Origin of the sequence: Vibrio celticus (assembly GCF_024347335.1) — a bacterium.
Lineage (GTDB): Bacteria > Pseudomonadota > Gammaproteobacteria > Enterobacterales > Vibrionaceae > Vibrio > Vibrio celticus.
The window spans coordinates 288,358-401,002 of record NZ_AP025463.1 but is presented as its reverse complement, the minus strand read 5'-3'; the positions used below and the strand labels follow the sequence as shown (position 1 = coordinate 401,002).

At 45.3% G+C, this 112,645-nt stretch carries 127 protein-coding genes, 2 pseudogenes and 1 riboswitch (2 of these 130 running past the window's edge); of the genes and pseudogenes, 50 read left to right on the top strand and 79 right to left on the bottom strand.

Annotated elements, in window-relative coordinates; translation table 11 throughout:
- The 3 genes from OCV19_RS01940 to OCV19_RS01930 all read left to right on the top strand — a co-directional run.
- Nucleotides 1–2,267 carry the 3' portion of a valine--tRNA ligase gene (locus OCV19_RS01940; RefSeq protein WP_048618666.1) on the top strand. It extends 607 nt beyond the left edge of the window, so only the last 2,267 of its 2,874 coding nucleotides appear in the window; its start codon lies beyond the left edge, outside the window; the stop codon is at nucleotides 2,265–2,267.
- Between the two features lie 215 nt (nucleotides 2,268–2,482).
- Nucleotides 2,483–2,887, top strand: coding sequence for a DUF2061 domain-containing protein (locus OCV19_RS01935; RefSeq protein ID WP_046224433.1), 405 nt, complete (start codon nucleotides 2,483–2,485; stop codon nucleotides 2,885–2,887).
- Nucleotides 2,888–3,020: 133 nt separating this feature from the next.
- Nucleotides 3,021–3,926, top strand: coding sequence for a bifunctional helix-turn-helix transcriptional regulator/GNAT family N-acetyltransferase (locus OCV19_RS01930; RefSeq protein WP_083994297.1), 906 nt, complete (start codon nucleotides 3,021–3,023; stop codon nucleotides 3,924–3,926).
- 49 nt (nucleotides 3,927–3,975) lie between these two features.
- Here the strand turns inward: OCV19_RS01930 and OCV19_RS01925 are convergent, their stop codons facing one another.
- Nucleotides 3,976–4,770, bottom strand: a complete 795-nt coding sequence (locus OCV19_RS01925; RefSeq protein WP_048605873.1) for a glycosyl hydrolase 2 galactose-binding domain-containing protein — start codon at nucleotides 4,768–4,770, stop codon at nucleotides 3,976–3,978.
- A 125-nt stretch (nucleotides 4,771–4,895) separates the two neighbouring features.
- Nucleotides 4,896–5,312, bottom strand: a complete 417-nt coding sequence (rraB, locus tag OCV19_RS01920; protein WP_017058930.1) for a ribonuclease E inhibitor RraB — start codon at nucleotides 5,310–5,312, stop codon at nucleotides 4,896–4,898.
- 576 nt (nucleotides 5,313–5,888) lie between these two features.
- On the opposite strand from rraB, the gene arcA reads away from it, so the two are divergent.
- The 5 genes from arcA (at nucleotide 5,889) to OCV19_RS01895 (ending at nucleotide 10,466) form a co-directional block, all read left to right on the top strand.
- Nucleotides 5,889–7,109: an arginine deiminase gene (gene arcA / locus OCV19_RS01915; protein ID WP_017069412.1), complete on the top strand. Its 1,221-nt coding sequence runs from the start codon at nucleotides 5,889–5,891 to the stop codon at nucleotides 7,107–7,109.
- A gap of 156 nt (nucleotides 7,110–7,265) precedes the next feature.
- Nucleotides 7,266–8,270, top strand: a complete 1,005-nt coding sequence (locus tag OCV19_RS01910; RefSeq protein WP_065676342.1) for an ornithine carbamoyltransferase — start codon at nucleotides 7,266–7,268, stop codon at nucleotides 8,268–8,270.
- Nucleotides 8,271–8,536: 266 nt separating this feature from the next.
- Entirely contained in the window at nucleotides 8,537–9,466 is a 930-nt protein-coding gene (gene pyrB / locus OCV19_RS01905) for an aspartate carbamoyltransferase (RefSeq protein WP_012604860.1), read from the top strand.
- 12 nt (nucleotides 9,467–9,478) lie between these two features.
- Nucleotides 9,479–9,940, top strand: coding sequence for an aspartate carbamoyltransferase regulatory subunit (pyrI, locus tag OCV19_RS01900; protein WP_017058927.1), 462 nt, complete (start codon nucleotides 9,479–9,481; stop codon nucleotides 9,938–9,940).
- Between the two features lie 136 nt (nucleotides 9,941–10,076).
- Nucleotides 10,077–10,466, top strand: a complete 390-nt coding sequence (locus tag OCV19_RS01895) for a RidA family protein (RefSeq protein ID WP_004735319.1) — start codon at nucleotides 10,077–10,079, stop codon at nucleotides 10,464–10,466.
- Nucleotides 10,467–10,590: 124 nt separating this feature from the next.
- Here OCV19_RS01895 and OCV19_RS01890 read toward each other — a convergent pair whose 3' ends face one another.
- The 8 genes from OCV19_RS01890 to mlaF all read right to left on the bottom strand — a co-directional run bounded on the left by OCV19_RS01890 (nucleotide 10,591) and on the right by mlaF (nucleotide 16,052).
- Nucleotides 10,591–11,316 (bottom strand): 1-acylglycerol-3-phosphate O-acyltransferase, encoded by a 726-nt coding sequence (locus OCV19_RS01890; protein WP_017058926.1) that lies wholly within the window; start codon nucleotides 11,314–11,316, stop codon nucleotides 10,591–10,593.
- Between the two features lie 152 nt (nucleotides 11,317–11,468).
- Nucleotides 11,469–12,734, bottom strand: coding sequence for a UDP-N-acetylglucosamine 1-carboxyvinyltransferase (gene murA / locus OCV19_RS01885; RefSeq protein WP_048605883.1), 1,266 nt, complete (start codon nucleotides 12,732–12,734; stop codon nucleotides 11,469–11,471).
- 8 nt (nucleotides 12,735–12,742) lie between these two features.
- Complete coding sequence (ibaG, locus tag OCV19_RS01880; RefSeq protein ID WP_017058924.1) at nucleotides 12,743–12,997, bottom strand: BolA family iron metabolism protein IbaG; 255 nt, start codon at nucleotides 12,995–12,997, stop codon at nucleotides 12,743–12,745.
- Nucleotides 12,998–13,010: 13 nt separating this feature from the next.
- Nucleotides 13,011–13,319, bottom strand: coding sequence for an STAS domain-containing protein (locus OCV19_RS01875; protein WP_019821470.1), 309 nt, complete (start codon nucleotides 13,317–13,319; stop codon nucleotides 13,011–13,013).
- On the bottom strand, nucleotides 13,319–13,921 hold the full coding sequence (locus tag OCV19_RS01870; RefSeq protein ID WP_139093567.1) for an MlaC/ttg2D family ABC transporter substrate-binding protein: 603 nt from the start codon (nucleotides 13,919–13,921) through the stop codon (nucleotides 13,319–13,321). Before OCV19_RS01870 ends, OCV19_RS01875 begins: the two co-directional genes overlap by 1 nt.
- A gap of 61 nt (nucleotides 13,922–13,982) precedes the next feature.
- A complete protein-coding gene (mlaD, locus tag OCV19_RS01865) occupies nucleotides 13,983–14,474 on the bottom strand; it encodes an outer membrane lipid asymmetry maintenance protein MlaD (RefSeq protein WP_065676344.1) in 492 nt (163 codons plus the stop codon).
- Between the two features lie 2 nt (nucleotides 14,475–14,476).
- On the bottom strand, nucleotides 14,477–15,256 hold the full coding sequence (gene mlaE, locus OCV19_RS01860; protein WP_008220420.1) for a lipid asymmetry maintenance ABC transporter permease subunit MlaE: 780 nt from the start codon (nucleotides 15,254–15,256) through the stop codon (nucleotides 14,477–14,479).
- Between the two features lies 1 nt (nucleotide 15,257).
- Nucleotides 15,258–16,052, bottom strand: a complete 795-nt coding sequence (gene mlaF / locus OCV19_RS01855; protein ID WP_065676345.1) for a phospholipid ABC transporter ATP-binding protein MlaF — start codon at nucleotides 16,050–16,052, stop codon at nucleotides 15,258–15,260.
- 264 nt (nucleotides 16,053–16,316) lie between these two features.
- Here mlaF and OCV19_RS01850 point away from each other — a divergent pair, with 264 nt between their 5' ends.
- The 12 genes from OCV19_RS01850 (at nucleotide 16,317) to mgtE (ending at nucleotide 25,586) form a co-directional block, all read left to right on the top strand.
- Nucleotides 16,317–17,282 carry a calcium/sodium antiporter gene (locus OCV19_RS01850; RefSeq protein ID WP_050622165.1) on the top strand — a complete coding sequence of 322 codons (966 nt, stop codon included), beginning with the start codon at nucleotides 16,317–16,319 and terminating at the stop codon, nucleotides 17,280–17,282.
- A gap of 34 nt (nucleotides 17,283–17,316) precedes the next feature.
- Nucleotides 17,317–18,288 (top strand): arabinose-5-phosphate isomerase KdsD, encoded by a 972-nt coding sequence (gene kdsD, locus OCV19_RS01845; RefSeq protein ID WP_017632284.1) that lies wholly within the window; start codon nucleotides 17,317–17,319, stop codon nucleotides 18,286–18,288.
- Complete coding sequence (gene kdsC / locus OCV19_RS01840) at nucleotides 18,288–18,845, top strand: 3-deoxy-manno-octulosonate-8-phosphatase KdsC (RefSeq protein WP_048605890.1); 558 nt, start codon at nucleotides 18,288–18,290, stop codon at nucleotides 18,843–18,845. The genes kdsD and kdsC overlap by 1 nt, the downstream gene beginning before the upstream one ends.
- The gene (lptC, locus tag OCV19_RS01835; protein WP_065676346.1) at nucleotides 18,842–19,402 is read left to right on the top strand and encodes an LPS export ABC transporter periplasmic protein LptC; all 561 of its coding nucleotides are present in this window, start codon (nucleotides 18,842–18,844) and stop codon (nucleotides 19,400–19,402) included. Before kdsC ends, lptC begins: the two co-directional genes overlap by 4 nt.
- Nucleotides 19,383–19,877, top strand: coding sequence for a lipopolysaccharide transport periplasmic protein LptA (gene lptA / locus OCV19_RS01830; protein ID WP_004735305.1), 495 nt, complete (start codon nucleotides 19,383–19,385; stop codon nucleotides 19,875–19,877). The genes lptC and lptA overlap by 20 nt, the downstream gene beginning before the upstream one ends.
- 2 nt (nucleotides 19,878–19,879) lie before the next feature.
- A complete protein-coding gene (gene lptB / locus OCV19_RS01825) occupies nucleotides 19,880–20,605 on the top strand; it encodes an LPS export ABC transporter ATP-binding protein (protein ID WP_004735304.1) in 726 nt (241 codons plus the stop codon).
- A gap of 54 nt (nucleotides 20,606–20,659) precedes the next feature.
- Nucleotides 20,660–22,120 (top strand): RNA polymerase factor sigma-54, encoded by a 1,461-nt coding sequence (locus OCV19_RS01820; protein ID WP_019821454.1) that lies wholly within the window; start codon nucleotides 20,660–20,662, stop codon nucleotides 22,118–22,120.
- A 62-nt stretch (nucleotides 22,121–22,182) separates the two neighbouring features.
- Nucleotides 22,183–22,470 (top strand): ribosome hibernation promoting factor, encoded by a 288-nt coding sequence (gene hpf / locus OCV19_RS01815; RefSeq protein WP_009847742.1) that lies wholly within the window; start codon nucleotides 22,183–22,185, stop codon nucleotides 22,468–22,470.
- A gap of 1 nt (nucleotide 22,471) precedes the next feature.
- The gene (ptsN, locus tag OCV19_RS01810; RefSeq protein WP_004738707.1) at nucleotides 22,472–22,933 is read left to right on the top strand and encodes a PTS IIA-like nitrogen regulatory protein PtsN; all 462 of its coding nucleotides are present in this window, start codon (nucleotides 22,472–22,474) and stop codon (nucleotides 22,931–22,933) included.
- Nucleotide 22,934: 1 nt separating this feature from the next.
- On the top strand, nucleotides 22,935–23,804 hold the full coding sequence (gene rapZ / locus OCV19_RS01805; protein WP_048659269.1) for an RNase adapter RapZ: 870 nt from the start codon (nucleotides 22,935–22,937) through the stop codon (nucleotides 23,802–23,804).
- 2 nt (nucleotides 23,805–23,806) lie between these two features.
- A complete protein-coding gene (locus OCV19_RS01800) occupies nucleotides 23,807–24,082 on the top strand; it encodes an HPr family phosphocarrier protein (protein ID WP_048659270.1) in 276 nt (91 codons plus the stop codon).
- Between the two features lie 148 nt (nucleotides 24,083–24,230).
- The gene (gene mgtE, locus OCV19_RS01795; RefSeq protein ID WP_065676347.1) at nucleotides 24,231–25,586 is read left to right on the top strand and encodes a magnesium transporter; all 1,356 of its coding nucleotides are present in this window, start codon (nucleotides 24,231–24,233) and stop codon (nucleotides 25,584–25,586) included.
- 97 nt (nucleotides 25,587–25,683) lie between these two features.
- Here mgtE and pmbA read toward each other — a convergent pair whose 3' ends face one another.
- Entirely contained in the window at nucleotides 25,684–27,027 is a 1,344-nt protein-coding gene (pmbA, locus tag OCV19_RS01790; protein WP_017058910.1) for a metalloprotease PmbA, read from the bottom strand.
- A gap of 118 nt (nucleotides 27,028–27,145) precedes the next feature.
- Between pmbA and yjgA the strand changes: the two genes are divergently transcribed.
- The gene (gene yjgA, locus OCV19_RS01785; protein ID WP_065676348.1) at nucleotides 27,146–27,670 is read left to right on the top strand and encodes a ribosome biogenesis factor YjgA; all 525 of its coding nucleotides are present in this window, start codon (nucleotides 27,146–27,148) and stop codon (nucleotides 27,668–27,670) included.
- 109 nt (nucleotides 27,671–27,779) lie between these two features.
- Here the strand turns inward: yjgA and thiQ are convergent, their stop codons facing one another.
- The 5 genes from thiQ to mpl all read right to left on the bottom strand — a co-directional run bounded on the left by thiQ (nucleotide 27,780) and on the right by mpl (nucleotide 33,407).
- A complete protein-coding gene (gene thiQ / locus OCV19_RS01780) occupies nucleotides 27,780–28,484 on the bottom strand; it encodes a thiamine ABC transporter ATP-binding protein (protein WP_065676349.1) in 705 nt (234 codons plus the stop codon).
- Nucleotides 28,484–30,097 (bottom strand): thiamine/thiamine pyrophosphate ABC transporter permease ThiP, encoded by a 1,614-nt coding sequence (gene thiP / locus OCV19_RS01775; protein WP_065676350.1) that lies wholly within the window; start codon nucleotides 30,095–30,097, stop codon nucleotides 28,484–28,486. Before thiP ends, thiQ begins: the two co-directional genes overlap by 1 nt.
- A gap of 80 nt (nucleotides 30,098–30,177) precedes the next feature.
- The gene (gene thiB, locus OCV19_RS01770; protein ID WP_065676351.1) at nucleotides 30,178–31,170 is read right to left on the bottom strand and encodes a thiamine ABC transporter substrate binding subunit; all 993 of its coding nucleotides are present in this window, start codon (nucleotides 31,168–31,170) and stop codon (nucleotides 30,178–30,180) included.
- Nucleotides 31,171–31,223: 53 nt separating this feature from the next.
- A riboswitch (TPP riboswitch) is annotated at nucleotides 31,224–31,343 on the bottom strand.
- Nucleotides 31,344–31,386: 43 nt separating this feature from the next.
- Entirely contained in the window at nucleotides 31,387–32,010 is a 624-nt protein-coding gene (locus tag OCV19_RS01765; RefSeq protein WP_065676352.1) for a flavin prenyltransferase UbiX, read from the bottom strand.
- Nucleotides 32,011–32,048: 38 nt separating this feature from the next.
- Nucleotides 32,049–33,407, bottom strand: coding sequence for a UDP-N-acetylmuramate:L-alanyl-gamma-D-glutamyl-meso-diaminopimelate ligase (gene mpl / locus OCV19_RS01760; protein ID WP_065676353.1), 1,359 nt, complete (start codon nucleotides 33,405–33,407; stop codon nucleotides 32,049–32,051).
- A gap of 270 nt (nucleotides 33,408–33,677) precedes the next feature.
- Between mpl and fbp the strand changes: the two genes are divergently transcribed.
- Nucleotides 33,678–34,688: a class 1 fructose-bisphosphatase gene (gene fbp / locus OCV19_RS01755; protein ID WP_017097551.1), complete on the top strand. Its 1,011-nt coding sequence runs from the start codon at nucleotides 33,678–33,680 to the stop codon at nucleotides 34,686–34,688.
- Between the two features lie 78 nt (nucleotides 34,689–34,766).
- Here the strand turns inward: fbp and OCV19_RS01750 are convergent.
- The 5 genes and pseudogenes from OCV19_RS01750 to tamA all read right to left on the bottom strand — a co-directional run.
- A pseudogene (locus OCV19_RS01750) lies at nucleotides 34,767–35,639 on the bottom strand (IS3 family transposase); the annotation flags it as partial.
- Nucleotides 35,606–36,114, bottom strand: a pseudogene (locus OCV19_RS01740) (helix-turn-helix domain-containing protein). The pseudogenes OCV19_RS01750 and OCV19_RS01740, both read right to left, overlap by 34 nt.
- Nucleotides 36,115–36,205: 91 nt before the next feature.
- Entirely contained in the window at nucleotides 36,206–36,559 is a 354-nt protein-coding gene (locus OCV19_RS01735; protein WP_065676567.1) for a gamma-glutamylcyclotransferase family protein, read from the bottom strand.
- Between the two features lie 74 nt (nucleotides 36,560–36,633).
- On the bottom strand, nucleotides 36,634–40,392 hold the full coding sequence (gene tamB, locus OCV19_RS01730) for an autotransporter assembly complex protein TamB (RefSeq protein WP_065676568.1): 3,759 nt from the start codon (nucleotides 40,390–40,392) through the stop codon (nucleotides 36,634–36,636).
- Complete coding sequence (tamA, locus tag OCV19_RS01725; RefSeq protein WP_065676569.1) at nucleotides 40,389–42,101, bottom strand: autotransporter assembly complex protein TamA; 1,713 nt, start codon at nucleotides 42,099–42,101, stop codon at nucleotides 40,389–40,391. Before tamA ends, tamB begins: the two co-directional genes overlap by 4 nt.
- Before the next feature lie 195 nt (nucleotides 42,102–42,296).
- Between tamA and msrA the strand changes: the two genes are divergently transcribed.
- Nucleotides 42,297–42,926, top strand: coding sequence for a peptide-methionine (S)-S-oxide reductase MsrA (gene msrA, locus OCV19_RS01720; RefSeq protein WP_019821425.1), 630 nt, complete (start codon nucleotides 42,297–42,299; stop codon nucleotides 42,924–42,926).
- Nucleotides 42,927–43,036: 110 nt separating this feature from the next.
- On the opposite strand, the gene OCV19_RS01715 is transcribed toward msrA, so the two are convergent.
- Nucleotides 43,037–43,237, bottom strand: coding sequence for a DUF1107 family protein (locus OCV19_RS01715; RefSeq protein WP_004735283.1), 201 nt, complete (start codon nucleotides 43,235–43,237; stop codon nucleotides 43,037–43,039).
- Nucleotides 43,238–43,490: 253 nt separating this feature from the next.
- Here OCV19_RS01715 and OCV19_RS01710 point away from each other — a divergent pair, with 253 nt between their 5' ends.
- The 7 genes from OCV19_RS01710 to OCV19_RS01680 all read left to right on the top strand — a co-directional run bounded on the left by OCV19_RS01710 (nucleotide 43,491) and on the right by OCV19_RS01680 (nucleotide 49,274).
- The gene (locus OCV19_RS01710) at nucleotides 43,491–44,042 is read left to right on the top strand and encodes a YtfJ family protein (protein ID WP_065676570.1); all 552 of its coding nucleotides are present in this window, start codon (nucleotides 43,491–43,493) and stop codon (nucleotides 44,040–44,042) included.
- 90 nt (nucleotides 44,043–44,132) lie between these two features.
- Complete coding sequence (locus OCV19_RS01705; RefSeq protein WP_083994316.1) at nucleotides 44,133–44,429, top strand: DUF2607 family protein; 297 nt, start codon at nucleotides 44,133–44,135, stop codon at nucleotides 44,427–44,429.
- Between the two features lie 40 nt (nucleotides 44,430–44,469).
- On the top strand, nucleotides 44,470–45,207 hold the full coding sequence (gene zrgA / locus OCV19_RS01700) for a zinc uptake protein ZrgA (RefSeq protein ID WP_065676571.1): 738 nt from the start codon (nucleotides 44,470–44,472) through the stop codon (nucleotides 45,205–45,207).
- A gap of 141 nt (nucleotides 45,208–45,348) precedes the next feature.
- Complete coding sequence (locus tag OCV19_RS01695) at nucleotides 45,349–46,065, top strand: ABC transporter ATP-binding protein (protein WP_017097559.1); 717 nt, start codon at nucleotides 45,349–45,351, stop codon at nucleotides 46,063–46,065.
- Nucleotides 46,062–47,321 (top strand): ABC transporter permease, encoded by a 1,260-nt coding sequence (locus OCV19_RS01690; protein WP_065676572.1) that lies wholly within the window; start codon nucleotides 46,062–46,064, stop codon nucleotides 47,319–47,321. Before OCV19_RS01695 ends, OCV19_RS01690 begins: the two co-directional genes overlap by 4 nt.
- Nucleotides 47,322–47,335: 14 nt before the next feature.
- Nucleotides 47,336–47,851 carry a DUF3299 domain-containing protein gene (locus OCV19_RS01685; RefSeq protein ID WP_065676573.1) on the top strand — a complete coding sequence of 172 codons (516 nt, stop codon included), beginning with the start codon at nucleotides 47,336–47,338 and terminating at the stop codon, nucleotides 47,849–47,851.
- Between the two features lie 514 nt (nucleotides 47,852–48,365).
- Nucleotides 48,366–49,274, top strand: a complete 909-nt coding sequence (locus OCV19_RS01680; protein WP_065676574.1) for a TIGR03899 family protein — start codon at nucleotides 48,366–48,368, stop codon at nucleotides 49,272–49,274.
- 166 nt (nucleotides 49,275–49,440) lie between these two features.
- Here the strand turns inward: OCV19_RS01680 and cysC are convergent, their stop codons facing one another.
- From cysC to cysD, 4 genes are all read right to left on the bottom strand, one after another.
- Nucleotides 49,441–50,061: an adenylyl-sulfate kinase gene (gene cysC / locus OCV19_RS01675; RefSeq protein WP_017083764.1), complete on the bottom strand. Its 621-nt coding sequence runs from the start codon at nucleotides 50,059–50,061 to the stop codon at nucleotides 49,441–49,443.
- 24 nt (nucleotides 50,062–50,085) lie between these two features.
- Nucleotides 50,086–51,810, bottom strand: coding sequence for an SLC13 family permease (locus OCV19_RS01670; RefSeq protein ID WP_004735273.1), 1,725 nt, complete (start codon nucleotides 51,808–51,810; stop codon nucleotides 50,086–50,088).
- 65 nt (nucleotides 51,811–51,875) lie between these two features.
- A complete protein-coding gene (cysN, locus tag OCV19_RS01665) occupies nucleotides 51,876–53,306 on the bottom strand; it encodes a sulfate adenylyltransferase subunit CysN (protein ID WP_012604890.1) in 1,431 nt (476 codons plus the stop codon).
- 18 nt (nucleotides 53,307–53,324) lie between these two features.
- Nucleotides 53,325–54,269 (bottom strand): sulfate adenylyltransferase subunit CysD, encoded by a 945-nt coding sequence (gene cysD / locus OCV19_RS01660; RefSeq protein ID WP_261875696.1) that lies wholly within the window; start codon nucleotides 54,267–54,269, stop codon nucleotides 53,325–53,327.
- Nucleotides 54,270–54,683: 414 nt separating this feature from the next.
- Here cysD and OCV19_RS01655 point away from each other — a divergent pair, with 414 nt between their 5' ends.
- From OCV19_RS01655 to OCV19_RS01610, 10 genes are all read left to right on the top strand, one after another.
- Nucleotides 54,684–56,660 (top strand): bifunctional 2',3'-cyclic-nucleotide 2'-phosphodiesterase/3'-nucleotidase, encoded by a 1,977-nt coding sequence (locus tag OCV19_RS01655; protein ID WP_048605945.1) that lies wholly within the window; start codon nucleotides 54,684–54,686, stop codon nucleotides 56,658–56,660.
- Between the two features lie 284 nt (nucleotides 56,661–56,944).
- Nucleotides 56,945–57,532: a DedA family protein gene (locus tag OCV19_RS01650; RefSeq protein WP_065676576.1), complete on the top strand. Its 588-nt coding sequence runs from the start codon at nucleotides 56,945–56,947 to the stop codon at nucleotides 57,530–57,532.
- Entirely contained in the window at nucleotides 57,529–58,662 is a 1,134-nt protein-coding gene (locus OCV19_RS01645) for an ATP-grasp domain-containing protein (RefSeq protein WP_065676577.1), read from the top strand. Before OCV19_RS01650 ends, OCV19_RS01645 begins: the two co-directional genes overlap by 4 nt.
- A gap of 19 nt (nucleotides 58,663–58,681) precedes the next feature.
- Nucleotides 58,682–59,224 (top strand): hypothetical protein, encoded by a 543-nt coding sequence (locus tag OCV19_RS01640; RefSeq protein WP_065676578.1) that lies wholly within the window; start codon nucleotides 58,682–58,684, stop codon nucleotides 59,222–59,224.
- Between the two features lie 2 nt (nucleotides 59,225–59,226).
- Complete coding sequence (locus OCV19_RS01635; protein ID WP_065676579.1) at nucleotides 59,227–59,976, top strand: NRDE family protein; 750 nt, start codon at nucleotides 59,227–59,229, stop codon at nucleotides 59,974–59,976.
- Nucleotides 59,977–59,988: 12 nt separating this feature from the next.
- Nucleotides 59,989–60,426, top strand: coding sequence for a YHS domain-containing (seleno)protein (locus OCV19_RS01630; protein ID WP_052880336.1), 438 nt, complete (start codon nucleotides 59,989–59,991; stop codon nucleotides 60,424–60,426).
- Nucleotides 60,427–60,438: 12 nt separating this feature from the next.
- Entirely contained in the window at nucleotides 60,439–62,193 is a 1,755-nt protein-coding gene (locus tag OCV19_RS01625; protein WP_065676580.1) for a lysophospholipid acyltransferase family protein, read from the top strand.
- 71 nt (nucleotides 62,194–62,264) lie between these two features.
- Nucleotides 62,265–62,831, top strand: a complete 567-nt coding sequence (locus OCV19_RS01620) for a Crp/Fnr family transcriptional regulator (RefSeq protein ID WP_004735262.1) — start codon at nucleotides 62,265–62,267, stop codon at nucleotides 62,829–62,831.
- Between the two features lie 57 nt (nucleotides 62,832–62,888).
- A complete protein-coding gene (locus OCV19_RS01615) occupies nucleotides 62,889–63,341 on the top strand; it encodes a GNAT family N-acetyltransferase (protein WP_065676581.1) in 453 nt (150 codons plus the stop codon).
- On the top strand, nucleotides 63,341–64,189 hold the full coding sequence (locus OCV19_RS01610) for a DMT family transporter (RefSeq protein ID WP_065676582.1): 849 nt from the start codon (nucleotides 63,341–63,343) through the stop codon (nucleotides 64,187–64,189). The genes OCV19_RS01615 and OCV19_RS01610 overlap by 1 nt, the downstream gene beginning before the upstream one ends.
- A gap of 59 nt (nucleotides 64,190–64,248) precedes the next feature.
- Here OCV19_RS01610 and OCV19_RS01605 read toward each other — a convergent pair whose 3' ends face one another.
- Entirely contained in the window at nucleotides 64,249–64,833 is a 585-nt protein-coding gene (locus OCV19_RS01605; protein WP_048605967.1) for a LysM-like peptidoglycan-binding domain-containing protein, read from the bottom strand.
- 213 nt (nucleotides 64,834–65,046) lie between these two features.
- Between OCV19_RS01605 and OCV19_RS01600 the strand changes: the two genes are divergently transcribed.
- Nucleotides 65,047–65,667: an FKBP-type peptidyl-prolyl cis-trans isomerase gene (locus OCV19_RS01600; protein ID WP_008220519.1), complete on the top strand. Its 621-nt coding sequence runs from the start codon at nucleotides 65,047–65,049 to the stop codon at nucleotides 65,665–65,667.
- Between the two features lie 134 nt (nucleotides 65,668–65,801).
- On the top strand, nucleotides 65,802–66,296 hold the full coding sequence (locus tag OCV19_RS01595; protein WP_065676583.1) for a DUF2780 domain-containing protein: 495 nt from the start codon (nucleotides 65,802–65,804) through the stop codon (nucleotides 66,294–66,296).
- Between the two features lie 454 nt (nucleotides 66,297–66,750).
- Here OCV19_RS01595 and rplQ read toward each other — a convergent pair whose 3' ends face one another.
- The 37 genes from rplQ to fkpA form a co-directional block, all read right to left on the bottom strand.
- Nucleotides 66,751–67,131 carry a 50S ribosomal protein L17 gene (gene rplQ / locus OCV19_RS01590; RefSeq protein WP_004729812.1) on the bottom strand — a complete coding sequence of 127 codons (381 nt, stop codon included), beginning with the start codon at nucleotides 67,129–67,131 and terminating at the stop codon, nucleotides 66,751–66,753.
- A gap of 24 nt (nucleotides 67,132–67,155) precedes the next feature.
- Nucleotides 67,156–68,148 (bottom strand): DNA-directed RNA polymerase subunit alpha, encoded by a 993-nt coding sequence (locus tag OCV19_RS01585; RefSeq protein WP_004729813.1) that lies wholly within the window; start codon nucleotides 68,146–68,148, stop codon nucleotides 67,156–67,158.
- A 22-nt stretch (nucleotides 68,149–68,170) separates the two neighbouring features.
- The gene (gene rpsD / locus OCV19_RS01580) at nucleotides 68,171–68,791 is read right to left on the bottom strand and encodes a 30S ribosomal protein S4 (RefSeq protein WP_004738777.1); all 621 of its coding nucleotides are present in this window, start codon (nucleotides 68,789–68,791) and stop codon (nucleotides 68,171–68,173) included.
- Nucleotides 68,792–68,822: 31 nt separating this feature from the next.
- The gene (gene rpsK / locus OCV19_RS01575) at nucleotides 68,823–69,212 is read right to left on the bottom strand and encodes a 30S ribosomal protein S11 (protein WP_004738778.1); all 390 of its coding nucleotides are present in this window, start codon (nucleotides 69,210–69,212) and stop codon (nucleotides 68,823–68,825) included.
- A gap of 19 nt (nucleotides 69,213–69,231) precedes the next feature.
- Nucleotides 69,232–69,588, bottom strand: coding sequence for a 30S ribosomal protein S13 (gene rpsM / locus OCV19_RS01570; RefSeq protein ID WP_004738779.1), 357 nt, complete (start codon nucleotides 69,586–69,588; stop codon nucleotides 69,232–69,234).
- 148 nt (nucleotides 69,589–69,736) lie between these two features.
- Nucleotides 69,737–69,850: a 50S ribosomal protein L36 gene (rpmJ, locus tag OCV19_RS01565; RefSeq protein WP_000868186.1), complete on the bottom strand. Its 114-nt coding sequence runs from the start codon at nucleotides 69,848–69,850 to the stop codon at nucleotides 69,737–69,739.
- A gap of 41 nt (nucleotides 69,851–69,891) precedes the next feature.
- Nucleotides 69,892–71,226 (bottom strand): preprotein translocase subunit SecY, encoded by a 1,335-nt coding sequence (secY, locus tag OCV19_RS01560; protein WP_004738781.1) that lies wholly within the window; start codon nucleotides 71,224–71,226, stop codon nucleotides 69,892–69,894.
- Nucleotides 71,227–71,246: 20 nt separating this feature from the next.
- A complete protein-coding gene (gene rplO, locus OCV19_RS01555) occupies nucleotides 71,247–71,681 on the bottom strand; it encodes a 50S ribosomal protein L15 (RefSeq protein ID WP_004736758.1) in 435 nt (144 codons plus the stop codon).
- Between the two features lie 5 nt (nucleotides 71,682–71,686).
- Nucleotides 71,687–71,863 (bottom strand): 50S ribosomal protein L30, encoded by a 177-nt coding sequence (gene rpmD / locus OCV19_RS01550; RefSeq protein ID WP_004736756.1) that lies wholly within the window; start codon nucleotides 71,861–71,863, stop codon nucleotides 71,687–71,689.
- A 7-nt stretch (nucleotides 71,864–71,870) separates the two neighbouring features.
- Complete coding sequence (gene rpsE / locus OCV19_RS01545) at nucleotides 71,871–72,371, bottom strand: 30S ribosomal protein S5 (protein WP_004736754.1); 501 nt, start codon at nucleotides 72,369–72,371, stop codon at nucleotides 71,871–71,873.
- A 14-nt stretch (nucleotides 72,372–72,385) separates the two neighbouring features.
- The gene (rplR, locus tag OCV19_RS01540; protein WP_048605977.1) at nucleotides 72,386–72,739 is read right to left on the bottom strand and encodes a 50S ribosomal protein L18; all 354 of its coding nucleotides are present in this window, start codon (nucleotides 72,737–72,739) and stop codon (nucleotides 72,386–72,388) included.
- A 9-nt stretch (nucleotides 72,740–72,748) separates the two neighbouring features.
- The gene (gene rplF, locus OCV19_RS01535; protein WP_017063712.1) at nucleotides 72,749–73,282 is read right to left on the bottom strand and encodes a 50S ribosomal protein L6; all 534 of its coding nucleotides are present in this window, start codon (nucleotides 73,280–73,282) and stop codon (nucleotides 72,749–72,751) included.
- Nucleotides 73,283–73,292: 10 nt separating this feature from the next.
- On the bottom strand, nucleotides 73,293–73,685 hold the full coding sequence (gene rpsH, locus OCV19_RS01530) for a 30S ribosomal protein S8 (protein ID WP_017061309.1): 393 nt from the start codon (nucleotides 73,683–73,685) through the stop codon (nucleotides 73,293–73,295).
- Between the two features lie 29 nt (nucleotides 73,686–73,714).
- Nucleotides 73,715–74,020: a 30S ribosomal protein S14 gene (rpsN, locus tag OCV19_RS01525; protein WP_004738789.1), complete on the bottom strand. Its 306-nt coding sequence runs from the start codon at nucleotides 74,018–74,020 to the stop codon at nucleotides 73,715–73,717.
- 16 nt (nucleotides 74,021–74,036) lie between these two features.
- Nucleotides 74,037–74,576, bottom strand: coding sequence for a 50S ribosomal protein L5 (rplE, locus tag OCV19_RS01520; protein ID WP_004738790.1), 540 nt, complete (start codon nucleotides 74,574–74,576; stop codon nucleotides 74,037–74,039).
- Between the two features lie 24 nt (nucleotides 74,577–74,600).
- Nucleotides 74,601–74,918, bottom strand: coding sequence for a 50S ribosomal protein L24 (gene rplX / locus OCV19_RS01515; RefSeq protein ID WP_004738792.1), 318 nt, complete (start codon nucleotides 74,916–74,918; stop codon nucleotides 74,601–74,603).
- 11 nt (nucleotides 74,919–74,929) lie between these two features.
- Entirely contained in the window at nucleotides 74,930–75,301 is a 372-nt protein-coding gene (gene rplN / locus OCV19_RS01510) for a 50S ribosomal protein L14 (protein WP_004736740.1), read from the bottom strand.
- A 162-nt stretch (nucleotides 75,302–75,463) separates the two neighbouring features.
- Entirely contained in the window at nucleotides 75,464–75,718 is a 255-nt protein-coding gene (gene rpsQ / locus OCV19_RS01505) for a 30S ribosomal protein S17 (protein ID WP_004736739.1), read from the bottom strand.
- Nucleotides 75,718–75,909 carry a 50S ribosomal protein L29 gene (gene rpmC, locus OCV19_RS01500; RefSeq protein ID WP_004736737.1) on the bottom strand — a complete coding sequence of 64 codons (192 nt, stop codon included), beginning with the start codon at nucleotides 75,907–75,909 and terminating at the stop codon, nucleotides 75,718–75,720. The genes rpsQ and rpmC overlap by 1 nt, the downstream gene beginning before the upstream one ends.
- Nucleotides 75,909–76,319, bottom strand: coding sequence for a 50S ribosomal protein L16 (rplP, locus tag OCV19_RS01495; RefSeq protein ID WP_004736736.1), 411 nt, complete (start codon nucleotides 76,317–76,319; stop codon nucleotides 75,909–75,911). The genes rpmC and rplP overlap by 1 nt, the downstream gene beginning before the upstream one ends.
- Nucleotides 76,320–76,330: 11 nt before the next feature.
- Nucleotides 76,331–77,029, bottom strand: a complete 699-nt coding sequence (gene rpsC / locus OCV19_RS01490; RefSeq protein ID WP_004736734.1) for a 30S ribosomal protein S3 — start codon at nucleotides 77,027–77,029, stop codon at nucleotides 76,331–76,333.
- 18 nt (nucleotides 77,030–77,047) lie between these two features.
- A complete protein-coding gene (rplV, locus tag OCV19_RS01485) occupies nucleotides 77,048–77,380 on the bottom strand; it encodes a 50S ribosomal protein L22 (RefSeq protein WP_004736732.1) in 333 nt (110 codons plus the stop codon).
- 10 nt (nucleotides 77,381–77,390) lie between these two features.
- Nucleotides 77,391–77,669, bottom strand: a complete 279-nt coding sequence (gene rpsS / locus OCV19_RS01480) for a 30S ribosomal protein S19 (RefSeq protein WP_004736729.1) — start codon at nucleotides 77,667–77,669, stop codon at nucleotides 77,391–77,393.
- Between the two features lie 19 nt (nucleotides 77,670–77,688).
- Nucleotides 77,689–78,513, bottom strand: coding sequence for a 50S ribosomal protein L2 (rplB, locus tag OCV19_RS01475; protein WP_017076297.1), 825 nt, complete (start codon nucleotides 78,511–78,513; stop codon nucleotides 77,689–77,691).
- 14 nt (nucleotides 78,514–78,527) lie between these two features.
- Nucleotides 78,528–78,830, bottom strand: coding sequence for a 50S ribosomal protein L23 (gene rplW, locus OCV19_RS01470; protein WP_004736765.1), 303 nt, complete (start codon nucleotides 78,828–78,830; stop codon nucleotides 78,528–78,530).
- A complete protein-coding gene (rplD, locus tag OCV19_RS01465; protein WP_004738803.1) occupies nucleotides 78,827–79,429 on the bottom strand; it encodes a 50S ribosomal protein L4 in 603 nt (200 codons plus the stop codon). The genes rplW and rplD overlap by 4 nt, the downstream gene beginning before the upstream one ends.
- A 16-nt stretch (nucleotides 79,430–79,445) precedes the next feature.
- Nucleotides 79,446–80,075: a 50S ribosomal protein L3 gene (rplC, locus tag OCV19_RS01460; RefSeq protein WP_004736763.1), complete on the bottom strand. Its 630-nt coding sequence runs from the start codon at nucleotides 80,073–80,075 to the stop codon at nucleotides 79,446–79,448.
- Nucleotides 80,076–80,089: 14 nt separating this feature from the next.
- Entirely contained in the window at nucleotides 80,090–80,401 is a 312-nt protein-coding gene (rpsJ, locus tag OCV19_RS01455; protein ID WP_004736761.1) for a 30S ribosomal protein S10, read from the bottom strand.
- Nucleotides 80,402–80,847: 446 nt separating this feature from the next.
- Nucleotides 80,848–82,032, bottom strand: coding sequence for an elongation factor Tu (gene tuf / locus OCV19_RS01450; protein WP_010435158.1), 1,185 nt, complete (start codon nucleotides 82,030–82,032; stop codon nucleotides 80,848–80,850).
- A gap of 147 nt (nucleotides 82,033–82,179) precedes the next feature.
- Nucleotides 82,180–84,276, bottom strand: coding sequence for an elongation factor G (gene fusA / locus OCV19_RS01445; RefSeq protein ID WP_017061101.1), 2,097 nt, complete (start codon nucleotides 84,274–84,276; stop codon nucleotides 82,180–82,182).
- 165 nt (nucleotides 84,277–84,441) lie between these two features.
- A complete protein-coding gene (gene rpsG, locus OCV19_RS01440) occupies nucleotides 84,442–84,912 on the bottom strand; it encodes a 30S ribosomal protein S7 (protein ID WP_010435163.1) in 471 nt (156 codons plus the stop codon).
- Nucleotides 84,913–85,018: 106 nt separating this feature from the next.
- A complete protein-coding gene (rpsL, locus tag OCV19_RS01435) occupies nucleotides 85,019–85,393 on the bottom strand; it encodes a 30S ribosomal protein S12 (RefSeq protein ID WP_004737194.1) in 375 nt (124 codons plus the stop codon).
- A gap of 182 nt (nucleotides 85,394–85,575) precedes the next feature.
- Nucleotides 85,576–85,851: a sulfurtransferase complex subunit TusB gene (gene tusB / locus OCV19_RS01430; protein ID WP_065676534.1), complete on the bottom strand. Its 276-nt coding sequence runs from the start codon at nucleotides 85,849–85,851 to the stop codon at nucleotides 85,576–85,578.
- 8 nt (nucleotides 85,852–85,859) lie between these two features.
- Entirely contained in the window at nucleotides 85,860–86,216 is a 357-nt protein-coding gene (gene tusC, locus OCV19_RS01425; protein ID WP_065676535.1) for a sulfurtransferase complex subunit TusC, read from the bottom strand.
- Nucleotides 86,213–86,602, bottom strand: coding sequence for a sulfurtransferase complex subunit TusD (gene tusD, locus OCV19_RS01420; protein ID WP_065676536.1), 390 nt, complete (start codon nucleotides 86,600–86,602; stop codon nucleotides 86,213–86,215). Before tusD ends, tusC begins: the two co-directional genes overlap by 4 nt.
- The gene (locus OCV19_RS01415; RefSeq protein WP_004729851.1) at nucleotides 86,596–87,321 is read right to left on the bottom strand and encodes a helix-turn-helix transcriptional regulator; all 726 of its coding nucleotides are present in this window, start codon (nucleotides 87,319–87,321) and stop codon (nucleotides 86,596–86,598) included. Before OCV19_RS01415 ends, tusD begins: the two co-directional genes overlap by 7 nt.
- Nucleotides 87,322–87,526: 205 nt before the next feature.
- Nucleotides 87,527–88,303 (bottom strand): FKBP-type peptidyl-prolyl cis-trans isomerase, encoded by a 777-nt coding sequence (gene fkpA / locus OCV19_RS01410; RefSeq protein WP_017061105.1) that lies wholly within the window; start codon nucleotides 88,301–88,303, stop codon nucleotides 87,527–87,529.
- Between the two features lie 131 nt (nucleotides 88,304–88,434).
- Between fkpA and OCV19_RS01405 the strand changes: the two genes are divergently transcribed.
- Both OCV19_RS01405 and OCV19_RS01400 read left to right on the top strand, forming a co-directional pair.
- Complete coding sequence (locus tag OCV19_RS01405) at nucleotides 88,435–89,412, top strand: WD40 repeat domain-containing protein (protein WP_017063707.1); 978 nt, start codon at nucleotides 88,435–88,437, stop codon at nucleotides 89,410–89,412.
- Nucleotides 89,413–89,417: 5 nt separating this feature from the next.
- Entirely contained in the window at nucleotides 89,418–89,645 is a 228-nt protein-coding gene (locus tag OCV19_RS01400; protein ID WP_009848930.1) for a SlyX family protein, read from the top strand.
- Nucleotides 89,646–89,789: 144 nt separating this feature from the next.
- Here OCV19_RS01400 and OCV19_RS01395 read toward each other — a convergent pair whose 3' ends face one another.
- From OCV19_RS01395 to kefG, 5 genes are all read right to left on the bottom strand, one after another.
- Nucleotides 89,790–90,755 (bottom strand): isoaspartyl peptidase/L-asparaginase family protein, encoded by a 966-nt coding sequence (locus OCV19_RS01395; protein ID WP_050052680.1) that lies wholly within the window; start codon nucleotides 90,753–90,755, stop codon nucleotides 89,790–89,792.
- A gap of 235 nt (nucleotides 90,756–90,990) precedes the next feature.
- The gene (gene slyD, locus OCV19_RS01390; protein WP_017061108.1) at nucleotides 90,991–91,581 is read right to left on the bottom strand and encodes a peptidylprolyl isomerase; all 591 of its coding nucleotides are present in this window, start codon (nucleotides 91,579–91,581) and stop codon (nucleotides 90,991–90,993) included.
- Nucleotides 91,582–91,675: 94 nt separating this feature from the next.
- On the bottom strand, nucleotides 91,676–91,876 hold the full coding sequence (locus tag OCV19_RS01385; RefSeq protein WP_029235422.1) for a YheV family putative zinc ribbon protein: 201 nt from the start codon (nucleotides 91,874–91,876) through the stop codon (nucleotides 91,676–91,678).
- A gap of 156 nt (nucleotides 91,877–92,032) precedes the next feature.
- Nucleotides 92,033–93,829 (bottom strand): glutathione-regulated potassium-efflux system protein KefB, encoded by a 1,797-nt coding sequence (gene kefB / locus OCV19_RS01380; RefSeq protein ID WP_065676537.1) that lies wholly within the window; start codon nucleotides 93,827–93,829, stop codon nucleotides 92,033–92,035.
- The gene (gene kefG, locus OCV19_RS01375) at nucleotides 93,816–94,400 is read right to left on the bottom strand and encodes a glutathione-regulated potassium-efflux system ancillary protein KefG (RefSeq protein WP_019825343.1); all 585 of its coding nucleotides are present in this window, start codon (nucleotides 94,398–94,400) and stop codon (nucleotides 93,816–93,818) included. The genes kefB and kefG overlap by 14 nt, the downstream gene beginning before the upstream one ends.
- 174 nt (nucleotides 94,401–94,574) lie before the next feature.
- Between kefG and OCV19_RS01370 the strand changes: the two genes are divergently transcribed.
- From OCV19_RS01370 to crp, 6 genes are all read left to right on the top strand, one after another.
- Nucleotides 94,575–96,497, top strand: coding sequence for an ABC transporter ATP-binding protein (locus OCV19_RS01370; RefSeq protein ID WP_065676538.1), 1,923 nt, complete (start codon nucleotides 94,575–94,577; stop codon nucleotides 96,495–96,497).
- Nucleotides 96,494–96,964: a TIGR02444 family protein gene (locus tag OCV19_RS01365; protein ID WP_065676539.1), complete on the top strand. Its 471-nt coding sequence runs from the start codon at nucleotides 96,494–96,496 to the stop codon at nucleotides 96,962–96,964. The genes OCV19_RS01370 and OCV19_RS01365 overlap by 4 nt, the downstream gene beginning before the upstream one ends.
- 207 nt (nucleotides 96,965–97,171) lie before the next feature.
- Nucleotides 97,172–98,164, top strand: coding sequence for a hydrolase (locus tag OCV19_RS01360; RefSeq protein WP_019825349.1), 993 nt, complete (start codon nucleotides 97,172–97,174; stop codon nucleotides 98,162–98,164).
- A gap of 95 nt (nucleotides 98,165–98,259) precedes the next feature.
- Nucleotides 98,260–98,472: a YheU family protein gene (locus OCV19_RS01355; RefSeq protein WP_010435208.1), complete on the top strand. Its 213-nt coding sequence runs from the start codon at nucleotides 98,260–98,262 to the stop codon at nucleotides 98,470–98,472.
- 77 nt (nucleotides 98,473–98,549) lie between these two features.
- Entirely contained in the window at nucleotides 98,550–99,419 is an 870-nt protein-coding gene (locus tag OCV19_RS01350) for a phosphoribulokinase (protein ID WP_010435210.1), read from the top strand.
- A 239-nt stretch (nucleotides 99,420–99,658) separates the two neighbouring features.
- A complete protein-coding gene (crp, locus tag OCV19_RS01345; protein WP_004729651.1) occupies nucleotides 99,659–100,291 on the top strand; it encodes a cAMP-activated global transcriptional regulator CRP in 633 nt (210 codons plus the stop codon).
- A gap of 184 nt (nucleotides 100,292–100,475) precedes the next feature.
- On the opposite strand, the gene OCV19_RS01340 is transcribed toward crp, so the two are convergent.
- The 10 genes from OCV19_RS01340 to OCV19_RS01295 all read right to left on the bottom strand — a co-directional run.
- A complete protein-coding gene (locus OCV19_RS01340; RefSeq protein ID WP_065676540.1) occupies nucleotides 100,476–101,267 on the bottom strand; it encodes a DUF1338 domain-containing protein in 792 nt (263 codons plus the stop codon).
- Between the two features lie 213 nt (nucleotides 101,268–101,480).
- Nucleotides 101,481–102,938 carry a succinylglutamate-semialdehyde dehydrogenase gene (gene astD / locus OCV19_RS01335; protein WP_017066203.1) on the bottom strand — a complete coding sequence of 486 codons (1,458 nt, stop codon included), beginning with the start codon at nucleotides 102,936–102,938 and terminating at the stop codon, nucleotides 101,481–101,483.
- Nucleotides 102,939–102,977: 39 nt separating this feature from the next.
- Nucleotides 102,978–103,997, bottom strand: coding sequence for an arginine N-succinyltransferase (astA, locus tag OCV19_RS01330; RefSeq protein WP_065676541.1), 1,020 nt, complete (start codon nucleotides 103,995–103,997; stop codon nucleotides 102,978–102,980).
- Nucleotides 103,998–104,104: 107 nt separating this feature from the next.
- Entirely contained in the window at nucleotides 104,105–105,316 is a 1,212-nt protein-coding gene (locus OCV19_RS01325; RefSeq protein ID WP_050632386.1) for an aspartate aminotransferase family protein, read from the bottom strand.
- A 464-nt stretch (nucleotides 105,317–105,780) separates the two neighbouring features.
- Nucleotides 105,781–106,359, bottom strand: a complete 579-nt coding sequence (locus OCV19_RS01320; RefSeq protein ID WP_009848915.1) for an aminodeoxychorismate/anthranilate synthase component II — start codon at nucleotides 106,357–106,359, stop codon at nucleotides 105,781–105,783.
- Between the two features lie 200 nt (nucleotides 106,360–106,559).
- The gene (locus tag OCV19_RS01315; RefSeq protein ID WP_065676542.1) at nucleotides 106,560–109,154 is read right to left on the bottom strand and encodes an ExeM/NucH family extracellular endonuclease; all 2,595 of its coding nucleotides are present in this window, start codon (nucleotides 109,152–109,154) and stop codon (nucleotides 106,560–106,562) included.
- A 385-nt stretch (nucleotides 109,155–109,539) separates the two neighbouring features.
- On the bottom strand, nucleotides 109,540–110,556 hold the full coding sequence (gene trpS, locus OCV19_RS01310; RefSeq protein WP_016796005.1) for a tryptophan--tRNA ligase: 1,017 nt from the start codon (nucleotides 110,554–110,556) through the stop codon (nucleotides 109,540–109,542).
- Nucleotides 110,557–110,706: 150 nt separating this feature from the next.
- Nucleotides 110,707–111,393 carry a phosphoglycolate phosphatase gene (locus OCV19_RS01305; protein WP_065676543.1) on the bottom strand — a complete coding sequence of 229 codons (687 nt, stop codon included), beginning with the start codon at nucleotides 111,391–111,393 and terminating at the stop codon, nucleotides 110,707–110,709.
- Between the two features lie 102 nt (nucleotides 111,394–111,495).
- Nucleotides 111,496–112,170 carry a ribulose-phosphate 3-epimerase gene (gene rpe / locus OCV19_RS01300; RefSeq protein WP_065676544.1) on the bottom strand — a complete coding sequence of 225 codons (675 nt, stop codon included), beginning with the start codon at nucleotides 112,168–112,170 and terminating at the stop codon, nucleotides 111,496–111,498.
- Nucleotides 112,171–112,371: 201 nt separating this feature from the next.
- A protein-coding gene (locus OCV19_RS01295) for a Dam family site-specific DNA-(adenine-N6)-methyltransferase (RefSeq protein ID WP_048605377.1) crosses the window boundary here: on the bottom strand, nucleotides 112,372–112,645 show its 3' end. The gene runs 575 nt beyond the window's last position; only the last 274 of its 849 coding nucleotides appear in the window; its start codon lies beyond the right edge, outside the window; its stop codon occupies nucleotides 112,372–112,374.

The following is a 112,645-nucleotide window of genomic DNA, read 5'->3' as shown; positions in this document are numbered from 1 at the left end:
CGCTAGCGAACGGCGTTAAAACGGCTGATGGTAAAGACTACATCGTTGTTGCGACTACTCGTCCTGAAACCATGCTTGGTGATACTGGTGTTGCTGTTAACCCAGAAGATCCTCGTTACAAAGATCTTATCGGCAAAGAAATCCTACTTCCTGTTGTAAACCGTCTTATCCCTATCGTAGGCGATGAGCACGCAGACATGGAAAAAGGTACGGGTTGTGTGAAGATCACTCCAGCTCATGACTTTAACGATTACGAAGTAGGTAAGCGCAACAACCTACCGATGATCAACATCCTAACGTTCAACGCTGATATCCGTGATGCTGCTGAAGTCTTCACAACGAACGGCGAAGAAAGCGATGTTTACTCAACGGACATCCCTGCTAAGTACCAAGGCATGGAGCGTTTTGCTGCACGTAAAGCTATCGTTGCTGAATTCGATGAACTTGGTCTTCTTGAAGAGATCAAAGATCACGACCTAACGGTTCCTTACGGCGACCGTGGTGGTGTAGTTATCGAACCAATGCTGACTGACCAATGGTACGTACGTACAGCACCGCTTGCAGAACCTGCAGTTAAAGCCGTTGAAGATGGCCAAATCCAATTCGTACCTAAGCAGTACGAAAACATGTACTTCGCGTGGATGCGTGACGTGCAAGACTGGTGTATCTCTCGTCAACTTTGGTGGGGCCACCGTATCCCAGCATGGTACGACAACGATGGTAAAGTTTACGTAGGTCGCACTGAAGAAGAAGTTCGTGAAAAGAACAACCTAGCGCCTGTTGTTGTGCTTAAGCAAGACGACGACGTACTGGATACTTGGTTCTCTTCTGCACTTTGGACGTTCGGCACACAAGGCTGGCCTGAAGATACTGAAGCACTGAAAACATTCCACCCATCAGAAGTACTAGTATCTGGTTTTGATATTATCTTCTTCTGGGTTGCTCGTATGATCATGATGACCATGCACTTCGTGAAAGACGAAGATGGCAAGGCTCAAGTACCTTTCAAAACTGTTTACATGACGGGTCTTATCCGTGATGAAAACGGCGACAAGATGTCTAAGTCGAAAGGTAACGTACTTGACCCAATCGACATGATTGACGGCATCGGCCTTGAAGAGCTAGTAGAGAAGCGTTGTGGCAACATGATGCAACCAAAACTGGCTGCTAAGATCGAAAAAGCGACACGTAAGACTTTCGAAAATGGTATCGAACCATACGGTACTGATGCGCTGCGTTTCACTCTTGCTGCTATGGCTTCAACTGGCCGTGATATCAACTGGGATATGAAGCGTCTTGAAGGTTACCGTAACTTCTGTAACAAGCTATGGAACGCAAGCCGTTACGTACTAATGAACACAGAAGAGCACGACTGTGGCATGTCACTGTCTGTAGAAGACCGTGCAAACATGGAATTCTCTCTAGCAGACAAGTGGATTGAGTCTCAGTTTGAAGTTGCAGCGAAAGAGTTTAATGCTCACCTAGACAACTACCGTCTAGATATGGCAGCAAACACGCTTTACGAATTCATCTGGAACCAATTCTGTGACTGGTACCTAGAGCTAACTAAACCTGTTCTTTGGAAAGGTACTGAAGCTCAACAACAAGCGACTCGTTACACGCTTATCACGGTTCTTGAAAAGACTCTGCGTCTTGCTCACCCTGTTCTTCCTTACATCACTGAATCTATCTGGCAGAGCGTTAAGCCGCTAGTAGATGGCGTTGAAGGCGAGACGATCATGACTCAAGCGCTTCCTCAGTTTAATGAAGCTAACTTCAATGCTGAGATCGTTGACGACATCGAATGGGTTAAGACTTTCATCACTGCTATCCGTAACCTACGTGCGGAATACGACATTGCACCAAGCCAAGGCTTAGAAGTAATGATCAAAGTAGCGGATGAGAAAGATGCAGCTCGTATCGAAGCAAACAAGATCGTTCTGACTTCTCTAGCTAAGCTAGACGATATTAAAGTTCTTGCGGACGGCGAAGAGACTCCAGCTTGTGCAACTAAGCTGGTTGGCAAATCTGAGCTAATGATCCCAATGGCAGGTCTTATCGATAAAGATGCTGAGCTTGCTCGTCTAGATAAAGAAGTTGCTAAGACTCACGGCGAGATTAAGCGTATCGAAGGTAAGCTAGGTAACGAAGGTTTCGTTGCTAAAGCACCAGAAGCCGTTATCGCGAAAGAGCGTGAAAAGCTTGAAGGCTACCAAGAGACTCTTGTGAAGCTTGAAGAGCAAAAAGCGACAATCGCTGCGCTTTAAAACCGAGTGACCGAGAAGCCTTAGAACTTCTCGCTCTAGACAAAAAGGTTGGCCTTCATGGTCAGCCTTTTTTTGTGCCCTAACTCTCAGTCAGCATCACACCATTTCATTGATAGCTTTTGCCTATCAAAACAATCTTAACTACCCATTAGATTTAATGATAATAATTCTCAATAATAGACTTATCGAAACAACACAACGATTGAGTAATTATCATGAAAAAGACACTAACCTTTGCTGCATTACATTTTACTATCGCATTTAGTGTCGCTTATGTACTAACAGGCGACATCTTAATTGGTAGCTTAATCGCTATGATTGAGCCCTCTGTGAATACTGTTGCCTTCTATTTTCATGAAAAGGCGTGGGCTCAAGTTCCAGCACTTAAAGCTCGTCAGTGGATGACCAAATTAAAAACAGCAAGCTTTGCTACCATCCACTTTAGTGTTGCCTTTACTGTTGTCTACTTGTTGACTGGAGATGCTTTTATCGGCGGTGTGATGGCTTTACTAGAGCCAACTCTAAATACCGTTGCTTACTACTTCCACGAGAAAGTCTGGTTACGAAAAGCTGAAAACCAAGCTGTACAAGCTCAGTTTTGTTTACATCAACACGCTTAATCTAAACCTCACTGAGCGATTGAAATAACCTGCTTCGAATAACAAAATTCAGCTTACCATTGACAACGTTGCGCACCGCAATTAAATTAATTGCGGTGCGCAACTTTATTTCTTAATCCAAAGGTAGGTAGTTATGAATTCTCAACAGTTAAGAGACTATTCTCGTCAAACGGTTCGTTTACTTGGCATGCTTGATAAGCAGTGTGGCGATGTCGACCTCACTCCCGTTCAGGCTCATACTCTTGGTGAAATCCAGTTGCAGCCAATCACCATCAACCAATTGGCACAGCAACTCAACGTAGATAAATCGAATGCTAGCCGCACTGTCGCAGGGCTGATCAAACTTGGCTTAGTTGAAAGCCTAGAGAATCCAACAGACAAACGTAGCCAATTAGTCGCCCTGACCACTCAAGGTATTGATGCGTTATCTCAACTCGACCAGCAACAAAGCATCTTCTTTGAAAAAGTACTCTCGACACTCAATGACAACGAACAACAGCTGCTTAAGCAAGGACTTGAGAGCTATTTAAAAGGGCTAACGAAAGTATGCCAAGCCGATGAGTTTGTATTACGCCCACTCACAGAGTCAGACAACCAACAATTAGCCGAAGTCATTCGCCAAGTTTCGGCAGAGCATGGGCTCACAGAAGATAAAGGTTATGGCGTGGCCGATACGACACTCGATGATATGTACTCTGTCTATAGCCAAGCGAATGCAATGTACTGGGTTATCGAACACAACGGAAAGATCGTCGGAGGCGGTGGCTTTGCCCCTCTAGCAGGTAAACCCAATGTGTGTGAGCTACAAAAGATGTACTTCTTACCGCAAACTCGAGGGCATGGCCTAGCCAAGCGAATTGTCGCTTTGAGCTTAAAGCAAGCCAAGCAACTTGGGTATCAAGACATGTATTTAGAAACGACGGAGTGCTTGGGTGCTGCGGTCAAACTCTATGAGAAGCTTGGGTTTGAGCATCTTGAGTCAGCTTGGGGAGAAACAGGCCACGACGCTTGTGAGGTTGTCATGGCCAAATCGTTATAAGCAGGATGCGCCGCTATAGCGAAAGAAGATAGCTCTAAAATACAAATATTTATCGTAGAAAGTTACTGACGCAAGAGGTTGGATTCAAGGCAACAAAAGAACTCTCTTCTTGCCCATCAAGTACCACTTCTAACGGGTATAGATGCTTAGGGTTAGGATTCTCAATATCGAAAATGATAGGCGCCTCAACCTGGAACACGACGCCAGTATGTTCTGCGCGTACATCAATCGGCATCACGAGTGTCATACCATTAAACTTGATGGATGCCGATACTAACCCCGCCTTTAGCGTTTGATAGATAACATCCACTTTAAACTCACAGCCACCACCGTGGTGCCAGATCTGCTCTGTGACAACTTGCTCTAGCTTGACGTTTCGAACGAACTGCAGGTATGGCGCTTGCCAAATCCCGATGCGTGAATCAGATTTAGCGATAGCCTGTGAAGATACAGAGTCATCCATATCCTCTTCAAGCAATAAGCTCTCCTCTTCTTCAAGGAAAAGGATCTCGAAACGGTTTCGGCCGGACTGCATATAAGGACGGATATCTTTACGGTATTCAGCTTGGCTACCATCACAATCAAACACAGCCACACCATTAAGTCGAACTTCAGCAAAGTAATCGACCCCGGCCATCACCAACTCAACAAATGGACACGCCAACATAGCGTCATCCACTTCGATGTCGTGCATCAGGTGCCACTCTTGCTCTGCAATTTCATTTTCACTCAAGCTATCAGGGAGCTTTGAGCTTAACGGAGCCGGAAAAGTGATGTCATCTTGTGGGATAGAGAGATCCGTCAGTGGCGAAATTTGCCAAAGACCATCGAGAAGCAACCGCATATCATTCCTTGAGCTAGATCAATTTTGACCGCATTATAATGAATGAATGCATATAAAGACATTTATTTTTCTGAGGGTAAAAAAATGCCAGCTCGAGGCTGGCATTTTTTAAAATTGGGAAAGAATTACTCTTCGCCTTCATCATCTTCGTCTGGGTAGATAGCATCTTCACCTTCGTAGTAAGTGCCCCAACCGTCGTAGATAATGTCAAACTTCTCTGCAAGGTTTACAAGCTTCTCAACTTGCTCATCAATCGCTTCTGCATTCAGAGTACATTGCATCGTTGCATCACAACAAAGTAGCTTATTGCCATCTTCGTCTTCTGTCTCTTCAGCTTCAAGCACTTCAAAGCCCATTTTGAATGCTTCAACAACCGCTTTCTCAAGCACATCGAAATCTTCAGCAAATAGGTGATGCTCGATATCGTATAGAGCTTCAGGATCGCTACCATCTTCAATTAATGCTGTAATGATGTCGCGAGTCTCTTCCTTTTGAAATTCAATTAATTCCGCTACTGATAGATATTCATCTTCGTGAGACATGTGTCTGCTCCAGAGTGTTGACTATGAAAAGATCAAATTTGATTGCCACGAAATATGGCACGGATCGTCCAGAAAAGCCACCCAGATCAGGCCTAGAAAGGTAAGTTTATCGCGAGATCGCAGAGCCAATATCAATTCAAAAGTGAAATCAAAATCACAGAAACAAATTTTCAACATTTTATTAACCGCGCCGTATTTTAGCATTTCGTTTTTGTGGCCACTTTAGAGCTTATTGAATAAAACTTGCGTGATTAGTCACGTTAGGTGCATACGCTAAACCGCTTTTGGGGTGCATAAATCCTCAGCTTGTTATCAAAAAGTGCATAATAGTGAATAAAAAATCACGATTAATAAGCAAAATTCAATTCTAACAAGCCATCAATTGAGCATAGATCCTCAAAAACGTTGTTCCGTTCGATAGCCAGTTAGTTGGAATTTAATCTGTATAAAATTAAAAATGACAGGTTTTATGACCAATTATTAGCCAAATACCTTGTATTAACTCAATCTACAAAACTTGCATATTACGGACAAGCTTGTCATAAATAGACGCTGGATTAATAGTAAGGATGCAAAATGAGTAAGCTGTACGTTGGCTCCGAAGTCGGTCAATTGAGACGAGTTCTCCTAAATAGACCTGAAAGAGCACTCACCCACCTCACCCCTTCAAACTGTCATGATCTTCTATTTGATGATGTACTTGCCGTTGAAGCCGCTGGTGAAGAACATGATGCCTTTGCAGAAACGCTGCGCAGCCAAGACGTAGAAGTGCTACTGCTGCACGACCTGCTAGTAGAGACGCTTGCCGTATCTCAGGCTCGTGAGTGGTTGCTGAATACTCAAATCTCAGATTTCCGTTATGGGCCGACTTTCGCCCGTGACTTAAGAAACTACCTTGCTCAAATGGATAATGAGCATCTAGCAACGATCTTACTCGGTGGCTTAGCCTACTCTGAGCTTCCTATCAAATCATCATCGATGCTGCCTAAAATGCATCGACCACTCGATTTCGTTATCGAGCCACTGCCTAACCACCTATTTACGCGAGATACCTCTTGCTGGGTTTACGGCGGTGTATCGCTTAACCCGATGATGAAGCCTGCACGTCAACGTGAAACGAACCACCTGCGTGCTATCTACCGCTGGCACCCAGTGTTCGCCGGTCAAGATTTCATTAAGTACTTTGGTGACGAAGACCTTCACTACGACAACGCTAACATTGAAGGCGGTGACGTACTGGTTATCGGTAAAGGTGCGGTACTGGTTGGTATTTCAGAGCGTACGAAACCACAAGGTGTCGAAAACCTAGCGGCTAGCCTATTTAGATCAGGCCAAGCGAGCGAAGTGATTGCGATCGATCTACCAAAACACCGCTCTTGTATGCACCTTGATACGGTGATGACACACATGGATATCGACACGTTCTCTGTCTATCCAGAGATCGTTCGTAAAGACCTCGACACTTGGCGCTTAACGCCAAAAGAAAACGGCGAAATGCGTGTCGAGAAAGCTGAAAACTACCTGTCAGCGATTGAAGGCGCACTAGGCCTTGATCAACTGAAGATCATCACAACCGGCGGTGATAACTACGAAGCTGAGCGAGAACAGTGGAATGATGCAAACAACGTACTGACTGTGAAACCAGGTACAGTGATTGGTTATGAGCGTAATGTTTACACCAATGAGAAATACGATAAAGCGGGTATCGAAGTTCTAACGATTCCTGGCAACGAGCTAGGCCGTGGTCGTGGCGGCGCGCGCTGTATGAGCTGCCCTATCGAAAGAGATGGTATCTAAGTCAAAGAGCTCAGTTAAACCGACACAATAACTTATCTAGGCCAGTATTCATTTACTGGCCTTTTTTATCAAATCAATAAAATAAATATTCACAAATATAGCATTTTTATGTTTAACTAGATTCTTCATTGATTCTATATACGCAAGGAGCGAGAGATGGCCTTTAATCTTCGCAATCGTAACTTTCTAAAACTTCTCGACTTTACTCCTAAAGAGATTCAGTTTTTACTCGACCTGTCTGCTGACCTAAAAAAAGCTAAGTATGCAGGCACTGAGCAGAAGAAACTCAACGGCAAAAACATTGCTTTGATCTTCGAGAAAGCATCAACTCGAACACGATGTGCGTTTGAAGTGGCCGCCTTTGATCAAGGTGCTCAGGTCTCTTACCTTGGTCCTTCTGGTTCTCAGATTGGTCAAAAAGAATCAATGAAAGATACGGCGCGTGTATTGGGGCGTATGTACGATGGCATCGAATATCGTGGTTTTGGCCAAAGTATCGTTGAAGACTTAGGCGCTTATGCGGGCGTGCCAGTTTGGAATGGCTTAACCGATGAGTTCCACCCTACTCAGATCTTGGCTGATTTCCTCACTATGCTTGAGCATGGCCGCGGAAAACATCTGCACCAAATCAGCTTTGCTTATCTAGGCGATGCACGCAATAACATGGGTAACTCTCTGTTAGTCGGTGCCGCGAAGATGGGCATGGATATTCGACTTGTCGCACCTAAAGCGTTCTGGCCAGAAGAGCTGCTTGTCGAAGAGTGCCAAGCTATCGCGCAAAGCACAGGTGCCAAAATCACTCTAACGGAAGACGTTGCTGAAGGAGTTAAAGGCTGTGATTTCCTTTATACCGATGTTTGGGTTTCAATGGGCGAGGCGCCAGAAGCTTGGGACGAGCGTGTTGCGGTTATGACGCCTTATCAAGTGAACATGGATGTTATTAAGCTCACTGGTAACCCTCAAGTGAAATTCATGCACTGCTTACCTGCTTTCCACAACAATGAAACCGTGATCGGCCAACAAGTTGCAGATAAGTATGGAATGAACGGTTTAGAAGTTACTGATGAAGTCTTTGAATCGGATTACTCAATTGTGTTTGATGAAGCTGAGAATCGCATGCATACCATCAAAGCGGTAATGGTTGCGACACTGGGTCAATAGCGAATACTGAAAGTAAATAAAAGCTTGATGTAATCGCTTGCGCTCACAAATTGAAAGCGTATAATTCTCGGCAATTTGTCTGAGAGTAGTGAAAATGACGCCAACCAATATTGTGATAACACATAGTAATATTGTGAAAACACCAAATATTGCTCGTAAGCTAAGATGCTTACCAGGCCGTCTATTCTGCTTTTCAGCACTTTTTTAAAGCCTCCCATTATGGGGGGCTTTTTTATGGCCAATACATTATTGTGGGGAAGAAGATCATGGCGAATTCGCTCTATCAAAAGCACATCATCTCAATTCCAGAGCTTTCTCGTGAAGAGCTAGAATTAATTGTTCAAACGGCAGGTCAGCTAAAGGCTGAACCAAATCCAGAACTCATCAAGAACAAAGTTGTTGCCAGCTGCTTCTTCGAACCTTCTACGCGAACTCGTCTCTCTTTTGAAACGGCTATTCAACGCATCGGTGGTGATGTGATTGGTTTCGATAGTGGTGGTAACACTTCTTTGGCAAAGAAAGGTGAAACGCTAGCGGACTCGGTACAGGTTATCTCTTCATACGTTGACGCTTACGTGATGCGTCACCCTCAAGAAGGCGCAGCGCGTCTGGCTTCTGAGTTCTCAAACGGTGTACCTGTTATTAACGCAGGTGACGGCGCAAACCAACACCCAACACAAACGTTACTAGACCTATTCTCTATCGCTGAGACACAAGGCCGCCTCGACAACCTAAACGTTGCATTCGTTGGTGACCTTAAGTACGGCCGTACGGTTCACTCGTTGACGCAAGCACTAGCGAAGTTCGACAACATCTGTTTCTACTTCGTGGCTCCAGAAGCACTGGCGATGCCAGACTACATTTGCGAAGAGCTTGATGAAGCGGGCATCAAGTACCAACTATTGACGGACATGGAAGATGTGATTCCTGAGCTTGATGTCTTGTACATGACTCGAGTTCAAAAAGAGCGCTTCGATGAGTCAGAATATGCGCACATCAAATCCGCATACATCCTGACCGCTTCGATGCTGGAAAATGCACGCGATAACTTGAAGGTTCTGCACCCTCTTCCTCGCGTTGATGAAATTACTGTCGATGTCGATAAAACACCTTACGCTTACTACTTCCAGCAAGCAGAGAATGGTGTTTACGCTCGTGAAGCATTGCTAGCCCTTGTTCTTAACGAAACGCTGTAGAGGAGAGATATCATGTCTAAAGAGACTCAATTAAAAGTTGAAGCAATCAGAAACGGTACTGTTATCGACCATATCCCAGCCAATATCGGGATCAAGGTGTTAAAACTGTTCGACATGCACAATTCTCATCAGCGCGTGACGATTGGCCTGAATCTACCGTCTTCTGCACTAGGCGGAAAAGACCTGCTCAAGATTGAGAATGTGTTTATCACAGAAGAACAGGCGAGCAAGCTGGCTCTTTATGCGCCTCACGCAACCGTGAATCAAATCGAAGATTACGAAGTGGTTAAGAAGCTACCACTAGAACTTCCTGAGCAAATCAACGATGTGTTCGAGTGTCCAAATACCAACTGTATTACTCACAATGAACCGGTTGAAAGCAGCTTTAAGATCTTTGAAAAGAAAGAAGATATTCGCTTGAAGTGTAAGTATTGCGAAAAAGTCTTCTCTCGTGAGATCGTGACAGAAAGATAACGTCATACGGCAAAGCAGACCGAATGTAAAAACTATCAAATACCTCGCCTGTGCGGGGTATTTTGCGCTTTACCTATCCAAAGTTTGAAGGCACACTGAAAATTGATTTTTATCTAATAACTGATGGAATAAACCAATGACTAAAGTACTTCACACAGAATCTGCTCCAGCTGCAATCGGCCCATACGTACAAGGCGTTGACCTTGGCAACATGGTACTGACTTCTGGTCAAATCCCAGTAAATCCAGCAACTGGTGAAGTATCTGCTGATATCGCAGAGCAAGCTCGCCAATCTCTAGACAATGTTCAAGCGGTTGTTGAAGCTTCAGGCCTGACTGTAAAAGACATCGTAAAACTAACGGTATTCGTTAAAGACCTAAACGACTTCGGCACAGTAAACGAAGTTTACGGTAAATTCTTCGATGAGCACGGCGTTGCAAACTACCCTGCACGTTCATGTGTTGAAGTAGCTCGTCTACCAAAAGATGTTGGTATCGAGATCGAAGCTATTGCGGTTCGCAAATAGGTTTTTCTCTCTAGAATAAACGGTTTCTAGTAAACGACTTAGCGTAATGCTGAGTGTTTATTAGATACAAAAAAGGTTGCCCAGTTGGCAACCTTTTTTATTGTTCATCGTTTCGCTTAGATAATTACTTCTTGTTAAGCTCAACCACTTCTTTGTCTAACTCTTCAAGCTTAGCAGCCATCTGCTCACGAGCTAGGTTAGCCAGTTCACGAACATTAGACTTGTCGTAACCTTCAGTGCTGATTGGTGGCAGCATTTCAACAATCACGTGACCATTGTTCCAACGGTTTAGCTTCACGCCACCTGTTGAGCTACACACGATAGGGATGATAGGCAAGCCAGCACCAATCGCAGCATGGAATGCACCTGTTTTGAATGGCAGCAGACCACGACCACGAGAACGAGTGCCCTCAGGGAACATCCAAACTGAAACATCGCTCTCTTTTAGACTCGTCACCACCTGATCAATCGTACCTACCGCTTTGCTGCGGTTAGCACGGTCAATTAGGATGTTACCCGTCAACCAGTAAAGCTGACCAAATAGAGGCATCCACACTAGGCTTTTCTTACCAACCGTCACCACTTTTGGCGTTACCGCTGATGAAATCGTGAATAGATCCCAGCTGTTTTGGTGGTTCGCTACATAAACATGTTGCCCGCGAGAGTAGGCATCTTCTGGGATGCGAAGCTCTAACTTCATGCCGAAGATCTTCGACATTCGACCGAAATAACGGCCAAAGGTAAATACGTGTTTTGGATTGCGTGGACTTAATAGGCAGTAACCACAACCAAATACAAACATAAGAATCGCAAATATCGCCACTGCGAAAATACGTAATATTGCTATCATTTTGTTCCTCACCGACCGCCAAGTTGATTCATCTATTCGTGCAAAAGTGATCAATAGATTTACTTGCGGTAAATACAACTATAAAAAAGCCGAAACCAAGGTTCCGACTTTTATGTTTTCATCTTACTGATTCATGAATCCACTAACCTAGGTTAGCTCGACTCACGAAATCGTGTAATGTTTGCGCCTAAGGCTGACAATTTATCTTCAATCTTATCGTAGCCACGATCGATGTGATAAATACGGTCAACGATAGTTTCGCCTTGAGCGATACAGCCAGCAATAACAAGGCTCGCAGATGCGCGAAGGTCCGTTGCCATTACTTGAGCGCCGCTCAGTTTTTCCGTTTCACCACAGATAGCCGTGTTGCCTTCGATTTCGGCTTTTGCACCCATTCGCTGTAACTCAGGAATGTGCATAAAGCGGTTTTCAAAGATAGTTTCAGTGATAACACCACTGCCCTTCGCCATCATGTTAAGCAGAGTAAACTGTGCTTGCATGTCGGTTGGGAAGCCAGGGTGAGGTGCTGTTACGATTTTCACCGCTTTCAGCTCACGACCTGTCATATCAAGGCTGATCCAGTCTTCGCCCGTTTCAACCTTCGCACCCGCTTCTTCAAGCTTCGCTAAGGCAGCTTCAAGAAGATGAGCGTTGGTGTTGCGACAAACCACTTTACCGCCAGAAACAGCAGCAGCAACCAGGAAAGTACCTGTTTCAATACGGTCAGCAACCACAGAGTGTTGGCCACCACCAAGACGTTCAACGCCTTCAATAGTAATCGTATCTGTACCTGCGCCAGAAATTTTAGCACCCAGTTTATTTAGGAAGTCAGCCGTATCAACAATCTCAGGCTCACGCGCTGAGTTATCAAGTACTGTTGTTCCTTCCGCTAGCGTTGCTGCACACATAATAGTAATGGTGGCACCCACACTTACTTTATCCATCACGATGTGCGCGCCTTTCAGACGGCCATCAACACTTGCTTTCACATAACCATCTTCCAACTTAATGGTCGCACCTAGTTGCTCTAGGCCGTGGATATGCAGATCAACAGGTCGAGCACCAATTGCACAACCGCCTGGAAGTGACACTTGGCCTTCACCAAAACGAGCGACTAGAGGACCTAAAGCCCAAATAGAAGCACGCATTGTTTTCACTAAATCGTAAGGCGCACAAAATTCATTAATTTCGCTGCCATCAACATGAACACTACCATTGCGTGATACTTTTGCGCCTAAACGCTTAAGCAGTTCCATCGTAGTATCGATGTCACGTAGGTGAGGAACGTTACTTACTTCTACTGGCTCTTCAGCAAGAATTGAAGCAAATAAGATAGGTAGCGCTGCATTTTTTGCGCCTGAGATCGTCACTTCACCGCTTAGCGGCTTATCCGATCCAATAACTCGAAACTTTTCCATCATAAACCTTAAAGTGACATCAGTTTCTTATCACGTTCCCACTCTTCCGGCGTGAAAGCCTTAATAGAAAGAGCATGGATGTCATTGCGTTGAATGTATTCCATTAGTGGGCCGTAGATTAGTTGCTGCTTCTTAACTCGATTCATGCCGTCAAAACATGGATCAACCGCAACAACTTCGTAATGACTGCCTTCCCCTTTCACGAAAATTTCCTGAAGGTTCAGTGCTTCTGCTAATAATTCTTGTACTTTTGTGCTGTCCACAAATAGCTCCTGCCTAATTTTTTATGTGTTCTGCCATCATCGGCTGGATATTGCTCAATTGGAACAACGTTCGTAATTGTTCTGGCACGAAACTGAGCATTATATGACAGTTTTGATTTTTTGCATGCTCTAATAAGTGAATTAGCATCACCATTCCTGCTGAATCGACACGATTTATATGGCTAAGGTCAATTTCAACGCTCGATTCCGTCGTTTGCCACTTTTCCAATATACGCCAGATTGCAGGAACACTGTCTCGGTCTAGATCACCAAGCAGCTGATATTCTTTAGAGCTTAGTGCTTGCCATTGAGAATGGCTCATTATTTGTTACTCTCAAAACGAATCGGTTGTGCGGCTAATTTCTCTAGTTCGTCAGCAACTTGTAAGATGCCTTCTTGACGAATCTTAGTATTCCACTCCGATTGCTTGCTCGACAACAAGCTAATGCCTTCGGCAACCATATCAAATGCTTTCCACTCGCCAGATTTCTTGTCTTTGCGAAGCTTAAATTCAAGCTTAATGTTTGGTCGCGGCGTATCGATGATATCAACCTTGATGCTCGTAATACGGCTATCCGCTTTGATTTTTGGTTCTGGACCAAATTCAATCGTCTGATCTGTGTATTGAGTCAGCACTTGAGCATAAGAAGAAAGCAGGTATTTACGGAATGAATCGATAAACTCGCCCACGTCTTTTCTATCCGCGCCTTTCAAGTTTGGACCTAGCAGTTTAAGAGCTGCATATTGAGCATTAACATAGGGCATCAACTCTTCTTCCACAATGACCTTCAATAACTCAGGATCTTGCTGGATATTCTCTTGCTCACTCTTCAAACGATCAAATGCCACTTCAGCAACTTGCGTCATCATCTGATAAGGCTGAGTGCGATCAATCGATTCTTCAGCAAGAACTTGAGTCGACATCAGCAAAGCAACCGTAGTTATAAACCATTTTTTCAATAGGCTATTCGTCTTTAACATGAGACTACTCCTTAGCTTCATTATCATCAGAACCGCCAACGCTATACAGCACCTGGCCTATCAAATCTTCGAGCACTAATGCTGACTTGGTGTCTTCAATCGAATCACCATCGACCAGCATCTCTTCATCATCAAAAATGAAGCCTGGAACCAGACTAATGTACTGCTCACCAATTAATCCAGACGTTAAAATTTGAGCGCTAGAGGTATCTGGAAATTGTGAGTATTTCCCGTCAATAGACAGTTCAACGACAGGAAGGTAGCTCTCGGTATCGAGCTCAATGCTTTTAACTCGACCAACAACGACGCCACCCACTTTCACTGGAGAACGAACTTTTAGGCTGCCAATGTTGTCGAAGGTCGCTTTTAGATTGTAAGTATGGTTCGAACCTATGCCTTTTACGTCAGCGACTTGAAAGATCATGATTAAGATTGCGCAAATTCCGGCAATAACAAAGGTGCCGACCCATAATTCTAATTTTCGAGTTTGTTGCATGATTAATTCCCAAACATCAATGCGGTAAGAACAAAATCTAGCCCTAGTACCGCTAGAGAAGAGTGCACTACAGTGCGTGTGGTTGCCTGACTAATACCTTCTGAAGTCGGTACTGCGTCATAACCATTGAAAAGTGCGATCCAAGTTACGGTGATAGCGAAGACCATACATTTGATCATGCTGTTACCAATATCTCGGCCAAGTTCTACTGAAGACTGCATCGCAGACCAGAAACTGCCGTGATCAATGCCTTTCCAATCAACACCAACCAGTTGACCGCCCCAAATACCGACCGCCATAAAAATCATAGCAAGCAATGGCATTGAGATAAGCCCGGCCCAAAGACGTGGTGCAATAATGCGTTTAAGAGGGTCAACGGCCATCATCTCAAGGCTTGAGATCTGCTCTGTTGCCTTCATTAAACCAATCTCTGCCGTGAGTGCTGAACCAGCTCGACCTGCAAATAATAACGCAGTTACCACAGGCCCCAACTCACGTAACAGTGAAAGCGCGACCATTTGGCCAAGATTGCCCTCAGCGCCGTAGTCAATTAATACGACATAGCCCTGCAGGCTGAGCACCATGCCAATGAACAGACCCGAAACTAAAATAATAGCCAATGACTGAACGCCAACGCTATAAAGTTGTTTTACTAATAAAGGGAAGTTTTTTAGTCGCGGGATGCCAAACAAAGCCCCAAATAACATCAGGCTTGCTCGACCAAATGACTCACAGATCGCAAGTGTGCGCTTACCGACACCCGCAATAGTTTTAGCAATCATATTAAAACAAATCCTTTTCTAAGCTCTTCGCAGGGAATCTAAATGGTACTGGACCATCGGCTTCGCCTTGCAAAAATTGCTGCACTCTCGGATCGCTATTGTTGTACAACTCATCAGGTGTTCCAGCGGCAATGATCTTGCTATCCGCCATGAGGTAAACCCAATCAGCAATACTCATCACCTCAGGCACATCGTGAGAAACGACAATAGAGGTTAAGCCCAAGGCTTGATTGAGGTTTCGGATCAATTCAACCAATACGCCCATTGTGATGGGGTCTTGGCCCACAAAGGGTTCATCGTACATGATCAGGTCGGGATCCAGTGCGATTGCACGAGCCAGCGCAGCTCGCCTCGCCATACCGCCAGACAACTCACTCGGCATTAATTGCGCTGCCCCTCGTAATCCTACTGCTTCAAGCTTAAGTAATACGATGGTACGAATGAATTTTTCATTAAGTTCAGTGTGCTCTCGCAGCGGAAACGCCACATTATCAAACACATTGAGATCCGTAAAAAGCGCACCCGATTGGAATAGCATGCTCATTTTCTTACGAGCTTGATACAGCTTTCGACGTGATAATGCAGGGATATTGTCACCATCAAACCAAATTTCGCCTTCATCTGGCGGCAGTTGCCCACCAATCAAACGCAGTAAAGTCGTTTTGCCGATCCCAGACGGGCCCATGATTGCGGTTATCTTGCCTTGAGGCACCTCTAAACTGATGTCATCAAAGATAACGCGCTCACCGCGTGAGAAGCTGAGGTTCTTAACTTTCACAAGCTCAGTGTTCAACATATTTTTGTTGTTTCCTTGCTTTAAAAAACGCCAATTATGGCTGCAATAATAATGAGTCTACTTTAGAATTAAAAGCACTGTTCAATTAATTCATATTAAACAGGAATCTATGCAGGGATTTGAAAGCATTAGAAAATTATCTATTGAGCTCTCTTTCTTGCCTGCTAACTGGTAATTAATTTGCCGAGTGACTTCCCTTTTATCTAGCAACAGGTCAAAATTAGCGGTTAATTCTCCGTTTTTATTAATTTTTTAGGAATCATCATGCTTGAAGCGATTGCGTTTCTTATTATCGGTCTAGGTTTTTTGGTGTGGAGTGCAGATAAGCTGGTTTACGGCGCCGCTGCTCTTGCTCGAAACTTCGGTATTTCACCACTAGTTATCGGTATGACGATCTTAGCAATGGGGTCTTCGGCTCCTGAAATGATGGTTTCTGCGACAGCAGCCCTTGATGGCAAAACAGATACCGCTGTAGGCAACGTATTAGGCTCAAACATCGCTAACATTGCGTTGATTTTAGGTATTACCGCCCTAATCAAGCCGTTATCGATTAGCTCTGGCGTGATTCGCCGTGAACTACCATTAATGATTGGTGTCACTTTACTAGCTGGCGCACTGCTTTGGGACAACCATTTAGGTTTCTATGAAGGCGTGTTGTTGTTTGTTCTTTTCGCCGCTTTCTTATTTGCCATGCTGCAAATCAGCCGCAGTGAGAAGAAGAACGGTGATGCCTTCCTTGACGAGCAAGAATCAGAAATCCCAGAGGGTGTAAGCAACCCTAAAGCCGCAATGTGGGTCGTGATTGGTCTGATCATTCTGCCTTTGGCTGCTGATATGCTGGTTGATAATGCCGTAATCATCGCGAAATACTTCGGTATGAGCGACCTTGTCATTGGTCTAACTATCATAGCCGTAGGCACTAGCTTGCCTGAGCTTGCAGCATCACTTGCCGGCGTTATGAAGGGTGAAGATGATATGGCTGTAGGTAATATCATTGGTTCAAACGTATTCAACATCCTTGCTGTTATGGGTATCCCGGGCATCCTCAACCCTTCTATCTTGAGCGAATTCGCTATGGGTCGTGACTTCTGGGTAATGCTAGGCGTATCGCTACTGCTTGTTGTGATGGCACTAGGAAAATCTCGTAGTGTGAATCGCATTGAAGGCGGCGTGTTAATTGTGACGTTCGTGGCCTACCAAGCTTACCTACTAATGAACATGTCGGCTTAATTGTTGATTTAACTTCCCGTACTTGGAGTATTTGATGTCTCAGCCATTTGATTACCGCAGCGTTGCAAAACAAGTTTTGGAAACCGAAGTTGCAGGTCTCACTCAATTAGACCAATATTTTAATGATGATTTTTGTAAAGCTTGCGACCTTATCCTGAACAACAAAGGCAAAGTCGTTGTGATGGGCATGGGTAAATCAGGCCACATTGGCAACAAAATCGCAGCCACATTGGCAAGTACCGGTACATCGGCTTTCTTTGTTCACCCAGGTGAAGCAGCGCATGGCGACTTAGGCATGATCGAACCTGGTGATATTGTGATTGCAATATCCAACTCAGGCGAATCGGGAGAAATCCTCAGCCTGTTCCCGGTATTAAAGCGTCTTAACATCAAAATCATCAGCATGACGGGTAAGCCAGCATCAAACATGGCAACCTTGTCTGATATCCATTTACAAATTTCAGTACCGGAAGAAGCTTGTCCACTGGGCTTAGCACCAACAACAAGCACCACGGCGACTTTGGTTATGGGTGATGCATTAGCCGTTGCACTTTTGCAGGCTCGAGGCTTTACCGCTCAAGACTTTGCACTGTCTCATCCAGGTGGCGCTTTAGGTCGTCAACTGCTGTTGAAACTGGACGACATCATGCACACAGGTGACGCACTGCCTGTTGTGGCACCGGATGCGCTAGTTCGAGATGCTCTGTTAGAGATCTCTCAGAAAGGCTTAGGCATGACTGCAATCGTTGGTGAAGATGGCCAAATGGCCGGTATTTTTACCGATGGTGATTTACGCCGTATCTTAGACAAACGCGTTGATATCCATAACACGCAGATCGGCGATGTGATGACGCTAAACCCGACGGTAGCCGAGCCAAACATGCTCGCGGTTGAGGGCTTAAACTTGATGCAAGCGAAGAGCATCAATGGCCTGATGTTGTGCCAAGAAGGTAAATTAGTCGGAGCGTTAAACATGCATGACTTACTGAAAGCAGGAGTAATGTAATGACACAGACAGTCGAAACTCTATACGGCACTGTTAACTCAGATGTATTTGCAATCGCAAAAGAGATAAAACTGCTAATTTGCGATGTCGATGGTGTCTTCTCTGATGGTCGCATCTACATGGGCAACAACGGTGAAGAGCTGAAAACCTTCCACACTCGTGACGGTTACGGCATAAAATCACTGATGAACGCTGGTATTGAAATCGCGATCATCACGGGTCGCAAATCTCAAATTGTTGAGAATCGTATGACCGCTCTAGGCATTAAGCTGATTTATCAAGGTCAAGACGATAAAGTTAAGGCATACCAAGATATTTGCGATAAGCTTTCTGTAAACCCTGAAAATACAGGTTACATCGGAGACGATCTGATTGACTGGCCTGTAATGGAAAAAGTTGGCTTGAAGGTCTGTGTGGCAGATGGGCACCCACTACTTGCAAAGCGTGCAAACTACGTGACAACTATTAAAGGCGGTCACGGTGCAGTACGTGAAGTCTGCGACCTGATTTTACAAGCAAGAAATGAACTCGACGTGCATAAAGGTTTAAGCATATGAGTTTTACTCGTATTATCTATTTAATACTCATATTTATTGCCTCTTGGTCGACCTATTACCTGTACGACAAAGAGCAAACATCAACGATACAAGTGGCTCCCAATTTGGAGCTGCCCGCGTTTAGTGGCAAAAGCCTGAACAACATCAGCTACGACGAAAGCGGTGTTCGTAGCTATCAGGTTGAATCGACGTATTTAGAACACTACTCAGTAGTTGGCGATACGCACTTTCAAAACCCAGTTCTTTCGGTATTCCGTGAAGGGCATACGATTGAATGGCAAGTCACCGCTGATCGCGCGATTATGGATAAGAATCAAGTTGTCACTTTTGACAACGTCGTGGCAAAGAATCTGTTGCCAGAAGCCAGCTTCGATACAATGACCACAGATAAAATGATTGTTGAGCTGCCTAGCCGAGATTTTTACTCAGATACTCCGGTCCATATGATCGGTACATTTTTTGAAACTGAGGGACAAGCAATGAAAGGTAACTTCGGTACCAACAATGCAACCCTCTTTAATTCTGTTCAAGGTAGATATGAAACTCTTACACCTTAGTTTATTCGCTTTGACCCTTGCGGCACCAAATGTCTATGCCCTTTCTTCGGATAGCGAGCAACCTGTCTACATTGACTCAGACAGCCAGCAATTGGATATGAAAAGTAATCAAGTAACCTTTCTTGGTGATGTAAACCTTAAACAAGGCAGCATCAATATCAATGCCGATAAGGTTATTGTTACCCGCAACGCCGTAAACGGCGAGATTGAAGAAATTCAAGGCTTCGGTAAGCCAGCAACCTTCTCTCAGCTTACTGACGATGGTAAGACACTCTACGGTGAAGCTGACGACCTGCATTACCAGCTTGTTGCCGACAAACTGATCATGACCAAGAATGCGATGCTATCTCAAGACGGCAGTATCATTCGCGGCTCTAAGATCACTTACCAGATCGGTTCTCAGAAATTAGTCGCTGACAGTGGTGAAAACAAACGAGTGTCAACGGTTTTACAACCAACGGAAGTGAATAAGTAACGATGGCTGTTCTTAAAGCAAAAAACCTAGCGAAAACCTACAGCAAGCGCAAAGTTGTTACCGATGTAAGCTTGCAGGTAGAGTCAGGCCAGATCGTTGGTCTGCTTGGGCCTAACGGTGCAGGTAAAACCACGTCTTTCTATATGATTGTTGGTCTGGTTGCGCGTGATGAGGGCACCATCAGCATTGATGACCGAGACATCAGTATCTTGCCAATGCACAGTCGCTCTCGTCTTGGTATCGGTTATCTGCCACAAGAAGCATCGATTTTCCGTAAGTTGTCAGTTGAGAACAACATCATGGCGGTATTACAAACCCGTGATGAGATGACCAATGAACAGCGTCAAGATAAGTTGGAAGACCTGCTTGAAGAATTCCACATCCAACATATCCGCACCAGTAATGGTATGGCTCTGTCGGGTGGTGAGCGTCGTCGTGTTGAGATTGCTCGCGCACTAGCAGCAAACCCGCAGTTCATTCTTCTGGATGAACCGTTCGCTGGTGTTGACCCGATCTCGGTTATCGATATCAAAAAAATCATTGTTCACCTACGCGATCGTGGCTTGGGCGTTTTGATTACCGACCACAACGTTCGTGAAACACTAGACGTATGTGAAAAAGCTTACATCGTAAGCCAAGGACACCTAATCGCTGAAGGTACTCCTGAAGATGTTCTCAATAACGAACAAGTTAAACAAGTTTATCTAGGCGAACAATTCCGTCTATGATTATATAGAGAGTATCGAGAGTTCTAAGAATAATAACTAGGTAAGTCACACTGAATGAAACCCTCATTACAACTTAAGCTAGGCCAACAGTTAGCAATGACTCCTCAATTGCAGCAAGCGATTCGTTTGTTGCAATTGTCTACTTTAGATTTGCAACAAGAGATTCAAGAAGCACTTGAATCTAACCCACTACTCGATGTCGAAGAAGGCAATGAAGACACGCCAACATCGGAAGAAAAACCTAGCAGTGACGAAAAAGAAACCGTTGAAGCCACAGAGCAAGACTTACCTGATAGTTCAGACTTAATCGAAAAATCAGAGATTGGCAACGAACTAGAAATCGACACAACTTGGGAAGACGTCTACAGCGCAAACACCGGTAATACAGGTATTGCAGTTGATGACGACATGCCTGTTTACCAAGGTGAAACCACTCAAAGCCTGCACGATTACCTACTTTGGCAACTCGATCTAACACCATTCACTGACACCGACCGAAGCATAGCTTTCGCGTTGATTGATGCCATCGATGACTATGGCTACCTCACTGTAACTTGTGAAGACATCCTTGAAAACTTCGACAATGAAGAGATCGAGCTTGATGAAATTGAAGCCGTGCGTAAACGAATTCAACAATTTGACCCGCTAGGTGTCGGGTCAATCAATCTGCAAGATTGCTTATTACTGCAACTGGCAACCTTCCCTCAAGATACTCCTTGGCTCAACGAAGCTAAGTTAGTACTTACTAGCCATATTGACCAACTTGGTAACCGTGATTACAAATTGGTTATCAAAGAGACCAAGTTGAAAGAAGCAGAACTACGTGAAGTTTTGCAGCTTATTCAACAGCTGGACCCTCGCCCTGGCAGTAAGATTACTCCGGATGAAACTGAGTATGTGGTCCCGGATGTATCTGTCTTCAAAGACCTTGGCAAATGGTTAGTGACCATTAACCCTGATAGCGTGCCTAAACTGAAAGTGAATCAGCAGTACGCTGATCTGGGTAGTAAAGGCAACAGCGCCGACAATCAATACATCCGCTCAAATTTGCAAGAAGCAAAGTGGCTAATTAAAAGCCTAGAGAGTCGAAATGAGACGCTACTCAAAGTTGCGCGATGCATTGTTGAACATCAACGTGATTTCTTCGAACATGGCGAAGAAGCGATGAAGCCAATGGTTCTGAATGATGTTGCGTTAGCTGTTGATATGCACGAATCCACGATCTCTCGTGTGACGACTCAAAAATTCATGCATACACCACGTGGAATCTTCGAACTCAAATACTTTTTCTCAAGCCATGTCAGCACTGACAATGGCGGTGAATGTTCATCGACAGCAATTCGCGCACTCATTAAGAAGCTTGTCGCAGCAGAAAACACCGCGAAACCTCTAAGTGATAGCAAGATTGCTGCTTTACTGGCTGACCAAGGAATTCAGGTAGCTAGACGTACGATAGCGAAATACCGTGAGTCTCTGGGCATTGCCCCTTCGAGTCAGCGTAAACGCCTGCTATAAGCTCATTTAGTCGCTATTTACTTAGCAACTATAATCAGGCAACCAACTGAAAAGGAAAGTCTATGCAAATCAATATTCAAGGCCATCACGTTGATCTTACCGATTCAATGCAAGACTATGTTCACACCAAATTCGACAAACTTGAACGCTTCTTTGATCATATCAATAGCGTACAGGTTGTTTTAAAAGTTGAGAAAATCAATCAAATCGCAGAAGCTACCCTGCATATAAATCAGGGGGAAATCCATGCGACAGCAACAGATGAAAGCATGTATGCCGCGATTGATTCATTGGTTGATAAACTCGTCCGCCAACTCAACAAGCACAAAGAAAAGCTAAGTAGTCACTAACATGCAATTAAGCGAAGTACTTTCATTGGACTGCACCAAAAGTGCAGTCCAATGCACAAGCAAAAAAAGAGCCCTTGAGCTCATCAGTCAGATCGCAGCAGAAAGCTGTGGTCAAGATTCAACAGAACTGTTTGAGTGCATGTTGAGCCGTGAGAAAATGGGCAGTACAGGTATTGGTAATGGCATTGCTATTCCCCATGCTCGTATGAATGTCAGTGATAAAGCGATTGCTGTATTACTGCAATGCCAAGATCCCATCGAATTTGATGCGATTGATAATCGTCCTGTCGACCTATTATTTGCCCTGCTTGTTCCAAGTGAACAGTGCAAGGAGCATCTAAAAACCCTTTCTTGTATGGCAGAACGACTTAACGACAAGCAAACTCTTAAACAGTTGCGTAATGCTCAAAGCGATCAAGAGCTTTACGACATCATGATTCAAGTGCCAACTTGCGAGCAATAACATGCGGTTAATCGTTGTTAGTGGCCAATCTGGGGCCGGTAAAAGTGTTGCGCTACGAGTCCTTGAAGACTTGGGGTATTACTGTGTCGATAACCTTCCAGTAAACTTGCTCAACGACTTCGTCGAGTCGGTACGCGAGATCAATCAAAACGTCGCGGTTAGCATTGATATTCGTAACCTACCGAAAGAGCCTCAGTTAGTCACAGAAATGCTAGAGCAGCTAGAGTCTGCAACCAACATTGATGTGAACGTCTTGTTCCTCGATGCAAGCAAGCAGACGTTACTCAAGCGCTACAGCGAAACACGCAGAATCCATCCTTTATCGATCGGCCAAGAAAAATTATCTCTTGAGCAAGCGATTGATTTGGAAAAGACACTCCTAACACCTCTCGCAGAGCAAGCCTGCATTGTGATTGATAGTAGTGACTGCAACCTCTACGAATTGAGCGAAAAGGTTCGATTTAAAGTTGAAGGCAAAGAGAAGCAAGAGCTAATCATTGTCTTTCAATCTTTCGGTTTTAAATACGGCCTACCAAGTGATGCCGACTATGTGTTCGACGTTCGCTTTTTGCCGAACCCTCACTGGGAACCAGCACTACGACCTTTAACAGGTCTTGATGCTCCAATTCACTCTTTTCTAGAAAAACACGCAGAAGTTCTTGAGCTCAAGCAACAGATCCAAGGCTTTGTTGAACAGTGGTTGCCAATGTTGGAGAAGAATAATCGCAGTTACCTAACGGTCGCGATTGGTTGTACTGGCGGTAAACACCGCTCGGTTTATCTAACTCAAAAAATTGGTGAGTACTTCGATCAACTAGGTCATCAAGTTCAAATCAGACACGCCTCCCTAGAGAAGCACCAACAGGGCTAACCATGGAATTAACTCGAACTGTACTGATCCAAAATCGCTTGGGTCTTCACGCTAGAGCAGCCGTAAAATTGGTTGAGCTTGCCCAAAGCTTTGATGCAACCATCACTATCCATAGCGAAGAAGATAAAATCGCAACTGCAGACAGTGTGATGGGGCTACTTATGCTGGAATCAGCGCAAGGGCAACATATTACTATTCAAGCTGCAGGCACCGATTCACAGCAAGCGCTTGATGCCGTCTGTCATCTCATTGAAGACAAGTTTGATGAGGGTGAGTAGCGAAAACGCTTCACTTACAACACATAATACTCAAACAGCGAACCAACCAATATTAAATCTTAGTTCTATCTAAGTTTATGATTTAAATAAGCCCCAGAATTAAGTTACTATTCCAAGCATTGTTAGAATAATGAGATAGGAGGAAAATATGGCAGAGCAATTAGAATTCGACCAAGCTCACCAAACCCTCCAAGAAGTCAGCGAAGCCCTAGAAAACGGCCGATTTGTTCACGTACGCCGACAACTTCAGGACATGGAACCTGAGGATATTGCACACCTTTTAGAAGCCTCCCCTCGCAAAAGTCGTGACGTACTCTGGCAACTCACCGATCCTGAAGACTACGGTGAAATTCTTGATGAACTAAACGAAGACGTCAAAGATGCTCTTGTGTCAAAAATGGCACCGGAGACCTTAGCAGAAGCAACCGAAGGTATGGAAACCGATGACGTTGCGTACGTACTTCGAAGCCTACCCGACGATGTTTCTCGCGAAGTCCTTTCTCAAATGGACTCCGTCGATCGTGCATTAGTTGAAACTGCCCTGTCGTACCCTGAAGATTCAGCGGGTGCGATCATGAATACCGACGTAATCACGATTCGTGGTGATGTCGATGTTGACGTTGTATTGCGCTACATGCGTATGCGTGGCGAACTGCCCGATGCAACTGATGCTCTGTATGTTATTGATGAAGAAGAACGTCTTATCGGTAACCTATCGCTTACCACACTGGTAACGACTCAGCCTGACGTGGCAGTTTCCGAAGTGATGGAGGATGCCGACGAAGCGATCGCGGTTGAAACCAGCGCTTCCGACATTGCGAGCCTGTTCGAACGTCGTAATTGGGTTTCAGCGCCAGTAGTCGATAGCAATCAACACCTTGTTGGTCGTATCACCATCGATGACGTGGTTGATGTTATCCGTGAAGATGCCGAGCACTCAATGATGAGTATGGCGGGTATGGACGATGACGAAGATACCTTCGCACCAGTAGTAAAATCCGCTCGTCGTCGTAGTGTGTGGTTAGGCGCAAATGTTTTGGCGGCACTCGCAGCAGCGTCTGTGTCTAATATGTTTGAGGCGACACTGAATGAGATGGCAGCCATCGCTGTTTTGATGACCATCGTACCGTCCATGGGTGGTGTTGCCGGTAACCAAACCGTCGCTCTAGTGATTCGTGGTTTAGCGCTTGGTCACATTGGTGACAGTAACAAACGCGAACTGTTACTCAAAGAAGCCTCTATCGGCTTCCTTAACGGCATTCTATGGGCCGTTATTATTGGCGGTATAGTGGTTGCTTGGAAAGGCAATTGGATACTGGGAGGCATCATATCAGCTGCAATGATGACCAACTTGATTGTCGCGGGTATCGCTGGTGTAACCATCCCTGTGATGCTGAAGAAGATGAATATCGATCCGGCATTGGCAGGTGGTATGGCACTCACTACCGTCACTGATGTTATTGGCCTATCCGTGTTCCTAGGCTTAGCGACCATACTGATCTAGTTAGCATAAGCAGTTAGCCAATTTTTGGCGAAATACAGAAAACAAAAAGGGAGCCATCGGCTCCCTTTTTTAATTCATCAGATTCGCTTTAATTGAATTACTCACCCGCGACTTTCATCGACTCAAGCAGGATAGAACCCGTTTGAATTTGCGAACGTGTTTCTACGTCGTTACCCACAGCAACAATCTGAGTAAACATGTCTTTTAGGTTACCAGCGATTGTTACTTCTGAGACTGGGTATTGGATCTCTCCGTTCTCAACCCAGAAACCCGCAGCGCCACGAGAGTAATCACCCGTTACGGTATTAACGCCTTGGCCCATCACTTCAGTCACTAGGAAGCCCGTACCCAACTCTTTTAGCATCTGCTCAAAGTTTTGGCCGGTCGATTTAACGAACCAGTTATGAATACCACCAGCATGGCCTGTTGGTGTCATGTCCATTTTACGTGCTGCGTAACTCGTCAGTAGATAAGTCGCCAGAACACCATCAGTGATGATTTCACGATCTTGAGTGAACACACCTTCGCTATCAAATGGGCTTGACGCCAAACCACGCAAGATATGTGGTCGCTCAGAAATGTTAAACCAGTCAGGTAGGATTTTCTGACCTAGATGATCCAATAGGAACGATGATTTACGGTAAAGATTACCGCCACTGATTGCCATCACAAGGTGACCAATCAAGCCAGTAGCAACATCGTTAGCGAACATAATTGGGTATTGGCCTGTTGGTAGCTTTTTCGCATCCAAACGGCTAATGGTCTTTTCTGCTGCTTCTTGACCTACGCGCTCAGGCGTCCATAGCTCATCACGGTGACGTGCAACGGTGTAGCTGTAGTCTCGCTCCATCTCACCGTTAGCGCCTTGTCCAATTACACAGCAGCTCGTGCTATGGCGACTTGAAGCGTAGCTTGCTAGTAAGCCATGGCTGTTACCATAAACCTTAACGCCATAGTGGCTATCGTAGCTTGCACCATCACTCTGTTTGATCTTGTCGCTATAAGCTAACGCTTGCTTCTCAGCAGCAATTGCAATCTCAGCGGCATAGTCAGGGTTTGGTTCATCAGGGTGGAAAAGATCCAAGTCTGGAATTTCTTTTACCATGTATTCTTTTGCTGCCGGACCTGCAAATGGGTCTTCAGACGTGTACTGAGCGATATCAAGCGCAGCCGCGACTGTTTGAGCAATAGCCTTTTCACTCAGATCAGATGTAGATGCGCTGCCTTTTTTCTGGCCGCGATAAACAGTAATACCTAGCGCACCATCACTATTAAATTCAACGTTTTCCACTTCACACATACGTGTTGAAACACTTAAACCCGTTGACTTAGTAATAGCGACCTCAGCTGCGTCTGCACTCACTGATGCCATATCCAACGCTTTAGCTACTGCGGCTTCTAGCTCAACTCTTTGCTGGGCGACTTGCTGTTTTACATCCATATCTATTCTAATTTTTTAGGTCAATATTACGTAGGATAACAAGAATTTCGCTTTCTCCCCAAGATTCTTGCTAAAATAGGCAATATATTCGTTTGAGATAGTGACATAGGCAGAAAAGATGGCTCGCAAAAACCAAAAAGCCCCATGGGAACCAGAAGAAGAAATCATCTGGGTAAGTAAGACAGAAATGAAAACGGACATGGATGCCCTGCAAAAGCTGGGAGAAGAGCTTGTTGGTCTAAAGCCTTCTGTATTAGACAAATTTCCGCTGTCTGAAGATTTGGCACAAGCGATTAAAGATGCACAACGCTTTAAAAATGAAGCGAAGCGTCGTCAACTTCAATACATTGGTAAAGTAATGCGTAATGTCGATCCTGAGCCAATTCAAGCGGCTTTGGATAAAGTACGTAACAAACACTCACAAGCAACAGTTGAACTGCACAAACTAGAGCAACTGCGTGACCGCGTTGTTGCTGAAGGCGATGCTGCCATTTCAGACGTGATGGATATGTACCCTGAAGCAGACCGTCAGCGTCTTCGTCAGCTAGCTCGTCAAGCTAACAAAGAGAAAGCGGCAAATAAACCGGCTAAGTCTTCTCGTGAAATCTTCCAAATCTTAAAAGAGCTAAAGCTAGGCGACTAATCTTCGTCTCCCTTTACTCAGAAAGATAGTAAAAGACCTAGCACATGCTAGGTCTTTTTGTATTCGACGCTCTCAATATTAAGAAGTACTCAATATCAGGACTCAGTCGTTATTCTCCGGCTCGAACAAAGGAACTCAATTCGCCTTGTGGGTGATCGGCCGTTAGCGCATCTATCGAGTCTTCGACTAAAACCTTACCCAGTGCCACAAACACAAACTTGTTCGCGATACTGCGCGCATCACCTAAGTGGTGTGTCACCATCAAAACAGTAATGTTTCGCTCTGCTGCTAATCGCTTAACTAAGCTAAGCATCTCTTCACGAAGCAAAGGATCAAGCGCTGAAAAGGGCTCATCAAGCAGCCAAATATCATGCGGTTGCACAAAACATCGAGCTAGCGCAACACGCTGACGTTGACCGCCCGATAAATGCTCCGGCAATCTATCCAAATACTCCGCGACCCCAACTTGTACAGCTGCTTGCTCAACTTCAAGCTTTTGGGTTGCCGTAAGCTTTAACCCAGGATGCAGCCCCAAACCAATATTTTCACGCACGGTGAGATGGGCAAACAAGTTATGCTCTTGGAACAACATAGCTAATGGGCGTTGATGCGCCTCTTTGCCTATCAAAGATTGTCCTGCTACAGATATCTCACCCGATGTAGGCTCAATAAAACCAGCAACCAGCGCTAGCAGTGTTGATTTACCCGCACCACTAGGCCCCATCAATGCAACAATGTCGCCCTGCTCTGCTTGAAAATCAAAACTAAACAACTCTCGGTGATAGTGGTAGTCCACATCTTTCATCACTAACATCATCGGTTCCTTAACCCTTTAGCATCTAGCCTTGAGTTTCGAGTAAATAAAAATTCAATCAGACTAAAACTACCGACACTCAACAACAGCAGACTTACCGAAACAACGGCTGCGGCTTCCATCTGATAGCTGCCTAGCAATTGGAATAGATACAAAGGTAGTGTTCTAAAATCATGACTGCCAAACAAGGCAATCGCACTTAAATCTCCCATTGCAAGCATGAAGCTAATTGAGAATGCGTGTGCCATAGGTTTACGTAATGCTCGCCATTCCACGAGTCTGAATCGGGTGAAGCCCGTCATCCCTAAGCTCGCACACACATACTGATACTGCTGAGACAGGTGCAGCATAGGTTGAGCTAAGGTTTTAATCACGTAAGGCAGCGCCATCAAGCTATTCACGGCAATCACAATAAAGAAAGCCAAGCTGAATACATCGGTAAATGAACGCAGCAATAAGAAAAGACCAGTACTGATGACTAGACCCGGCGTCACTAAGATAATAGTGCCAATCAGTTCGATTTTATCGGCTCGAAAATTCTTATTCTGCAAGCGCCATGCACGACTGGTCAGCAGTATCGCAATACCAATAAAAACGGCGATAACACTGGCCAAAGAAGCGACACGAACTGAGGTCATTAACGCCGCCCAAAACGGTTCACTCCTGAGTACCGTCAATGCTTGTGAATTAATACCACTAAAGATAACCATGGCTAATGGCGGCAATACCAGCATTGAGACTACGATGATCCAAAAGCTATCCCAAGCTTTTGACCACCAGCTGTCCTTAACCAAATATTTCTCTTCCGACAGCTGGCTGGCTGTCACAGAGATTGGCTTAGACAGGCGCTGAATACTCACCGCTAACACACCACACAGTAGCATTTGCCATATTGCGAGTAACGCACCCGCCTGTAAGTCAAAGTCGAACTTAATCGCTTGATAGATGGCTAGTTCAATAGTGGTCGATTTCGGACCTCCACCAAGAGCCATCACTGTTGCAAAGCTGGTGAAGCACAACATGAAAACTAAACCACAAACATGTGGTAGTTGTTGTCTTAAACGCGGCCATTCGACCCATTTAAATTTATTCCAATGACTCATACCCAAATGAGCACACAACTTATGTTGCTCGGCAGGCACGGTATCCAAACCCTGTAAAAGCAGGCGGCTAGCATAAGGCAGATTAAAGAAGACATGCGCCAGCAAAATGCCATTCAAACCATAAATCGAGAATGGTAATTCAATGTCGAAGTTAGCCAAAAATTTAGCTAACCAGCCACTGTTGCCATAAATCGCGAGCAAGCCAAATACACCGACCAACACAGGCAGAACCAAAGTCGACGCGAACAGTCTTAACAACAAAGCTCGTCCAAAAAATTGCCTGCGACACAGAGCGTGAGCAACGGGTATAGCAAAGCCAACACTCAGCACAGTTGAGAGTATCGCTTGATAAAAACTGAATTTCGTTACATGCCAATAGTAAGGATCTGACCATACTTGGCTGATATCAAGAGAAGGGGCATTGCTAAGCAATGCCCCAACTGCTGAAACCACGAAGGCGGTAATGAGTATCGCAACCCAGATCCCGACCGTAGGTGTTTTCTTTATCATAAATTAATTATTTACCGTAAATGGCCCAAACATCACGAATGAGCCTTTAAGTACAGGACGCTCATCTTTTTAATAGTAAGTTAAAAAGTAAGTGCACTCTGCCATTCGCGAATCCAAGGCTTGCGCTTAGCGGCAATTTCTTCAGGCGTAAAGCTCAGAGCTTTCTGCGGTACCGTTAACTGCTCGAACCCTTTTGGTAGTTCGATGCCAGTCACTGGGTACATCCAGTTGCCCGTTGGCATCGCTGATTGGAATTCGTCACTTAGGATAAATGCCATAAACTCATCGGCAAGTTTTTCGTTCTTACTGCCTTTGACCTTAGCTGCCACTTCCACTTGAGTGTAATGACCTTCTTCAAAGCTTGCTGCTGCGTACTTAGAATCACTTTCTGCAATGATGTGGTAAGCCGGAGAAGTCGTGTAAGACAAGACTAAGTCCGACTCGCCTTCTAAGAACATAGAGTAAGCTTCAGACCAACCTTTAGTCACAGTAACCGTTTTCTGAGCGAGCTTCTTCCACGCCGCTGTCGCTTCATCACCGTAAACAGACTTCATCCATAGCATCATGCCTTGACCTGGCGTTGAAGTACGTGGGTCTTGGTAAATAACCTTGAGGTCATCACGTTGCTCAACCAGCTCTTTCAAACTCTTAGGCGGGTTGGCTAATTTCTCTTTGTTATAGATAAACGCAAAGTAACCAAAATCATAAGGAACAAAGGTGCTGTCGTTCCAACCGTTAGGAAGTGTCACTGATGACGTATCAACACTGTGCTCAGCCAATAAGCCCGTCGCTTTCGCCTCAGCCATTAGATTGTTATCTAGGCCTAACACGATGTCTGCTTTGCTGTTACCACCTTCAAGACGCAAGCGGTTAAGAATAGACACGCCATCTTCTAGCGCGACAAAATTCACATCACAGCCACACTTTTCTTCAAATGCTTTTTCAACGGCAGGACGAGGGCCCCAATCCGCAGCAAAAGAATCATAGGTATATACAGTTAGAGTATTGTCTGCAGCAACGGCAGAAAAAGAGATGGCTGTAGTAACAGCAAGAGTTGTTAATGTGAATTTCACTGGACGCTCTCCATGGTCTGAGCGGCACAGGTTTGAGGGAGGAGAACGGTAGAAGTTGGTCCTAACTCAATTCCTACGCCAGCATTATCTGGTTCAGGTTTACGGGTCCCAAGCACTTGCTTGATCTCAGCTCGCATTCATTATTTGAATGGTTCGCTCCCCGATGAGTGTTCAGAATTGTAATTCGAATTTTAACAATAAGCTATCAAGTTTGGATCAATTACGTTGATCGTAACCCCAACGTGGCACTAAACCTTGCTCAATACCAAGATGATCCAAAATACGCGCCACCATAAAATCGACTAGATCTTCGATCGACTTAGGTTGGTGATAAAAACCCGGAGCCGCAGGCATGATCGTCACACCCATGGTCGAGAGTTTGTGCATATTCTCGAGATGCAGCGTAGAAAATGGCGTCTCACGAACCACCAACAGCAGCTGGCCTCGCTCTTTCATAACCACGTCTGCTGCTCGCTCTATCAGGTTATCTGATAGGCCATGAGCAATTGAAGCTAAGCTTCCCGCAGAACATGGACACACCACCATTTGCTTCGGTGCTGCAGAGCCAGAGGCAACCGGTGAGAACCAATCATCTTTGCCACACACCACCAGCTTTTCTGGGTCGCAACCTAAATGCTTAACCAAAGCTTGTTTCGCAGCATCTGGCCCAGCAGGTAACTTAAGTTCATGCTCAGTCGCCAACACCACTCGCGCTGCCGACGATATCAACAAATAAACCTGATAATCTGCCGCCAATAGGCATTCAAGTAAGCGCAGTCCATAAGGCGCACCAGATGCGCCTGTGAAAGCAAGGGTTATAGCTTGATCGTGTTTTGTCATGTTCTCAATTACTTCAAATTATAAGGTCTTGGATGCCGTTAGCCCTTGAGTGCCAACGCATCCAACAGTTTTTGGTGAATACCACCAAAGCCACCATTACTCATTACCAAGATTTGGTCGCCCGCTTGTGCCTCTGAGACAATTTTAGCAACGAATGCGTCCATGTCATCACTCACGTGTGCGGGTTGATGGCACGCATCGGCCACGTCTTGTACAGACCAATCAATGTTATCCGGTTGGAATAAGTAGGTAGAATCCGCCTGCTTGAGCGAATCAGCCAAGGTTTCTTTGTGCACACCACGCTTCATGGTGGCAGAACGAGGCTCTAAAACGGCAATGATTTTCTTTGTGTCGACCTTATTACGTAAGCCGCCGAGCGTAAGTTCAATTGCCGTTGGGTGATGAGCAAAATCGTCATAGACAGAAACGCCTGCCACTTCGCCTTTAAACTCTAAGCGACGCTTGGTATTAATGAACGTCGCCAGTGATCCACATCCTAAATCAGGCGTGACACCAACATGTCTTGCCGCCGCAATCGCCATCAAAGCATTGTTGACGTTATGATCGCCAACCAAATCCCAATCTACGGTTCCAACACATTCGCCTTGGAAGTACACCTCAAATTTAGAGCCGTCTTTAACTAACTTCTTGGCATTCCAATCACCGAGTTCACCACTCGACTCAGTTTCACTCCAGCAGCCACGGGATAACACATCTTGGATCGCGGTATCTTGCTTCGGTGAGAAAATACGGCCATTACTTGGCACTGTGCGAACCAAATGATGGAACTGTCGCTTGATTGCCTCAAGATCATCAAAGATATCTGCATGATCGAATTCGAGATTGTTCATCACTAACGTTCTTGGGTGGTAGTGAACAAACTTAGATCGTTTATCAAAGAAAGCACTGTCGTATTCGTCAGCTTCAACCACGAAGAACATGCTTTCACCAAGGCGAGCTGAGATACCAAAATTACCCAACACACCACCGACAAGAAAACCCGGTGCGTAACCACAGTCTTCAAGGATCCAAGCCAGCATGCTCGATGTTGTTGTCTTACCATGCGTTCCGGATACCGCCAGAACCCAACGCTCATGCAACAAGAACTCTTGCAACCACTGCGGCCCTGAGGTGTATCTAAGGTTGTTATCCAATACATACTCAACACACGGGTTACCACGGCTCATCGCATTGCCAATGACCACTAAGTCAGGTCTTGGTTCTAACTGGCTCGGGTCGAACCCTTCAATAATCTCAATCCCCTGAGACTCCAACAAGGTGCTCATTGGAGGATAAACATTCGCGTCACTACCAGTAACCTTGTGACCTAATTGACGAGCCAATACCGCAGCACCACCCATGAAGGTGCCACAAATTCCTAAGATATGAATATGCATAAATTGCTTCCAAACGCTTGGCTAAATAAACGATGCCTAATTAAAACGGCTTGCACTCATTATCATTAAATGGCGATTAAAAGCGAGCGGCAATGCAAAACAAATTGAGTCGACATTGTAAGTGAGATCTGTGTCGCTTAGTTCATTACCATTAAAAAGATCTAACCTTTAGAATTTAGGTAAGCGTCTAGATGAATAAAGCCCACTCAAGAGGCCGAATCTACAGTGCTCAAATCCCCCCTAATATTGAGAGAAGTTTAAGGAAATAACATGTCTGAGATGCGCACCCTTGGTGAGTTCATTGTTGAGAAACAGAGTGACTTCCCCCATGCAAGCGGTGATCTATCATCCCTTTTGTCGTCTATTCGACTTGCTGCAAAAATTGTTAACCGTGAGATCAACAAGGCTGGCCTAGTCGACATCACTGGCGCTGTTGGTACAGACAACGTGCAAGGTGAAGAGCAACAAAAGCTAGACCTTTACGCGAACGACAAATTTAAAGCGGCTCTAGAAGCTCGTGACCAAGTTTGTGGTGTTGCAAGTGAAGAAGAAGACGAAGCTGTCGCCTTCAATAAAGAGCTCAACAAAAACGCAAAATACGTTGTACTGATGGATCCACTAGATGGCTCTTCAAACATCGATGTGAATGTATCGGTTGGTACAATTTTCTCTATCTACCGTCGAGTATCACCGATCGGTACTCCACCAACACAAGAAGATTTCCTACAGCCAGGACACAAGCAAGTAGCCGCGGGTTACGTGATTTACGGTTCTTCAACCATGCTTGTATACACAACAGGTGCTGGCGTAAATGGCTTCACCTACGACCCATCACTGGGTACCTTCTGCCTGTCTCATGAAAACATGATGATTCCAGATGAAGGTAAGATTTATTCCATCAACGAAGGTAACTACATCCGCTTCCCTACGGGTGTTAAGAAATACATCAAGTACTGCCAAGAGAATGAGCCAAGCGACAACCGCCCTTACACATCACGTTACATCGGTTCTCTAGTTTCAGATTTCCACCGTAACCTGCTGAAAGGCGGCATCTACTTGTACCCAAGCACGCAAAGTCACCCTCAAGGTAAACTGCGCCTGCTTTATGAGTGCAACCCAATAGCTTTCCTTATGGAACAAGCGGGCGGCATAGCTTCAGACGGTGCTCAACGTATCATGGATATCAAACCAACTGAGCTACACCAACGTGTACCTTTCTTTGTTGGCTCAACAGACATGGTTCGCAAAGTAGAAGAGTTTCTTGAGTTGAACCGAGACTAAAACCCTCGTTCATTTCTCAAAATAGCGTCATTAAAAAAGCCAGCATTTGAAGTGACCCCATAAAGTTGGACATTTCTGTTAAGCGGCTTTCAAGGCCTGAGTTCGATATTCTATCGGAGTCAGGCCTTTTAGTTTCACTTTTATACGTTTGGTATTGTAGTACTCGATGTATTCTTTAATTTGCTCTATCAGAGCATCTGCATCTTCAAAGCTTTGGTTGTGATACATCTCGGTTTTGAGTAAAGCAAAAAAGTTTTCAGCAACAGCATTATCCAAGCAGTTACCTTTTCTCGACATGCTTTGCGTTAACCCACTCTCCGCTACCTTTTTCTGATACTGTCGATGGCGATATTGCCAACCTTGATCGCTGTGTATAATTGGCTTTGAGTTGGGTTTAAGCGTTGATATAGCCTCCGTCAGCATATCCGTGACAAGCGGCAAGCAGGCATTTTTGGCCACTCTATAAGCTACCACTTCCTGAGTAAACAAGTCGACAACGGGAGACAAGTATACTTTCTGCTCTTTGACTTTGAACTCCGTGACATCAGTTACCCACTTTTCATCGGGTTGAGTCGCACTAAAATCTCTTTCAAGCACGTTGGGAGCAGCTTTCCCTGACTCTCCTCGGTATGAACGATACTTTTTAATCCTGACCGTCGATTTAAGGTTTAGCTGAGCCATAAGCCTTTGAACCGTTTTGTGATTAAGCGCGACCCCCTGATTTTTTAGTTCTAAATGAATACGACGATAACCGTATCGGCCCTTATGTTCATGATAAATTGACTTTATCAACCGCAGCTCACGTTCGTAGCTATTTGGGCGCTTGCTCGTTTGAGCCTGATAATAAAAGACACTTTTTGACAGCTGTAGAGTCTGCAGTAAGTGCTTCAACGGGTACTTGCCTTTAAGAGTTAGAGCTATGACCGCTTTTTCTTTGTTCGACGGTTTTTTTCCTGCTCCAACTCTTCCAACTTTTTTAAAACAGCATTCTCGGTTCGTAAGTAGACTAACTCCTCTTTTAGCTCCTCAAGTGTCATTTCATTATCAGGCTTAGTGGTTCGTTGAGGTTGCTGTTTCATTGAGGGTCTTCCTTTCTGGCGCATTTTGAGCCCCTTGATACCGAGCTCATTAAATCGTTTGAGCCAGGCAGACAGTGTCCCAGGGATGAGAGGTTTAATACTGCGCTAGTGTGCGTGAGAGACCATTCATTCGTCCACATTAAATTCAATGCTTTTCGTTTTGTTTGAGCAGTCGCGGCATGCTTAGTTGGTAAAAATGAATCAGTACCATGGATGGCAAAGACTTGAGCCCAATACCGTATCTGCCTTGAAGAAATTGAATATTGTTTTGCTAAGTAGAGAGATGACGTGCCATCTAAGTATTGCTTAGCAATGATACATTTTAGCTCTCGGCTATATTTGGACATAAAAAGACCCCCAATAATTGGTGTCCAACTATTGGGGGTCAGTTCAATTCACATGCTGGCTTTTTGTTTGGTAACTCAGAAGATATAGCGACTAAGCGTTGTTCCGCTTACACCAGTTACCCGAAAGTATTTCTTTATTAGCTGTTAGATCAAGCTGATACAAATATACCCATGCTAATCCAAATATCGTCTCTATTTGCTCGCGACGATACTCAACAGGAACATCTTCTAGCCGATCGAGCGACTCTAAAATTTCGTCGTTAATGATATAGACCTCGCCAGCGACACTTTTCTTTCCAAGAATCATCGCCGGATAGGTACCTAAATCAAAAAGTGCGTATTCCTTAGGTGTATCAAACTGCCCTAATAAATCACAGCCCTTCAAATAGTGGTGATTGGACTGACCTTGCCTCAAGGTTCCATAAACAAAAACAAGATGCTTCATAAATCCTCCACAAGCCATTCGCGCAGGCGCGTAAAATGAATGGCTGAAACATTGCCGCCCAAGCTCAAACAGCTCTACTCAAACTCAAATTGATAGAGAAGGTCTACAGCACTGTCGAGACCTGACACAGCTTCAACATAGAGATCCTGCATCAATCGATAACGAACGGTAAACTCACCTAAAGAGTTGAAGATACCCACACCATACTTCACCTGTAAGCCTGGCAGGATATAACCACTTACCGTCACCTGAGAGTCATCACCAGAGCCTGCGGTATCCAGTTGCAAATCTTGTACACCAAAGGCTTCACCAATTTCGCCGACAACCTTACCACTCTTCGCTAAACTCAAACCGATTAAGGTCGTTGTCATCGAACCGCTCGACTCACCGTCGATATCTTGGCCACGCAAAATATAAGACAGTGCGTTCGCTTGTGGCATCGCAGGGTCAGAATAAATCTCGATGGTCGGCTCTGTCGCAGGGCCTGTCACTCGAATACCAGCGGTCACGTCATCCTGAGTATTATCAGGATTACGAATCGCATTGATGGCTACGTATGGCTGATCCGGTGGTCCATTCATTAGGATCTTACCCTCTTCGATCAACAGGTCTTGCCCGAATGATTGATAAGTACCATCGACGATGTTCACTTCACCTGTAATAAATGGACCTTGGTCTTTTTGAGCCACGTTGAGCTTACCGACCAAATCACCTTCAAGACCGAAGGCAGACAGTTTAAAGTCATCACCAATGGAGATATTAATGTTGGTCATGACATTAAATGGAATCGTATCTTCGTTTTCTGGCTCTAGATCTTTATTCAAGATAACTTGATCAGAAGAGACACCAACCGCTGACGGTGGTAAGTCTTCTACAACAATTCGTCCCCATGGTAAGGCAATATCACCGGTGATTTTCGCCAGCTCTGGTGTGACATCAATGGTCATATCAGGCACGACCTTGACCTTGACCATCGGTGGGATATCAACCATCAACTCATCAGCGAAAACTCTAACGTTAGAGTGCCATGCTGTAAGATCTTGCCAATCTCCGGCTCCCTCAATATCAAGGTGACCATCAGGTGTTTCCACATTCGCATCCAATTTTGCACTATAACCATCAAAGTCGAGGTCGATGCGGCCATCTTTCACATCAACAGGTGTAACGTCGCCTTTAACTTGAATACCATCAACAGAGAATTGACCAAAGACTTGAGGGTGCATCAGAGAGCCTTTAACTTGAAGAACACTCTCCAGGTCGGCTTTCAATAGGCTGTATTCACCTAGTATTGGTTGTAAGAAATCAAGATGGAACGTGGTCAGCTTAATTGCCGCATCGACCATTTTGTCTTCGGCGAGAATATCCGGTAACGACACCGTGCCTGACAAGTCACCGTTATCGGAAACATCCAACTTAAAGTCGGCATCCAGTTTGTTGTCTTTTAGTTGGGCATTCAATGCAACGCTTTCCCAACCCAGTGTGATTGGCTCACCCACTTGTTGAACAACCTGACCTTTCGGCATATCAACGCTTACCGTAACCTCAGGCTCACCTTGTTCAGACCACTTAGCATGGGCAGTAGCATTGACTAAGCCCTGTAATTGCGTCTCTTTAGGCACAAAGGCTTTAATCTGCTCGAAATCGAACTGATTGATGGCAAGTTTGGCCTCACCCGATTTTCCGACGCGAAAGTCTTCATCCAAACACACGCTCGAACCCGATTGTTTCCAACAGTGCGCTTGAACATCGGCAAACTGTTTATCAACATCCGCCTTTATCGCGACAGGTTGGTCTAACACCCAAGGGCCTTGCTGAGTGGTGATTTTGACTCTGTCTAACGAGCCATCCCAAATAAGAGAAGGCTTTTGAATCAACTCTCCTGAAATAGCTAAGCTTGTAGACACGATGTCGGATATCACATCAAGTGTCACGGTGTGGTTCTTCTCACCACCACTTACCGTAAGAGCAATGCTTTCTACGCTTTGATCTTGATAGGTTAAGTTCTTAGCTTCTAATTCAAGATCAGCTTGAGCTTCAGGCAATGGCAGAGGAATCACAGAGCCATTAAGTGACAAGGATTCTAGTGTTGCTTCGCTATTCCAATCTACCTTATCCACATTTAGAGCGAGATCGACTTCAGGCTCTTTCGTTGGACCGCTTAGCTGGATATTACCAATCACTTTACCTTTCAAATCAGGGACGCTTTTTACAAGCTCAGGGAAGTAAATCTCAACACCCATGTCCCATTTCTTATCAAGCTCACCCTGAGCCTTAATCGAGTTAACACCGTGAGCTAAGCTCAAACCACTGGTTTTCAGTTTTGGTTCACCGCTCGCGCTGCGATCCGACGCTGACAACTGACCTTCGATATCCAGAGGGTATTCTCGCAAGATCCCTTCAATATCCAATTTAGGCAGTTCAATCGCCCAGCCGCCCGCTTCCGTCAACTCACCTGAGGTGACGATGCTTCCACTAATGTTGCCCTCAGCTTCTTGCCACTGCAGACCCGGTTGAATATCTTTGAGTGTCACGTCAGCTTGCCAGTTAACGAGACTCTTCCAGTTCGCTTTAACAACACCGTTAAGCTCACCGCCTAGCGTGTTGAGCTTTAGACGCTCGAGCTCAATTTGTTCCGTCGTGCCTTTACCCTGTAGATCGATGGCTAATTCAGGGATTTCCTTACCATCGGCTTCACCTTTAAGAAGAACATTGAAACCATCTAGTGAGCCATCAGCTTTGAATTGCTCAATTGTCGCTTGGTAATCGCTTTTGCCGGTAAGGGGCCACTGTGCTTGTCCGCCCTCTAAAAGAAGGTCAAATGGCAGAGTCGGTTCTAAGGGTTGAATATCCCCAGACAACTTTGCCTCAATCAGCTCAGAAAATTGGGAATCTAGGTTTAGCTTAGCCACGCTGCCTTGTGCTTTCAGAAACAACTTCTGACCAGCAAGGTCGGTTTCTTTCACTAACGCATCCAAAGAAAGCTCTAACGGATAACCGCCCTTAAGCTCAACCTTCGTCGTTAGATTTGCGCTTGCTTGTGGCATATCGAATTCGAGAGTGGAAACATCAACCGTGTGTTTACCCGCGCGAGCCTCAAGCCCAAGGTGGTTCACCACAATCGGTGTTTCTTGTTCTAAGGTGAAACGGTTGAGGTCAAAACGCTCCAACACAACCTGCAAAGGAATCCAGATTTCCGGCAATTCGATAGCCGTTTTCTCGGCAGCTTTTGGCTCAACCTTTTCTGCTTGCGGTTCTTCTGTCGACTCCGCGAGTTTAACCTTAAGATCATTGAATAAGGTTGGCGATACCGTTAGCTTTTCGCCCTGCATACTCAAAGCCGTAGAGAACAAGCTCCATTCAATTTCATGCCCTAAGATATTCAACTTGATATCAGACAAAGCGATACGGTTGATTACGATTGGCAACGGTGTTTTTACCGATGTTACGGGCGGAGTAGGTTCTGTTTCTTCTGTAGAGGTAGGAGGCAGTTCAGTAAATGCGAAGTCCAACCCTTGAATCGCTAAACGATCGACACACAGCTTAGGGTCGAGCAGGCAGCGAGGATTAATAGCCAAGTTCAGCTTTTGAACCTTGGTATCAATATGAAGGCTATCATCTTTGAACTGGACATTATTAAGCGTAAAACTTGGGAAAAGTGCTCCTTTGGTGCTTTCCACTTTAAGTTGTGGCAACGCTTTTTCAACGCCCCACAGCACAGTATTCAACCCTGGATTGGTGAACAAAACAAAACCTAGCAAGGCTATCAACAACAGCAAAATAGACGTCAATGAGATCGACGTCCACTTGATGCACTTGCCCATCACTTTGATCATAATTCTGGCCCTAAACTAAAGTGTAACTGGAACTCATCACCTTTTTCTGCATCTAGACCCCAAGCAAAATCTAAACTCACTGGACCAACAGGTGACGCCCAACGAACGCCGACACCGGTGCCATGTTTCCATTCGGGTTTGTCATTAAATGCATCACCAATGTCGTAGAATGCTGCACCCCACCAGTTTCCAACCAAGCGGTATTGGTATTCAAGCGAGCTGGTTGCAATAAATTTTGCACCCGTTAGTGCGCCACTTTCATCGCGAGGAGAGATTGACTCATAACCATAACCACGAATGCTATTGTCACCACCAGCAAAGAACCTTAGGGAGGGAGATAGCTTATCAAACTCGTCAGCAAAGTTACCGCCAAATTGAAGCCGAGTTAAGCCTCGGTGATTGTCGCCAATACTTCGAATCCAAGCGGTTTGACCTTGAAAGCGAACAACCTTAGTTTCAGATAGCAAGGTATCGTCACCCGCTTCAAACATAATGGTTTGTTTGTCGCCCCACATCGGCATCGAGCCGCCTCGCGTTCGAGTGCGTGAGAAAGAGATACCCGGCAGCACAAATTGCGCCAAGTCATCTTGCAAACCTTGTTCATAGTTTTCGACCAAGTATCGAATGAACACCGTGCGCTGCCAGCCATTGTCCAAACGCCAATATCTTTCTAAGGCAAGGTTTGATTCCAAACTCTTGGTATCACGATTATCCAAATTTTTCATACCGTACTTAACTTGGTAGTAGTCATTAAGTACGTCATCCAATGGGATTTTATAAGCAGCCGTGATCGTCTGCTCAGGCTTCGAGATCGACAAGCTACTATTGAAGCTATGGCCTCGATCATTAACCCAAGGTTTTTTCCATTTGAGAGTGCCTTTCACACCAAGGTCGGTTGAGACACCGATACCCGTTTCGATTTGGTTACGAGCTTGCGGAGCAAGGCTAACTTTCATCGGTATTTCACGGCCTTCGCCCAATTGGCTTAAATCAGGTTCAACAAAAACAGAAGAGAACCAATCCGTATTGGATAGGTTTTGATTGTATTCACCAACTTTGGTTATCGAGTAAGGTTCGCCATCCTCAAATGGTTTGAGTGACTGCACCTTATCTTCTTCAATCTGGCTACCGGTAACCTGAGTGGTACCAAAGTGGTAGCGGATACCACTGTCATAATGAAGACGAACATAAGCACGATTTAATTCGGGAGCGACTTCGAGCTTACTGAGGTCGTAAGCCCCATCAAAATAACCTTTCGCTAATCCAAGGTTACGTATCGACGATTTCAAAGAATCATAATTACCATGATTAAGCACTGAGCCTTTAGACAGATTGCTCTTGGCGATCAAAGCCAAAAAGTCAGGATCATCTTTGGCTTCACCAGTTAGAACGATATCTGAAGTATAAATAACAACAGGCTCTCCCGGCTCAACCGTAACGGTCATTTCGGTATCATCTTCGGAGTGAGTAAATGTGATTTTAGGGTGGTAGTAGCCTAACGCATTCAGGGCTTCTTTAATCATAGATTCCAAGCGAGATTGGAACCTTAATGAAACCGAATACTCTTCTTCAGGGATCGCACTCAGATAAGCATCAACATTATCCTCAAGCGCTCCATCTAGCCCTTTGATTTCAAGGGAAACGTCAGCGAAAGCGAGCGTCGATGACAATAGAGTGCCAATCAGAACTGGTAAAGTTTTTCTTATCATGTTTAATTGGTGAAGAAGTTATCAATACGTTAATAAGTGAAAAGAAATAATACCGCTAAATGGGCATTGAGTCTGTAATAAATCCTGGAATAACACGGTCTAATTTAAAGACTTATTCAATATTGACCAACAGTTAATATGAACCCACGTTAAATAAAAGCCAGCGCGGTAAACGTATGCGAAAAGGAATATAACATGCTAAACAAACAACAACTGGTTTCTGCAGCAACCGCACTACCGGGAAATGCTGACCCAATTCGAATCACTGAGCGCCATTTCGTCAATCAAACCGACCTGCTCGATGCGCCTACGGACTCTCAACAAGAAGTCCTGTTTGGTATGGGATGCTTCTGGGGAGCTGAGCGTTTGTTTTGGCAATTGGATGGCGTTATTTCAACATCCGTTGGTTACGCTGGCGGATACACCGTTAATCCCACTTATGAACAAGTATGTACTGGGCAAACCGGCCATACCGAAGTCGTTCGTGTCATATTTGATAGTGAACAAACCTCGCTAGCTCGAATACTTGAAACCTTTTGGGAGCGTCATGACCCAACTCAAGGGATGCGCCAAGGCAACGATTTAGGGACTCAATACCGTTCCGCAATTTACACCTTCAGTGAAGAGCAACAGTCTATCGCTGAGCACTCTAAACGAGAATATCAACGAGCAATGACTGAATCTTTAGGCAACGAGATCACGACGGAAGTTCTACCTGCTGGAAAATATTTTTTCGCAGAAACCTACCACCAACAGTACTTGGCTAAGAACCCTAATGGGTACTGCGGATTGGGCGGAACCGGTGTTTGCTTCCCACCACAATAAAGGGCAGTTGGGCTGTACTACCTCAAACGATATCCACTAAAAAGGGCTTTCACTCGGAAGCCCTTTTCGCTGTTAATCTATTTGAAGCAAGACAAATCGATAAAGCGCAGTTACACCGGCAACGCTGCAATGGTGCCGTTAACTTCTTTAAAAATAGTGAGCTTTTGTTTGTCTGAAACTTCAGGAAGAAGCACCTTGCCTTGGTCGAAGCGAAACTCTCCGATACCTTCAATAGCAAACTGGCCTTTGAACAGGACTTTAACGAAACGCGCCACCTGATGTGGACGGTAAGTAGAAAACTTTCTTAACATAATACAACCTCAATTCCATTTGAGTACTACAGTCACATACCTGAACAGCGACGCTGTTCAAAGCACATTAAATCGCTAATTCCTTTAGCAAACAGCAAGATAATCTATTGTTCATCTCGATATTGATGCATTATACCTTTTGGTAACAAGCCTGCAACTTATTTCTACGTCGTACGATAAAAGAGTTAAAGAGGCATTTTTCAAATTTCATATTATACTTCCAGTGCAAACCAATAAGCGGAACAAAAATATAATGAAAAACAAAACTCTACTGGCTTTTTTAGCCGCAGCCTCTCCACTCTTCGCCAATGCTCACAACCTATCAGTAGGCGCTACCCTGCCTGCCGTCGATGTGAGTAACTATGGTGAGATTGTTCTAAACGACGGAAATACTGGATATCAAGCTTGGGCAACCAATGATCTTCTAGGTAAAGTTCGCGTCGTTCAAGCTATCGCTGGACGCAGCAGCTCTAAAGAGCTCAACGCACCATTGATGGCAGCCATTACCGCATCGAAGTTCTCAGAAGACAGCTACCAAACCACCACTATCATCAACCAAGATGATGCGATTTGGGGTACTGGGTCTTTTGTTAAATCCTCTGCCGAAAGCAGTAAAGAAGAATTCCCATGGTCTTCTATGGTTCTAGATGAAGACGGCGCCGTAGCGTCATCATGGGCTCTAAAAGAAGAGAGCTCAGCGATTATCGTTCAGGACAAACAAGGCAAAATCTTGTTCGTCAAAGAAGGCGCACTTGGCGAATCGGAAGTCGCACAAGTTATTGAATTGATTAAAGCGAATCTTTAATCAGATATTCACCTCTTTTTCGAGACCTTATCAAAGGATATTGTTATATTGTAACAGTATCCTTTTTTTATTCTGTGGTTAATCATCCTGATGTGGCAAAACACACCTAACAATGTGAAACGCAAAACCTGCTTTTTGCTGGGGCTGATGCTCATGCTCATGCTAAGCATGTTAGCCGCAACACATATTGTGGATATTCACCCAGAACACCACACTTCACATCACTGTGAGTTGTTTTCACTTAATCAGTTCATCACTGCCCACTCACTACCACTGACTCCAGAGTTCCATTCGGAATTTACTGTCGCTATCACAGAGTCAGTAACTTCACTACAGCGGCTATATTTCGCTTATTTGGCACGCTCACCTCCTGTAAATATCGCTTAATTACCACTACTTTTTAATTAACCTTTATTCAGGAAAAAACATGAAACCTACTTTTTTAGCCGTTGCTATCGGCATGACTGTCTCTACAAATGTTCTAGCTAACGAAGAATTCCGCTCTCATGATGCACACGTACATGGTCAAGTTGAAGTAAACATCGCGCAAGATGGGCAAGAACTGCTTGTTGAAGTAACAGCTCCAGGCGCAGATGTGGTTGGGTTTGAACATGCTCCAGAAACTGCAGAACAGAAGAAAGTGTTTGAGCAGGCTATCGCACAATTAAACAAGCCAGAAGAGCTGTTTAGTTTTAACAATGCGAGTTGTACTCTGAAGTTCAAGTCAGTAGCAAACACCTTAGAAGGCGATCATGACGACCACGAAGGCCATGACCACGCTGAGCACGATCATGACGACCACAAAGACCATGATCACGCTGAACACGATCATGATGACCACAAAGGCCATGACCACGCTGAGCACGATCATGATGACCACAAAGACCATGATCACGCTGAACACGATCATGATGACCACAAAGGCCATGACCACGCTGAGCACGATCATGATGACCACGAAGGTCATGACCACTCTGAAGGTGGCCACGGCGAATTCACCGTTGAGTACCATTACCAATGTTCAGACGTTGCTAAGCTAGACACAGTTAGCACTCAATGGTTCTCTAAGTTCGGTAATACAGAAAAAATGACTGTGAACTTACTAACAGACACAGCTCAAGTACAAGAAGTGCTTAACGCAGAGCGTATTAGTTTCCGATTCTAATCACTCCTAGATCGGATTAAACGTAAAATAAACAGCCAGGTAAGTCATCGCTTACTTGGCTGTTCAAATCGGTGTGTTCTGGGGAATTTATGCTTCAAATTACTGTCCAGTAGATACACCGCTTTAATTATTGGAGCTAGCATGTCTTCTGACAGTTCATCATTTGTGGTCAAACTCGAAAATATCAGCTTTCGTTGGAAGCCTGAATTACCACCAACGCTAGAGATCCCCTCTCTGTACATCCAAGCCCAAGAGCACCTTTTTATTAAAGGGCCAAGTGGTTGTGGAAAATCAACTTTGTTAGGGCTACTGACCGGAATCAACCAAGCTGAACAAGGAGAAGTCTCTATCCTTGATCAAGACCTCACTCAGCTTACACCTCGTCAAAGAGATAAATTCAGAGCCGATCATATTGGTTATATTTTCCAACAATTTAACCTGCTTCCTTATCTATCAGTTATCGATAACGTGACGCTTCCTTGCCAGTTTTCACAGATTCGTAAACAGCAAGTCGCTGAAAGCCAGAAAAGCTTACAAGAGACGGCTCGAGAGTTGTTACTCCGATTAAAGCTACCTCAAGCTTTAATGGACAAGCCCGTTACCGAGTTGAGCATAGGTCAACAACAACGTGTTGCTGCCGCTCGTGCTTTGATCGGCCAACCCAAAATCATTATTGCCGATGAGCCAACCTCAGCTTTGGATCATGACAACCGAGAAGCTTTTATCGAACTGTTGTTAGAACAAGCCAACCAGGCAGGTTCTACTCTTATCTTTGTTAGCCATGATCCAACACTAGAAAAGTTGTTCACTCGAACAATAGATTTAAAAACCGTTAATCAAGCTAAGGTTGTCGTATGAAAGTAATTACTCACTTAGCCTTAAAAAGCGTACTCAACCGTAAAGCCACGGCTATTCTCACTATTCTCACGGTGGCTGTATCCGTCATTCTCTTGCTCGGCGTAGAACGCGTTAGAACCGAAGCAAAAAGCAGCTTCGCCAATACGATTTCAGGTACTGACCTTATCGTTGGTGGCCGTTCTGGTCAGGTAAACCTGTTGCTTTACTCAGTATTCAGAATCGGTAATGCGACCAACAACATCGACTGGAAAAGCTATGAAGAATTTAGCCAACACAACGCAGTAAAGTGGGCGATACCAATCTCATTGGGCGATTCACACAAAGGCTTCCGTGTGATGGGTACTAACCATAGCTACTTTGAAAACTATCGCTATGGAAGTAAGCAACCACTTACTTTTCAGCAAGGTAAAGAGTTTAATCAGCTATTTGACGTAGTGATTGGTGCCGACGTCGCGAAGAAGCTAGATTACAAAATTGGTGATCACATCATTCTTGCGCACGGTATCAGTGATGTTGCGTTTAGCCGTCACGATAATCTGCCCTTCAAAATTGTCGGAATACTGGCACCAACTGGGACACCAGTAGATAAAACCGTGCATGTTTCGTTAGAGGCTATTGAAGCGATTCATGTTGGCTGGGAATCAGGTGCCAACCTCGGGCACACACCGAATGCTGAAGCGCTAAAGCAACGTGACTTCCAACCGAAGCAGATTACCGCGATGATGGTTGGCCTTAAATCGAAGATCCAAACCTTCGCACTGCAACGAGAAATCAATAACTACCGCCAAGAACCTTTAAGCGCCATTATGCCGGGCATTGCGCTTCACGAATTGTGGGGAATGATGGCTGTAGCAGAACAAGCATTACTGATTGTTTCAGGGTTTGTTGTTGTCGCCGGATTATTGGGCATGCTCAGTAGCCTACTCACTAGCTTGCAAGAAAGGCGTCGAGAGATGGCTATCCTACGTGCGATGGGCGCAAGACCTCGTCATGTGTTTGGTTTACTGATCAGTGAAGCCAGTGCGCTAACCTTCCTTGGCATTACATTAGGTGTTGGAGTGCTGTTTGCGCTGATCGCAGTGGTTGCTCCTATTGTGCAACAAAGTTATGGTATCAACATATCGATATCCGCAATCACACCTCATGAGTGGAAACTGCTTATGCTGGTACAAGTTGCCGGAATCATTATCGGCTTTATTCCCGCTTTCAGGGCTTACCGCCAGTCATTGTCTGATGGCATGACGATTCGAATCTAAAATAGGAACCTACGATGCAACGCAAATTCCTACTGATACTTGGGCTACTTCTGTTCCCATTTATCAGTACAGCTCACGCTGAAACCACTCAGAATGACGAATCGGTATTAACACTTGAATGGATTGATTTGATTCCAGAATCAGAGCGTGCTCAGCTAGATTCATTTGGTATGCCGATGGTTGACCACAATAGTATGGACAAACCTCAACAATCGACACTTGGTGCTGTTCGCCCAGAGCTGAATGGCAGCACAGTAAAGATTCCAGGCTTTGTGATTCCATTGGAAGGTGATGAGAATATGATCACTGAGTTTCTGCTGGTACCGTACTTTGGCGCATGTATCCACGTGCCACCGCCGCCACCGAACCAAATCATCTACGTGAAGTTCCCGAAAGGTGCACCAATACAGCAATTATGGGATGTGATCTATTTAGTAGGAAAGCTGAAAACTGAGTCAATCAGCCATGACTTAGCACAAACAGGTTATCTTATTGAAGGTACTGCGATTGAAGAATATGACGACATGTAGTCATTAGAAGGGTGGCTCAAGGATGAGCTGCCGTCACTGAACGATTGCGATCATTCAACAACAGTTTAATAACGATAATTTTCTTCTAAATTACGCGATGTAATTAGATAAGTAAGCTAGAACAGCGACATAAGTCGCGAGTAATAACCCTATACTAAGCTGTTTCTTCAGCTTGTTATCATTGACTTGATTCATAACTCCTCCTTGAGAATTACAACAAATTTAACATTTTATTATCATTAGCAAAAGTAAAATTTTGTTGAAACCTTCGACTTTGCACGCAAAATCTAGCCACCAATAAGATAAAGAGTTACATTTTAGACAGTTATACCAATCGCAATACGTAATTGTTCAGAAATAGCGTAGGAAAAAGGCCTGAGAACAAGCCAGATCTTTTTGATAAGTAGTTATTCTACAATCAAAAATTCTAACGCAGTTATCGAGCGTTTTAACAAGCTAGGCTGAGCAATTATTTACTACGATTGTTTTTGAGTCGTCCCCTAAAGGTACTCTTATGTCAGAAACCAAACAGCCAGTGATCATTGAGCATGCTAGCGACACACAGCATAAGCATGAGAAAAAGCCTCATATTGCCGACAGTGCCAGCAGAATGCTGCACATCGCACAAAGCTTCGGCCTCGATTCCTTAATTAGTCATAGTGCAAAGCCAAACGATAAAGCTGAGAGTACGCTTATCGAACGGGCACTATTGCGAGAGAAGAAACGTAGAGAGCTTCGCCAAAAGAATCTAGAACAGATTCTGAAGTTGGCACACTCTTCGTGTAAGGATGAAGCGGCTGGAGACCCAGATCAGGACTGGCTATACCGTTTCTTCGATATGGCACAAGAGATCCACAATACATCGATGCAGAGGCTATGGGCTCAAGTACTGAAACGAGAAGTCACCAATCCAGGCTCGACATCGATGAAGGCGCTTCAGATCTTAAAAGACATGACGCCAAAAGAAGCGTTAACCCTACAAAGAGCGGCATCACTGGGTTGTAGCTTTGGTAGCGATAACAGCAGAAAGCTCTTACTCGGCTTTAAGTCTCATGCTGGGTTATTCAGCTTTGGCAAAAGGGACACCACCAACACCATCAACCTTGGTGGGCACAACCTGCCCTACTCCAGCCTACTCCATTTGATTGAACTCGGGATTATTCTAGGAACAGAATTAGAATCTGGAGAGATTGATTTCGACCCAGCCCTACACCTAACTTATCAAGGTAAGAGCATGTCACTGGCGCCTATTTCAAAAGGGGTTAAACTGGTTTATTACCGATTCAGTCCAACAGGTAATGAGCTGTGCACCTTACTTGGCAACAAACCCAACATGCAGTATTACGATCAACTGATTGCTCTATTAAGTCAGAAGTTCACGGTACAGACAGAAGTGAAAAGCAGTGTGAATTACACCGTCTAGGCACTCGACGGTGCAAAAAATAGACGGTGTAAAAAGTGAAGAATATTGAGAAGAATAAAGAGAATCTAGAGGATAGGTTTCTTGTCTCGGTAAACCAAGGCTGCACTATTTATCGATCGTGAATAAACAGATAAACAGCTGAGTAGCCTTAGTCATACCAACGATCTCAGTTGGCTAAAATATTACGCTTCTCTAAAGCATCAATACACAATTCCACCAGTTCATCGAGTGTCTTCTCACCCGCAGGTAAATCTATCTCAGGGTTCTGAGGCGCTTCGTACACTGAGCTAATGCCTGTAAAATTCGGGATCTCTCCAGCTCGTGCTTTCTTATACAGGCCTTTAGGGTCACGCTGCTCACAAACCTCGAGTGGCGTGTTCACAAACACCTCTAAAAACTCGCCTTCAGGTAGCAAGTCTCGCACTAACTGTCTTTCAGCTTGATGTGGGGAAATAAACGCTGACAACACGATCAAACCCGCATCCGCCATCAATTTAGCGAGCTCACCAATACGACGAATATTCTCTCGGCGATCCTGCTCAGAGAAGCCAAGGTCGCTACATAACCCATGACGCACATTATCGCCATCCAATAAGTAAGTATGGTAACCAAGCTGTGCCAAGCGATTTTCTAATGCTCCAGCGACTGTCGACTTCCCAGAACCAGATAATCCCGTGAACCAGAGCACGGCTGGCTTTTGTGATTTCAGATCAGAGCGAAATGTTTTATCAATCGAGTGTTGATGCCACACAACATTCTCATCTTTTGGTTTGAGTACTGCGGTCATAATTAGTCCTTTAAATAAACAGCATTAAAATGGGAAAAAATAAGGAATTAGGGTCAGCACCAAACCCGAATAAACAATCGAGATTGGGATGCCGATGCGCAGATAATCCGTAAGGTGGTAATTACCTACGCTATAAACAAGTAAGTTGGTTTGGTAGCCGTATGGCGAAATAAAACTGGCACTGGCACCAAACAGAACCGCCATGATGAACGGCATTGGATCGACGCCATAGCCTACTGCCATACTGTAGCCAATGGGGAATGAGAGTGCCGCTGCCGCATTGTTGGTCACCAACTCAGTTAGGACCAACGTCATGAAATAGGTCGCGACTAGCGCTCCAAACACGCCCCAGCCATTAAAGGCCTCCATAAACATCAGCCCCATTCGCTCAGACAACCCAGATGAAATCATCAGTTGAGCAATAGAGAGCGCCGAACCAACGATCACGACAATATCGACGGGGAAACGGCGGCGAAGCTCACCAAGTTGTACTACACCAAATGCCACCAGCAATAATAAAAATCCCGCTAGCCCTTTAATAATCGGCACGACTTCAGCGAGCGATAACCCAATCACACTAGCAAAGCCGAGCAACACAAACGTCGATTTATCGGCATCAAGCTTGGCGCTTGAGTCTAGGTCGTTCATCAACACAAACTCTTTATTGTGTTGTTGACGCTGTTCTTCAAAACGTTTTCCTGGAACCAAAATCAAGGTATCGCCAGCGGTTAATGTGATGTTTCCAAGGCCACCTTCAAGGCGTTCATGACCACGACGAATGGCAACCACAACCGCATCGAAGCGATCTCTAAACTGGCTGGTTTTGAGGGTTTTATTACAGAAGCTTGCAGACGAACTCACCACGACCTCAACAAAGCTTTGTCCGTTAAGGTGATGCTGGCCAAACAGAGTTAATCCTTGAATTTCTTGCAGTGTCGCTACACTTTCAACGTCGCCACAAAACAGCAGTCGGTCACGAGCTTGCAGTATAAAATCAGGGTCTATAGACGCGGTGGTTTTACCGTCTCGAATCACTTCGGCTAAGAACAGTTTTCTCAGCGCTCTAAGATTATTTTCGCTTACGCTACGACCAACTAACGGTGAGCCAGGTTCCACTCTTGCTTCTAAAAAGTAAGGCAAATCATCTTGGGAACCATCATCGTAACTGGGCAGGAAGTAACTCAGAGGGATAAGGATCAACACACCACCGACCAAGACCGCTAAACCGATCAACGTTGGTGTGAAAAAGTTTAAGCTCGGCAAACCCGCATCTTCAACAAAGCTATTGATGATCAAGTTAGTTGAAGTACCGATCAATGTCAGGGTGCCACCTAAGATGGCAGCATATGACAACGGGATAAGTAACTTAGACGGCGCATGTTGTTGATTACGTTTGATCGCCCCGATCAAAGAGACCACCACCGCGGTGTTATTGGTAAAAGATGAAAGTAACGCTGTGGAAATACCCAACTTCGCAACCACGGTACCTAGCCGACCTTCAGAGATATTGCGGCTAACCCAACTGATTAAGCGAGTTTTCTCCAACGCACTTGATGCGAGGATAAGAAGAATTAAAGTCAGTAACGAAGAGTTAGTGAAGTTATTGGCTAAGCTCGACAAGTCGATCATGCCTGCCATAAAAGCAATAAACGCCGCACCAGCAAAGATAAAGCTTGGCTTAATACGGGTAACGAGCAGGCAAGTAATGATGCCGAGCAAAATCGCTAATACAAATCCTTGTTGCCACATATACCCGTCCTTTATGGCGGAAACGATCGGTTTCCGCCTGATTCAATAAGCAGTTACTTGGTCGTTTATGACTTCAGTAATTGGCTTAGATCTTTGGCATCCCAATGAGGGAAATGCTTACGAACCAATGCGTTGAACTCAAGTTCAAATGCAGAGAAGTTACCGACTTGCTGTTCAACAGAGTCCAAACGGTCTCGAATCAAACCCGCGCCAACCGTCACGTTGGTTAGTCGGTCGATAACGATAAAGCCACCGGTATCGGCACTCTCACGGTATTTATCCAGTGCGACAGTCTCGTTCAATGACCATTCACACAAACCAATACCATTCAGTGGCAACTCATCGACAGCGTGAGTCGATAGGTTGTTGATGTCATATTGGTGACGAACAGTTTCAACCTGACCGACGGTTTTCTTGCCTGCGATCTTGATGTCGTAAGCTTTGCCTGGTTGCAGTGGTTGCTCTGTCATCCACACGATGTCGGCCAATACGTGGTTGGTAGATTCAATCTGCGCGTTTTCCAACACAATCAAATCGCCACGGCTGATATCGATCTCATCTTCAAGGGTTAGCGTTACCGCCAAGCCTGCTTGCGCAGACTCCAAATCACCATCAAAAGTTACAATGCGTGCAACTTTCGACGTTTTACCCGACGGCAGCGCCTTGATTTCATCACCGACACTGACACGGCCAGAGGCAACGGTGCCAGCAAAGCCACGGAAATCTAAGTTCGGACGATTGACATACTGCACTGGGAATCGGAATTCACCCGCAGAACGCTTTTGATCGATGTCGACGTTCTCTAGCACTTCTAGCAGAGATGGGCCTTCGAACCATGCAAGCTCTTTACTTGGTGCAGCAACGTTGATGCCTTCAAGCGCCGATACTGGCAAGATCTGAATGTTAGTTTCGCCTTCTAGGTTTTCTGCAAACTCTAGATACTGATCGCGAATCTCTTCAAAACGATCTTGCGAGTAATCCACCAGATCCATCTTATTTACAGCGACGATGAAATGCTTCAAACCAAGTAGGTTAGAAATAAACGAGTGACGACGGGTTTGATCCAGAACGCCCTTACGAGCATCAATCAAGATCACAGCCAGATCACACGTTGAAGCGCCTGTTGCCATGTTGCGCGTGTACTGCTCATGCCCTGGGGTATCAGCAATAATGAATTTACGTTTTTGCGTCGAGAAGTAGCGGTAAGCTACGTCGATCGTGATGCCTTGCTCACGTTCAGCCTGCAGGCCATCAACAAGCAGTGCCAAATCAGGTTTCTCACCTGTCGTACCCACTCGTTGGCTATCCGAGTGAACCGCCGCTAGCTGATCTTCATAAATCTGTTTTGTATCATGGAGCAAGCGACCGATCAGCGTACTTTTACCATCATCTACCGAGCCACAAGTTAAAAATCTAAGCATAGATTTATGCTGATGCTGACTTAGATAACCTTCAATCCCTAGTTCAGCCAATTCGGCTTCTACTGCACTATTCATTTTTCTTTCCTTAGATTCTTAGAAATAACCTTGGCGCTTTTTCAGCTCCATAGAGCCCGACTGATCATGGTCAATCGCTCGACCTTGACGCTCACTAGACGTCGCCACCAGCATCTCTTCAATAATGCCTGTTAGCGTATTCGCCTCAGATTCAACCGCTCCGGTTAGTGGGTAACAGCCTAAAGTACGAAAACGAACGCTTTTCTCTTCAATCACTTCACCTTCTTGCAGCTCCATGCGGTCATCATCAACCATGATCAGCATGCCATCACGCTCAACAACTGGGCGTTTATCAGAAAGGTAAAGCGGAACAATATCGATGCTCTCTAGATAGATGTATTGCCAAATATCCAGTTCAGTCCAGTTTGATAAAGGGAATACACGAATACTTTCGCCCTTATTCACCTGACCGTTGTAGGTGTGCCACAACTCTGGACGTTGGTTTTTTGGATCCCATGTGTGGTTCTTATCGCGGAAAGAGTAAACACGCTCTTTCGCTCGAGATTTCTCTTCATCACGACGCGCGCCACCGAAAGCCGCATCGAACCCATACTTGTTTAACGCCTGCTTAAGGCTCTGAGTTTTCATGATGTCTGTGTGTTTCGAAGAACCATGTACGAATGGGCTACAACCCATCTCGATACCTTCAGGGTTCTTATGTACCAAAAGGTCAAAACCGTACTTTTCTGCTGTGCGGTCACGAAACTCAATCATCTCGCGGAATTTCCAGTCCGTATCAACGTGTAATAGTGGGAATGGAATCTTGCCTGGGTAAAACGCTTTGCGAGCTAAATGAAGCATCACAGAAGAATCTTTACCGATGGAGTACATCATCACTGGGTTATCAAACTCAGCCGCCACTTCACGGATAATATGAATACTTTCCGCTTCGAGCTGTTTTAGGTGGGTTAAACGTTCTTGGTCCATTTCAGTGCTTCCTTTAAGGCTCGCGTTACGAGCAATTCATTACTTGGTCTTGCCAAGCATGGGATTTAACTCATCCACTTGAGTGAATGGGAGTATTGGCACTAGAAGAAAACAGAAGCTTCGTGTTGAGCTATCCTTGCTATTCGTCTGCCTGATACGTCCTTGATATAGGCATTATGACGAGCCTCTCATATTACTGGAAATTCTAAAATTTCATTTTTTATTCGAAAAGCTGATAAGGGATTTAATTTATCGATAAGCAGGTGAAATGAATGGACTAATATTATCGATATCAGTTGCGCATCGATTAAGCAGGTTTGGGAGGCGTCTTGCAGAACACCATAAAGTAATCGATCTAAGTCACGAATTCACATTCGTTGTAATCATTGTTTCATTCCATTTTGTTACATTACGCAACGAATTTTCTACTATCCACTTTGGAGCTACAAAATGAAAGTTGCAATGAAACCTTTGTCATTGGCTGTACTTGCGGGTCTTGGTTTGACTCTAGCAGGCTGTACAACAACACCAGATACCGATGAAGTGATTAAACTACGTGTCGTAGAGACAACGGACATCCATACCAACCTAATGGATTACGATTACTACAAAGACAAGCCATCGAAAAAAATCGGCTTAGCACGTACTGCAACTCTAGTAAAAGAAGCTCAAAACGAAGTAACCAACAGCGTATTAGTTGATAACGGTGACTTGCTGCAAGGTAGCCCAATGGGTGACTACATGGCAGACAAAGGCATCGAAGCCGGTGAAGTTCACCCTGCATACAAAGCTATGAACCAGCTAAGCTACGACGCTGCAAACCTAGGTAACCACGAATTCAACTACGGTCTTGAGTTCTTAGAAGAGTCAATCAACGATGCTGATTTCCCGTACATCAGTGCTAACGTTTACGACGCAAAAACCAAAGAACACTACTTCACGCCTTACATCATCAAGACGCACACGTTTGAAGATACTGCTGGCGTAGAGCATGAAGTAAAAGTCGGCTACATCGGTTTCGTTCCACCACAAATCATGACGTGGGATAAGAAGAACCTTGAAGGTAAAGTGATCGCTCGCGATATCATTGAAACCGCGAACGAGTTAGTACCTCAAATGAAAGCGGAAGGCGCTGAAGTTATCGTTGCTATCCCTCACTCAGGCGTATCAACGGACCCATACAAAAATGGCGAAGAGAACTCAACGTTCTACCTATCTGAAGTAGACGGCATCGATGCAATCGCATTCGGCCACTCTCACGCCGTATTCCCAGGTAAAGGTTTTGATGACATCCAAGGCATCGACAACGAAACTGGCACAATGAACGGCGTTGCGGCAGTAATGCCAGGTCGTTGGGGTAGCCACGTTGGTGTTATGGATCTAACACTTGCACAAAAAGACGGTAAGTGGGAAGTAGTAAAAGGCCAATCAGAAGCGCGCCCTATCTACGACAAGATCGAGAAGAAATCGCTTGCTGCAGCTGATGAAGGCATCGTAACAGCACTAGAAAAAGACCACGCAGGTACTCGTGAGTTTGTTAACCAACCGATTGGTAAAGCAGACGACGTAATGTACAGCTTCTTGTCTCTAGTACAAGACGATCCAACAGTACAGATTGTTAACCTTGCACAGAAAGATTACGTTGAACAGTTCATCCAAGGTGACCCAGACCTAGACGGTACACCAGTACTTTCTGCTGCTGCACCATTCAAAGCGGGCGGCCGTAAGAATGACCCAGCGAACTTCACTGAAGTTGAATCTGGCCAACTGACATTCCGTAACGCAGCTGACTTGTACCTTTACCCAAACACGCTAGTTGCAATGAAGGTAACAGGTCACGAAGTAAAAGAGTGGCTTGAGTGTTCTGCAGGTCAGTTCAACCAAGTGGATGTTAACTCAACAGCACCACAGCAGTTGATCGAGTGGGATAACTTCCGCACTTACAACTTCGATGTTATCGACGGTGTTAATTACCAAATCGACGTAACTCAACCTGCGAAATACGATGCAAACTGTAAAGTGGTTAACCCTGATTCACAGCGTATTGTTGGCCTAACTTACCAAGGTAAGCCAATCGACATGAAGCAAGACTTCCTGATCGCAACCAACAACTACCGTGCATACAGTGCTAAATTCCCAGGCACAGGTGAAGATTTCATCGCATTTGATGCACCAGATGAGAACCGCACTGTTCTTGCAAACTACATCTCTCGCGTAAGCAAAGAGCAAGGTCAAGTAAGCCCAACGGCTGACAACAACTGGTCATTTGCGCCAATCAAAACAGATAACAAGCTAGATATCCGCTTTGAAACGTCGCCAAGCGAGAAAGCAGCAGAGTTCATCAAAGAAAAGGGTCAATACCCGATGAAACGTGTTGCGACTGACGATGTTGGTTTCGCTGTTTACCAGATTGACCTAACTAAATAGGTTACTTAAGTAATCCATAGTTAACCTTCTAAAAGGCTGAGTTTAACAACTCAGCCTTTTTCTTTTCTTCTGAATCTTCAATCCAAAACCTTACGTTTCTAACCCTTAAACATCCTTTGATTCTGCACCGAAACCGCATAGTTCAAACCACTCATTGCATCCAATCAACACAAAAAAGCGCTAATTGTCTGTAAGTTTTTCTCTGCTCCTCGTGTCTATTTAATTTACTACACTCAATGAATGGTCATTAAGCCATTCATCTATAGGATAGAAAAGGACATTTGATGAGCACGGTCGAGAGCATTCAAGCATGGTTACATTCAGGGGAGGAGTCGTTGCTATGGCTGATGCTTGGCATTATCGCGCTTTCTTACCTACTTGAAGATCTTGCGATTGTTACCGCTGCTGGTTTAGCCACGCAAGGGCTCATTCTTCCTCAATATGCGCTGCTTGCCATTTTCATCGGTATTGCCACGGGTGATCTCGGTCTTTATTACTTAGGGAAGTCAGGACGTTATTTCCGAGGTGTTCGATATAAAGCCCTCACGAATAAATACTTTCGTTCGCTTCGTACCAAATTACGCCAAAACGCATTCAGCAGCCTTTTTGTTATCCGCTTTATTCCTGGGCTACGCACCGTTGGTTTTACCCTGAGTGGCTTTTTCGCCATCCCACTGCCTACTTTCTTGTTTGCCGTCATCAGCGCCACTGCGCTCTGGACTGGCATTGTCTTTTCTGCCATCTACTATTTAGGGACATCAGCGTGGCTGCAAGCCTCTGAATATCAATGGATCGTCATCCCGTGTGCCATCGTTTTGCTGTTTATCGGCAATCGATTAATGAATAAAACCTACTCTAGAGGACTATCATGAGTTCACCGCAAGATATTCGCATCATTCCCGCACATCAAATTAATGCAGGCATGCCTCTGCTTGAAAAAGATACCATGCGCAGTGTCTCTCCTTATGAGTTTCTTCCGACTTGGTTCTTCTACACGCCAGTGGTCATTCAAAGTCTGATGCAAGGGTTACGGCACTTTGACTGGTCACTTCCGCTCATCGCCAATCCAAGCATTAAGTTAAGCGGCATGGTAGGCGAATCAAAACATGAGATATTGAGCCTGGCCGGGTCTTCAAGTCGGCGTTGGATCTCACCGTTTGTTACCCTAACTAAAACGGATCTCAGCAGTAAAAAACAAGCCGAAGACGCACGCAGCGCACTCATACAATCAGAGCTTGATTTCCCAATCGTGGCGAAGCCGGATCTTGGTTGTCGAGGTGTTGGCGTTAAGCTGATCAACAACCAAGATCAACTTGAGCAGTATGTTGAATCTTTCCCAAATAATGCTCGCTTTCTATTGCAGAAAAAGGCGCCTTATCAAGCCGAAGCGGGTGTTTTCTACGTTCGTTACCCAAACAAAAAGCAAGGTGAGATCATCTCGATCACACTCAAATATTCACCAATGGTGGTGGGTGATGGCACCTCGACACTCAAGCAATTGATTGAGAATAGCCCGCGAGCAGGGCAACTCAGCCACCTGTATCTACCAAGGCATGAAGATAAATTGGATCAAGTGCTCGCAGAGGGCGAAGAGTTCCAACTCGCGTTCGCAGGTAGCCATAGCCGTGGCTGCATCTTCCGCGATGGCAATCAATACATTACTCAGGCTTTAACTGAACGTTTAGACGAGATATTCGATGACTTCGATGGTTTTCATTTTGGCCGACTCGACGTCAAGTTTAAAGACATGCACAGCCTAATGAACGGCGAGGATTTCACGATCCTTGAGGTCAATGGCGCAAGCAGTGAGGCTGGGCATATCTGGGATCGCAACACACCGCTGCGAGAGATATTTTCTACGCTACTCCTGCAATACCGCATTCTTTTTGATATTGGCGCTCAGCAAAAACAGCGAGGCCACCAATCCCCTTCTTTCAAGAGCTTATTTGCGGCGTGGCAAGAAGAACGACGTCTTGTTCAACAATATCCGACTACCGACTAACTTTGCACGAGGATCATGAATGAACCCCATAGCCCAACCGAGCGCCCTCACTTCTTTCTCTCCTAGTATCAAGGGAGCGGTAGAGATATTGAATCAGGGTTTAGAGTTTTTATTAGCGATATCTGACAGCGACTATCTGACACGAGCAAAGCCGCACGTCACAAGCTCTATTGGTGAGCATACTCGTCATACGCTCGATCTTTTTCACGCTTTAATTTTAAAAGAGAATGCGACCGTTGATTACAACACTCGCCGTCGTGGTCATCCCGTCGAATACGACCGCTCAATGGCAGTAAAAGAGATCCATTATGTGATCAACTGGCTTGAACGATTAGACCGCAGAGATCTCGAAGCGCCTATCATGATCCAAACCGAAGTTTCATTGGATACACAAGTATTCGCCAGCCTGCCTTCTACGTTAGAAAGAGAGGTCACCTTTGCTGCTCTGCATGCCAATCATCACTATGCGATGATCAAGGTGATCACGACCTTTCTTGATGTCGAAACATGCAATACCTTTGGTTATGCCCCAACCACCAGCAGCTATCTGAGGGAGCAATAATCATGTGTTCAGTATCTTGGCTGCTTGAAGAAAATGGTTATCAGGTCTTTTTTAACCGTGACGAACAAAAGACGCGAGCACTGGCAATGCCACCTAAACAATATCGAGTTAACGGCGTCGATATCATCATGCCACTCGACCCAACTGGCGGTGGTAGCTGGATCAGTATCAATGAGTTCGGGCTTTCGCTATGCCTACTCAATAACTATCAAGGCATAGTGCCTGTTGGACCTTTAGTCAGCCGTGGTTTACTACTCAAGAATCTATCATCGAGTCGTAACATCAGTCAGCTCTCTGAAGCATTTCATCAGCTCGATCTGCACTCTTTTGCCCCGTTTACCTTGTTGGCTTTTGCGCCGAACTTAACTCAGAACAATGGGTTGGTTATCGCCTACATGTGGGATGGCATTCAACAAAAAATAGTCGAAACCGATTCTCCGCTGTTCTCATCCGGTGTTGATTTAGAGCGAGTACAAGCCTACCGACAAGCAAAATACGATCAGCTTATGGAAACAGGTAAGAATCAACAGAACTTACTTCAGTTTCACTCTCACCATCACAGCGAACAGCCTCATTTAGCGACCTGTATGCATCGTGAAGACGCGCACACCGTGAGCTTTACACACTTACGCAATCTACACGGCCAAGCCTCGATGTTTTACGCACCCGGCTCGCCTTGTGAACCCATTAAACCATGCCAGATAAATCAACAGCGTTTTACCTTCGATTTATCACCCGCAATCAATCTATAGATGGAGTCCATCATGAGAAAACTATTAACCATGGTTCTGCTACTTGTTAGCCCGTACGTATTTGCCGCTGATGAAATCTACACTGGTTTCTTTAGCAGTAAGGCGCTCGATGGCTACGATACCGTCGCGTATTTCACTTCCGGTAAGCCCGTTGAAGGCAGTAAAAAATTCAGCACTGAGTACAAAGGGGCGGATTGGTATTTCTCTTCTGAAAAGAATCTGACTTTATTTGTTAATAATCCTGAAAAATATGCCCCTCAATATGGTGGCTATTGCGCTTGGGCAGTATCAGCGAAGAGTGACTTTGCACCGGGTGACCCACATCAATGGACGATTGTTGATAACAAGCTTTACCTCAACTACGACCAAGAGATTAAGCAACGTTGGGAACAAGACCAAGCACAGCATATTCAACAAGCCGATAAAGTTTGGCCGCAACTGATTAAGTAAGGTAATTTCATTATGATTGATAGTCCTTTTCGTTTACCACGTTACACGCCTTTTGGTTTAGGTGAGTCTGTTGTCGAGTGGGCAACTGGGCTATCTAAGCTAGACCGACTCTATCAAGAACGACCAAACGAGTTATCTAGCTTTGAATTCATGCATCACACCCTGTCGGCGCTCAATATCGACTACTCGGTTTCATCTGGCACCACAGAGAATATCCCGGAAGAAGGACCAGTGGTGATTGTGGCTAACCATCCGCTTGGTGCCATTGAAGGTGTGATCCTTGCTGATCTAGTAGGATCAGTAAGGAAGGATGTGAAGGTGCTGGCGAATGAACTACTTAAGCGCCTGCCGGAACTGGATGATCTTTTCATCGGTGTCGATGTCTTTAACAGTAAAGAATCGAAACGCACCAATGCCAAAGCTATTCGAGATGCCAATCGTCATTTAGCAGACGGTGGACTCTTGATTGTGTTCCCTGCTGGCGAAGTATCGAGTTACCGTAAAGGGGCCAAGACACTAACAGACATCGAGTGGAGCAAATCAGTCGCAAAGTTTGTTAAGCGTCACCAAGCCACCACGGTGCCTATCTTTATCAATGGCAAGAACAGTGAGCTTTTCTACCAAGCGGGCCGTGTTCACCCACTACTGAGAACGGCTTTACTTGGCCGTGAACTTCTTAATAAACAGGCGACGACTATCTCTATCTCGATTGGCTCTTCGATTCCGTATTCAGAGATCAAATCGTTTGAAAAAGAGATGGATATCGTCAACTACCTACGACTCAATACCTACCTAATGAGTCAACAAGATAGCCCGAATACGCCAATCCACGCGCCCTCTTTCGATACCCAAGTGATAGCGCCTATTACGCCAGAAGTCTTATCAATAGAAATAGACTCACTCCCTGAAGAGATGAAACTGCTCGAGCAAGGGGACTTTGAGGTCTACTGCACGCCAAGCCAATCTATTCCTAACTTAATGCGCGAGATTGGTCGAGTAAGAGAAGAAAGCTTTAGAGAAGTCGGAGAAGGCAGCGGACTTGCCTGTGATTTAGATGAGTATGACCTTTACTACCATCAACTGTTTGTGTGGAATAAAGCCAAGGCAGAATTGGTCGGGGCTTATCGACTCGGTATGGTCGACAAACTCATCGCTGAGCACGGGCTTGATCAGCTCTACTCTCGTAGCCTGTTTAATTACAACCAAGAATTCATTGATACTCTAGAAAACAGCATTGAGCTTGGGCGTTCAGTGGTAAGTAAGCCTTACCAAAAGAGCCTGAACTCACTGTTACTATTGTGGAAAGGCATCGCGACCTTTGTGTCTCGTCATCCTCAATACACCCATCTGTTCGGCCCTGTCAGTATCAGTAATGATTACAGCCACAATGCGCGTCTGTTGATCGCGACCACCTTGTCAATCCACCATTATGATGAAGAAAAGGCGAATTTAGTTTCACCTTCGTCACCTCTCAATACCAGCAGTCATGTGTTCTGGCAGAATCACCTGCTCTCTTCACTGGCGAGTGTACCTCTGCTCTCTAAAGTGTTAGCACGCATGGAGCAAGGTAAAGGCCTGCCAGTACTGCTGCGCCAATATCTAGGGATGAACGGTAAACTGGTGTGTTTTAATGTCGACTCATCATTTAATGATGCCTTGGATGGCTTGATTGTGGTGAACCTTAAAAAGGTACCACTGAAAACTCTGGGTAAATACATGGGCAGAGAGCTTGCTCAAGACTACCTAGAGCAACACGCACGACGCTGATTTATCCCGCTCTGTACCTCTCTCCAAATAAGTGCGATGATTTCGGCACTTATTTGGGATAGGTTATTTTCATGCACACCTCTTTTATCGAACAACTGCAAAGCTTCGACTTCTCTGAAAGCCAGATTGAATCTCTACTCGCTGTTGCCAAGCCACTTGAGCTGCCAACCAGACACATCTTGATCAATCAAGGTGAGATGGCGAGTTCAATCTACTTTGTGCTTGAGGGCTTGTGCCACGCCTGCTACCTCACCAATGACGGTAAGCAATACAGCAAAGAGTTCTATTGGGAACAAGATTGGATCATCGGCTTTGAGAGTCTGATAAAGAACCAAGCCTCTCCTTACCTATTAGAAACGCTGACACCCATCACCATGTTAGAGCTGCCAATGAATGCGGTTATCGAGTGGCGAGCATCAAATAATCCTTTGTATTTAAAGCTGTTAGAAACACAGCTGATGCATAAGGAAAATAAAGAACGCTTCATGCTGCTCTATACACCAGAGCAACGCTATCAGCTGTTCTGCGAGCACTATCCCGACCTTGAGCAGCGCTTGAACGACAATCAAATTGCAGCCTACCTAGGAATAACTGCAATCAGCCTGAGCAGAATTAAAGGTCGAATTAACAATAGTTAATGCCAACAATCATCGCGCATAGTAAATTCAGAGCATCGATAATCTCTGGATGTAAACATGATCACTTGGCACTCAATTCCGTTTTCTGAACTCTCAACACAACAGCTTTATCAACTACTTAAATTAAGAGTCGATGTATTTGTGGTGGAGCAAACTTGTCCTTATCCAGAGCTCGACGGTAAAGATACACTCGCAGGTGTTGAGCATCTGCTTGGCTATTCTGATGAAGAGTTGGTAGCGTGTGCACGTTTATTACCACCAGGTACCTCTTACGACAATACCAGCATCGGCCGAGTCGCAACCAAGCAATCAGCAAGAGGTGATGGCTTGGGGCATCAATTAATCAAAGAAGCATTAACACGCTGCGAGGCTCTTTGGCCAAATACGGCCATTGATATTGGCGCGCAGCAACACCTAGAAAACTTCTATGCGAGCCACGGCTTCAAGACCATCTCGGCTATGTACCTCGAAGATGACATTCCTCATGTAGACATGAGATTAGAAAAATAATGACGAATATCACTGCCGGTATTCTACTGTTGGTTGCAGGTAACTTGTTTGCCTCGCTTTCCGACGTAGCGGTAAAGCTGTTAAATGGCGAAGTACCGCCCTTACAGTATATTTTTTTCCGACAGTTGATATCTCTGCTCATCATCACCCCTTTGTGGCTACAGCAGAAAAAAGAACAACGGCGCTTACAGCAGGCTAAGGTAACCTTCATTCGAGGTCAGTTAATTCTGATCGGCAGTGGATGCATGGTGGTCGCGATCACTCACTTGTCTTTGGCAACCGCCAACGCAGTATTTTATGTCGCGCCTTTACTGATGTTGCCGCTCTCAATGTTGCTATTGAAAGAGCAACCGGCATTCGGCAAGGTTATCGCCACAACCATAGGTTTTATTGGTGCATTGATTGTCTTGAGGCCATCGCAATTTCATTGGGCGGCACTGTTTGCTTTGGGGACAGCACTCACTCTCGCACTATTCAATGTATTGGTAAGAAGGCTTCCTAGTGAACAAACCGTCGTCACGACGCTTTGGTGGACAACCTTATTCTCTATTCCAGCCTCATTAGTACTGTGCTTCTTATACTGGCAGCCGGTGTCTGTGGATCATTTGGGATACATAGCCCTGAGTGCGACGCTAATCTTAAGCTACAACGGCCTTGCGGTTGCTGCCTATCAAAAAGCACACTCTAGCCAAATTGCCTTGGCTGAGTATTCAGGATTGGTGTTTGTGGCGTTAATAGGTGCAATATGGTTCGATGAGATTCCAGATACATTAACCTTTATCGGAATCATGCTTATCATCTTGCCACTCGCCCCTTTCAAGCGACCAAAAAAAAGAGCTAATGCTTAGCTCTTTTCTATCGTTTATCTGTGTCTGGTGAAGTGCTTTAACTCAGGCTTACTGTTCATCTACTTACTGCGACCGAAGCCACCATCGGATAGGCGGAAGAACATCACCGAAGTGTCGCCTTTCTCTAGCTGAAGAATGTCCAACTGCCCAGTCTCAGCAAGTTTGAAACGAACCAGCTGTCCTTTACGAATCTGACTGAGTGGCTTATCTGCACCTTCAATACGCACTAACGCATTCAAGTCAGACAATGGCAAATCGTTGTTTCGAAAAACCTGCGCTAACGTATCCCCTTGCTTAACAAGGTACTCCTGCCAATTTTTGTTACTCGGTTCTGATGAACTGCTCTTGGCATTTTGCTGTTCGCTTAAGCCGACGGTGTTTATTTCAAGCTCAACGCGCGATGTTGTTGGAGCTGTGTCTACTTTAGGTTCTGGTAGCGGCACAAAAAGTAATATCAGTACGATCGGAGAAATCACCATCAACAATCTTTGGTGTAACTTCGGCAATGAGCCCCAAGTTTGCGCTGTCGAGGTTTTCATTTTCTTCACATCGATCGAACTCAATTTCTCTTTGACCTGATTCAGTCGATCCTTGAATTCTGCTAAGTGGTCAACTTTCTGTTTTTTCTTTTGACGACGATTCATACCACTGCGTCCTATACATTGAATAACTACAGTATAAAAACCAAAGTACCAACAGTATAGATCTTTCCGTCACAACAAGGCCCAAAGCGAGAAAATTGACATGGCTGTGATTTGGGCACGGTAAAGCGCAAGTGATCAGGGACTAGCCGTTTCTTCACGCTGCTAATACTGGTATTCTTACCCTTTTCGTACTGACAAAAAGAGTGACTTTTCATGTCTGAAGTAAAATTTGAAACTGTAGAGCAAAAAGCTAGCTACGGTATCGGTCTACAAATGGGCCAACAGCTTGCTGGTTCTGGTCTTGAAGGCCTAAACGTTGACGCAATCGCTGCTGGTATCGCAACAGCTCTAGTTGGCGACATGCCAGCTATCGAAGTTGACGAAATCAACAACGCACTACAAGAGCTACACACTCGTGGTGAAGCTGCACGTCAAGAACTAGCTAAAGCTGCTGCTGCTGACGGCGAAGCTTTCCTAGCTGACAACGCTCTTCGTTCAGAAGTAACGGTTCTTGAGTCTGGTCTTCAGTACGAAGTACTAACTGAAGGTACTGGCGAAATCCCAACTGCAGACAAGCAAGTACGTGTTCACTACCACGGCGAACTAACTGACGGTACTGTTTTCGACAGCTCTGTATCTCGCGGTCAACCTGCTGAATTCCCAGTAACTGGCGTAATTCAAGGTTGGGTACAAGCTCTACAAATGATGCCTGTTGGCTCTAAGTGGAAGCTATACATCCCTCAAGATCTAGCATACGGTGAGCGTGGCGCAGGTGCTGCAATCCCACCATTTGCTGCTCTAGTATTTGAAGTAGAACTTCTAGCAATTCTTTAATTTTTATAAAAACCTTTAGTAAAACAAAATACTATAGGTAAATAAAATTGAAATAATCCAACGGCGATGTCACTACATCGCCGTTTTTCGTTTATAGTGAAAGAGTAAATTACTTTATTACTTAAGGACGAATAATGAAGAAAGTACTCATCACAGTTTTAAGCAGCCTTGCTGTTGTCTCTTGCGCTAGCACGAGCGACTCTGAACAAACCAGTTCATCATCAGATACCAACTATTCCCAACTATCACAAACTGCATTAATGGCAGCAGTGAATATGTGGTCTCAACAGAACGAAACAACGCCACTAGTGGATACGGTAGCTGACCAAGCTTCTGTTACCAGCGACCAAGCAGTTGGCGGTATTGGTTCAATGTTGGCCCTTGCACAAAACTCACTTGGCACAGCCGACAACAAAGAACTCGCGACACTAATTCCGGGTATGTCGAGCCTTGAGTCTACGGGTCTATCATCGCTACTAAGCTCACAAGGTGCCGTTGAAAGTGCGTTTTCTGGATTAGGTATGGATCAATCAATGGTTACAACATTTGCGCCAATCATTCTTCAAGCATTGCAGTCACAAGGTGCAACGAGCGGCTTAATGGATTCACTTGCAGCTGTATGGCAATAATCGTTAGCTATTAATAGCTAGCTTAAAATCTGATAGGAGCACTTCGGTGCTCTTTTTTGTGCGCGGAAGAAAAGATATTTGAGATACGAGATACGAGATACGAGATACGAGATACGAGATACGAGATACGAGATACGAGATACGAGATACGAGATACGAGATACGAGATACGAGATACGAGATACGAGATACGAGATACGAGATACGAGATACGAGATACGAGATACGAGATACGAGATACGAGATACGAGATACGAGATACGAGATACGAGATACGAGATACGAGATACGAGATACGAGATACGAGATACGAGATATTTTTGAAAAATAGAGCAGATAAGACAAGCAAAAAATGCCAAACATCATGGTGCAATTTCTATTATCTTTTCCTTGTTCTACAGACACAAAAAAGCCGAGCTAATGCTCGGCTTTTGTATTAAGAATCTAGTATAGATTACTCAGCAGCTTCTTCAGCAGCTGGGCGGTCTACAAGCTCAATGTAAGCCATTGGAGCTTTATCACCAGTACGGAAACCACATTTAAGAATGCGAGTGTAACCACCTTGGCGAGCCGCGAAACGCGGGCCTAGTTCATTAAATAGTTTTGCCACAACTTCGTTATCACGAGTGCGAGCAAATGCAAGACGACGGTTAGCAACACTGTCTGTCTTAGCTAGGGTAATCAATGGCTCAATTACGCGACGTAGTTCTTTTGCTTTAGGCACGGTAGTTTTAATAACTTCGTGACGAACAAGAGAGCTAGCCATGTTGCTGAACATCGCTTTGCGATGACTGCTGTTGCGGTTGAGTTGACGACCACTTTTACGATGGCGCATGACCTAATCCTTCTAACTTTTCGATTAATCTTCAGCGATTGACGCTGGTGGCCAGTTTTCTAGACGCATGCCTAGAGAAAGACCACGTGAAGCAAGCACATCTTTAATCTCTGTAAGAGATTTCTTACCAAGGTTTGGCGTTTTAAGTAGCTCAACCTCAGTGCGCTGTACAAGATCACCGATGTAGTGAATCGCTTCTGCTTTCAAACAGTTAGCAGAGCGAACTGTTAGTTCAAGATCGTCTACAGGACGTAGTAGGATAGGATCGAATTCTGGCTTCTCTTCCTTCTCCTCAGGTACACGTACATCACGAAGATCTACGAACGCATCCAGTTGTTCAGCTAAAATAGTAGCTGCACGACGGATTGCTTCCTCAGGTTCTAGAGTACCGTTCGTTTCCATATCGATAACAAGCTTGTCTAAATCAGTACGTTGTTCTACACGTGCCGCTTCTACAGCGTAAGCGATTTTATCAACCGGGCTGTAAGTAGCGTCAACTAGTAGACGACCGATAGGACGCTCATCTTCTTCAGTATGGATACGAGCTGAAGCTGGAACGTAACCACGACCACGTTCTACTTTGATACGCATAGCGATCTCAGCGTTGTCATCCGTTAGGTGACAAATTACGTGCTCAGGGTTAGCGATCTCTACATCACCATCGTGGGTGATGTCACCTGCAACAACAGGGCCTGAGCCTGATTTGTTCAGTGTAATAAACACTTCATCTTTGCCTTCAGCAACGCGTACAGCCAAACCTTTAAGGTTTAGAAGGATTTCCAGGATATCTTCCTGAACGCCTTCTTTAGTGCTGTATTCGTGTAGCACACCTTCAATTTCAACTTCTGTTACGGCACAACCCGGCATAGAAGATAGAAGAATGCGGCGAAGAGCATTACCTAGAGTGTGGCCGAAACCGCGCTCTAATGGCTCAAGAGTTACTTTCGCGTGTGTCGTATTGATCTGTTCAATGTCAACAAGACGCGGCTTAAGAAATTCTGTTACAGAACCCTGCATTGTGTCCTCTCTTTTTTTAACCTTACTTAGAGTAAAGTTCGACGATCAAGTGTTCATTGATGTCAGCTGATAGGTCAGAACGCTCAGGCATACGCTTGAATGTACCTTCCATTTTGCCAGCATCTACTTCAATCCAAGTTGGCTTTTCACGTTGTTCAGCAACTTCTAGAGCCGCTTTAATACGAGATTGCTGTTTAGCTTTCTCGCGGATAGAAACAACGTCGTTTGCCGCTACTTTGAAAGAAGGAACGTTTACAACTTTACCGTTAACTAGAATAGACTTGTGGCTAACTAGTTGACGAGATTCAGCACGAGTAGCGCCAAAGCCCATACGGTAAACTACGTTATCAAGACGACCTTCAAGAAGCTGAAGCAGGTTTGCACCTGTGTTGCCTTTAAGACGTGCAGCTTCTTTGTAGTAGTTGCGGAATTGTTTTTCTAGAACGCCGTAGATACGACGAACTTTTTGCTTCTCACGAAGCTGAACGCCATATTCAGATAGACGACCGCGACGAGCGCCGTGTACACCTGGTGCGTTATCAATTTTACACTTGGTATCGATCGCACGGACACCAGACTTAAGGAATAAGTCAGTACCTTCGCGACGGCTAAGCTTCAGCTTAGGACCCAAATATCTTGCCATGATCTTTCTCCAATATTCCTAGAAACGAAACTTAAACGCGACGTTTCTTAGGTGGACGACAACCGTTATGAGGGATTGGTGTCGCATCAACAATGTTAGTGATACGGAAACCAGCAGCGTTCAGTGCACGAACAGTAGATTCGCGACCTGGACCTGGACCCTTAACCATAACTTCCAAGTTCTTTAGGCCATATTCTTTAGCCATTTCACCACAACGCTCAGCTGCAACTTGTGCTGCGAACGGAGTAGATTTACGAGAACCACGGAAACCTGAACCACCTGCTGTAGCCCATGCAAGAGCGTTGCCTTGACGGTCAGTGATAGTTACGATTGTGTTGTTGAAAGAAGCATGAATGTGCGCTACGCCATCAGCTACTTGCTTGCGTACGCGCTTACGCGCGCGAGTTGGTTGTTTTGCCATTGTACTCTACCTTATCCGACTATTTCTTGATCGGCTTGCGCGGACCCTTACGGGTGCGAGCGTTGGTTTTAGTACGCTGTCCACGTAGTGGTAGACTGCGACGATGACGAAGACCGCGGTAACAGCCAAGGTCCATAAGACGCTTGATGTTCATCGATACTTCACGACGTAGATCACCTTCTACAGTGTACTTAGCTACACCATCACGCAGTTGATCGATCTGCTCTTCAGTTAGTTCACTGATCTTAGCATCTTCAGCAATACCCACTTCAGCTAGAATAGCTTGAGAGCGAGTTTTACCGATACCGTAGATTGCAGTAAGTGCAATTACAGAATGCTTATGATCAGGAATGTTAATGCCGGCTATACGGGCCATTATTCACTCCTAAGGGGTTCATAAAAGAATTATCCGCAGCAAAGCCCGTTATGGATACGCTGCGGCATACTACTTCTTTTGCACGCAAAAGGTAGGCCGAGGAATATACTCGACTCTACCTTGTATTTCAAGTAAAAATTTCTGCTAATTAGCCTTGGCGTTGCTTATGCTTTGGCTCACTGCAAATCACGCGAACGACACCGTTACGCTTGATAACTTTACAGTTACGGCAGATTTTTTTAACGGAAGCACGAACTTTCATTGCTAAACTCCGTAAATGGAATCGAAATTGTTACCACCGAATTAACGGCCGTAACCCTTCAGATTCGCTTTCTTTAACACAGAATCATACTGTTGTGACATCAGATGAGTCTGTACCTGTGCCATGAAATCCATGATAACTACCACTACGATTAGTAGTGATGTGCCGCCAAAGTAGAAACGAACGTTCCACGCGACCATCATGAACTCAGGAATCAGACATATAAAAGTAATGTATAGAGCGCCCGCAAGGGTTAGTCTAGTCATCACTTTATCGATATATTTCGCTGTCTGCTCACCTGGGCGGATACCGGGTACGAATGCACCAGACTTCTTCAAGTTATCAGCTGTTTCACGTGGGTTAAACACCAACGCTGTATAGAAGAAACAGAAGAAGATTATAGCTGCTGCATAAAGCATTACATACAAAGGTTGACCTGGGCTAAGAGCTAATGACACGTCAGTTAACCAACCGAACGCGCTGCTTTCACCATTTTGACCAAACCACTGCGCTAATGTTCCTGGGAACAAAATAATACTTGATGCGAAAATCGCTGGAATAACACCTGCCATATTAATCTTAAGAGGCAAGTGAGAGCTTTGTGCTGCAAAAACTTTACGACCTTGTTGACGTTTCGCATAGTTAACGACGATACGACGTTGACCACGTTCCATGAAAACTACGAAGTAAATAACAGCAAAAGACAATACAGCAATCAACAGCAGAAGAAGCACATGCAATTCACCTTGACGCGCTTGCTCGATTGTTTGACCGATTGCAGAAGGCAATCCAGCAACAATACCTGCAAAAATCAGAATGGAAATACCATTACCGATTCCTCGCTCAGTGATTTGTTCACCTAACCACATTAAGAACATGGTACCAGTTACTAAACTCACGGTAGCAATAAGCGTAAACATGGTTTGGTTGATAACAACCAGATTGTCGACCATGTTTGGTAAGCCTGTTGCGATACCAATAGCTTGGAATGTTGCAAGTACAAGCGTGCCGTAGCGTGTATATTGGCTTATCTTACGACGGCCTGCTTCACCCTCTTTCTTGAGTTCCGCTAACGCTGGATGAACTACAGTTAGCAATTGGACTACGATCGATGCCGAAATGTACGGCATGATACCCAATGCTAATATAGATGCACGCTCAAGAGCACCACCGGAGAACATGTTAAACATTTCTACGATGGTACCTTTTTGCTGATCGAACAAATCGGCAAGTACAGCTGCGTCAATACCAGGGATCGGCACAAAAGAGCCGGCTCGGAATACTAAAAGTGCACCAATTACGAATAATAAGCGCGACTTTAGTTCACTTAAGCCGCTCTGAGCACTACGAAAATCTTGTCCTGGTTTCTTAGCCATCTGTACCTCGTTCCTCGAGATTATTCCTCGATTTTACCGCCTGCAGCTTCGATTGCAGCTTTAGCGCCTTTAGTCACGCGTAGACCTTTAACAGTCACAGCTTTGCTTAGGTCACCAGAAAGAACGATCTTAACAAACTCGATGTTCTTAGTGATAACGTTAGCAGCTTTAAGGCTGTTAAGATCAACTACGTCACCTGTTACTTTCGCTAGCTCGGCTAGACGAACTTCAGCAGACACTAGACTCTTACGAGAAGTGAAACCGAATTTAGGTAGACGTTGTTTTAGAGGCATTTGACCGCCTTCAAAACCTGGACGAACAGAGCCGCCAGAACGTGACTTTTGACCTTTGTGACCACGGCCACCTGTTTTACCAAGGCCAGAACCGATACCACGACCTACACGCTTCTTAGAAGGTTTAGAGCCAGCAGCCGGTGATAGAGTATTCAAACGCATTCTGATTACTCCTCAATCTTAACCATGTAGTAAACCTTGTTGATCATACCGCGTACGCACGGTGTATCTTCAAGTTCTACTGTATGGTTGATGCGACGAAGACCTAGACCTTTAAGACACGCTTTGTGCTTAGGTAGGCGACCAATTGAGCTTTTAGTTTGAGTTACTTTAATAGTTGCCATCGTGTGCTTACTCCGAAATAGATTCAACAGTTAGACCACGTTTAGCAGCAACCATTTCTGGTGACTTAACGTCTACTAGAGCACCAATCGTTGCGCGAACAACGTTGATAGGGTTCGTTGAACCGTATGCTTTAGAAAGTACGTTATGTACGCCTGCAACTTCAAGTACGGCACGCATTGCACCACCGGCAATAACACCTGTACCTTCAGCAGCTGGCTGCATGTAAACTTTAGAGCCCGAATGACGACCTTTCACCGGGTGGTGAAGAGTGCCTTCGTTAAGCGCAACAGTAACCATGTTACGACGCGCTTTTTCCATTGCTTTTTGAATCGCAGCAGGTACTTCACGAGCTTTGCCGTAACCGAAACCTACACGACCATTACCGTCACCAACTACTGTTAGTGCAGTGAAGCTCATGATTCGACCACCTTTAACCGTCTTAGATACACGGTTAACTGCGATCAGCTTTTCTTGCAAATCATTAGCTTGTTGTTGTTCTTTAGCCATCTTCCAACCCTACCTTAGAATTTCAGACCAGCTTCGCGAGCAGAATCTGCTAGCGCCGCTACTCGACCGTGGTATTGGAAACCAGAACGATCGAATGCAACTGAAGCTACGCCTTTTTCAAGAGCGCGCTCAGCAACAGCTTTACCAACTGCTTTAGCTGCATCAACGTTACCAGTGTTCTTAACTTGCTCACGGATCGCTTTTTCTACAGTAGAAGCAGCTGCGATAACCTCAGAGCCGTTTGCCGCGATAACTTGTGCGTAAACATGGCGAGGAGTACGGTGTACTACCAGGCGAGTTGCACCAAGTTCTGCAATCTTACGACGTGCACGTGTAGCACGACGGATGCGAGATGCTTTCTTATCCATAGTGATACCTTACTTCTTCTTAGCTTCTTTAGTACGCACATTTTCATCTGCGTAACGAACACCTTTGCCTTTGTAAGGCTCAGGAGCACGGTAAGAACGAATGTCAGCCGCAACTTGACCTACTACTTGCTTATCGCAACCAGTAATGATGATCTCAGTTTGGCTAGGGCACTCAGCTTTAATACCTTCAGGTAGAGCGTGCTCTACTGGGTGAGAAAAACCAAGTGTTAGAGCTACAGAGTTGCCTTTCATAGCAGCACGGTAACCAACACCCTTAAGAGTTAGCTTCTTAGTGAAGCCCTCAGTAACACCCACAACCATGTTATTAACTAGAGCGCGAGCTGTACCAGCTTGTGCCCATGCGTTAGTAACACCTTCTTTCGGACCGAAAGTTAGGTTGGTTTCTTCCTGTGCAATAACTACGGCGCTGTTAAGAACGCGAGTAAGCTCACCTTTGCTACCTTTTACAGTAACTTCTTGGCCGTTTAGTTTCACCTCTACGCCAGCTGGAATAGCGACAGGTGCTTTAGCAACACGAGACATAATCTACTCCTTAAGCTACGTAACAGATGATTTCACCGCCAAGACCTGCTTTACGAGCAGCACGGTCAGACATCAGACCCTTGGAAGTAGAAACAACTGCAATACCAAGACCACCCATCACAGTAGGTAAAGAGTCTTTATTTTTATAAACTCTTAGACCAGGACGTGATACACGCTTGATTTGCTCGATTACAGGTTTAGCTTGGAAGTACTTAAGAGTAACTTCTAGCTCAGGTTTTGCTTCGCTGTTAACAGCGAAGTCTACGATGTAACCTTCAGCTTTAAGTAATGCAGCAATTGCAACTTTAAGCTTTGAAGAAGGCATTTTTACAGCAACTTTGTTTGCTGCCTGACCGTTACGAACTCGGGTCAGCATATCCGAAATCGGATCTTGCATGCTCATAAGATTTACTCCAAATGATTAAGTGGCAATTACCAGCTAGCCTTACGAAGACCCGGAATCTCGCCTTTCATGCAAGCTTCACGAACCTTAATGCGGCTTAGACCGAATTTACGTAGGTAACCGTGTGGACGACCAGTTTGGTTGCAACGGTTGCGCTGACGTGATGCACTTGAATCACGTGGAAGAGATTGCAGTTTAAGAACCGCATTCCAACGATCTTCTTCAGATGCGTTTACATCGCTAATGATAACTTTTAGCGCAGAACGCTTTTCAGCGAACTTAGCTACTAGTTTTGCACGTTTAGCTTCACGTGCTTTCATTGATTGTTTAGCCATAACAGTAACCCTACCCTTACTTACGGAATGGGAAGTTAAAGGCAGCCAGCAGAGCTCGGCCTTCCTCATCGGAACCCGCAGAAGTCGTGATAGTGATATCAAGACCGCGGACGCGATCGACTTTATCGTAGTCGATTTCCGGAAAGATGATTTGCTCGCGAACGCCCATGCTGTAGTTACCGCGACCGTCAAAAGACTTAGCGCTAACACCACGGAAATCACGTACACGTGGAAGTGCGATAGAGATTAAACGCTCTAAAAATTCCCACATGCGCTCACCACGCAAGGTTACTTTACAACCAATTGGGTAGCCTTCACGAATTTTGAAACCAGCTACAGATTTACGCGCTTTAGTGATAAGTGGCTTTTGACCAGAGATCGTTGCCATATCAGCTGCTGCGTTTTCTAGCAGTTTCTTATCGTTGATTGCTTCACCAACGCCCATGTTTAGGGTGATTTTCTCAATCCTAGGGACTTGCATGACGCTTGTGTAGCTGAACTCTTTGGTAAGCTCAGCGACTACAGACGACTTGTAGTAATCATGCAGTTTCGCCATAGTAGAACTCCAAATTACTTCTAATTAGTTAGAAACAGTTTCGCCGTTAGATTTGAAGAAACGAACTTTCTTGCCATCTTCGATACGGAAACCGATACGGTCTGCTTTACCAGTAGCCGCGTTAAAAACAGCAACGTTAGAAGCATCAATAGCTGCTTCTTGTTCAACGATGCCACCTTGTTGACCTAGAGCCGGAACCGGCTTTTGGTGTTTCTTAACAAGGTTGATGCCTTCAACGATAACTTTACCAGTTGTCAGAACCTTAGTTACTTTACCTTTCTTGCCTTTATCTTTACCAGCAAGAATGATTACTTCGTCATTACGACGGATTTTAGCTGCCATATTGCCGCTCCTTACAGAACTTCAGGTGCTAGTGATACAATCTTCATGAATTTCGCGTTACGAAGTTCACGAGTCACAGGACCAAAGATACGTGTGCCGACTGGTTGCTCAGTAGTGTCATTTAACAATACACAAGCATTACTGTCGAAGCGAATGACAGAACCGTCTGGGCGACGAACGCCTTTACGGGTGCGCACTACTACCGCCTTCAGAACATCACCTTTCTTTACTTTACCGCGAGGAATCGCTTCCTTCACTGTAACCTTGATGACGTCACCGATATGTGCATAACGGCGGTGAGAGCCACCCAGAACCTTAATACACATTACCTTGCGCGCGCCAGAGTTATCTGCTGCGTCAAGTGTACTTTGCATCTGGATCATTGTTAGTGCTCCGCTAAATATTAAAACTAGACCCTCTCGGGTCGGGCTGCCTCTTTAAAAGGGACGCGAATTGTACCACCCTTTTTTTAAATTGGGTAGACAAAAAACAAGCGGCTCCAAAAAATTATTTGGAGCCGCTTATAAGTTATAGAATTACAAAGATTAAATCTTCGCTTTTTCTAGAACTTTAACCAATGTCCAAGACTTAGTCTTAGACAGAGGACGACACTCAGCGATTTCAACTTTGTCGCCTAGGCCACAAGTGTTGTCTTCGTCGTGTGCGTGTACTTTAGTCGTGCGTTTGATGAACTTACCGTAAATTGGGTGTTTTACAGTGCGCTCAATAGCAACAACGATAGACTTGTCCATCTTGTCACTTACTACACGGCCTTGCTGGATGCGGTTAGTTTCGCTCATTATGCGCCTGCCTTTTCAGTCAAAACAGTTTTCACACGTGCGATGTCACGGCGTACAGCTTTTAGAGTATGAGTTTGCTGTAGTTGACCAGTTGCAGCTTGCATGCGCAAGTTGAACTGTTCACGTAGCAAATTCAATAGCTCAGCGTTAAGCTCTTCAACGTTCTTTTCGCGTAGATCTTGTGCTTTCATCACATCACCTGCTTAGTTACAAAAGTAGTTTTAACAGGCAGTTTACGTGCCGCTAGGCGGAACGCTTCACGTGCCAACTCTTCAGGTACGCCATTCATCTCGTACATAACTTTGCCTGGTTGGATTTGAGCAACCCAGTACGCAACTGAACCTTTACCTTTACCTTGACGAACTTCAAGAGGCTTTTCAGTAATCGGCTTGTCTGGGAATACACGGATCCAGATTTGACCTTGACGCTTAATGTGACGTGTCATAGCACGACGTGCCGCTTCGATTTGACGTGCAGTCAGACGACCACGGCCAACAGCTTTAAGACCGAATTCGCCGAAGCTTACTTCAGTACCTTTAGCTAGACCACGGTTACGACCAGTCATAACCTTGCGGAACTTAGTACGTTTTGGTTGTAGCATCGTTCGACTCCTTACTTACGGCCTTTACGCTGCTTCTTAGGCTTATCGCCTTTTGGCTCTACTGCGTTAGCAGCTGGCATACCGCCTAGAATCTCACCTTTGAAGATCCAAACTTTAATGCCGATCACACCGTATTGAGTGTGAGCCGAAGAAGTTGCGTAATCAATGTCTGCACGTAGAGTGTGTAGAGGCACACGGCCTTCACGGTACCACTCAGAACGTGCGATTTCAGCACCGCCAAGACGGCCGCCTACTTGTACTTTGATGCCTTTAGCGCCTAGACGCATAGCATTTTGTACCGCACGCTTCATTGCACGACGGAACATAACACGACGCTCTAGTTGAGACGCGATGCTATCAGCTACAAGCTGACCATCTAGCTCAGGCTTACGTACTTCAGCGATGTTAATTTGCGCTGGTACACCTGCGATTTTAGCTACAGCTGCGCGTAGCTTCTCTACGTCTTCACCTTTCTTACCGATAACAACGCCAGGACGAGCAGTGTGAATAGTCACACGGATGCTCTTAGCTGGACGCTCGATAACGATACGAGATAATGATGCTTTTTGTAGTTCCTTTGTAAGGAACTGACGTACCTTGAAGTCGCCGTCTAGGTTGTCAGCGAATTCGTTGGTATTAGCAAACCATGTAGCATTCCAAGGCTTAACGATGCCAAGACGAATACCATTAGGATGTACTTTCTGACCCATTGCTTACTCTCCTAGTCTTTAGCGATCTGCTACAACAATAGTGATGTGGCTTGAACGCTTCAAGATACGATCCGCACGACCTTTAGCACGAGGCATAATACGCTTCATGATAGGGCCCTCATCTACGAAGATTTTAGCGACATTTAGATCGTCGATATCTGCACCTTCGTTATGTTCCGCGTTAGCGATAGCTGACTCAAGAACCTTCTTAACTAATACAGCAGCTTTTTTGTTGCTGAAAGTTAGAATTTCTAGAGCTTGATCTACCGACTTACCGCGAATTTGGTCTGCAACTAAGCGAGCTTTCTGTGGAGAAATACGAGCAAAGTTATGTTTAGCTAAAGCTTCCATCATCTACTCCTTATTTCTTCTTAGCTTTCTTATCTGCAGCATGACCGCGATAAGTACGAGTTGGTGCAAATTCGCCCAGTTTGTGACCGATCATTTCTTCGGTAACGAAAACTGGAACGTGCTGACGACCATTATGGACAGCGATGGTCAAACCAATCATTGTTGGGATGATCATTGAGCGACGGGACCAAGTCTTAATAGGCTTTTTGTCTCCGCTTTCCACCGCTTTCTCTACCTTCTTCAGCAAGTGTAGGTCAATAAAAGGACCTTTCTTGAGAGAACGTGGCATGGCGATTCCTCTTTATAAATTATTTAGTGCGACGACGTACGATGTACTTGTCAGTGCGCTTGTTCTTACGAGTCTTGAAGCCCTTAGTAGGAACGCCCCAAGGAGAAACTGGGTGACGACCACCAGATGTGCGGCCTTCACCACCACCATGTGGGTGATCCACCGGGTTCATTACTACACCACGTACGGTTGGACGTACGCCGCGCCAGCGTGAAGCACCAGCTTTACCAAGTTCACGTAGCATATGCTCAGAGTTACCAACTTCACCGATCGTTGCACGACCTTCAGAAAGAACTTTGCGCATCTCACCAGAACGTAGACGGATAGTTACGTATGCACCATCGCGAGCGATGATTTGAGCATAAGCACCAGCCGAACGAGCTAGTTGAGCACCTTTACCAGGCTTAAGTTCAACACAGTGTACAGTAGAACCTACTGGGATGTTGCGCATCGGCAGAGTGTTACCTGCTTTGATTGCAGCATCTACGCCAGATTGAATCTGGTCGCCTGCGTTAACACCTTTAGGTGCAATGATGTAACGACGCTCACCGTCTGCGTACAGAACTAGAGCGATGTTAGCACTACGGTTTGGATCGTATTCTAGACGCTCAACTTTCGCTGGGATGCCATCTTTAGTACGTTTGAAGTCAATCAGACGGTAATGGTGCTTATGACCACCACCGATGTGACGTACTGTAATACGACCGTTGTTGTTACGACCACCGTTCTTAGAGTTTTTCTCTAGAAGTGGTGCGTATGGCTTACCCTTGTGTAGGTCAGCGTTAACAACTTTAACGACGTGACGACGACCAGGGGAAGTCGGCTTACATTTAACAATAGCCATTTTTACTACTCCTGTTATTCCGCGCCGCCAACGAAGTCAAGATCTTGACCTTCTTTCAAAGTAACGTAGGCTTTCTTAACGTCTGAACGACGGCCTTCACGCATACCTTGACGTTTGGTCTTACCCTTTAATACAAGAGTATTTACAGACTTAACTTCAACTTCAAATAGCTTTTCTACAGCTGCTTTGATCTCTTTCTTAGTTGCATCTTTAGCTACTTTGAAAACGATAGTGTTCGCTTTCTCAGCTGCCATAGTTGCTTTTTCAGAGATGTGCGGAGCACGTAGAACTTTTAAGATACGCTCTTCAGTGATCATGCTAGCATCTCCTCAACTTGCTTAACTGCGTCAGCAGTCATTAGAACCTTGTCGAAAGCGATTAGTGATACTGGATCAACACCAGCAACATCACGTGCATCTACTTTGTATAGGTTACGAGCAGCTAAGAATAGATTTTCATCTACTTCGCCAGTCACAATCAGAACGTCGCTTAGCTCAAGCTCTTTAAGCTTAGCTACAAGTTCTTTTGTTTTTGGTGCTTCTACAGAGAAGTTATCAACAACGATTAAACGCTCTTGACGAACTAGCTCAGAAAGAATGCTCTTCATAGCACCGCGGTACATTTTTTTGTTTACTTTTTGGCTGTGATCTTGTGGTTTCGCAGCAAAAGTAACACCACCTGTACGCCAGATTGGGCTACGAATTGTACCAGCACGTGCGCGGCCAGTACCTTTTTGACGCCATGGCTTAGCGCCACCGCCAGATACTTCAGAACGAGTCTTTTGAGCACGAGTACCTTGACGAGCACCTGCTGCATATGCAACAACTACTTGGTGTACAAGAGCTTCGTTGAAGTCACGTCCGAAAGTAGTCTCGGAAACAGTTAGTGCATCAGCACCTTTAACCATCAATTCCATTACTTACTCCTAGACGTTATGCTTTAACAGCAGGTTTTACGATCACGTTTCCGCCTGTTGAGCCCGGTACTGCACCTTTAATAAGGAGTAGATTGCGCTCAGCGTCAACACGTACGATCTCTAGGTTTTGAGTCGTTACACGCTCAGCACCCATGTGACCTGCCATTTTCTTGCCTTTAAACACGCGACCTGGAGTTTGACATTGGCCAATTGAACCCGGTGCGCGGTGAGACAAAGAGTTACCGTGAGTCATATCTTGAGTAGAGAAGTTCCAACGCTTGATAGCGCCTTGGAAGCCTTTACCTTTAGATGTACCAGTAACGTCTACTTTTTTAATTTCGTTGAAAAGTTCTACGTTTAGCTCAGCGCCAACTTCAAACTCTTCGCCGTTTTCTAAACGGAATTCCCAAAGACCGCGACCTGCTTCTACACCCGCTTTCGCGAAGTGACCAGCTTCAGGTTTAGTTACACGGTTAGCTTTCTTAGCACCAGTAGTTACTTGGATTGCTGCGTAGCCATCAGTCTCAAGAGTTTTAACTTGAGAAATACGGTTCGCTTCAACCTCAACAACAGTTACTGGGATAGAAACGCCTTCTTCAGTAAATACGCGGGTCATACCCACTTTACGTCCGACTAGACCAATCATTATTCTTATCTCCCTTAACCTAGGCTGATTTGAACATCAACGCCAGCTGCAAGATCAAGACGCATTAGAGCATCAACAGTTTTATCTGTTGGCTCAACGATGTCGATCAAACGCTTGTGAGTACGAATTTCGTACTGGTCACGTGCATCTTTGTTGACGTGTGGAGAGGTAAGAACAGTGAAACGCTCTTTACGAGTAGGTAGTGGAATAGGACCACGAACCTGTGCGCCAGTACGTTTTGCTGTTTCAACGATTTCCGCAGTTGAAGCATCGATTAGCTTGTAATCAAACGCTTTAAGGCGGATACGAATACGTTGGTTCTGCATGAGACAGAGCTCCAATTATTAAAAATTACACAAACAATATCGCCACTCAAACCCGATAAAACGAGAGAATGCCGATTGATTTATGTGAAACCGTAGCATCCAAAATTAGGACGCATTGTCAGTTAACTTTTGAAGCAAACAAGAAGTTTACTATTTTTATTAACCGCGAACATAAGCTGAGTATACATTACTAGGTAAGACCTACTCCTCAGTGCTCATTGGTTCACAACCAGCGTTAGCCAGTGCGATGCATTATACAGATCACACTTTAGTATGCAAGTAGTGTTGGAAAAATAATCGGAATTTATTGGAAGTTGGTTTTGTATCGAGAGGGAAAAAGATAGATGGAAGGTAATATTTCTTTCGAGAAAACAAAAGGGAAGCCGAAGCTCCCCTTTTCAGATGCGTGCTCTTCTAATGAAGAGTGTGCAAAAATCTAAATGCTATTAAGCGAAGATTTTAGCTACAACACCAGCACCAACTGTACGGCCACCTTCGCGGATTGCGAAACGTAGACCTTCGTCCATTGCGATTGGAGCGATTAGCTCAACAGTCATTTGAACGTTGTCACCTGGCATTACCATTTCTACGCCTTCAGGTAGAGTGATATCGCCTGTTACGTCAGTTGTACGGAAGTAGAACTGTGGACGGTAACCTTTGAAGAAAGGAGTGTGACGGCCGCCTTCGTCTTTAGAAAGTACGTATACTTCAGACTCAAACTTAGTGTGTGGGTTGATAGAACCTTTCGCAGAAAGTACTTGACCACGTTCAACGTCATCACGCTTAGTACCACGTAGAAGTGCACCAACGTTCTCACCTGCACGACCTTCGTCAAGCAGTTTACGGAACATTTCAACACCAGTACAAGTAGTAAGAGTAGTCTCTTTGATACCAACGATTTCTACTTCGTCACCTACACGTAGGATACCGCGCTCGATACGACCAGTTACAACAGTACCACGACCTTGGATTGAGAATACATCTTCAATTGGTAGTAGGAACGGTTGGTCAACTGCACGCTCTGGCTCAGGAATGTAAGAATCTAGTGCTTCTGCAAGCTCAACGATCTTGTCTTCCCACTGCTTCTCGCCGTTTAGTGCGCCAAGTGCAGAACCTTGGATAACTGGTAGGTCATCACCTGGGAAGTCGTATTCAGAAAGAAGTTCACGAACTTCCATCTCAACTAGCTCAAGTAGCTCTTCGTCATCTACCATGTCACATTTGTTCATGAATACGATGATGTAAGGGATACCAACTTGACGACCAAGTAGGATGTGCTCACGAGTTTGAGGCATAGGGCCGTCAGTCGCAGCAACAACTAGGATACCGCCGTCCATTTGTGCAGCACCAGTGATCATGTTTTTAACATAATCCGCGTGTCCTGGACAGTCTACGTGTGCGTAGTGACGTGCTGGAGTGTCGTACTCAACGTGAGAAGTTGCGATTGTGATACCGCGCTCACGCTCTTCTGGAGCGTTATCGATAGATGCGAAATCTTTAGCAACACCGCCGTATACTTTTGCAAGAGTAGTACAGATAGCAGCAGTTAGAGTTGTTTTACCGTGGTCAACGTGGCCGATAGTACCAACGTTTACGTGCGGTTTCGTACGTTCAAATTTTTCTTTAGACACAATCGTGTTCCTTCCTAGTTATGATTCGCCACGTTCATTATTGAGCGAGACGCGCCAGAAATTGCTATTTTATGCGCCAACTCTCGTTAGCGCAATATTTGGACGCATTGTTCTTTCAAAAAATGAAAAAAAATGCCTTCCTTTTGTTTAACCACGCTCTGCAATGATTGCTTTTGCAACATTGTTAGGCACTTCAGCGTACTCACTAAACTCCATAGAGTAAGAAGCACGACCTTGTGTCGCAGAACGTAAATCAGTTGCGTAACCGAACATGACAGACAACGGAACTTGTGCACGAATTATCTTCAGGCCAGCTGTCCCCTCGTCCATACCTTCGATGATGCCGCGACGACGGTTAATATCGCCAACAACGTCACCCATCCAGTCTTCTGGAGTAGTTACTTCAACTTTCATCATAGGCTCAAGCAGAACCGGTTGCGCTTCAAGTGCACCCGTTCTGAAAGCCATAGAGGCAGCGATTGTAAACGCCATCTCACTTGAATCTGTTTCATGGTAAGAACCATCATATAGTGTAGCTTTGATATCCAAAACTGGATAGCCAGCAAGCACACCATTGTTCATCTGCTCTTCAACGCCTTTAGCCACTGAAGCGATAAACTCTTTCGGTACGATACCATTGGCAATTTCATCCACAAAGACAAAGCCTTCGCCTGCTTCTGATGGTTCCAGTTTCAGCCATACGTGACCGTACTGACCTTTACCACCATGTTCACGGATAAATTTACCTTCCGCTTTCGCTGTACCGCGAATAGTCTCACGGTAAGCCACTTGCGGGTTACCAACGTTGCAGTTCACGCTAAATTCACGCTTCATACGGTCAACGATGATATCTAAGTGTAGTTCACCCATACCAGAAATCAGAGTCTGGCCAGTTTCCGCATCCATATCAACGCGGAACGATGGGTCTTCCGCTGCTAGTTTACCTAGAGCGATAGTCATTTTATCTTGATCAGCTTGAGAGCTTGGCTCTACAACGATCTGAATAACTGGATCTGGGAACTCCATGCGCTCAAGAACAATCTTATGGTTCTGGTCACAAAGGGTTTCACCAGTAGTCACATCTTTCAGGCCAATGATGGCTGCGATGTCACCTGCTCGTACTTCTTTTACTTCTTCACGCTTGTTTGAGTGCATTTGAACAATGCGACCTAAGCGTTCACGTTGTTTCTTCACAGAGTTGTAAGCTGTTTTACCGCTTTCAACAACACCAGAGTAAACACGGATGAAAGTTAAAGTACCAACGAATGGGTCTGTTGCGATCTTGAATGCTAGCGCTGAGAACGGTTCTTTGTCGTCCGCGTGACGCTCTGCTTCGTTCTCGTCTTCATCGATACCTTTAATTGCAGGTACATCGACTGGAGAAGGAAGGAAATCAACAACTGCATCTAGAACAGCTTGTACACCTTTGTTTTTGAATGCACTACCACAAGTAGCAAGTACGATTTCATTATTAAGGGTACGAGTACGAAGACCTTGTTTGATTTCAGCTTCTGTTAGTTCACCTTCTTCAAGGTACTTATCCATCAGCTCTTCATTTGCTTCTGCAGCAGCTTCAACAAGTTCTGTACGATATTCTTCAGCCATTTCTTGCATGTCTGCAGGAATATCTTCGTACGTGAAAGTCATGCCTTGGTCAGCTTCGTTCCAGTTAATTGCCTTCATCTTGATAAGATCGACAACGCCTTGGAAGTTTTCTTCAGCACCAATGTTCAGTTGAATTGGAACAGGAGTTGCGCCTAGGCGGTCCTTGATCTGTTCAACTACGCGCAAGAAATCTGCGCCGGTACGGTCCATTTTATTAACGAAAACCATACGTGGAACTTGGTACTTATCAGCTTGACGCCATACTGTCTCTGACTGAGGTTCAACACCAGATGAGCCACAGAACACAACAACTGCACCATCAAGTACACGCAAAGAACGTTCTACTTCGATTGTGAAGTCAACGTGTCCAGGAGTGTCGATGATGTTGATACGGTGGTCCGAGAACTGAGCTTCCATACCACGCCAAAACGTAGTGGTTGCTGCTGAAGTGATCGTAATACCGCGCTCTTGCTCTTGCTCCATCCAGTCCATGGTTGCTGCACCATCGTGAACTTCGCCGATTTTGTGAGAAAGACCGGTATAGAACAGAATACGTTCACTTGTGGTTGTTTTACCTGCATCTACGTGAGCAACGATACCGATATTACGGTATTGCTCTATAGGAGTTTTACGAGCCACGGTTGAATCCTCTTATTAGAGACTTAGGGACTATTGCTATGTCTAGATTATGCGTTAAAAGCGATGCTTCGCTAAAATTGCTTGCCCTAGAAATAGCAATAGTTCCTAGCATAAGCATAGGAACTAAAGAAGTGCTGCAAGGAACCTTGCAGCACTAAAAAGGTATTACCAACGGTAATGTGCGAACGCTTTGTTTGCGTCAGCCATGCGGTGAACGTCTTCACGTTTCTTAACCGCAGTACCTTTGTTCTCAGACGCGTCTAGCATTTCAGCAGCTAGGCGTTGAGCCATAGATTTTTCACCACGCTTACGCGCAGCTTCAACTACCCAACGCATAGCAAGAGCGTTACGGCGAACCGGACGAACTTCTACAGGTACTTGGTAAGTTGAACCACCTACACGGCGAGATTTAACTTCTACCGCTGGGCGAACATTTTCAAGAGCTTCTTCAAATACAGCTAAGTGGTCTTTACCAGACTTCTCAGCCATTGAATCTAGTGCAGTGTAAACGATTTTTTCTGCAGTAGATTTCTTTCCGTCAACCATAAGGATGTTAACGAATTTTGCCAGCAATTCAGATTTGAACTTAGGATCTGGAAGGATCTTACGCTGACCTATTACGCGACGACGTGGCATGGATATTCTCCGTTGTCTTCTTCAGGTTTTTTCCAAAACTTTTCAGAATAATAAATAAAATAGTGTTTGGCCTTACTTAACGATTTCTTTTTAAAAAGAAAATCAATTAAGACTTAGGACGTTTCACACCGTACTTAGAACGACCTTGTTTACGGTCGTTAACGCCAGCACAGTCAAGTGCGCCGCGAACAGTGTGGTAACGAACACCCGGAAGGTCTTTTACACGACCGCCACGGATTAGTACAACACTGTGCTCTTGTAGGTTGTGGCCTTCACCGCCGATGTACGAAGTTACTTCGAAACCGTTAGTTAGACGTACACGACATACTTTACGTAGTGCCGAGTTAGGTTTTTTAGGTGTAGTAGTGTAAACACGAGTACATACACCACGTTTTTGTGGGCACGCTTCTAGTGCAGGCACGTTGCTTTTAACAACTTGCTTTACACGAGGCTTGCGAACCAACTGGTTAATAGTTGCCATTAACTAGCTCCTGAAATTTACTTGAAAGTAAGCTTTGTGAAAAATCTATCCCTAATCACAAGTCGTAATTAGGGACGCAAAATTCTATTCAGCAGTGGGAGGTGTGTCAAGAAATATACAGATCTTTTTTAGCCGTCTAGAGCTCAGGATGGTCTAATTTTAACCAAACTGATAGAACACGCTTACCAAGTCACTGATTTGTCGTTCAAAACCGTCAGTTTAACGAAGCCATCGAAGTCAACTTGATCAATGGTACTTGAGACAAGTAGTTGTAAACCTCGGCTATCGAGATCTGGTTTTAACACCGACACCTGCCCTACTGCGCAGATTTGAGTGAATAACTCATGATTTGGAAGGCAAACATACACCGCATCTTCCACTAAAAGATACTGATCTTGTGGCTGAGAATAGGTCAATGCGAGTTTCAGTTTGTCGACTGATTTTACGATATGAAGCATAGCGTCCCCTAGAAAGTCAGTATCTGTTGGCACTGAGCTAACTTCTGCGTTAACTCGTCGGCTTCAACGCTGGTCACATCGATCAGCAGGTTGTCTGCTGAAAGACCAAACTGACTCAGACTACGCTGACACACATACACCTGTTCGATGTCGTACAGGTCCATAAGTTTGAATGCAGAGATGTAGTCACGCGATAGTGTTTCGTCGGGCTGCTGCGCTTTGAGAAGCTGTGTCACGCCATCGCCAACAAAGAACACGGCGATGTCTTCACTGTATGCGGACGCAGCAAGCAGGGCGTCTAACCCTTCTCTACCCGCAGCGGTCGTATGAGGGAAACTGTTAAATATAAAGGCTAACTTTCTCAAAACTGCACAACCCTATCTTGCGTTAGTAGCGCTTCGGATAAGCTCCCTAATCCGGCCTGAGTAAATCCCTTGGCTAGGTTAGAGGCACTTAGTTGATGTTGCTCTGCTTCTTCAGAGCTAATCACTCCGCGTCTTAGCGCTGCTGCCACACAGGTTTCAAGGCTAACATCGTGTTCATCAGCCAGCTTTTGCCAAGCAGAAGCTAAATCAAATTCATCGTTAGCCGGTACGGTAAGGTCTGAGCCGTTACTGACACCATCTTGATAGAAGAATACACTGTGAAGTTTGTGGCCCTGATTAATAAGAGCCACGGCAAACTGGTAGGCACTTCTTGCTGACTGTGAGCCATAGACTGGCCCATTCACTAGGAGTGTATAGCTTAGCAACCCTCTTCATCCTCTGTTTTACGTTGGCGGATGTATAGGTACACGGTGTGCTTAGAGATGTTCAGTCGCTCAGCAACGCGGTTAATCGCGTCTTTAATATCGAAAATACCTTTGTCGTACAGCTCCATCACGATCTGACGGTTCTTCGTATTGTTCGATACCGATTTGTCAGCGTTAATTTCTTCAATGGTGCGTTCAACCGTCTGGTCGACAAGTTCTTCAACGTCACTAGCGAAGTTAACCGATGATGCGGCTTCGTCTGCGTCTTGTGTAGGCATGAACGATTGCAGCACTTGTGAGAATGGCGCGTCTAGATTAACGTTAATACACAGTAGGCCAATCACTCGGTCTTCACCGTTGCGGATAGCAACCGTGATCGACTTCATCAACACTCCGCCTTTAGCGCGAGTGAAGTATGAACGTGAGAAGTTACGCTTAGAACCTTCAATATCTTTTAGCATCTTCAGTGCAAGATCGGTGATCGGCGAGCCAACCTGACGACCTGTATTTTCGCCGTTGGCAATTTTAATCGCAGAAGTATTGAGGTCTTCTAAAGAGTGCAAAACGATTTCACAAAACGGACCAATAAGGCTCGCAATACCGTCAACAACGGCCTCATAAGATCTTAGAATGATTTTATCGTGTTCACTGAATGGCATAACGTGGACTGATTCCATTTCAAGTAACACATCTGCATTGACTGTTTCTGTAGTAGTCACTTATTCCTTACCTTCGTGTGAAAAATCAACAAATTTATGTAAGTTTATCAGAAAATTTTAATTGCACACCTAGCTAACATTGCAACTAGTGATTTAGAACAAGTTTAAAAATCAAATACTCATCTTCAAATCATAAAAAAAGCCTAACTCAAAGTTAGGCTTTTTATTCAATCAACGTATTTTAGTACGAAGCTTTTAACCGATATTACTGTGCAGGAGCTGCTTCAGCGTTATCGATGTTTAGTAGTTCAACTTCGAATACTAACGTTGAGTTAGCAGGGATAGTCGGTGTGTCTTGCTCACCGTATGCTAGCTCTGGCGGGATAACGAACTTGTACTTAGAACCAACTTGCATCAGTTGTACGCCTTCAGTCCAGCCTGGGATTACGCGGTTTAGTGGGAATGTTGCTGGTTCGCCACGATCGTAAGAGCTGTCGAACTGAGTACCGTCTGTTAGCGTACCTTTGTAGTGTACTTGAACGGTATCAGTGTCTTTTGGAGAAGCGCCTTCACCAGCAGTCATTACTTGGTAAAGTAGACCAGATTCAGTTTGCTTAACGCCTTCAGTTTTAGCGAACTCAGCGCGGAAGTCATCACCGGCTTTCTTCACTTCTGCAGATTTTTCTGCCGCTTGTGCTTGCATCGTTTCAGCAACACGCTTGTCTAGAGCTTCAAGAGCTGCGCGAGTTTCTTCTTCGTTAAGTGCTGTTTTCTCTGCGAATACGTCTTCGATACCTTGAAGAACCATATCTTTGTCTAGGTTGATACCTAGCTCGCTTGGCTTATCAATGCTTGTGCTTAGGTAGTTAGCGAAAGATACACCGATTGCGTAAGCCGCTTTGTCATCTTCTGTTTTAAAGTTTACTGCTTCAACTTTAACTTCTTCTACCTGTGGAGCTTCTGCCTTTGGTTCTTCTTTCTGACAACCAACTGCTAGCATAACCGTTGCGGCAAGCAGTGATACTTTTAAAACTGATTTCATTGAATTCTCCAATTAATGGCCAAGCCATTGGTTATTGTGCACAAATCTAATGATTAGATTGGTGTGAATACGTTAGTTATAACAATATACTAGTCATATGTCTTTCGACACAAACCGGATTATTAGATGTGATGCGAATATTTTTCCACTCATTGCTATGTACTATTGTCATCACCTTGTTAAATGGTTGCTTTTTCTTTCAAGATGATGAACAACGTTGGGAAATTGAGCCCAATGGTGCCACCAGCTTTGCACTCAGCAGAGATGGACGCTTCGCCCTGCTCTACTCTCAGCAAAAACAACTGCTCCTTTGGGACCTCGCCGAAGATCAAGAGTTGGCTCAACTTGGTCCACAAGACCAGTTAGAAAACCAAGTATCGCGTATCCGTATCTCGGACAATGGCCGTTTTGCCATCACCGCGAGCCAGATGAACTTCGCCGTTTGGGACTTATCTTGGACTCAAGCACAAGGGCTATGGTCTATCTCCGATGGCTTGATTCGCGATGTCGATATCTCTAGCAATGGTGAAAAAGTACTGCTTGGCCTTTCTAATGGCAAAGCCATCTATGTGGACTTAGTCACCGGACGCCGTCTGGAGTTCCTCGCTCACCGAGAAAAAGTGAATTCTGTGTCCCTTTCGTCCAATGGACGCTACGCCTTATCCGGTGGTAACGACTACAAAGCCTACCTTTGGGATACCGAGTCAGGCTTGGTATTGCGCACCTTTGAGCATGAACAAAGAGTAGTACGAGTCGCGCTACAACGCGATGGCGAGCTGGCTTTTACTTCTGACGGCGGCAATCAAGCGATGATTTGGGATCTTGAAACGGGTGAACCTCAAGCACAACTACAAAGCTGGTCTCGACAGTTGATTTTCTCGAGTGCTCGTTTTTCTGATGACGGCAGCATGTTGGTGACGGGCACGCCATCCAGCCAAGTGAGTGTGTGGAATACTCAGGATGGCAAACGAATTTCTCGCCACGATGCTGAGCCACTAAAAGATGCTCGCCCTCCTCGTGCGGTAGTGTATGATGCAGCCTTTGATGATAAGAACCGTGTGATATCGGGCACCTCTGCGGGCATTGCCCAAGCTTGGAATGTGGATTAAGAACGATGACAGAAAAGCGAGTTGAACAACTAGAAAGCCGCGTAAATGACCTAGAGTGTCAGCTAGCTTTCCAAGAACAGACCATTGAAGAACTCAATGAAGCGCTTAGCCAACAGCAAATGTTGATCACGAGAATGCAAGACCAGATGAAGTTCGTGGTTGGCAAAGTGAAAAATATGGATGGCTCAAACCTAGCTGACGCATCAGAAGAGACGCCACCTCCACACTATTAAGTGCGGTTCAAAATAACGAATTGATTCTTGCGACATGTATCGCTAGAAATCTGCAAACTAAAAGGGCGACAGATGCTTATCTGTCGCCCTTTTGTTTGTTTAATCTGCGCTAATTCAACTAAAGCCAATTAAGCCGATAGAAACTTAATCATCCGCATAAATCTTCACTTCAACACGACCTTGAGTATCAACACTTGCACGATACATTCCTGAGCTGTTCATACCAAAATGAATATCGCCTTGGCCATCGATAGCGATCAAGCCGCCTTCTCCACCCATAGTTTTCAATTCACCTTGAATGATCGTTTCACAAGCGGTGTGTACATCTTCTTTCAGATAACGCATTCGTGCTGCGACATCACTGGCGACCATTTTACGTAGGAAGAACTCACCCATTCCGGTTGTTGAGACGGCAACGTTGCCATTTTCAGCGATGGTTCCCGCCCCAATGATCGGAGAGTCACCCACACGGCCGTATTTCTTATTGGTCACGCCACCGGTACTGGTTGCTGCTGCTAAGTTACCCGCTTGGTCTAATGCGACTGCACCGACCGTGCCGTACTTTTTGTCGTCGGGGTATTTCTCAGCTTGCTGTTCATCATATTTCGCTTCAGACAGAGCAAAGATGCCTTTCTCTTTCATCGACTGAAGTTGATCATAGCGGCGTTCAGTAAAGAAGTAGTCTTGCTCGGTAAAGGTGTACTCATGCTCAAACGCAAACTTCTCGGCACCTTCACCAATCAACAACACATGGTCGCTTTTCAGCATCACATCACGTGCAAGCTCAATTGGGTTTTTGATATGGCGAACGCCTGCAATAGCACCCGCATCCATTTCGCGGCCGTGCATCACAGAAGCGTCCATCTCAACAAATTCATCATGCGTTAAAACAGAGCCCTTACCAGCATTAAAATGCGGGCTGTCTTCCATCACCTTAACTGATGCCACTACCGCATCCAGAGCATCACCACCCGATTGCAATATTTGATAACCAGCCAAAACCGATTTTTCCAAAGCCTCAGTAATACCCGCTTTTAATTCATCGCTCATTTGCTCTCGCAAGATGGTTCCTGCACCACCATGAATGGCAATTGAAAAAGGCTGTGACATGCAAACTCTCCACTGACGTCGTCTTATAATGTTGTGCTATCAATACCACATCCATGGTTTGATGTCTGATAGCGAAAACCAAACTTTTTACGAATGCTTAGATTTGCGGACACTTAGATTTGCAGACACTGAGTTCGCTAGATTAAAAGTCAGCTCAAAAACGAGACTCCTTAAACGAAAAAAACCTCCACAAGGGAGGCTTTCAATATTCTTAAACTAAACCGTTAGTTCGGTATTAGTGAGAACCACAGCTACCGCCGCCGCAGCAGCCGTCTTTTTTCTCTTCACCGTGGTCATGGCCTTCGCCACCACAGCAACCGCCTTCGTGGTCATGATCGTGGTCGTGACCGCCACAGCCGCCTTCTTGGTGTACGTGACCGTGTTGAACTTCTTCTTCAGTCGCTTCACGAACCGCTACAACTTCAACGTCAAACGTTAGAGTTTGGCCAGCTAGCATGTGGTTACCATCAACAACAACTTCGTCGCCATCTACTTCAGTAACTTCAACTGGGATTGGACCTTGGTCAGTATCCGCTAGGAAACGCATGCCAACTTCGATTTGCTCAACACCTTGGAATACGTCAGCAGGAACACGTTGAACTAGTGCGTCGTTGTGTTCGCCGTATGCGTCTTCTGGAGTAACAGTTGCAGAGAACTTGTCGCCAGCTACTTTGCCTTCAAGCTCTTTTTCAAGACCTGTAATTAGGTTGTTGTGACCGTGAAGGTAATCTAGTGGAGCTTCTGCAGTTGATTGGTCAACTACTACGCCATCTTCAAGTTTCACTTGATATGCAACACTAACTACTACGTTCTTTTCAATTTTCATGAGAGCTCCAAGGAGGTTTGGACTAAGCTCGAACAGTTGAGCTTAGGAAAAATTCTGTACCGGGATATTATGGGGATCAATTAACGAAACTCAATCATTCTGGCTTAAAAATACCGATCATTTCTTGATTCGCGTGTTCAGATTTCTCTACAGTTTTCGGTTTACGCTGTTCTGTGAAGTCACAATCGACACATTCCACCAGCTCGATATTATTTTCAATCCACCAACGGAGTGTGTCTTGAGTGTTGCAACTTGGGCAGCTTGCCCCTGCGATAAAGCGTTTTTTCTGTTTCACGTTCATATCCTTTACTACTCTGGATTCGCGGTTCTTCCCACTCACTTTATTGATAAGTTAAGCAGAGACCGCGTTTATTATTAGATTAGTTCTATAGTCTGTTATTTCTATGCCCAAGCTCTATTTCTAAGCTCAAGCATGAGTTATCACTTCAAGCTACTGCCAATAGTTTCGAGATTGGTGATCGTTTTCCATCTCGTGTCCAAAGATCTCTTCAAGTTCTTTACGAGCCTCTTTCGCTCTTTGGGCTAACTCGGCATCTTCGTTATGCTGAGGCAGCAACTCTTTCAGCATACCATTATCCAACTTTCTAAAGTGTGCTTCTGCTCGCTTCGCTTTATATGGATGCATGCCAAGTTCAGTCAATGTTTGACGACCTAAATCCAATGCTCCAAGAAAGGTTTCACGCGAATAGTTACTCACACCGTGGTTAAGTAGTTGATACGCTTCAACACGGCTTCGTGCACGCGCCAAGATCTTTAAGCGTGGGAAGTGCTGCTTACATAAATCGACGGTTTTCATGATTTCATCAGGGGAGTCAGTACACAACACAATCGCCTCTGCTTTATCAGCACCGGCTGCGCGTAATAGCTCGAGGTGAGTTGAGTCACCGTAAAATACCTTGTAGCCAAACTTTCTAAGGATATGGATTTGGCTGGCATCACTCTCAAGAACGGTAATACGAATCTTATTTGCGTACATCAAGCGGCCAATGATCTGACCGAAGCGACCAAAGCCAGCAATGATCACTCGAGGGCTACGATCGACCACATCCGAAGACATCGCACTTTCGCTGATTTGGTTCAGTTGACGAGCAAAGAACTTATCTTGCAGCTTAAGCATTAGTGGGGTGGTCACCATAGACAGGCTCACTACTACCAGTAAGAACGACACCTGTTCGCCACTTAAGATGCCCTGCGCACTCGCCGCGGTAAAAATAACGAAAGCAAACTCACCACCTTGGCTGAGAATCATCGCCATTCGACTACGCGCTTTTGCTTGAGTACCAAAGATACGAGCCAGCGCGTACAGCACTAGGCCTTTCAACACCACGAGGGCCAATACAGCAATCAGTATTGCGAATGGGCTTTCTGCCAATAAACCTAGGTTTACCGCCATACCAACCGAGATGAAGAACAAGCCGAGCAACAACCCTTTGAATGGGTCAATCGCGATTTCAAGCTCGTGTCGATATTCACTTTCAGCAAGAAGCACGCCCGCTAGGAAGGTACCTAATGCCATCGACAAGCCAATCTGTTGCATGATCACGGCAATACCAATCACAAGTAACAGCGCTGCGACGGTGAATAACTCACGCACACCACTCATCACTACGTATCGGAACAGTGGTCTCAACAAGAAGTGGCCACCGACCAGCAGACCAATCACGCCACCCAGCATCCAAAGCATGTCTGCCCAACTGCCACCTGTATTGCCCGCAAGCAAAGGCAACATTGCCAACATTGGAATAACCGCGATATCTTGGAAAAGTAGTACTGCAAAGCCTGACTGCCCGGCTTCTTTGCCACCAAGCTCTCGCTCTTCAATAACACGCAAGGCAATAGCGGTCGAAGACAAAGCTAAACCCATACCGATGACTAAGCTCGTTTGCCAAGTTAAACCAAACATACACACGATGGCGGTAATAATCAGAGTGGTGATCAGCACTTGTGCGCCACCCAACCCGAGAATAGGCGCCCGCATCTGCCACAGTTTTTTCGGGTTAAGTTCGAGACCAATCAGGAAGAGCAGCAGTACCACCCCGAATTCGGAGAAGTGCAGAATCGCCTCTACATCACTGATTAGACCAAGCCCCCATGGGCCAATTGCCACGCCTGCTAATAGGTAACCGAGGACTGAACCCAAACCAGCGCGCTGTGCGATAGGAACCGCAACCACAGCAGCCGCTAAAAATATAACGCTACTTTGTAGAAAATCATTAGTCAGAGCCATCATCTGCTCCTATATCTTGTAGCGGGTCTCGCAACCAGTTTCGATACGCTTCGGCGTGTTGGTAACGCGTCATATCGGTGACATTTCGGGCCCAGTGTAAAACCAAAGGGGATATCCAGTTCATTTGACACAAAGAAGCGGTGAGCTCAAACGGTTGCAAGATCTCTTGTAATGGATATTTATTATAGCCTGCGGCACCAAACGCCTCTTCTTTACCACCGGTAGTAATCACACTGCGCCAGTGTTTGCCTTTAAGCGCACTTTGCTCACCAAACGCAAAACCCTTGCCTAACACGCGATCAAACCACTCTTTTAACAGTGAAGGGCAGGAATACATAAACAGAGGATGTTGAAACACGATCACATCGTATTGAAGGAGCAATTCATGCTCATAAGGCACATCGATAAAGAAGTCTGGGTAGATGGCGTAGAGATCATGAACTTTGACATGACCGAGCGACTCTACCTTCTTAACCATCATCTGGTTAGCAATAGAGGTTTGCGGCTCTGGGTGCGCGTAGATGATCAACACCTTTGGCACGACTTTGTCTGTCGAGGGAGTATTACTCATTCCTTTGAAACATTCCTTTGAGGGCTAAACGGTGGCAAGGCCACAAGAATTTAAGCAAAAGTTATTAATATGTTATTGGCATCATAACGCAAATTGCATTGTGATCGACTTTTATCTGGTTTCAGCCTACTATGCAGGCGTCTGTTCACCTCTAATTTCTATGCTATTTCAATTATGATTACTTTCTCTGATATTCAATTGCTACGCGGCGGTAAGCCACTCCTCGACCAAGCATCTGCGACTTTTCACCCTGGCGACAAGATCGGTTTGGTTGGTAAAAACGGCTGTGGTAAATCTACGCTGTTCGCCTTAATTAAGGACGAACTGTCTATTGATGCGGGCTCATTCAGTAAACCAGCCCATTGGGAAATGGCTTGGGTTGCTCAAGAAACACCTGCATTAGAAAGAACAGCAATTGAATACGTGATTGATGGCGACCGTGAATACCGTGGCCTTGAAGATCAACTAGAGAAAGCTGAACAAGCCGACAACGGCACATTGGTAGCAGAGATCCACGGCAAGATTGAAACCATTGGTGGTTACAGCATCAAGGCACGTGCTGCCGAGTTACTGGACGGCCTAGGCTTTAGCCAAGAACAAATGACATGGAACCTGACTCAGTTCTCGGGTGGTTGGCGTATGCGTTTAAACCTAGCGCAAGCCCTACTGTGTCGCAGTGACCTACTGCTACTCGATGAACCTACCAACCACTTGGATCTAGACGCAGTAATGTGGCTAGAACGTTGGTTACAAAGCTACCCTGGCACACTAGTGCTTATCTCGCACGATAGAGACTTCTTAGACCCTATCGTCAACCGCATCGTGCACGTTGAAAACCAGCAGCTCAATGAGTACACGGGTAACTATTCATCGTTCGAAACCCAACGAGCGCAAAAACTGATTCTGCAACAAGCGATGTACCAAAAGCAGCAGAAACAGATGTCTCACATGCAAAGCTACATTGACCGTTTCCGTTACAAAGCATCAAAGGCTCGCCAAGCGCAAAGCCGTATTAAAGCGTTGGAGAAAATGGAACAAGTGCTGCCTGCTCAGTTTGATAACCCATTCAGCTTTGAGTTTAGAGAACCAGACGCACTACCAAACCCAATCATGATGATGGACGAGGTCTCTGCCGGTTACGATGACAATCTGATTCTAGAGAAGATTCGCTTGAACCTAGTGCCGGGCAGCCGTATTGGTCTACTTGGTCGAAATGGTGCTGGTAAATCAACACTGATTAAACTGCTTTCTGGCGAACTGAAACAGCAAGGTGGTGAGCTGAGCTATTCGCAAGGCGTTAAGATTGGTTACTTTGCACAGCACCAATTAGAGACGCTGCACCCTGAAGAAACACCGCTGCAACACATGATGCAGATTGCCCCTAAGCACACCGAGCAACAACTGCGTGATTACCTAGGTAGCTTCGGTTTCCAAGGTGAAAAAGCGCTCGATAAAGTGGCACCCTTCTCTGGTGGTGAAAAAGCGCGTTTAGTATTAGCGCTACTGGTATGGCAAAAACCAAACCTGTTGCTACTCGATGAACCAACCAACCACTTGGATCTCGACATGCGTCAAGCGCTGACTTTTGCCCTGCAGACGTTTGAAGGTGCAATGGTTATCGTATCGCACGACCGTTACCTACTGCGTGCGACTACCGATGATTTATACCTTGTACACGACCGCCAAGTAGCACCGTTTGATGGTGACTTAAGCGATTACTACAAGTGGCTAACCGAACAACAGAAAGTTGAGCGCAAAGAAGCACAAGCATTGGCACCAGCCAAAGACGGCGCCAACAGTGCAGCAGCGAAAAAAGAGCAGAAACGAAAAGAAGCCGAGTTCCGTAAACTGACGGCACCACTTCGTAAAAAGCTCACTCAATTTGAAAAGCAGATGGATACATTAACGCAGGCTCTTGAAGAAGCTGAGCAAGAATTATCCGACACATCACTGTATGAAGCTGAAAATAAGGCTAAACTGAATAAAGTACTCGCTCTCCAAGCGAGCAGTAAGTCACAGCTAGAAGAAGTTGAAATGGATTGGATGTCCACTCAAGAAGATCTTGAGCAGATGGAACAGAATATGGATAGCTTATGAGCCCAGAGCACGCCCCAATATCACTAACACTGGAACGACTATGGCAATTTAGCCTTCAGTATTACAGTGTGCGCGGTGTAAAGGATGCGTGCCTAGCTTTGCAAAACCAGTTCCACGGCAACGTCAATCTACTGCTGCTTCTCAAATGGCTTGATGAGCAGCAATTGTCTTTCGCTGAAGAAGAGTGGCACAAGGTTCAACAGTGCTTGAGCCGCTCTGAAACCTTGCTTCATAGTTATCGAGAGCTACGTAAACATCTCAAAGCACACATTGTCGACTCGCTATACCGTGAAGCCTTGCAGTTTGAGTTACAGCTTGAAAAGCAACAACAGTCCGATCTGGTCGACTGTATTAACTCCCTACAACTGTACGCTAATCAGCAATCACCGCTCGCTTTTCAGTACTGTCGTTTATTAGGGGCAGAAAACCTCTACGACGCTTTTTCTGAACCAGCACCACAGCCCTAGCTCGTTCTCTTTCCATTTTATTCCATCAAGACCCAAGCTTAACCTTGATATTATTCAAGCAGTTAACCATGGCCTGTTTTTGTATCTCATATAAGTGAAAGCCTTGCGCTTATACCGAGAATCAACCAAGCTCAAATAAAAACGTGGGCGTTTCGTTACAAGCTCAACACGTTATCAAAACCCGTAAAAGAAGCATGGATCGTTTTTATGACAATATTTACCGCAGCCGCTGGTCTCTCTAATCCGCACTTACAAACCTTAGTGCCACGGTTTATTCGAAAGCAGGCGCTGTTTCATCCTCACTGGCAAACCTTAGAAACACCCGATGGTGACTTTCTTGATCTTGCTTGGAGCGAATCACCAGACGGTGACACCTCAAATAAGAATGATCGCAGTAGCAAGCCGATATTCGTTCTATTCCACGGTTTAGAAGGTAGCTTTGAGAGCCCTTATGCCAATGGATTAATGAATGCGTTTGCTAAAGATGGTTGGTTGTCCGTGATGATGCACTTCAGAGGCTGCAGTGGAAAACCCAATCGCCTGGCTCGCGCTTACCATTCAGGTGAAGTCGAAGATGCGCGCTTTTTTCTAAGACACTTGCACGCCCAGTTTCCGAATAACCCTAAGGTTGCGGTTGGCATATCTTTAGGTGGAAACATGCTGGCGAACTATTTGGCTGAGTACGCAGACGACCCATTACTGTCGGCGGCGACAATCGTATCTGCTCCTTTTGACTTAGCGTGTTGCTCTAGTCGCATTGAGCGTGGTTTCTCCAAACTCTATAAGAAGTACCTGCTCAACTCTCTAAAATCGAATGCGCTAAAAAAGGTTAACCTGCTACAGGAAAAACTTGGCATCACCGCTGAAGCCATCAAGAACATCACCAAACTGTATGAGTTTGATGAGCGAATCACTGCGCCTCTGCACGGCTTCAAAAATGCCCAAGATTATTATGCGCAATGTTCTGCACTGCCTAAGCTCAATAAGATCAAACTGCCGACTCAGATCATTCATGCCAAAGACGACCCTTTCATGACCGATGATGTGATCCCAAAATTCGTTCTGCCCGATAACATCGATTATCGACTGTTTCAAAAAGGCGGCCATGTTGGGTTTATTACTGGTAGCACACTCAAACCAAGGTTTTGGTTAGAAGAAGCCTTGCCTGCCTACTATGAAAGTATCCAAGATTCGGCATAATGACCGAGCCTTAGTAAATAGAAGCAAAACATTACTAAGCACACGTATTTCTACATCAATAAACATATCTATGAACATAAAAGAGAGAAGTATTTATGATCATCCCATGGCAAGACATTGCGCCAGAGACACTGGAAAACCTCATCAAAGAGTTCGTGCTGCGTGAAGGCACAGACTACGGCGACGTAGAGGTTTCACTGCAAAACAAGATTGACCAAGTGAAACATCAATTAGCTTCAGGAGAAGTCAGCATCGTGTTTTCTGAGCTCCATGAAACCGTTGATATTCAAGTCACAAAACGCTTCTAAGCTGCGCTCATAAAGGAGCCGTGTTATAGTGGTAAACGATTGCTAACAAGTAAGTTACTCAAAAGACAAGGGTTGTCATGTCCGCTAAACATCCAATTATTGCGGTGACGGGTTCATCTGGAGCCGGCACCACCACCACCTCAGAAGCCTTCCGTAAAATGTTCAATATGATGGACGTGAAGGCAGCTTGGGTTGAAGGGGATAGTTTCCATCGCTTCACTCGCCCAGAGATGGATGTCGAGATCCGTAAAGCGCGCGAGCAAGGTAAGCACATCAGCTACTTTGGTCCACAAGCCAACGACTTTGGTGCGCTAGAAGAGTTCTTCCGTAAATACGGTAACGAAGGTACAGGTAAAGTACGAAGCTACCTGCACACCTTCGATGAAGCCGTGCCTTACAATCAAATGCCGGGCACCTTTACGCCATGGCAGGAGATCCCTGAAAATTCCGATGTGATGTTTTACGAAGGCCTGCACGGTGGTGTGGTTGATGGCGACATTAACGTTTCTCAACACGTCGATTTGCTGATCGGCATGGTACCTATCGTAAACCTAGAGTGGATTCAAAAATTCGTTCGTGACACCCGCGATCGTGGCCATTCACGCGAAGCCGTAATGGACTCCATTGTTCGTTCGATGGATGATTACCTTAACTACATTACCCCACAATTTTCGCGAACTCACATCAACTTTCAGCGTGTTCCAACCGTAGATACATCGAACCCACTCAACGCCAAAGGGATTCCAAGTTTAGACGAAAGCTTCGTAGTTATACGTTTGCGTGGCATCAAAAACGTCGATTTCCCCTACCTTCTGGCTATGATTGATGGCTCGTTTATGTCTCGTCATAACACGCTAGTGGTGCCAGGCGGCAAGATGAGTTTTGCTATGGAGCTCATTGTGAGGCCAATCCTGCAACAACTCATCGAAACCGGAAAAATAGGTTAACAAAACGACATTCTGGTTGATTACTTTTCATACCGTGATCATGTGCACAATTTTGCGTAAAAAATCGTAGCTTGGTCACGATTAAAATCAAGAAATAGTACCTGAAAAAGGATACTATTCTTAAACGAAACACAAGATAGCTTGCAGCACTCAACGAGTGCTCTTATCCTACAAGTCAATCCAGGCTTAGCTAAAATACGGAAAGCGGCAAGCATACCCTGCAGAGGAAGTGAGATATTATGGTTCTAGGTAAACCTCAAACCGATCCAACATTAGAGTGGTTCCTTTCACACTGTCATATTCATAAGTACCCTTCAAAAAGTACTTTGATTCATGCTGGTGAAAAGGCAGAAACCTTGTACTACATCGTTAAAGGTTCTGTGGCAGTTCTTATCAAAGACGAAGAAGGTAAGGAAATGATTCTTTCTTACCTAAACCAAGGCGACTTCATCGGTGAGCTTGGCTTGTTCGAAGAAGACCAAGAGCGTACAGCTTGGGTTCGTGCTAAATCTCCTTGTGAAGTAGCTGAGATTTCTTTCAAGAAATTCCGTCAACTTATCCAAGTGAACCCAGATATCCTAATGCGCCTTTCAGCGCAAATGGCAAACCGTCTACAAGTAACTAGCCAAAAGGTTGGTGACTTAGCGTTCCTTGACGTAACAGGTCGTATCGCTCAAACGCTACTAAACCTAGCGAAACAGCCAGATGCAATGACTCACCCTGATGGCATGCAAATCAAGATCACTCGTCAAGAGATTGGCCAGATCGTTGGTTGTTCTCGTGAGACAGTTGGTCGTATCTTGAAGATGCTAGAAGAGCAGAACCTAATTTCTGCACACGGTAAAACTATCGTGGTATACGGCACTCGTTAATCTCGATTAACTGAGCCAAAAATTTGAAAGCCACCAAATGCGAGTTTGGTGGCTTTTTTGTTTTCTTAAGATCTATAGAGCAGATACGTGATGCGAATAGAACACCTACAGCTTCCAAGCACAAACTGTCTCGAAGCGAAGCGTACTCGAATCTCTAGGACAAAATCCGTGCTCGTATCTTTCTTTAACCGTTGGTGCTCTCAAAGATTTTGTCAGCTGATGCTGCAACAAAACCGGTGTAAAGCTCACCGTTGGCCATCGCATAACGCTTAGCGAACTCATAGAAGCCCCCAGGAATCATCTCATTGCCTTCAACAAATGAAACTGGGACTTTGTCTGCCATTGTTGATGATTGCTCTAATAAGACCTCTGGAGAGCCTTTAACCTGACCGCCAGATGCATTGATCGTGAAGCCCGACTCGCTCAAGTAGTCATTCACCGCCTGTACTTCATCGAAGTTATTTAGCTGATTCACACTCACCGTAAAGTGGTTTGCACCGTATCCATGAGCTGCTAGCCAAGACGCGTATTCACTCTCTTTTGCAAGCACTTGGAAATCAGCGAAGCTCAAACCCCATAGACGACCGCCAAACAAGAACTCATGACCTTGAAGTTTGGTTGCGTCGACTTGCTCAACCAACTTCGCAACGATCTGTTGCAAGTCACTTGAACACTCTTCTACCTTCAATTCACTAATGAACACTTTTGGCTGCTTCGGGTCTGGGTGCTCGTAGTGTTTAGCCACTAGCTTCTTGCTCTCAAACAGGTAGTCGCCACACGCCTTGTAACCCAGTTCCAGGAAAGGCTTAGCTAGTGTTTCAATACCGAGAGGGGCAACATTAAAAGTACGCAGTGCAATATGGTCGTTGATCAGCGCTTCATCTTCTTTCAGCAAGTGATGCACTTTCTCAGCCGATGGACACAGCCTGTGAATGTAATCGTCCCATAGTGATTTAAAGAGTAGATCGGGCGTCATGGTGACTCCTTGTCAGAGGTTCTAGCAAGCTAGTAATTTGGATTAGAGAGGGAGAAGCTGAGACACAGAGTCAGCAGCCATCAGCCTGTGACATACTTGTTCTATTATTATCTACCGCCCAATCTAGGTGTCGGACGTGGTGGAAAAGGGAAGTGATAACACCACCTCCCTCTTTCAAGCTTAACGCATGAGCCTAAGACTCATTAGCCTAAATTAAAGCTCAATACCTGGGCTAAACGTTGCTGGAAGTTGAGTTTCACCGCCTTCCATTGAAGCCATAGGATAAGCACAGTAGTCCGCCGCATAGTAAGCACTTGGGCGTAGGTTGCCTGAAGCACCCGGACCACCAAATGGTGCATCACCACTTGCGCCTGTTAGCTGACGGTTACGGTTAACAATACCCGCACGGATATGGTCAACGAAGTATTCCCATTCAGAATCATCTGTTGATACTAAGCCAGCAGATAAACCAAAACGAGTGTCGTTAGCTAGCTCAACCGCTTGCTCTAGTGACTGGTAACGAACAACTTGTAGCAATGGACCGAAGTACTCTTCATCCGGCAGTTCAGCAATGTTGGTTGCATCGATAATACCCGGAGAAACAAACGCCGCTTGACCCGCTTTTGCTTCTACTAGGCTGACACCGCCTAACGATTGTAGATTCGCTTGCGCGTCCAGAATGAACTTAGCCGCAGCTTCAGAGATTTGCGGCCCCATAAAGGGTGCTGGTTCAGCGAATGGCTGATCGACACGAATCTTTTGCGTCGCTGCGACCAGCTTATCGAGTAGCAGATCACCCTTCTCGCCAACAGGCACATACAGGCGACGAGCACATGTACAGCGTTGACCCGCACTGATGAACGCCGATTGGATAATGGTGTATACCGTTGCGTCTGCGTCACCATATTGGTCACTGATCACCATAGGGTTATTGCCACCCATCTCTAGCGCTAGCATCTTGCCCGGTTGACCCGCGAATTGACGATGCAGGATATGGCCAGTATTAGCACTACCTGTGAACAGCACGCCATCAAGACCTTTGGCATCGGCTAGTGCGATACCTGTCTCTTTAGCGCCTTGTACTAGGTTGATTACACCAGCAGGAAGACCCGCTTCTTGCCATAGCTTCATCGCAAACTCACCCGTCCAAGGTGTCTGCTCTGAAGGCTTAAATACCACGGTATTACCCGATAGCAATGCAGGAACAATATGACCGTTTGGTAAGTGACCCGGGAAGTTATAAGGACCAAATACCGCCATCACGCCTAATGGACGATGACGCAGTACAATCTGGTTGCCTGCCGCTTCACGAGAAGCTTCACCGGTACGCTCATGGTAAGCACGGATTGAGATAGCAATCTTGCCCGCCATCGCTCCCGCTTCAGTGCGAGTTTCCCAAATCGGTTTGCCCGTCTCTTTCGCGATAATCTGTGCGATTTCTTCGCTGTTCTCTTTAACTTTCTCAGCAAAGTTCAACACGATCGCTTCACGCTCTGCAAAGCTCAGTTTTTTCCAAACCAAGAAGGCTTCACGAGCTGCTGCTACTGCAGATTCAACCTGTGCTGGTGTTGCGCTATCACCCTGCCACACTACTTCATTGTTGTATGGGCTTACTGATGTCATGGCGTCACCTTGACCTGCCACCCACTGTCCTGCTATCCACTGAGTCATACTTCTATCCTTAAAATCTTCGACAGATAATCGCCGCTCTTACTGAGCCAACATGCGAACGAATTCGCCTTCTGTTACTTCAAGAGCGCTTGCTACTTCAGATGATAAAATCACTGTGTCGCTTGCTTGGTCATACGCACCTTTCGCGGCTACTGCGCGGAAGTTCTCAAACGAGGTATTACCAATTAGGAAGTCTTTAGAGCTAGAGTGCTCTGCAATTTGAACCTGTGCTCGAATTGAGTAACGCACAGATTCGATGTTTCTTAGATCACACTCAACCGTTGGGCCTGCATCAAAGATATCGACATAGCCACGGTTAGTGAAACCTTCACGTTCCAGCAACTTAAGTGCAGGGCGCGTATTGTCATGTACCTCTCCGATCACCGCTTGAGCTTCTTTGCTCAGTAGGTTCACGTAGATAGGTAGCTTCGGCATTAGGTCTGCAATGAAGCCTTTCTTACCAATACCGGTTAGGTAATCGGCAAGCGTGAAGTCAATCGAGAAGAAGTGCTCTTGCAACCATTGCCAGAAAGGAGAGTTGCCTTCGGCATCCGATACACCACGCATCTCAGCAAAAATCGTTTTTGAGAAACGCTCTGGGTGCTCAGACATGATCAAGAAGCGACACTTAGACATCAGACGACCATTCAATCCACCGCGGAAAGCCGGGCGCAAGAACAGTGTGCAGATCTCACTGCATCCGGTGTAGTTATTACCGAAAGTCAGCAGCTTAACGATGTTATTTACGCCAAGTTTTTGCGATGAGTGAACCACTTTGCTGATGTGGTAAGAGTAAAACGGAACATCCCAGCCAATTGAGGCTTCGATACCTGTGGTACCTGCAACTTCACCGGTTTCGGTATCAAAGCCAACCATTAGGTAGCCTTCATCTCCGGGTTCAGTCACGTCTTGTTTGGCAAAGCTGTATTCAGAGTGAGTAATACGGTTAGTTAACAGTTCTTCGTTAACCGGAAGAGATGTGAATCCGTGACCAGATTCAACCGCGCAGGTATGCAGCGCATCGTAATCAGATAATTTTATTGGGCGAACAACTAGCATCAATATTCCCTCCAGATGCAAAATAGGCCCAAAACCAGAAGCTTGGGCCTTTAGCAGAACGTCATGGGATCGCTCTATTGGCGATCATTCCTATGACGCCGCTCAGGCTAAACTAGCGTAGCGATTGCTTTGTCTAGTTTCGATAAGCCTTCTTCAATTTCTTGTGTAGTAATAACCAGTGATGGCGTGAAACGAACCACGTTTGCACCCGCAACCAGTACCATCAAGCCTTGTTCGCCTGCTGCTACTAATACGTCACGTGCACGGCCTTGCCACTCTTCGTTAAGCGCAGCACCTAGTAGTAGGCCTTTACCACGAACTTCACTGAAGATTTGATACTTGTCGTTAATCTTAGTAAGACCATCACGGAACAATGCTTCACGCTCTTTCACGCCAGCTAATGTTTCAGGTTGGCTAACCACATCAACAACCGCTTCTGCAACAGCACACGCCAGTGGATTACCACCGTATGTAGAACCGTGCGTACCGACTTTTAGGTGTGTTGCCAGTTCAGAAGTCGTCAGCATTGCACCAATAGGGAAACCGCCACCCAGAGATTTAGCCGTGCTCAAGATATCTGGTGTCACACCTAGACCTTGGTAAGCGTAAAAATTACCAGTACGGCCATTACCTGTTTGCACTTCATCAAAGATAAGCAGTGCATTGTGTTTGTCACACAGTTCACGAACTGTGTTCACGAATTCAGAGGTTGGCGAGATGATACCGCCCTCGCCTTGCAGAGGTTCCATCATGATTGCACAAGTGCGATCAGAGATGTGCGCTTCTAGTGCTGCAATATCGTTGTAAGGCAGGTGAGTAACGTCGCCCGGTTTAGGACCGAAACCATCAGAGTAAGCTTCTTGACCACCCACAGTTACGGTAAAGAAAGTACGACCGTGGAAACCTTGTTTGAATGCAATGATTTCAGATTTCTCAGGACCGTGAACGTCCGCCGCCCAACGACGAGCTAGCTTCAAAGCTGCTTCATTCGCTTCTGCGCCAGAGTTGGCAAAGAATACTTTTTCTGCAAAACATACGTCGGTTAGCTTCTTAGCTAGACGCAGTGCAGGTTCGTTGGTCATCACGTTACTTAGATGCCAAATCTTGTTTGCTTGCTCAGTAACTGCGTTAACCATTGCTGGGTGACAGTGACCCAAACAGCTCACAGCGATACCACCAGCAAAGTCGATATACTCTCGGCCTTGTTGGTCCCAAACGCGTGCGCCTTCCCCTTTTACTGGGATCATTTCCATTGGGTTATAACAAGGCACCATCACCTCATTAAACAGACTACGTTCTACTTTTTTTTCCACTGTCATCGTACATTCCTTCTCGATACCGCAAGCTTCGCAAATAAGCGTACTGGTTCATAAGTGAGACAAAGATATTTTCTCTCGCCATAATCCCGCTGCAGCATTATATTTACATTTAATTAACCTTTTCAATAGTAGATTATTCTTTAGCCATCCCTTACAACCAGCTAAACGTCACTACCTATGACTATTTATGCATCAATTAATCTGTTTTATGAAGCTTTTTTTACCTAAACGTATAACCAGCAACAGCAAAGCCTTACTGGCATTGCGGTATATTGGGTTCGAGACGAAATAACGCGAATAATTTTGCATAGGCTAAAAACTTAACCTGACGAGGGAGAAATGTTATAAAAAGTGATCGGCGTCAGAGGGATGAAGACGCGTAACGCCCGAATTTAAACGCTTAACGGGTAATGGAATACGTTTAACTGGCTTATTTAGACGGAGAAAGGGTCAAATTTAAACACTCAGCGTGCTAGGAAGTTAGCGAGAAGCTGGTGTCCTTGCTCTGTTTTAATCGATTCAGGGTGAAATTGGACAGCATCAATTGGCAAGGTTTTGTGTTGATAGCCCATGATCTCATCCATGCTACCGTCTTCAAATTCAGTCCAAGACGTCAGCTCAAAGCAGTCTGGTAATGTGCCGTTTTTCACCACTAAAGAGTGGTAACGAGTCACAGTCAGAGGGTTATTGAGACCTTGAAAAACGCTCTTACCGTTATGACGGATCGGAGAGGTTTTACCATGCATCACTTGTCTGGCTCTCACCACTTCACCACCAAAGACTTGAGCAATGGCTTGATGACCAAGACACACACCTAAGATCGGCAGCTTACCAACGAAGTGTTCAATCACCTGTAGCGAAATTCCCGCATCATCGGGCGTACATGGACCCGGCGAGATAACAAGATGGCTAGGATTTAGCGCTTCGATGCCTGCAATATCAATCTCATCGTTGCGAACAACTTTTACAGTTACCCCTAACTCACAGAAATACTGATACAAGTTATAGGTAAAAGAGTCGTAGTTATCGATGATAAGTAACATGGGTCGAAATCGTTTGCTAAATACTAAAGGATTGGGAGATATAGGGGCGGTATTGTGCAATACCCATGGCGAAAGGCAAGTGGAAACTGCATTTAGCCAATAATTAAGGCCAACCTAAGTTGACCTTAATTGTTTACAGATAGCGCTAAGTTATCTGAATTGGCTTACTTGTATAGCAAGCCAATCTATTTGTGATTGAGCTATTTACGACGACGCCACATTGCTAAGCCAAATAGTGACATCAGAGCACCAAAGCCAAATGAACCACCTACTCGCAGTTCAAGAACTGCAGGATCATGATCCGATGAACGGAAGTGATCTTGGTATTTAGGTAGATCGCCTTTGTACTCTCCGTTGTAATCAAACAACGTCGACTCACCACCATTGATGTGCCAGTCAGTTGAATCCACCACCATGCCTTTCAGGCTGTCGCTGATCAACAGGTGATCCAGTGCGCCCACTTCGTCATTGTATGAGTAGCTCCAGCTGTCTGGGTGCTTTTGAGCCACTGCATTAATGTAGCCGTAGTTCTTAGTAATCACCGCACCGCTGTCACCAAACTGCTCAACGCCATCAATGTAAGTATTACGAGCTGCTTTGATCTGCTTGCCGTATTTCTCTTCCGAGTAATCGGTTAGCACCAGCATTGGATCTTCCATGCCGTACGAGTTCATATCACCCAGAATCACTTTGTGACCTTTGATGCCATCAAGCGCTTCACCCAGTGCCACCGCCGCTGCCACACGGAAGTTCTCACATGAGCCTTGCTTATCGGCATCAACACCACCTTGACCGCCCTGCTCAATCGGTGCTGCATCTTCCCAACACTTAGAACCTTTCGATTTAAAGTGGTTAATCGCTACGGTGAGTTTCTCTTTGGTTCCTTTAACTTTAAAGGTTGGCGCCAATGAGTCACGTTGGTAGTTCTTACCATCTTCAATCACCTTGCCTGAATCGTCTAACACCTCTGGTGCTTGTTGGCTTGGCATCGCGATAACACGGCTGTCTTTAAGCTTCACCACCTTCTTACGATAGATAACACCCGTTGTGATTACGTCAGTACCAATCGAGTCCATCTCGTCGGTTACGCCATCTTCGTTCGAGTCGACAGCCACAAAGGTATAACGGTCTTTCTTACGCTCAATGCGATCATTCAGTTGGTTTACAAGTTGCTGAATGGCAGAGCCTTCACCAAATCCGTTGTTCTCAATTTCCATCAAACCAATGATGTCAGCGTCTAGACGAAGAATCGCGTTCACAATCTTCTCTTGCTGCATTTCAAACTCAGTGATGGTGTTCGCACCACGGTTGTTGCCGTGCTGATTCGCGTCGCCACCAAATGGAGAGTTAAAGTAGTTCAATACGTTGAAGGTCGCGATACGTAGGTCGCCTTCATCCATGTCTGGTTTGTCGGTACGCGGATCGTTACGAACGAAGTTTTCAGCCGAGATCTGGTTAGTCGCAATTAAACGGTACTCACCGTAGCTGTAGGTCAACACGCCTTCTAGGCCAACAATGGTGTCATCAATGCGGATGTAATCTTCTGTTGAACCATCTTGGTCGATATCAGTACGGCCAAAGTCGGGGTAGAAAGGAACTTGGCCATCAGCCGCTTTTTGATCGGTTTCAACGAAAAGACGACGGTCTGCGTTGTCTTCAGTTTGCTGCTTCGCTTCGTCAGATCCCGCGGCGAAAAGCTGATTTGGCTGCATGTTAATACGCTCATGCGCCAGTACCATGTTATTACGACGACCTGCGTAGTCATAACCAAAGGTACGCGTCACACGCATATCAAGCGCTTCGGTTGTTTTCACCAACATACCTTCGTAGCGTTCAAGCGTTGCAGCGAAGTTCTCATCACTGTCTAGCGCTTCAATCGCCGTCGCTTCAGGGGCTTGTTGTTCACCCTGCTTTAGCCATTGGTTGTTTTCAACTTTAAGCTGAGTGTGGCTGTAGTATTCTTGAACCTTACCTTTCACACACACTACATCGCCCGCAGCTAACTCTGAGCTCGACTGGTTAGTATGGATAAATAGGCCTTCAGAAGTGCTTGAGTTGAAATCATCCTCAAGTGCTTGCAGGTAGAAGCCTTTGGTTAGGCCCGTTGTCACTGCGCTAACCACACCTTTTACGAAGTACTCATCGTCGGTGATATACGGGTAGCCATCAATGAATGGCGATGTTGCGCCCTCACCTTGGATTTCTTGAATGGTGGTAAATACTGGGTCAGAGCCATCTTGTGTGCAAGTGAACGCTTCTGGCAGCTCAACACTGTCTGGTGAACCTAGGCCTTCAATGTTGTCTTTTGGTAGCGATACCCATTGCGAAGCATCAAACGTCGCCGAAGGTGTTTGTGTCGCACGAACCAAAGTAACATCTTTGCCCCAGTCCACATCGCCCATCAAACCAACAACATCATGCACCGAACCATCTGCATTCAAGATAGCTAGCGGGTCGTCACCATTATGATTAGCCAATGAAGCATTTAGAATGTCAGCGACCGCCTTAATCTCATCACTAGCACTGGTATGAGCAACAACAAGCACCTCACCGGGCGCTAAAACGTGGCCATCTAAAGGTAAAGTGGCACCCCATGATCCGTTGCCATTAGCAGATTTCGCCAATGAGTAACCATCTAAACTAATGCTGTTATCGCCACTATTGGCGATCTCAACCGCTTTGTTGTAGCTGCCGCCTTCCACATATTGTGAAATAAACAAATCAGCGTGTGCGCTTGTGGTTAACAAGCTACCAATTGCCACTGCTAGCAATGAAGGTTTGTGTAAAAGAGCCATCCGTTTCACCTGAGTTCATTGATTTATAGTCACTGCCATCTATGGGCAGTCATGTATTTTGTGGTAACTATCAGGTTTATTTATGAAAGGAATAAGTCAGTTGGCAAGAAAATGAGGAACTTATCACTTTGGAATCATCAATTGTTTGGCACGTTATATATTTCCAACATATATAGAAATGAGTATGAATTTATAAAGCTCAGAAGTGCTGAATAAGATCATCTGCACAGCATTAATATGATGGATATGCTAATCAGATACTGCGTAAATTATCAATTCAAACAAGGGGGTTTCGAGGAAGGTAAATGGAATGGGCATTAAAAAGCCCAAAGTAAACAAAAGCTACTTTGGGCTCAAATTTTCAAGCGAGTCGTGTTAGTTCACCCTATGGGCGAGTAACAAAACCTACTGCTTCGTATGCTTTTTTCAGTGTCACTGCAGCACGCTCAGAGGCTTTTTCAGCACCGGCTTTCATTACTGCGTCCATGTAAGCACGGTCAGCACGGATACGGTGGTATTCAGCTTGAATAGGCTCAAGCATCTCAACTAATGCTGCGCCTACGTCTTTCTTGAATGGACCGTACATTTCAACGCCTTGGTACTGCGCTTCGATCTCTTCGAACGTTTTACCCGTCGCTGCCGAGTAAAGACCCATTAGGTTAGAGATACCCGCTTTGTTTTCCCAATCGTGAGCAATGCGTGGTGGTGTTTCTGCATCGGTTTGCGCTTTGTTGATCTTCTTGATGATCGACTTAGGCTCTTCTAGCAGAGTAATCACGTTCTTACGGTTATCATCTGACTTAGACATCTTCTTCGTCGCATCTTGCAGGCTCATTACACGTGCATTCACTGTTGGAATGTAAGGTTCTGGTACTTGGAAGATTGGCGTTTCAGGACCGTAGATGTTGTTAAAGCGAGTTGCGATATCACGCGCTAGCTCTAAGTGTTGTTTCTGGTCGCTACCTACAGGCACTTGGTGAGCACCGTAAAGCAGGATGTCTGCAGCCATCAACACTGGGTAGTCGTATAGGCCTACGTTTACGTCGTTTGAGTGACGTGCAGACTTATCTTTAAACTGAGTCATACGACTCAGTTCACCCATTTGCGTGTAACAGTTAAGAAGCCAACCAAGTTGAGCATGCTCTGGTACGTGTGACTGAACAAATAGCGTGCTCTTCTTTGGATCAACACCGACAGCAAGACAGATTGCTAGTGCGTCTAGAGTCGCTTCATGCAGGGCTTTCGGATCTTGGCGAACCGTAATTGCGTGAAGGTCTACAACACAGTATTGGCAATCGTAATCATCTTGCATCTGTTGCCATTGACGTAGAGCACCCAAGTAGTTACCGATACTTAGTTCACCAGATGGTTGAACACCACTCAATACGATGGGCTTGCTCATGGTTTTAATTCCTTTGCTTATTCGCTAAGTTTATTGAACGCTTAGCTTCTTAACTTAAATATAGAAAAGCCGCACAGCTCTTCTGTACGGCTCATCCAGTGTACTCATTGATAAGTATTTTGCTAGTAGGTTAGCTAACTTTTGTCCGCTTTATGCTGAAACTAGAACGACATCTAGTAATTGCGCGACGTTATCCGCGACATAGTCAGGGCTTGATGCTGAAATCGGCTCGCCGTGGTTATAACCGTAAGTCAGACCAAACGAGTGACAGCCTGCATTCTTAGCTGCCTTAATGTCGTTGCTTGAATCGCCAACCATCAGCATCTCTTCCGCTTTAACATTGTGCTTTTCTAGCAACCAGTTCAGCGCGACTGGGTTCGGTTTTTTCTCTGGGAAAGAGTCGCCACCCAACACATCAACAAAGTACTTATCAATACCGTGTTGCGCCAGAACGTCTGGTACAAACTTTGAAGGCTTGTTGGTGACCAGCGCCATGGTGAAACCCGCCTTATCCAGATCAGCCAACGTCTCTTTAACCGATGGGTAAAGGTGACTTAGCTTGTGGCCGCCCTGCTCGTAGAAATCATCAAACAGGATGCGCGCTTTTTTCAGTAGCTCTGGCTCTAGGCTTGGGTCAACCGTCAGGTTACGGCTGAGTGAACGTCCGATAAGAACATCAGCACCATTACCTACGTAGTCGCGAACTTGTTCTTCACTCACTGAAGGGAAGCCCAACTCCTGACAAGCTTGGTCAGCAGCAACGGCCAAATCAGGCACGCTGTCTAACAAGGTTCCATCCAAATCAAAGGCGATCAGTTTTATTGAGCTTAATGACATCTTACTTTCCTATTTATTATGTTCGTCTTATGAGTTGAGCTATAAGACGTAAAAAAGGGGCAAATTAGCCCCTTAATATTCAATCTATCTGTAGTTTTACGATTATGCGTTTACTTTTGCAAGCTCTGCACGCATCTCATCAATCACTTCTTTGTAATCTGGTTGATTGAAGATAGCTGAACCCGCAACGAACATATCTGCGCCCGCTTCTGCGATTTCACGGATGTTATCCACCTTCACGCCGCCATCAATCTCAAGGCGAATGTCACGGCCTGATTCGTCAATTAGCTTACGAACAGCACGTAGTTTATCTAGCGTGTGAGGAATGAAAGATTGACCACCGAAGCCTGGGTTCACAGACATCAGTAGAATCATGTCTACTTTGTCTAGGATGTAATCTAGGCAAGAAAGCGGTGTTGCAGGGTTAAGAACCACACCCGCTTTACAACCGTGCTCTTTGATTAGCTGTAGAGTGCGATCGATGTGCTCTGATGCTTCAACGTGGAAGGTAATCATTGATGCGCCGGCTTTAACAAACTCAGGCACGATGCTGTCTACTGGCTTAACCATAAGGTGAACATCGATAGGAGCCGTAATACCGTAGTCGCGCAGCGCTTTGCAGATAGGCGCGCCAAAAGTCAGGTTAGGTACGTAGTGGTTGTCCATCACATCGAAGTGCACAACATCAGCACCAGCTGCGAGTACTTTTTCTACGTCTTCACCAAGACGAGCAAAATCTGCAGACAAAATCGATGGAGCGATTAGAAAATCTTTCATACCAAACCTCTTAAGAGTGAGTAAATTGCGAATATCACCGCCTTGGTGACATCTCATACACAAATACAAGACTCAATCCCAAGACTATTTGGTGTGCAATTCTACCTAAGCACCTAAGCAGATCCTAGCAGTTCGAAAGATTAGTTTAAGAAAGTATCCGTTGGTCACTCAATTTAATGAGTTTGGCGGATATTCTGACCATTACTGTTCCGCTGATGCGTGCTGCTGGTTTTTCTCTTTATGAAAAAGTGCCAGTAACTCATCAACTTTATTACGGCCAGCGCCATTACGGCTGATGGTGCGTTTCACCTTAACCACGTTCAACTCCGCCCCATGATATAAACGACGAGTTAATGTCGTATCGTGGTTTGAAATCAAAACAGGAATACCGCGTTCCATCGCTGCTTTTTCAGCAACATCCGCCAGTGCAGCTTGGTCATCTAAGCTAAAGCCATTACCTGCGTAAGAGGTAAAA

Bases quoted from the DNA above. Each gene is read 5' to 3' on its own strand.
- rplR (WP_048605977.1), bottom strand. From the start codon at position 72,739: ATGGATAAGAAAGCATCTCGCATCCGTCGTGCTACACGTGCACGTCGT.
- lptA (WP_004735305.1), top strand. From the start codon at position 19,383: ATGAAACTCTTACACCTTAGTTTATTCGCTTTGACCCTTGCGGCACCA.
- OCV19_RS01630 (WP_052880336.1), top strand. From the start codon at position 59,989: ATGAGAAAACTATTAACCATGGTTCTGCTACTTGTTAGCCCGTACGTA.
- OCV19_RS01735 (WP_065676567.1), bottom strand. From the start codon at position 36,559: ATGAAGCATCTTGTTTTTGTTTATGGAACCTTGAGGCAAGGTCAGTCC.
- tusB (WP_065676534.1), bottom strand. From the start codon at position 85,851: ATGCTTCATATCGTAAAATCAGTCGACAAACTGAAACTCGCATTGACC.
- kdsD (WP_017632284.1), top strand. From the start codon at position 17,317: ATGTCTCAGCCATTTGATTACCGCAGCGTTGCAAAACAAGTTTTGGAA.
- arcA (WP_017069412.1), top strand. From the start codon at position 5,889: ATGAGTAAGCTGTACGTTGGCTCCGAAGTCGGTCAATTGAGACGAGTT.
- kefB (WP_065676537.1), bottom strand. From the start codon at position 93,829: ATGGCTCTGACTAATGATTTTCTACAAAGTAGCGTTATATTTTTAGCG.
- OCV19_RS01640 (WP_065676578.1), top strand. From the start codon at position 58,682: ATGAACCCCATAGCCCAACCGAGCGCCCTCACTTCTTTCTCTCCTAGT.
- hpf (WP_009847742.1), top strand. From the start codon at position 22,183: ATGCAAATCAATATTCAAGGCCATCACGTTGATCTTACCGATTCAATG.
- crp (WP_004729651.1), top strand. From the start codon at position 99,659: ATGGTTCTAGGTAAACCTCAAACCGATCCAACATTAGAGTGGTTCCTT.
- OCV19_RS01615 (WP_065676581.1), top strand. From the start codon at position 62,889: ATGATCACTTGGCACTCAATTCCGTTTTCTGAACTCTCAACACAACAG.
- OCV19_RS01695 (WP_017097559.1), top strand. From the start codon at position 45,349: ATGTCTTCTGACAGTTCATCATTTGTGGTCAAACTCGAAAATATCAGC.
- OCV19_RS01765 (WP_065676352.1), bottom strand. From the start codon at position 32,010: ATGACAAAACACGATCAAGCTATAACCCTTGCTTTCACAGGCGCATCT.
- astA (WP_065676541.1), bottom strand. From the start codon at position 103,997: ATGCTAGTTGTTCGCCCAATAAAATTATCTGATTACGATGCGCTGCAT.
- msrA (WP_019821425.1), top strand. From the start codon at position 42,297: ATGCTAAACAAACAACAACTGGTTTCTGCAGCAACCGCACTACCGGGA.
- OCV19_RS01715 (WP_004735283.1), bottom strand. From the start codon at position 43,237: ATGTTAAGAAAGTTTTCTACTTACCGTCCACATCAGGTGGCGCGTTTC.
- OCV19_RS01620 (WP_004735262.1), top strand. From the start codon at position 62,265: ATGCACACCTCTTTTATCGAACAACTGCAAAGCTTCGACTTCTCTGAA.
- rpsD (WP_004738777.1), bottom strand. From the start codon at position 68,791: ATGGCAAGATATTTGGGTCCTAAGCTGAAGCTTAGCCGTCGCGAAGGT.
- OCV19_RS01935 (WP_046224433.1), top strand. From the start codon at position 2,483: ATGAAAAAGACACTAACCTTTGCTGCATTACATTTTACTATCGCATTT.
- OCV19_RS01605 (WP_048605967.1), bottom strand. From the start codon at position 64,833: ATGAATCGTCGTCAAAAGAAAAAACAGAAAGTTGACCACTTAGCAGAA.
- rplN (WP_004736740.1), bottom strand. From the start codon at position 75,301: ATGATCCAGATGCAAAGTACACTTGACGCAGCAGATAACTCTGGCGCG.
- OCV19_RS01635 (WP_065676579.1), top strand. From the start codon at position 59,227: ATGTGTTCAGTATCTTGGCTGCTTGAAGAAAATGGTTATCAGGTCTTT.
- yjgA (WP_065676348.1), top strand. From the start codon at position 27,146: ATGGCTCGCAAAAACCAAAAAGCCCCATGGGAACCAGAAGAAGAAATC.
- rplQ (WP_004729812.1), bottom strand. From the start codon at position 67,131: ATGCGCCATCGTAAAAGTGGTCGTCAACTCAACCGCAACAGCAGTCAT.
- rpsM (WP_004738779.1), bottom strand. From the start codon at position 69,588: ATGGCCCGTATAGCCGGCATTAACATTCCTGATCATAAGCATTCTGTA.
- rplP (WP_004736736.1), bottom strand. From the start codon at position 76,319: ATGCTACAACCAAAACGTACTAAGTTCCGCAAGGTTATGACTGGTCGT.
- astD (WP_017066203.1), bottom strand. From the start codon at position 102,938: ATGACTCAGTGGATAGCAGGACAGTGGGTGGCAGGTCAAGGTGACGCC.
- OCV19_RS01370 (WP_065676538.1), top strand. From the start codon at position 94,575: ATGATTACTTTCTCTGATATTCAATTGCTACGCGGCGGTAAGCCACTC.
- OCV19_RS01625 (WP_065676580.1), top strand. From the start codon at position 60,439: ATGATTGATAGTCCTTTTCGTTTACCACGTTACACGCCTTTTGGTTTA.
- murA (WP_048605883.1), bottom strand. From the start codon at position 12,734: ATGGAAAAGTTTCGAGTTATTGGATCGGATAAGCCGCTAAGCGGTGAA.
- OCV19_RS01315 (WP_065676542.1), bottom strand. From the start codon at position 109,154: ATGGCTCTTTTACACAAACCTTCATTGCTAGCAGTGGCAATTGGTAGC.
- rpsQ (WP_004736739.1), bottom strand. From the start codon at position 75,718: ATGAGCGAAACTAACCGCATCCAGCAAGGCCGTGTAGTAAGTGACAAG.
- pmbA (WP_017058910.1), bottom strand. From the start codon at position 27,027: ATGGATGTAAAACAGCAAGTCGCCCAGCAAAGAGTTGAGCTAGAAGCC.
- cysC (WP_017083764.1), bottom strand. From the start codon at position 50,061: ATGACCGCAGTACTCAAACCAAAAGATGAGAATGTTGTGTGGCATCAA.
- rraB (WP_017058930.1), bottom strand. From the start codon at position 5,312: ATGTCTCACGAAGATGAATATCTATCAGTAGCGGAATTAATTGAATTT.
- secY (WP_004738781.1), bottom strand. From the start codon at position 71,226: ATGGCTAAGAAACCAGGACAAGATTTTCGTAGTGCTCAGAGCGGCTTA.
- OCV19_RS01930 (WP_083994297.1), top strand. From the start codon at position 3,021: ATGAATTCTCAACAGTTAAGAGACTATTCTCGTCAAACGGTTCGTTTA.
- OCV19_RS01600 (WP_008220519.1), top strand. From the start codon at position 65,047: ATGTCTGAAGTAAAATTTGAAACTGTAGAGCAAAAAGCTAGCTACGGT.
- lptB (WP_004735304.1), top strand. From the start codon at position 19,880: ATGGCTGTTCTTAAAGCAAAAAACCTAGCGAAAACCTACAGCAAGCGC.
- OCV19_RS01325 (WP_050632386.1), bottom strand. From the start codon at position 105,316: ATGACAGTGGAAAAAAAAGTAGAACGTAGTCTGTTTAATGAGGTGATG.
- OCV19_RS01405 (WP_017063707.1), top strand. From the start codon at position 88,435: ATGCGAATATTTTTCCACTCATTGCTATGTACTATTGTCATCACCTTG.
- rpmC (WP_004736737.1), bottom strand. From the start codon at position 75,909: ATGAAAGCACAAGATCTACGCGAAAAGAACGTTGAAGAGCTTAACGCT.
- mgtE (WP_065676347.1), top strand. From the start codon at position 24,231: ATGGCAGAGCAATTAGAATTCGACCAAGCTCACCAAACCCTCCAAGAA.
- rpsE (WP_004736754.1), bottom strand. From the start codon at position 72,371: ATGGCTAAAGAACAACAACAAGCTAATGATTTGCAAGAAAAGCTGATC.
- OCV19_RS01875 (WP_019821470.1), bottom strand. From the start codon at position 13,319: ATGAGCCATTCTCAATGGCAAGCACTAAGCTCTAAAGAATATCAGCTG.
- OCV19_RS01710 (WP_065676570.1), top strand. From the start codon at position 43,491: ATGAAAAACAAAACTCTACTGGCTTTTTTAGCCGCAGCCTCTCCACTC.
- OCV19_RS01585 (WP_004729813.1), bottom strand. From the start codon at position 68,148: ATGCAGGGTTCTGTAACAGAATTTCTTAAGCCGCGTCTTGTTGACATT.
- OCV19_RS01340 (WP_065676540.1), bottom strand. From the start codon at position 101,267: ATGACGCCCGATCTACTCTTTAAATCACTATGGGACGATTACATTCAC.
- rplB (WP_017076297.1), bottom strand. From the start codon at position 78,513: ATGGCTATTGTTAAATGTAAGCCGACTTCCCCTGGTCGTCGTCACGTC.
- slyD (WP_017061108.1), bottom strand. From the start codon at position 91,581: ATGAAAATTGAAAAGAACGTAGTAGTTAGTGTTGCATATCAAGTGAAA.
- OCV19_RS01800 (WP_048659270.1), top strand. From the start codon at position 23,807: ATGGAATTAACTCGAACTGTACTGATCCAAAATCGCTTGGGTCTTCAC.
- kefG (WP_019825343.1), bottom strand. From the start codon at position 94,400: ATGAGTAATACTCCCTCGACAGACAAAGTCGTGCCAAAGGTGTTGATC.
- tamB (WP_065676568.1), bottom strand. From the start codon at position 40,392: ATGATCAAAGTGATGGGCAAGTGCATCAAGTGGACGTCGATCTCATTG.
- ptsN (WP_004738707.1), top strand. From the start codon at position 22,472: ATGCAATTAAGCGAAGTACTTTCATTGGACTGCACCAAAAGTGCAGTC.
- OCV19_RS01895 (WP_004735319.1), top strand. From the start codon at position 10,077: ATGACTAAAGTACTTCACACAGAATCTGCTCCAGCTGCAATCGGCCCA.
- rpsL (WP_004737194.1), bottom strand. From the start codon at position 85,393: ATGGCAACTATTAACCAGTTGGTTCGCAAGCCTCGTGTAAAGCAAGTT.
- lptC (WP_065676346.1), top strand. From the start codon at position 18,842: ATGAGTTTTACTCGTATTATCTATTTAATACTCATATTTATTGCCTCT.
- OCV19_RS01655 (WP_048605945.1), top strand. From the start codon at position 54,684: ATGAAAGTTGCAATGAAACCTTTGTCATTGGCTGTACTTGCGGGTCTT.
- OCV19_RS01910 (WP_065676342.1), top strand. From the start codon at position 7,266: ATGGCCTTTAATCTTCGCAATCGTAACTTTCTAAAACTTCTCGACTTT.
- OCV19_RS01595 (WP_065676583.1), top strand. From the start codon at position 65,802: ATGAAGAAAGTACTCATCACAGTTTTAAGCAGCCTTGCTGTTGTCTCT.
- OCV19_RS01680 (WP_065676574.1), top strand. From the start codon at position 48,366: ATGTCAGAAACCAAACAGCCAGTGATCATTGAGCATGCTAGCGACACA.
- rpsS (WP_004736729.1), bottom strand. From the start codon at position 77,669: ATGCCACGTTCTCTCAAGAAAGGTCCTTTTATTGACCTACACTTGCTG.
- pyrI (WP_017058927.1), top strand. From the start codon at position 9,479: ATGTCTAAAGAGACTCAATTAAAAGTTGAAGCAATCAGAAACGGTACT.
- OCV19_RS01690 (WP_065676572.1), top strand. From the start codon at position 46,062: ATGAAAGTAATTACTCACTTAGCCTTAAAAAGCGTACTCAACCGTAAA.
- rpsG (WP_010435163.1), bottom strand. From the start codon at position 84,912: ATGCCACGTCGTCGCGTAATAGGTCAGCGTAAGATCCTTCCAGATCCT.
- cysN (WP_012604890.1), bottom strand. From the start codon at position 53,306: ATGAATAGTGCAGTAGAAGCCGAATTGGCTGAACTAGGGATTGAAGGT.
- OCV19_RS01305 (WP_065676543.1), bottom strand. From the start codon at position 111,393: ATGTCATTAAGCTCAATAAAACTGATCGCCTTTGATTTGGATGGAACC.
- OCV19_RS01650 (WP_065676576.1), top strand. From the start codon at position 56,945: ATGAGCACGGTCGAGAGCATTCAAGCATGGTTACATTCAGGGGAGGAG.
- thiQ (WP_065676349.1), bottom strand. From the start codon at position 28,484: ATGTTAGTGATGAAAGATGTGGACTACCACTATCACCGAGAGTTGTTT.
- OCV19_RS01850 (WP_050622165.1), top strand. From the start codon at position 16,317: ATGCTTGAAGCGATTGCGTTTCTTATTATCGGTCTAGGTTTTTTGGTG.
- rpsN (WP_004738789.1), bottom strand. From the start codon at position 74,020: ATGGCTAAACAATCAATGAAAGCACGTGAAGCTAAACGTGCAAAACTA.
- OCV19_RS01870 (WP_139093567.1), bottom strand. From the start codon at position 13,921: ATGTCGACTCAAGTTCTTGCTGAAGAATCGATTGATCGCACTCAGCCT.
- OCV19_RS01685 (WP_065676573.1), top strand. From the start codon at position 47,336: ATGCAACGCAAATTCCTACTGATACTTGGGCTACTTCTGTTCCCATTT.
- rpsK (WP_004738778.1), bottom strand. From the start codon at position 69,212: ATGGCAAAACAACCAACTCGCGCGCGTAAGCGCGTACGCAAGCAAGTA.
- rpmD (WP_004736756.1), bottom strand. From the start codon at position 71,863: ATGGCAACTATTAAAGTAACTCAAACTAAAAGCTCAATTGGTCGCCTA.
- rpe (WP_065676544.1), bottom strand. From the start codon at position 112,170: ATGAAAGATTTTCTAATCGCTCCATCGATTTTGTCTGCAGATTTTGCT.
- thiP (WP_065676350.1), bottom strand. From the start codon at position 30,097: ATGATAAAGAAAACACCTACGGTCGGGATCTGGGTTGCGATACTCATT.
- trpS (WP_016796005.1), bottom strand. From the start codon at position 110,556: ATGAGCAAGCCCATCGTATTGAGTGGTGTTCAACCATCTGGTGAACTA.
- rplV (WP_004736732.1), bottom strand. From the start codon at position 77,380: ATGGAAGCTTTAGCTAAACATAACTTTGCTCGTATTTCTCCACAGAAA.
- OCV19_RS01610 (WP_065676582.1), top strand. From the start codon at position 63,341: ATGACGAATATCACTGCCGGTATTCTACTGTTGGTTGCAGGTAACTTG.
- OCV19_RS01355 (WP_010435208.1), top strand. From the start codon at position 98,260: ATGATCATCCCATGGCAAGACATTGCGCCAGAGACACTGGAAAACCTC.
- OCV19_RS01705 (WP_083994316.1), top strand. From the start codon at position 44,133: ATGTGGCAAAACACACCTAACAATGTGAAACGCAAAACCTGCTTTTTG.
- rplE (WP_004738790.1), bottom strand. From the start codon at position 74,576: ATGGCGAAACTGCATGATTACTACAAGTCGTCTGTAGTCGCTGAGCTT.
- rpsC (WP_004736734.1), bottom strand. From the start codon at position 77,029: ATGGGTCAGAAAGTACATCCTAATGGTATTCGTCTTGGCATCGTTAAG.
- rplD (WP_004738803.1), bottom strand. From the start codon at position 79,429: ATGGAATTGATGGTTAAAGGTGCTGATGCACTAACTGTTTCCGAGACT.
- OCV19_RS01890 (WP_017058926.1), bottom strand. From the start codon at position 11,316: ATGATAGCAATATTACGTATTTTCGCAGTGGCGATATTTGCGATTCTT.
- fbp (WP_017097551.1), top strand. From the start codon at position 33,678: ATGTCTGAGATGCGCACCCTTGGTGAGTTCATTGTTGAGAAACAGAGT.
- OCV19_RS01360 (WP_019825349.1), top strand. From the start codon at position 97,172: ATGACAATATTTACCGCAGCCGCTGGTCTCTCTAATCCGCACTTACAA.
- rplX (WP_004738792.1), bottom strand. From the start codon at position 74,918: ATGGCAGCTAAAATCCGTCGTAATGACGAAGTAATCATTCTTGCTGGT.
- fkpA (WP_017061105.1), bottom strand. From the start codon at position 88,303: ATGAAATCAGTTTTAAAAGTATCACTGCTTGCCGCAACGGTTATGCTA.
- OCV19_RS01365 (WP_065676539.1), top strand. From the start codon at position 96,494: ATGAGCCCAGAGCACGCCCCAATATCACTAACACTGGAACGACTATGG.
- OCV19_RS01820 (WP_019821454.1), top strand. From the start codon at position 20,660: ATGAAACCCTCATTACAACTTAAGCTAGGCCAACAGTTAGCAATGACT.
- OCV19_RS01400 (WP_009848930.1), top strand. From the start codon at position 89,418: ATGACAGAAAAGCGAGTTGAACAACTAGAAAGCCGCGTAAATGACCTA.
- OCV19_RS01320 (WP_009848915.1), bottom strand. From the start codon at position 106,359: ATGTTACTTATCATCGATAACTACGACTCTTTTACCTATAACTTGTAT.
- mlaD (WP_065676344.1), bottom strand. From the start codon at position 14,474: ATGCAACAAACTCGAAAATTAGAATTATGGGTCGGCACCTTTGTTATT.
- tamA (WP_065676569.1), bottom strand. From the start codon at position 42,101: ATGATAAGAAAAACTTTACCAGTTCTGATTGGCACTCTATTGTCATCG.
- OCV19_RS01925 (WP_048605873.1), bottom strand. From the start codon at position 4,770: ATGCGGTTGCTTCTCGATGGTCTTTGGCAAATTTCGCCACTGACGGAT.
- mpl (WP_065676353.1), bottom strand. From the start codon at position 33,407: ATGCATATTCATATCTTAGGAATTTGTGGCACCTTCATGGGTGGTGCT.
- rplF (WP_017063712.1), bottom strand. From the start codon at position 73,282: ATGTCTCGTGTTGCTAAAGCACCTGTCGCTATTCCAGCTGGCGTAGAG.
- rpmJ (WP_000868186.1), bottom strand. From the start codon at position 69,850: ATGAAAGTTCGTGCTTCCGTTAAAAAAATCTGCCGTAACTGTAAAGTT.
- zrgA (WP_065676571.1), top strand. From the start codon at position 44,470: ATGAAACCTACTTTTTTAGCCGTTGCTATCGGCATGACTGTCTCTACA.
- rpsH (WP_017061309.1), bottom strand. From the start codon at position 73,685: ATGAGCATGCAAGATCCGATTTCGGATATGCTGACCCGAGTTCGTAAC.
- rapZ (WP_048659269.1), top strand. From the start codon at position 22,935: ATGCGGTTAATCGTTGTTAGTGGCCAATCTGGGGCCGGTAAAAGTGTT.
- rpsJ (WP_004736761.1), bottom strand. From the start codon at position 80,401: ATGCAGAACCAACGTATTCGTATCCGCCTTAAAGCGTTTGATTACAAG.
- OCV19_RS01350 (WP_010435210.1), top strand. From the start codon at position 98,550: ATGTCCGCTAAACATCCAATTATTGCGGTGACGGGTTCATCTGGAGCC.
- mlaF (WP_065676345.1), bottom strand. From the start codon at position 16,052: ATGTTGAACACTGAGCTTGTGAAAGTTAAGAACCTCAGCTTCTCACGC.
- OCV19_RS01645 (WP_065676577.1), top strand. From the start codon at position 57,529: ATGAGTTCACCGCAAGATATTCGCATCATTCCCGCACATCAAATTAAT.
- rplO (WP_004736758.1), bottom strand. From the start codon at position 71,681: ATGCGTTTGAATACTCTATCACCGGCTGCTGGCTCTAAACCTTCTAAG.
- kdsC (WP_048605890.1), top strand. From the start codon at position 18,288: ATGACACAGACAGTCGAAACTCTATACGGCACTGTTAACTCAGATGTA.
- OCV19_RS01395 (WP_050052680.1), bottom strand. From the start codon at position 90,755: ATGTCACAGCCTTTTTCAATTGCCATTCATGGTGGTGCAGGAACCATC.
- rplW (WP_004736765.1), bottom strand. From the start codon at position 78,830: ATGATCACTGAAGAGCGTATCTTAAAAGTTCTACGTGCTCCGCACATC.
- mlaE (WP_008220420.1), bottom strand. From the start codon at position 15,256: ATGATTGCTAAAACTATTGCGGGTGTCGGTAAGCGCACACTTGCGATC.
- OCV19_RS01670 (WP_004735273.1), bottom strand. From the start codon at position 51,810: ATGTGGCAACAAGGATTTGTATTAGCGATTTTGCTCGGCATCATTACT.
- pyrB (WP_012604860.1), top strand. From the start codon at position 8,537: ATGGCGAATTCGCTCTATCAAAAGCACATCATCTCAATTCCAGAGCTT.
- rplC (WP_004736763.1), bottom strand. From the start codon at position 80,075: ATGATTGGTCTAGTCGGACGTAAAGTGGGTATGACCCGCGTATTTACT.